Origin of the sequence: Kocuria salina (assembly GCF_013368965.1) — a bacterium.
Taxonomy (GTDB): Bacteria; Actinomycetota; Actinomycetes; order Actinomycetales; family Micrococcaceae; genus Kocuria; species Kocuria rosea.
In genome coordinates this window covers 55,403-167,597 of record NZ_SSSF01000001.1, presented here as the reverse complement: position 1 = coordinate 167,597, position 112,195 = coordinate 55,403, and the positions used below count along the sequence as shown (strand labels likewise).

Here is a 112,195-nt window from a genome sequence, read left to right as displayed (position 1 = left end):
GGGCTCCCGGCCGGTGCCGGGCAGGACCGGACGGCAGGAGGGGACCGCGTGGGACACACCGTGCACGCCGTGGGCTCGCGACCCGGCCCGTGGATCGGCCTCGCGAGCGCGTGCTGGGCCGCCAACGCGGCCCTGGGGGCGTCCGTCGGCGCCGGGATCGTGCGCACGGGCCGGTTCCGCTGGATCCACCACGCCCTCTACGTCACCACCACCACGACGACGGCGCTGGCCGCGGTCCTCGCCGCCGGCTCCTCCTCCGCCTCCGGGCGCGCGGCGGGCCGGGCCCTGGCGCCGGCGCTGCTGCCCCTGGCCGCCCTGCCGCACCTCGGCACGCCCGCCCAAGGGCACCCGCGCCGCCACGCGCTCGCCGCGCTGTCCGCGGCGCCGTTCTACGCCACCGCCCTGTTCCGAGCCCGCGCCGCCCGCGCCGGCTGAGCCGCCCGACCTGACCGGAGAGCACATGGAGTTCCTCGACGTCGTCTTCAACCGCCGCACCACCAACGGCCCGTTCCTGCCGGACCGGGTGTCCCCGGAGCACCAGAAGCTGCTGCTGCGCACGGCCGCGGCCGCACCCTCCCAGTTCAACAGCCAGCCGTGGCGCTTCGTGCTGGTCGAGGACCGGGGGACCATCGACCGGATCGCCCGGATCAGCGCCGACTCGATGACGCAGGTGATGGCCGAGGGGAGCTTCTTCGACCGGTACAAGCGCTACTTCCGCTTCAGCAGGCAGGAGATGGAGGAGCAGCGCTTCGGGATGCTCTTCGACAAGCTGCCCGCGGTGCTGCGCCCCTTCACCAAGAAGGCGTTCACCCCGGGCGGGCAGGCGATGATGAACCGGCTGCGGGTGCCCCAGACCCTGGGCGCGGAGAACCACAAGCTCGTGGCGGGCTCCCCCCTGCTGATCGGCGTGATGCTCGACCGCCGCGAGTACCGGCCCGGGGAGCTCTCCGGGTTCTACTCGCTGTTCTCGATGGGCGCGGCCATGGAGAACCTCTGGCTGACCACCGTGGAGCTCGGCATGGGCATCCAGTTCATCTCCTTCCCCATGGAGGCGCCCGCCCGGTGGGCCGAGGTCGTGAACCTGCTGGACGTGCCCGAGGACCTCGAGCTCATGGCCGTCTACCGCCTGGGCTACGTCCCCGAGGAGCACCGCCGCCCGGCCATCGACTGGTCCAGCCGGGAGCGGCGCCGGATCTCCCAGTACGTCTTCCGGGAGTCCTGCGCCACGCCGCAGGAGGGCTGGGACGACTGAGCGCCGCCCGCCGGCGACGAGAGCCGCGGCGTGGAGCGGGCGGCTCTTCCATTAGTGTGTGACACACACTATCGTGTGGTCATGGCAGCTGAACCGAGCGACCCGATCGTGGCCTCCCACTTCCAGGAGCTGCGCCGCGGCACGGTGGTCCTGGCCTGCCTGCTCGTCCTGGACGAGCCCCGCTACGGCTACGCCCTGCTCCGGACCCTCGGTGACGCGGGGCTCGACGTCGAGGCCAACACGCTCTACCCGCTGCTGCGCCGGCTCGAGGCGCAGGGCCTGCTCGAGAGCGACTGGAACACCGACGAGTCCCGGCCCCGCAAGTTCTACCGGATCACCGGTCCGGGGGCCCGCGTCCGGGACGCCCTCGAGGCCGAGCGGCTCCGGCTGCACGCCGCCCTGTCCACCCTCGCCCGCCCCACTCGTCCCGAGGACTGATCGCCATGTCCGCCAGCACCCTCACCCCGCGCACCGAGAGCTATCTCCACGAGGTCGCCCGGCGCCTGCCGCCCCGAGCCCGCGAGGACGTGTCCTGGGAGCTGCGGGGCACCGTCGCCGACATGGTCGACGATGGCGTGGCGCACGGCCTCCCGCCGGCCGAGGCGGAGCGCCGCGCCCTCGAGGAGCTCGGCGACCCCGCCCTGCTGGCCGAGGACTACGGCCCCGGCCCGCGGCACCTGATCGGGCCCGAGCACTACCACGACTTCCTCGAGCTGCTGAAGGTCCTGGTGCCCGTCCTGGCCGGCCTCTTCGGCGGGCTCACCCTGATCGGCCGGCTCTTCGGGGAGGCGGGGCGCGAGGACCTGGTCACCTACCTCGTGCTCTCGCTCGCCCCCGCGGTCGGTGCCGCGATCCAGGGGGCGCTCATGGGGGCGGGCATCGCCGTCGTCGTCTTCGCCGTGGTGGAGCGCACGGAGGTCGCGGAGGCGGTGGAGCGCGGCTTCCGGGGGGAGACCGGGGCGGCGGCGGAGGCGCCCCCGCGCTGGACGGTCGAGCAGCTGCCGCCGCCGCGCCCGGAGCGGGACTCGACCGTGGGGGAGCTGGTCTGGGCCACCATCGCCCTGGGCCTGGCCTTCGCCGCGCCGTTCCTGCTCTCGCGGCCGCTGCTCCGTGAGGGCCCGCTCGCCGGCGAGCCCCTGCTCGACCCCGCCGTGTGGACGCCCTGGGTGCCGCTCTACCTGGGGATCGTGCTGCTGGCCTGGGGGTGGGAGCTGCTGCGCTTCTTCCGCCGCCGCTGGTCCTGGGCGCTGTTCGGGGTCAGCGCCGTCCTGGATCTCGCCATGGCCGCGCTGCTCATCACCGTGCTGCGCACCGAGTCCGTGGTGAACCCGGTCTTCCGCGAGCGCGGCTGGGTGGGTGAGGAGTTCGCGCAGATCGGGGTCGCGCTCGTGGTGGTCGTCACCGTCTGGGACCTCGTGGCGAGCTTCCTCGCCTGCCGCCGGTCGACGGGCCGGCGGCGCTGAGCGGCGGCGCCCGTCGCTCCTGTCCGGCGCTCCTGTCCGGGGAAGCACTCGGCCCGCGGGAGCTCCGAGGAGCTCTCGCGGGCCGGAAGGGGGCCTCTGCCGCCGCGGGGTGCCGGGCAGCGCGGGACGCGGGACGCTTCGTGGGCGACCGGCGCCGGCCGGGATGCACCGAACCGGGTCAGGTGGCGCATCGTGTGACCATCATTCGACACCCTGGTCGGCACTGTGCGCAAACGTCTACTCTGGAACCGGTCAGATCGATCAGATCGAGGCGGGGAAGTGGGGCTGCGGTGGTCAGCATGACGAACGGCGGGGCGGCAGCGGGTCCGCTGGACGCGACGGACCGGAGGATCCTGGCGGCGCTGGACGAGGACCCGCGGATGACGGTGCTGGCCCTGGCCCAGCGCACCGGTCTGGCGCGCGGGACGATCCACGCCCGGCTCGAGCGCTACCGCGCGAGCCCCGCGCTGCGCCCGCACAGCACCCGGGTGACGCCCGCGGCGCTCGGCTACGGCTTGGCCGCGAGCGTGGCCGTGGAGCTCGACCAGCACCAGCTCGACGAGGCGATCGCGGGACTGCAGGCGATCCGGCAGGTCATCGAGGTGTTCGCCCCCGCGGGGCAGACGGACCTGCTGTGCCGGGTGGTGGCGAAGGATCCCGAGGACCTCTACCGGGTCTCCGAGGAGATCCGGCTGTGCCCCGGCATCCTGCGGACCTCCACGAGCATGTTCCTGCGCACGGTCATCCCGTACCGGGTGGCGCCGCTGCTCGCGGGGGACGAGGTCCTGGGGAGGGGCGGGGTCAGTTCCGGGCGGCCGCGCCCATGACCTCGGCGCGCAGCCGGTCCAGGTCCACGGCGTCCCCCTCGTGCAGGCCGTGGGTGCGGACCCACGCGCGGGCGCTGAGCATGATGTCGTCGTAGTGCTGGTGCGTCTCGCAGTGGGCGGCGCCGATCCGGGCCTGGGCGCGGTGCTCCCGGTCGTCCTCCGTGAAGGAGATGACGGCCACCGGGCTGAGGGCGAGTCCCACCACGCCGCGGACGGCCGTGATGGTGCGCCCGTGGAAGGTGTCGCCGGGAGCGAGGTCCCAGGCCCTGGCGGCGGGGTGCTGATGGGTGAGGTCCATGATCGGCTCTTGTGGTGTCGGGAGGCCGTCCCCCGCGCGCAGTGCCGGGGGACGGCCTCGGGGGCGTCGGGAGGAGGAGCGGTCCGGGGGTCGTCCGGTGTCCGGCCGGCCCCCGGTGCCGTCCGGTCAGTGGCCGAGACCGGTCCAGTGGCTGGTCTCCTGGTACCAGGGGGACCAGTGCTTGCCGTCGTAGTAGCGGTACTTGACCACGTGGTAGACCTTCTTGGCGTCGTGGTGGTCCAGGTGCTTCCAGTGCTCGCCGCCCCAGGAGCCGCCCCAGTAGTAGTCGTGGTGGCCGCCGGTGTAGTAGTGGTGGTCGTGCTTGTCCACCGCGTAGTAGTACTGCTTGACCTCCACCTTGTACCCCTTGTGGCACTTCACGTGGAAGGGGTACTTGACGTACTTCTTCCCGTGGTGCCACGTCCAGGACGGCTTGTGGGCGTCGACCGAGCAGTGCTTCTGGTGGGGCTTGTGCGACGCCGTCTCGAGCACCGAGGACTGCGTCGGGGCGGCCTGGGCCGGGGCGGCCTGGGCCGGGGCGCCCAGCAGCGGCAGTGCGCCTGCGGCCAGGGTCAGGGAGGCCAGGGACAGCACCGCCTTGCGGGCGTGGCGGCGGGCGCCGGCCGGCTGCGGGGCTGCGGTCGTGCTGGTTTCGATGGACATTTGGGGTCTCCTGCGGGACAGAGATTTCGTGGGTGCCGGCGGTTCCTGCCCGGGGTCCGGAGGGGAACTTCTCGAACCGACAGGACCAGGGTCGCAGTGGGGGGCACCTCCCGGCGTCCACCCGGGAGGTGAACTCCGGCGTACAACCGGGGTGGTACGCGCGGGACCGGGGCAGGGATCAGAAGCGGTCGGTGGGCTTGACGAGCCCGCTCTTGAACGCCGCCGTGACCGCCTGGGCGCGCTCGCTGACGCCCAGCTTCAGGAAGATCCGGTGGACGTGGGTCTTCACGGTCGCCTCGCTGAGGAACAGGTGCCGGGCGATCTCCGAGTTCGTCAGGCCGTGGGCGACGGCGACCAGGACCTCGCGCTCCCGCCGGGTCAGCTGCTGCAGCCGCTCCGGCGGAGGGGCGGAGGGGTCGGGCCCGCGGCCGAACTCGGTCAGGAGCCTGCGGGTCACGTCCGGGTCCAGCCAGCCCCCGCCGCGGGCCAGCGAGCGGACGGCGTCCGCCAGGACCTTCGGCGCGGAGCTCTTGAGGATGAAGCCGGAGGCGCCCGCCCGCAGGGCGGCGTGGACGGCGGCGTCCTCGTCGAAGGTCGTCAGCACCAGGACGGCGGGGACGTTCGGCACCCGGTCCAGGAACGCGTCGGAGGTGAGCACCCGGGTGGCGGCCACCCCGTCCGTGCCGGGCATGCGCACGTCCATGACCACCACGTCCGGCTGCAGCCGCGCGGTCTCCTCGACGGCCTCCGCGCCGTCGGCGGCCTCCCCGACGACGATCAGGTCCGGCTCGGCCGTGAGGAGCATGGCCAGCCCGGAGCGCACCATCGCCTCGTCGTCCACCAGGAGCACCCGGACGGGTGCGGGTTCCGCGCCCCGTGTCATCCGGTGCCCTCCCCGCGGCCGGTGGCCGCCGTGGTCGCCGCGGCGTCCTGCGCCGCGGCGTCGCCGGGGCCGGGCGGCCGGACGGGCAGCCGCGCGGACACCAGGTACCCCCCGTTCGGATCGGGCCCGGCCGTCGCCTCGCCGCCCACCGCCCGGGCCCGCTCCGCCATCCCCCGCACCCCGTGCCCGGTCGACAGCCGCGCGGAGAGCCGGCCCCGGGCCCCGGCGCCGTCCGTGCGGACGGAGAGCTCGACGTCCCGGGGGCCCCAGTCGAGGGCGACCCGGACCGGGCGGTCCGGGGCGGCGTGCTTGACCGCGTTGGTCAGCGCCTCCTGCGCGATCCGGTACGCGGCCTCGTCCACCGCCGGCTCCAGGGCCCCGGGCTCGCCCGCCACGCAGAGCTCCACCTCACGGCCCGCCGTGCGCAGGTGGTCGAGCAGGCTGTCCAATCGCTGCAGGCCCACTGGCTCCGGCGCGATCTGTGCCGCCGCGGACGGCGCCGGGGAGAGCAGGCCCAGCATGCGCCGCAGCTCCGTGACGGCCTGCTCCCCGAGCTCGTCGACCTGCCGCAGCGCCGCCCGCGCCCGCTCCGGGTCCCGGTCCATCACGCACTCGGCCCCTCCGGCCTGCAGCACCATGAGGCTCACCGCGTGGGCCACGACGTCGTGCAGCTCGCGGGCGATGCGCTGGCGCTCCTCGGCCTCGGCCCGGGCGGCGGCCAGCCGGGCCACGAGCGCCCGCTGGGCCACGCTCCAGCGGACCCACCGGCCCACGCCGAAGACGACCACGTGGGCCACGGTGAGGAACAGCGCGGCGACGACGAACGTGGCCACCCGCATCGACGGGTCGGGAGTGTCCCGGACGGTGGCCTGCACGCTCGTGGCGACCGGCAGGAACGCGAGCGCCAGGCCGAGGAGGGCGTTCCGGTCGGAGCAGTGCGCGGCCGCCGCGAAGAGGGCCAGCCAGACGCAGAAGACGGGGTGGAACGCGAAGCCGAGCAGGGGGACGGCCACGGCGCCCAGCGACACCAGGGCCAGCACCGTCAGGGGCCGGCGCCGGCGCCAGAACAGGGGCAGGTACAGCAGCGCCGCCGTGAGGACGACCACCCAGGTGGCGGTCGCGTCCGGCTCCGCCGTGCGGTCCCACGTGATCTGGAGCTCGATGCCCCACAGCACCGGTACCGCGACGAGGTCCACGGCCAGGCGCGAGGGGTGCCTCCGGGATCTCATCGGGTCCCGCTCAGCTGCACACGGACCTGCCGAAGACGGTGCAGATCCACATCCGCTCGACGGGAGGAGCGGGCAGCCGGCAGTCCTCCACGATCGAGTGGCGCCGGATCTCCTCCCACGCCACCACGGGTCGCAGGGCCTCCTCGGTGCTGTCCGGGGCCTCCTCGGCCGGGGCCGGGCCCAGCACCGTGTCCACGGCCGAGCACAGTTCGGCGCCCGTGGCGAGCCGGCGCTCGGAGCCCGCGCCGTCCGGTGGGCCCTGGGCCGGGCACCCGGACGGGTGGTCGAGCCGGATGCCCGTCATCTCGGACGCGGGGTCGTGCAGGACGCCGTGCAGCTGGATCCGGGCGATCCTGATCCGCTCGACCTCGTCCGTCCGCCCCGACACGACCCGGGCGATCAGCACCTCGGGGTCGACGTCCCGTCCCAGCCAGTCCGGCGGCCCGTGCACCAGCACGTAGTCGCTGTCCACCAGGCGTCCCCACGCCAGGTGTCCCTCGACGGCATCAGCTGCCCGCGCGTCCTGGACGGACACCAGTGTCCGGAATTCTGTCTCGAGATTCGCCATGTCGAGCCCCCCGCAGGTCGTGCGGCAATTCTCCCCGTCCGCCCACGTCAAGTCCATAGTCCTCCGTGGGGCGCCCCGGGCCGGTGTCGGCCGGCCCGGTGCCGGCCGGGCCGGAGAGCCCTGGTCACACCGTGCGCCCAGCGGTACCGTAAGCACACTGGCGAATCGGCGACGCTTCGCCGCCCCTGATCGTCGAGACGGATCGAAGGAGATGCCATGAGCACCAAGGTCGAGAAGAATGTCGTGGTCGACGTGCCGCTGAGCACCGTGTACAACCAGTGGACCCAGTTCGAGGACTTCCCCCACTTCATGAACGGCGTGCAGAGCGTGACCCAGCTCGGCGCCGACCGACTCCAGTGGGTCGCCGAGCTCGGCGGCGTCCGCCGGCAGTGGGAGGCGAAGATCGTGGAGCAGGTCCCCGACAGCCGGGTCTCCTGGGCCGCCACCGAGGGCGCCACCAACGCCGGCACCGTGACGTTCCGCGACGCGGGCAACGGGCGGACCGAGGTGCACCTGGTCCTCGAGTACGAGCCCGAGGGCCTCGTGGAGAAGGTCGGCGACAAGCTCAACATGGTCGAGAACCAGGCCGAGGGCGACCTCGAGCGGTTCAAGAAGTTCATCGAGGCCGAGGGCTACGCGACCGGCGCCTGGCGGGGCTCCGTCAACGAGGGCGCCCCGGTCGGCACGCCCGGCGTGGAGCACGCCGCGGCCTCCCGCGGTGACGACGGCAAGGCCGGGGTGTCGGGCAAGGCGGTCGCCGCGGGCGTCGCCGCGGCCGGGGTCGCCGCCGCCGGGGTCGCGGCCGCGGCGAAGAAGAAGGACTCCGGCCCGGACACGGAGCCGGTGACCTTCGAGTCGACCGCACCTCCGGCGGCGCCGGCCGCACCGGTGGCACCGGTGTCGCCGGGAGCTCCCGGGGAGACCGTGACCGGGGAGGTCCCGCCGATCCCGCCCGTGGACGAGACGCTCGCCGACGACACCGTCGACGCGGACCCGGGCGTGGACCCCGCCACCCGGCGCATCGACGACCGCCCCGCGGGCGGCCCGCTCTGATTCGTCCCCGCGCACGCACCGGGCCCCGACCGCACACGGTCGGGGCCCGGTGCGTGCACGGGGCGTCCCGTTCCGCGGGACGGCGGAACCGGCCGGTCAGCCGGTCACGGCGCCCAGCGAGGCCGAGCGCACCAGCTTGACGTACTTGCCCAGCACGCCGCCCTCGTACTGCGGGCGCAGGGGTGCCCAGCCGCTGCGCCGCCGCGCCAGCTCCTCGGCGTCCACCAGCAGGTCCAGGGAGCGGGCCGCCAGGTCCACCCGGATCCGGTCGCCGTCGCGCAGGAACGCGACCGGTCCGGCGTCGACGGCCTCCGGTGCGATGTGGCCGATGCACAGACCCGTGGTGCCGCCCGAGAACCGGCCGTCCGTGAGCAGCAGGACGTCCTTGCCCAGCCCCGCGCCCTTGATCGCCCCGGTGATGGCCAGCATCTCGCGCATGCCGGGGCCGCCCTTGGGGCCCTCGTAGCGGATCACGAGCACGTCCCCGGCCGTGATCTCCCCGGCCTCCAGGGCGTCCATCGCGGCCTGCTCGCGCTCGAAGACGCGGGCCGGGCCCTCGAAGACCTCGGCGTCGAAGCCCGCGGACTTCACCACCGCGCCCTCCGGCGCCAGGGAGCCGTGCAGGACGGTGATCCCACCCGTGCGGTGGATCGGGTTGTCGAGCGTGCGGATCACGTCGCCGTCCAGGGGCCCGGGGTCCAGGGCGGCCAGGTTCTCGGCCACCGTGCGGCCGGTCACGGTGAGGGCGTCCCCGTGCAGCAGCCCGGCGTCGAGCAGCGCCTTCATGACCACCGGGATGCCGCCGTGCCGGTCGACGTCGTTCATGACGTACCGGCCGAACGGCTTGAGGTCCGCGAGGTGCGGGACGCGGTCCCCGATCCGGTTGAAGTCCTCGAGGGTGAGCTCCACCTCCGCCTCGTGGGCGATGGCCAGCAGGTGCAGGACGGCGTTGGTGGACCCGCCGAGGGCCATGAGCACGGTGACGGCGTTCTCGAAGGCCTCCTTCGTCAGGACGTCCCGGGCCGTGATGCCCTGCCGGAGCATCTCGACGACGGCCTCCCCGGAGCGGTGGGCGAACTGGTCGCGCCGCCGGTCCGCCGAGGGCGGGGCCGCGGAGCCGGGCAGGCTCATGCCCAGGGCCTCGGCCACGGAGGCCATCGTGTTGGCCGTGTACATCCCGCCGCAGGCGCCCTCGCCCGGGCAGATGGCCCGCTCGATGCGGTCGAGGTCCGTCCTGCCCATCAGGCCCGCCTTGCACGCGCCCACGGCCTCGAACGCGTCGATGAGGGTGACGTCCTTCTCGGTCCCGTCGGTGAGCTTCACCCACCCCGGGGCGATGGTCCCCGCGTAGAGGAACACCGAGGCCAGGTCCAGGCGGGCGGCGGCCATGAGCATGCCCGGCAGGGACTTGTCGCACCCGGCCAGCAGGACGGACCCGTCGAGGCGCTCCGCCTGCATCACCGTCTCCACGGAGTCCGCGATGACCTCGCGCGAGACCAGTGAGAAGTGCATCCCCACGTGACCCATCGAGATCCCGTCCGAGACCGAGATCGTGCCGAACTGGAGGGGGTAGCCGCCGCCGGCGTGGACGCCCTCCTTGCAGCCCTGGGCGAGCCGGTCCAGGGAGAGGTTGCAGGGGGTGATCTCGTTCCAGGAGCTCGCGATGCCGATCTGGGGCTTGTCCCAGTCGGCGTCGCCCATGCCCACGGCGCGGAGCATGCCGCGGCTGGCGGTCGCGTCGATGCCGTCGGTCACCTGACGGCTGCGGGGCTTCATGTCGGGGCTCATGCGGTCTCTCCCGGGTCGTCGGTGCGCGGTGGGGTGCGTGCCGCGAACCTATCAACGGAACTCGAGGAGCGTCGAGAGGTGTCCACGGCCGGCGCGGAAGATTGTGCCCCCGGGGGAAGACAAGGGGGCGCCCGTCCTCCTAGGGTGGGAGAAGCAAACGATAAGCAACCTGATCGAAGGAGCCCGACATGCCCGAGGCACCCGTCTCCCAGCACGCCCGCGCGATGGCCGACGACGAGGGCGGGATGCCCGAGCAGCAGCAGACGCCCCCGGGGCTGACCGCCGCCATGGACCCCGTCCCCGACCACGGCGAGGCGTCCTGGGAGGGCAGGGGCCGGCTCGAGGGGCTCAAGGCCCTCATCACCGGCGGGGACTCCGGGATCGGCCGCGCCGTGGCCATCGCGTTCGCGCGGGAGGGGGCCGACGTCGCGATCAACTACCTGCCCGAGGAGCAGGAGGACGCCCAGGACGTGGTGGGGTGGATCGAGAAGGCCGGCCGCACCGCCGTCCTGGTCCCCGGCGACGTGCGCGAGGAGCAGAGCTGCCGGGACATCGTGGACCGGGCGGTCGAGGGCCTCGGCGGGCTCAACGTGGTCGTCAACAACGCGGGCTTCCACTGGGCCCGCGGGGAGGCGGGGCTCAAGGGCCTCGCCACGGAGGACCTCGAGCGCGCCGTGCGCACCAACCTCTACGGCACCCTCTGGATCAGTCGGGCGGCGCTGCCGCACCTCGGCCGCGGGGACAGCATCATCAACACCACGTCCGTGCAGGCCTACGACCCGTCCGTGTCGATGATCGACTACGCGGCCACGAAGGCCGCGCTGAACAACGTCACCGCCAACCTCGCCGCCGAGCTGGGGCCCGAGGGCATCCGCGTCAACGCGGTCGCCCCCGGACCGGTGTGGACCCCGCTGGGGCCCGCCACGAAGGAGCCCGGAGCGGTCGCGAACATGGGCAAGGAGACGCCCCTGGGCCGGATCGGCCAGCCCGCCGAGCTGGCCGGCGCCTACGTCTTCCTCGCGAGCCCGGCCGAGGCCAGCTACGTCAGCGGCACCGTCCTCGGCGTCACCGGCGGCATGCCCGTCTTCTGAGCCGCGCCCCCACACCCCTACGGAAGGAGCACCTCGTGCCCAAGACCGGCAAGGACGACCACGCCAAGAAGAGCGAACTGCCCTCCACCCTGCAGCGCTCGGGGCAGAAGGCGCAGGACACGTTCGCCAAGACCTACGACTCCGCGCTCGAGGAGTACGGCGACGAGGAGCGCGCGGCGCGCACGGCCTACAGCGCGCTCAAGCACACCCACGAGAAGGTCGGCGACCACTGGGAGGGCAAGGAGGAGTACGGGCCCTCCGACGAGCACGCCGCGGGCGGCCGCGACTCCCGCGCGGAGACCGCCGGCGGGGTCGACGCGAACTCCTCGAAGGAGCACCTCTACGAGGTGGCGAAGCGGCTCGACGTGGAGGGGCGCTCCTACATGACCAAGAAGGAGCTCGTCGACGCGATCCGGAAGGCCAACGACGCCGCGACGCGCCGGGCCCGCGAGGACTGAGGGGCGGCCGGGCTCAGAGCACGCCCAGCAGCCCGCGCACCAGCGTGATCGCCCCGCCCAGCCCCGCGAGGACCAGAGCGACCGTGCGCGCCGTGCTCAGGGACACGCGGCGGGCGACGACCCCGCCGATCCGCACGCCCAGCACCACCGTGAGGACCACGCCGGGGGCCACCCACCACGGCGGCATCCCGCCGGTCCCCGCCGCGCCCAGCAGGGTCTTGGTGAGCACCGACAGGGCGCCCATCGTCATGAACACCGGCTGCAGGGTCGCGGCGAAGGAGCGCTGCTCCCAGCGGGCCAGCCGGGAGTGGATCACCATGACCGGTCCGGCCACCCCCGCCGTGGTGTTGAAGAACCCCCCGATCGCCCCGGCGAGCACCGTGGGCAGCCGCCCCGGCCACTCGGGCAGGCGGGGGAGCCCGAACATGGTGGTGAGGGCCAGCAGCACCACGCCGCCCACCAGCACCTGCAGCCAGGCGGCGGGCAGCTCGCGGACCACGAGCGCCGCCGGCACGGCGCCCACCGCCGCGGCCGGGGCGATGAGGGCGAACCGCCGCCAGTCCACGTGGCGCCACACCGAGAGCATGATGAGGAAGCCGGAGACGGTCGTCGTCGCGTTGGTCACGAGCACGCCCGTGGCGGGGCCCAGCAGCAGGGCGAGGGTCGGGGCCACGACCAGGCCGACCCCCGTGCCCGAGACGCGCTGCAGGACCGAGCCCACGAGGATCGCGAGGGCGGCGATGACGATGATTTCCACGGGTCCCATTCTGCGCCTCCGGCAGCCCGGCCCCGGACCGCACACGGGCCCGCCGTGGTGATTCCCGGATCCGGTGCCTACCCTGGCCGTGAGGAGAGACGGCCGCAGGGTGCGGCAGCGGACGGGAGCGGCACCATGGGCACCAGCCGGGACCTGGTCGACGACGACGAGGGCGGGCACGGGCCCGCGACCGTCCTCGCCCTGATCCCCCGCTGAGCCGGTGGGTGCCGCCACGGGCGCGGGCGGGCGCGCCGCACCGGTCACCGCGGAACGGCTCCGGGAGGTCGCCGCGTCCGGCTTCGGCATCACGGAGTTCCGCGAGGGCCAGCTCGAGGCGATGGCGGCGGCGGCGGCCGGCCGGGACGTCCTGGCGGTGATGCCCACCGGCCACGGCAAGTCCGCGATCTACCAGGTCCCGGGCGCCGCCCTGCCCGGGACCGCCGTGGTGGTGTCCCCGCTGATCGCCCTCCAGCACGACCAGGTCGAGGCGATCAACGAGGACCTCGGGGCGGAGGTCGCCTTCGCGGTGAACTCCGCGGTGGGGGCGCGGCGCGAGCGCGCCGCCTGGGACGCCGTGGCGCGCGGGGACGCGAAGTTCCTCTTCCTCGCCCCCGAGCAGCTGGCCAGGGAGGAGATCACCGAGCGGCTCGCCGCGCACCCGCCGTCCCTGTTCGTGGTGGACGAGGCGCACTGCATCTCCTCGTGGGGCCACGACTTCCGCCCTGACTACCTGGTGCTGCAGGAGGCCGTCGAGCGGATGGGGCGCCCGGCCGTCGTGGCCCTGACTGCCACCGCCTCCCCGCACACCCGGGCAGAGATCGTCGACCGGCTGGGCCTGCGCGACCCCCTGGTCCTGGTGCACAGCTTCGACCGGCCCAACATCGAGCTGCGGGTGGTGCGCCACCACCAGGCCTCCGACAAGCGCCGGGCGGTGCTCGACGAGGTCGCCGGGCTCGCCGGCCCGGGGCTGGTCTACGTCGCCACCCGCCGGGAGACGGAGGACTACGCCGCGGAGCTGGTCCGGCGCGGCGTGCGTGCCGAGGCCTACCACGCGGGACGCCGGAGGTCCGAGCGGGACGAGGTGCACGCCCGGTTCCACGGCGACGAGCTGGACGTGGTGGTGGCCACCACCGCCTTCGGGATGGGCATCGACAAGCCGGACGTGCGCTTCGTGGTGCACGCGGACATCCCCGACTCCCTGGACAGCTACTACCAGGAGATCGGCCGGGCCGGCCGGGACGGGAGGCCTGCCCTCGCCGTGCTGCACTACCGCTCCGAGGACCTGGGGCTCCAGCAGTACTTCGCCGGCGCCGCCCCCGAGCGGGCGGACCTCGAGGAGGTCCTCCGCGCCGTCCTCGGGCACGGGCCGGTCCGGGCCCGCGAGCTGCGCGAGCACACCGGCCTCGGCCCCCGCGCCCAGGCCCGGGCCCTGCACCTGCTCGAGCACAGCGGCGGCGTGCTGGCCCGGCCCGAGGGCTACCGGGCCGTGGACGGGGTCGCGCCGGAGGACGCCGTCGCCGCCGCGCTCGCGGAGGCCGAGGCCCAGCACCGGATCGACCGCTCGCGGATCGACATGATGCGGGGCTACGCCGAGACGGACGGGTGCCGGCGGGACTGGCTGCTCCACTACTTCGGCGAGGAGACCGACGGCTGGTGCGGCAACTGCGACACCTGCTCGGAGACCGGCTCCGCCGCCGAGGCCGCGGAGCGGTCCGCCGCCACCCCGCACGGCTGGGAGATCCAGAGCCCGGTCACCCACCGCGAGTGGGGCCACGGGATCGTGATGGGCGCGGAGCCGGACCGGATCACCGTGCTGTTCGACGCGGTCGGGTACAAGGAGCTGTCCCTGCGCCTGATCGAGGAGCACGACGGGCTGCTGGTGCGCGGCTCCGGGGAACGGCCGGATGAGGGACCGTGAGCCCCGACGGGCGGCCGCCGGTCAGCGGACGACGTCGTAGACGGACTTGAGGACGCCGTTGGCGTAGGCCTCGTGCTCCACCAGCTCCAGGGTGCGGAACGTGTCGGTGCTGTCGTCGAAGAGACGGCGGCCCGCGCCGAGCAGCACGGGGAACACCAGCAGGTGGTACCGGTCCACGAGATCCGCGGCGGCGAGGCCCTTGGCCAGGGTGGCGCTGCCGTGCACGAGGATCGTGCCGTCGACCGTGGCCTTCAGCCGCGCGACCTCGTCGAGGGAGCGCAGCACGGAGGTGTTGTGCCAGCGCGGGTCCTCCAGGGTGGAGGAGACCACGTACTTGGGCATGGCGTTGTACTCGGCGAACTCCTCCATCGACGGCCAGACGGGGGCGAACTCGTCGTAGCTGACCCGGCCCATCAGCATCGCCGCCGCCTCCTTCTGCTCCCGGTCCTTGAGCTCGTAGGCCGCCTCGTCATAGGTCACGTGCCGGAAGCTCCAGCCCGCGTGCGGGTGCGGGCCGCCGCCGGGGGAGTCGACGACGCCGTCGAGGGTGATGAACTCGGTGACGATCAGCGTGCCCATGGGGATCTCCTGTCGGTGCGGTCGGCGTCCGGCGCTGCGGTTCCCACTCTCGCGCTCCCGGTCGGCCGGGGGAAGGGGGCGGCGGGGATGACGCGTCCGGCCGGGACGCGGGCCGGGCCGCCTCTTGCGCGACCGCCACCCCGGTGGGATCGTCGGCAGGGACAGCGGACGAGCGAGGGCCCGGGAGGCACCCGTGGCGGCGGAGCGGACGACGGAGCAGGTGCGGACCACGTGCTGCGTGGTGGGCGGCGGCCCGGCCGGGCTGATGGCCGGGGTGCTGCTCGCGCGGCAGGGCGTGGACGTGGTGGTCCTGGAGAAGCACGGGGACTTCCTGCGCGACTTCCGCGGCGACACCCTGCACCCCTCCACCCTCGAGCTGATGGCCGAGCTCGGCTGGCTCGAGGACGTCCTGGCGCTGCCGCACACCCGCGTGGAGCGCGCCACCGTCTCCCTCGGCGGCGAGACGGTGGTGGTCGGCCGGTTCGACCGCCTGCCCGTGCGCTGCCCGTTCATCGCGTTCCTGCCGCAGTGGGACTTCCTGGACCTGCTCGCCGAGAAGGGCGAGGCGATGCCCGGCTTCCGGCTGCTGCGCTCCACGGCCGCCGACGGCCTGCTCGTCGAGGACGGCCGGTGCGTCGGCGTCACGGCGCGCGACGACGACGGGGCGCCGGTGCGGATCCGGGCCGAGCTGGTGCTGGCCGCCGACGGCCGGGACTCCGTGCTGCGGGCGGCGGCCGGGCTGGCCCCGAAGGTGTCGCCGTCCCGGATGGACGTGCTGTGGTTCCGGGTGCCCCGCCACGAGGGGCAGGAGCAGCCGCTGTTCAACGCCGGCGACGGCGCGGTCGTGGCGCTGCCGCGCACCGGCTACTGGCAGGCCGCCCTGATCGTGCGGGCCGGGGAGCACGACGCGCTGCGCGCCCAGGGGCTGGAGGCCTTCCGGGACCGGGTGCGCACGCTCGCCCCCGGGCTGGGGGAGGGGGTCACCACGATCGAGGACTGGGACCAGGTGAAGCTGCTGCGCGTGCGCGTGGACCGGCTGCGCCGGTGGTGGCGGCCCGGGATCCTGTTCCTCGGCGACGCCGCGCACGCGATGTCCCCCGCCGGGGGCGTGGGCATCAACCTCGCGATCCAGGACGCGGTCGCGGCGGCGAACCTGCTCGGGCCGCGGCTGCTGCGCGGCGGGGTGCGGGCGCGGGACCTCGCGCGGGTGCAACGGCGGCGGGCGTGGCCGGCGCGGGCCACCCAGCTGTTCCAGCTCCTGCTGGCCCGCCGCCTGGTGCCCTCCCGGCCCGGGCGGGAGCCCAGGCCACCGCTGCCCCTGGGCGTGGTGCGCGCGCTGCCGTTCCTGCCCCACCTGACCGGACGGGCGATCGGCATCGGCCTCCGGCCCGAGCACGTCCGTACGCTCTGATCCCGCACGGACGTGCCCGGACCGGCCCTCACTGGGAGGCGGAAGCCGTGCCGGATGGAAGCATCACTGGTCCTCCCGGCCCTCGATGCGCAGGATCCCCCACATGCCCTGGCCGACCGCCCACCGGAAGGCGCCGCTGCGGTAGGCATGGTCGCCGGGATCCCATCTGGTCTCCGGCGTCATCACCAGGTCCTGGACGAAGCCGCCGCAGATCGCGGTGACCGAGCCGGACTCCGGGCTGGAGTTCTTCACCTTCCGCACCCACGGCGCGGTGTCCCACGCGAAGTTGTGCGCGGTGAAGGTGTGGTTGCGGGGCTTGTCGCCCGCGCACACCAGCCGCCACCAGATCGGCAGGTCGTCCCGGACCTCGATGATCGGGGCCGTGAGGTTGGGCAGCGCCATGGGCCGGCGGTGCGGTGTCAGAGGCGACCGGTAGCTGATCGCCTTCTGTCCCACGTCGACCGGAGGGTCGCTGGGCGAGATGTCCGGCATCGGCAGGTCGACGTCGCCGTTGATGAAGTGGCGCAGCCCGTCTTGCAGGAAGAGCGCGAGCTCCTGGCCGAGGATCTTCCCCTCGCACTTCGTGTGCACGTGCGGGCAGGGGCACTTCTCCTCGCACTTCTGCTGCTCGCGCGGGTCGCCCCGGTCCTCCCGGCGCTTCAGGTGGACGTGCGGACCGACCCACTGCTCCTTGCGTTCGTCGTGACGGTCGACAGGGACTACGTCCCGCGGCTCGACGACGACGGCCCCGATCAGGCCGTGGTGCCGGTGGTTGCGGATGTCGGCCATGTCGAAGAGATAGCAGACCTGTCCCGGTCGGGGGCTCTTCGACTCGTCGGGTTTCTGGTCCGACTGCGGCGCCAGCAGGTCGTCGACGTACCACCAGTACTCCCGCCAGTTCGGATCCCTGTGCCCGATCCCGTGGTCCGAGCGGTGGACCACGGCTCCGGCCGCGGCCTCGTCGCCGTGGACCACATGGGCGGTGCTGTCCACGTCGAGAGCTGCCACGGTGCTGTCGTGGTTGAGGCCCACGTAGGAGCCGTCGTCGCTGACCACGTCGTACAGGAGCAGACTGGGGTGCAGGGAGACCCGCGGACTGACCGTCCTGCGGTCGGGATAGCCGAGGTGGTCCTGGTGCTCGACCGGCAGGCGCGGCGGGCTGACCTCCGGCCCGAAATCGGGCAGCTGAGGATTCCTGACGGAGTAGTTCTGGCCCGGATGGTTCTCCTCCGGCAGCAGCACCTCGTTGATGAGGGTGACCTTGACCCACTCCCCGGGATGGGCCCGCAGGACCAGAGGCTGATCGGAGTGGTCCACCCCCGCGGCCCGCAGGTGGCCGGTCTCCCGCCCGTCCAGGCCCTTCTCGGGCACGGCGTGCTGAGCCGATCTGTAGATGAGTCCCCACGGGTCGGTCAGCGCATGGGCGGCATACTCGTGCTCGTGGCGCTGGGCGACGACCACGTACTCGCGCACCTCGTCCGCCGGCCACTTTCCGTTCGGTCCCCGGGCCGGGCGCTGGTTCCCGAACCGGGACGCCTGAGCGTTGAGGCCCCGTTCCAGAGCCCGATCGAGTTCCTCCCTCCTCGGCGGGACGGGGAGTTTCCACAACGGTGCCTTAGGTGACTTTGCTGCAGTTTTTCCCTTCGCGTACTTGGTGATGATCGGCAGGGGGAGGAGATGGTGGCGATAGTTGTCGATACTGGGCGCCATAGACCTGATGAGGCCCCAGCACCCCAGCCACAGGTCGTCCATGACGGTGAACTGCCACAGGTGGTCACCGACCCCGTAGGGGCTCGCGTCCTCCGGGTCGATGTCCACGGTGAAGGCCTCGGAGATGCCGATCGTCTGCTGGTTCACCAGGGGCGACCGACGGTTCTGCCAGTCCTTGCGCCAGCGCATGCCGTTCAGCATGAAGCTGTGCTGCTCCTCGTGCGACCCCTGCAGGAGTCTGAGCCGCAACCGTTCTCCGGGATAGGTGTAGATCACGGGCGTGTCCGGATCTCCGCTCGTCTTCGGCGGCACCGGCCAGTGGGGGGTACACCGATCATGGTCCTCGCCGTGCGCTCCGTCCTGTCCATCACCGGCCCCCGGATCCTGGCCATTCGCGGGCATCCACGGGTGGTCGAGCGGCCGGGCACGGACCCTGGCCTCGTCGAGCGCTCTGTGCTCGGCCTCGGCGTCGGCGAAGACTTGGCGTTCCAGGGCGTCGATGTCGATCGACGAGCGGTTGGAGCTGAACCACTCGGAAGGGTCCTTGCCCCGGTATTCCAGCGGAGCGCAACGGTAGTTGACGCCCATCACGCCGGGGTCGTCGTCGCCGCCCAGCTGGTTCGGCTCATTGAGCGGCTCATCGTGCCGTCCCGGGAGACCAGGCATCTCAGGGCGTGCTGTCTTCCGCCGGTTCAGGGGCACAAAATCGCCGAGAGCGAGGCCGGCCTCCCGGAACGGAGCGTCGATGCCCGCTTCTTTGGGCTTGGTAGCGTCCGCGCCGCGGTCGCGCGGGAGCACGACGGCCTGCGAACCGACCCAGGCCGGGGTCTTCTGGTCCGGGAGGTACCAGCGGGTGCCGTTGGGCTCGGCGATCAGCGCACCGAACAGCCCCCGCTTCTGCCGGAAGTTGGCCAGCAGATGGTCGTGGAAGAAGCACGTCCCGAACTCTTCGTCCACCACCCAGCGGTGCACGGAAAAGTTTCTCTTGAATGGCCCCTTGTCCTCCGGGATGACCTCCGGAGAGCTGGCTCCGGAGAGGTAGTTCCATCCACTCGCTGAGCCATCCGCCGCGAGCACGTCGAACTTCACGAGATGCACGTGCAGACCGCATTCCACCGGGTGAGCGGGCAGATCGAAGTGGTCCGGGGGGAAGGACTTCACCGTGTTGTAGAGCCGCAGCTCCACGACATCGCCGTGATTGGCGCGTGGGAAGAACGCGTCGACACTTACCCCGTACCCATTCACCGGAGCCTCATCCTTCAAGGGAGTGAGATTCGGATCCACAGCACCTTTCTGATCCAGGCGAAGGACCTCGACCTTGCGCAACGTGTAGTGGTGGCCCATGGGGTCGTACCATCCGGCGGAGTTGTAGGTCATCCGCCGGTCTCCCATTTCGATGTCATAGCGGAGGAGTCGCCGCTCGGGAACTCTTGCCTTGCGGTTCCAACGTGCGGCCATGTCATCCAGATCGACGAAAAGCGCACCAGGGCGCCTATTGGTCACGCACCCCGGGTCGAAGGCTCCTAGTTCCTGCTGGGAGTGTTCACCCATGCGCAGGAGCTCGCGGCGCCAGTCCTTGTGTTCGTCGTCCAGAACGGGTGGGGGTGGGGACTTGCGGGGGAATGTAGCGTCGATGAACCAGGGGAAACCGGGGTGCGCATTGTCCGACTGCAAAGGCTCGCGACCTGGCAACGGCACGAGGGGTGCGCAGGGGGTGCCGTCCGGATAGGCCAGGTTCCCGGTCACCTTGCGATCGAAGCTACGCCACAGCCCCCACATGCCGTGGTGGAAGTGCGGATAGAGGTGGCAGTGCCAGATGATGTCGCCCACGGCGTGCTGGCGGCTGCCGGATCCGTAGAGCGGGTCGATGGTCATGGCGGTCTGGGGTCCGATGGAGACGGAGTCCAGCAGCTGGGAACCACGGGGCTCACCGGGCCTCCACTCGGACGGCTCAGCCGTGTCCTGCGGGACGGCACGCCACTGGTGGACGTGCAGGTGGTAGACGTGGGTTTCCTTGACGCCGGCGTGGACCAGGCGCACCCGGCAGGGGTCGCCCCGATAGGCGCGCAAGGTGGGGGTCACGGACTCCCCGAACAGCCAGGCGCTGTGGTGCTGCTCCTCCCCGGAGACGCGCTCGAGTAACCCCTTCTTGCGTTCCTCGGCGTACGGCTCGAGGTGCGCGACGTCCGGGACGGCGGCACGGTGGTCCTTGGCGACCCAGAACTCCTCACCCAGTGTCCTGTCGAGCGTGATCTCGACAGCGGAGTGGTCGATGTCGTCGTCCTCAGCGCGCATCTCGACCCAGGACGTGCCCAGCCGGTGGCGCTTCCGGAGACGGTAGGGCAGCCGGTTGTGCATGGGTTCCGCCCTGTAGGACAACGGCATCGCCGAGTGGGGGAGTGGGTGCGGGATACCGCTGTGGGTCTCCGTCTCGTCGTGGAAGAACACCGTGAACTCGCGGAAACTGAACTCTTTCCCGTGGAAGTAGAAGTCCACGAACTCGTCCGGGTGCCGTGCCTTAGCCTGGGCGTCCGTCAGGCCCTGTTCGACCCTCGGCACGACGTCGACGTAGAGGCCGTCGGGATGGTCCGTGTCATCCAGCCGAGCACCGGTCTCGGGGTCCCGCCACTGGGCCCCCTCGGGCTCCACGACGAGGGCGGCGAAGAGTCCGTGGTTGTTCGTCCCGCGGTCGGTGCCCCGCACGTCCCCCAGGTCGTTGATCGGCCACACACCTTCGCGCGCGCAGTTCCACCGGTAGATCATCCTGTGCCTGTAAGGGACCGTCGTGGGGTCGTTGTCGCCCACGCAGGCGCCGTCACCGTACCTGACTCCGCTACCGCTGCTGCCATCGGCGCGAGTTCCGGCCAGACCGTCTCCCTGGACGTGTAGCCCGACCTCGCGGCCGCGGATGCTGTTCTCGAAGTGGACCTCCAACTCCTCACCGCGACGGGCCCGCAGCACCAGGGGACGGACGAGAGGGATTGGCCGCAGAGGATTGAACCACGCGTACTTCGGGGCGTCCTTGCCCATGTGCCAATTCTTGAAGGCATCGTGGTCGTTGCGGAGCAACCGCTCGATGTCCTCATCACTCAGCTGGGATCCCGGGCGATCCCGGTGATACTGCTCCAGCATGGCTGGCCACTGGTCATTGATCTCTTTCAGCCGCCTGTGAATCCCACATTCGGCCGACTTGAGCTGGGCGGACCAGTCATCACGCCATTCATTCAACTTGTCGACGTCGTCAACGAGCCTGGTGATCCGCCCCTCGGTCAACTCACGCAAGGCATGCACCAGTTCGTCCACTGTGGCGCGGTAGTTCTGTCGGATGGCCCGGTGATTGGGGGTTGGGCGTCGCTCCCTGGCGTCGTGCTCCTCCCGCGCGAAGACCTCCTCGTCGCTTCCCCAGTCATTGAGGAGATAGCTGACATCCTCATCTCCGTTGTCCAAGGAGGTTCCGTCCTCGGTGGACTGTGCCAGGAGCTCTCTCATGCGCAGGTAGCGGGGGATGCCGTCCACCACCGTCTCCATGAGCTGGGATCTGCGGTGGATCCTCGGTAGGTACTCGTCGTCCTTCTCCCGCTGCTCCTTCGCCCATTTCAGGAGGGGTTCGTACACCCGCAGGGTGTAGAGGAGACCGTTGGGGTCGTGGTCACCTTCCAGCGAGTAGACGATCGGGAAGGACATGGCGACGACGTCGTAGGTACGGAAACTGTTGTCGATGGGTAGCATGGCGAGCTCCGATGTCGGCCCGTACTCGGCGGGCGGTTCCTACAGCAGTGGGATGGCGGGAGCCGCAGCGGCCAGCGCTGTGACGGCACCGAGGACGATGAGAACGAGCCCGGACGGCCGCACGAGGCGGCGCCCCCAGGGCGCGAGGCGTTCGGCGGCCATGACCAGGGCCAGGGCCACCATGACGGGAAGGGCTGCCGTGCCGACCGCGAAGCAGATCAGCATGAGCGCCCAGCAGCAGCCGATGCAGGACAGGGCGTAGGCACCGCTCAGCGCCACTGTCTCCGTTCCCGAAGAGCGCCGGCCCTGCCAATGGGCCAGCACGAAACTGCGTGGACTGCGGCACCCTCGCAGGCAGAGATCCTTCAGCGGCGTGAACTGGTAGGTTCCGGCCAGCACGAGCACTCCCGCCGTCACCCACCGAGGGTCCGCTTCCGGCCAGCTGCGCTCGGCCAGCGCCCGGACGCCGAGGTCCCCGGCGACGACGGCCGCTCCGACGACCGTCCACGCGCCGACGAAGGTCATGGCTCCGAGAACGGTCAGCCGCCACGGGTCGGGCTGCCGGGACACGAGCTGCCGAAGCGTCTGCAGAAGGGGTAGGGCAGGAGGCAGCATCATGGCGACCACCATCAGCGCCCATCCCCCAACGGCGACCAGCCCACCGATCAGCGCGGCCGGAAGAACGGCGGCTGCGCCACCGTGGTGCGCGTGTGGGCTGTCTGCCACCAGGGCGGTTCCTCCGTCACCGGTGGAGAGATGCCCGGCTCCGTGGCCGGCTGGGTCGTGGACCAGGAACAGCAGGCCCCAGGCGGCGGCCGCCACCATGAGCACGCCCAGTGCCACGAGCTTTCGATCGACCCTGCGGTCACGGGCAACCGCGCGTGGAGACGCGGAGAAGGTGGCGGCCACGTCTACCGTCCTTGGGCGGTGCCAGTGTCGGCTGCTCCTGATGCGACCGGTTGGTCGGCGGAATGGTCATAGTGGAAGGCACCGCGCATGCCGGACCGGCCGGTGACCTCGAGATTTCCTCCGGGCAGCGCGCCGACGTTGACGACCAGACGCTCCCCGTCCTGCGCCTCGACCGATCCCGCGGCGCTCAGCTCGTAGGAGATGGCGGTGTGCTCAAGGGTGAGGGGTTCCTTGTTTCCTCGCTGGGCGTCGAAGACCTTGGGACTCCCATTGGCCTGGACGAACACGGTGCCGGAGCGATCGTCGGCGGGACGGACGGTGACCGTCCAGTGTTTCTCGTTGGGCGGGCTGATCGAGATGCTCGCACGGCGGTCGCCCACCACGGTGCCGTTCACCTGGGCGAGATCGCTCAACGGGCCGCCGAAGCGGCCGCTGAAGAGATCGGCCAGAGCACGGTGCTGCTCGTCCGCGTCCGCAGAGGCCCGCTGCTCAGCGGGGACGTCAATGTAGAGCATCGTGGTGGTCTTGTTGGTGTCGCGGCGGTTGCCGCCGTGGGTGGCGACGCTCACCACCGTGCAGCCACCCACCGGGATCCCGTTCACGACGGCGGTGTCGCCCTCGTCGATCTGCCAGGCGATGAAGCCGGTGCAGTGGCCTCCCACCGGGTCGTCGTCGACCCAGCAGGGGCAGATGACGGTGCAGTCGCAGGCTTCGAGGAACTGGCCTGCCAGTGTGTACTCCATGATGGTTCCTTGCTGGTCCGGTGCGGTGTGCGGGAGAAGGACCGACCGGCTCAGCCGACGACCCTGACGCTGCGGGTGCTCGAGCCGCCCGCAGCAGACGTGACGGTGATGACGGGTGGTGGGGCGTCGAGGCCGGTCAGGACGCCGACCGGTCCGGACAGCCCGCCGCGGCCGGTCACGGTGAGCGCTGGCGGGCTCTGCTCATCGCTCGACGTGGCCGCCACGGTGAGCGTCCGGGCGGGGGTGCTGTAGTCGGCCTGGGTGATCTCCACGGCGTCGACGACGTCGGCAGTCGTGGGCACGGGCGTGGGATCGGTCGTATTCGTGACGGTGATCTGTTCGGGGACGGAGCCGCCGGCGTCGACGCGGGCGAGGTAATGGATGTCCTCGCCACCCTGCATCGGTGTGTCCGGCAGAGCGGGGATCGCAAGCGTCAGCTGCTGGCCAGGGATCGACCGGGCGAACACCGCCACGACGACCTCGCCGGCCGCGCTGCGGGTGTAGACGGCGCGCCCGATCTCCGCGCCGTGGGTCCTCGCGACCCGGCCCTGCAGCACGAACAGATCGGTGTAGACCTTGTCCGGGTTCGTGGGATCGTTCGGATCCGGACCGCCACCGCCCGAGCCGACGCCGGGACCCTCGACCATGGCATAGTTCGTGCCGAGCGGGCTGCCGGTGACGGTGTGCTCGGATCCGCCGTCTCCGACGTACCGGGCGAAATCCAGGTCGGGGTCGGGTGTCCAGCGCAGGAAAGGGGCGATGGACGAGGTCAGGGCGCCTTCGAAGTCCAACGGCTTGAGGCCGATGTCCTCGGTCGCGGAGCCCTCACCGTCCTCGTCGGTGGTCACGGTCATGGTGCCGTACGGGTGCGTCAGGAGGTACATGGTGTCGGGCCGGCCTTCGTCGACGCGGAAGCGGACCCTGCCGAAGACGATCTGCTGACCGTCGAGCACGCCCTCGGTGGCGAAGGTTGCCTCGAGGGCCAGGATCACCCGGGCCTCGGCGTCGTCCTCCCCTCCGCCGAGGGGCAGGCGCGTCTCAGCGGACAGGTAGAAGGACTCTCCCGGGAACGCGCCGATGTCGCGCAGCGGTCCGCTCTCCTCCGGATCGATGACGACCGGTGCGAAGTCGTCCCCGGGCGCCCAGACCAGTTCGAGCCGGAGTCCTGTGGAATCCTCGTACCAGAAGGGAAAACCGGTCCTCGGATCGATAGGACCCACTTCTGCGAGACGTTCGGTGTGCTGCGGCATGGCAATCCTCCGGGCCCGGGCAAAAGAATTCGCAACAAGCTGATGCGGATTAATCTAGACGCGTCACCGCATGTGACAGCGTGTTTCATGGTCACGAAGGCGTGAACACCAGGCGGTAGAAAAAGAATTGAACAGAAATACCTTTACCCGTCGGTTTATTAATGGATGGGATAACGATTTGAATTCGGAAAATTCAGCGGAAACTCCGGTCCCGAGCAAGCGCGCCCGTGTGGACCAGCCCCACGTGGCCCCGCTCAACGCCCTGGTCCGGGGTTGGCGCAGCGGCGGCCGGTTCGTGCCGTGGGTCGATCCCGACGGCGGCGGAACCGGCGCTCGAGTGCTCGTGCTCATGGAGGCCCCAGGGCCGGCCACCGTGGCGGCCGGGGAGCGGGGCTTCAGCTCCGAGGACAACCCTGATCCCACCGCCCGGGTCTTCAAGGGGCTGCGGGAGGAGTCCGGGCTGGCCCGCGGCGACTACCTGCGTTGGAACGTGGTGCCCTGGGCGCTGCGGGACGCGGACGGGCGGCACCGGCCGCCCAGGGTGGAGGACCTCGTCGAGGCGGAGCCTGCTCTTCGGGAACTGGTCGGTTCGCTGCCGGAGCTGCGCGTCGTCGTGACCTTCGGGGCCCCGGCGCTCACGGGGATGATGCGGCTGCTCACCGTCGAGGACCCGCCGCGGCTGCTGCCCGTGCTGGGCGTACCGCACCCCTCGCTGCGCAACGGCCACCGCCGGGCGGAGACCCGGCAGCGGATCCTCGTCGCGCTGCGCGCGGCCGCTGCTGCACGGGCCTGAACAGGCGCGCTCAGGGGCGGGGGCTGAGCCGGTCCACCGCGGCCAGGAGGTGCTCCAGGATGGTGTGCCGCCGGGCGCTGCCGTCGGGCAGCAGGCCGATCGACGCGTTGTGGTAGAGCCCGTCGCCCATCTGCTGGACCGCGGTCGCCACCACCGGGTCGCCCACGTCCGCGAGGATCAGCTCGTACCACGCCACCTCGAGCCGCTTCAGGGCGGCCCGGGCGTTCTCGTCCCCGGCCTGGACCAGCCGGGAGGCCACGATCAGGGCCCGGTCCAGCCGGCTGTCCTCGAACAGGGACGTGACCAGGAAGTAGCGCGCGGCCCCGTCCGGCGCCGCCGCCATGGCCTCGAGGTCCAGCTGCATGAGCTCCTCGAGGCGCTGCAGCGTCGCGTCCACGAGGGCCTGGCGGTGCGGGAAGTGGTAGAGCAGACCCCCCTTGGACACTCCGGCGGCGGCGGCGACGGCGTCGAGGGTCGCGGCGCGCTCGCCGTCGTCGAGGACGATCTGCTCGAAGGCGGACAGGAGCTTGTCCCGGGCCACGGGTGGGCGGGGCATGTGAGGAAGACCTCCCTGGGTCGGACGTGGTGCCCATTGTGCCAGCTCGCCCATAACTGTACCGTCTAGACGGTACAGTTACTGAGGCTGTCCGCTCCCGATCCGTTCCCCGGAGGTGAACCATGACCACTCTGCTGACGCCCCGCCCCACGGCCGGTGCGCGCGAATGGGCCGCGCTCGCGGTCCTGATGATGCCCGTCCTGCTCGTGTCGGTCGACAACACGGCCCTGAGCTTCGCGCTGCCCACCATCTCCCAGGCGCTGCACCCCACCGGCGCGCAGCTGCTGTGGATCGTGGACGTCTACCCCCTCGTGCTCGCCGGCCTGCTCATCCCCATGGGCTCCCTGGGGGACCGGATCGGCCGCCGGCGGCTGCTGCTGGTCGGCGGCACGGGCTTCGCCGCCGTCTCCGCGGCGTCGGCCTTCGCGCCCACCGCCGAGCTGCTCGTGGCGGGGCGGGCCGCCATGGGGCTCTTCGGCGCGATGCTGATGCCTGCGACCCTGTCCCTGCTGCGCAACATCTTCCTGGACCCGGGGCAGCGCCGGATCGCGATCGCGGTGTGGGCCGGCGGCTTCAGCGGCGGCGCCGCCCTGGGTCCCATCGTCGGGGGCTTCCTGCTCAACCACTTCTGGTGGGGCTCGGTGTTCCTGATGTCCGTGCCGGTGCTGCTGCCCCTGCTCGTGCTGGGCCCCCTGCTCGTGCCGGAGTCGCGGGACCCCCGGCCTGGGCCCGTGGACGTCCCGTCCGTGCTGCTCGCCATGCTCGCCATGACCCCCGTGGTCTACGGCATCAAGGCGGCGACGGCCTCCGGGGAGCTCTTCCAGGGTCTGCTCAGCGCGGCCTTCGGCGTGCTGGCCGGTGTGCTGTTCGTCCGGCGCCAGGCGGTCCTGGCGCACCCGATGCTCGACCTCGCCCTGTTCCGGCACCCCGGCTTCCGCGGCGGCGTCACCGTCAACGTGCTCGGCAACGTGGGGCTCTACGGGTTCCTGTTCATGCTGACCCAGTACCTGCAGCTCGTGGTCGGTCTGGACCCGATGACCGCGGGCCTGACCATGGTCCCGGGCCTCGTCCTCACGGTCCTCGCCGGCTTCGTGGCCGTGCGCGCCGTGCGGTGGCTGAGCCCCCGGACCGTGATCACGGCGGGGATCCTCCTGTCCTCGACCGGCTTCCTCGTGGTCACCCTCGCGGACCTCTCCGCGACCGCCGGCGCTGTGGTGGTCCTCGTGGCCTTCTGCCTGGTGGGCACCGGCATCGGGCTCGCCGAGACGCTGTCCAACGACCTCGTCCTCACGGCGGCCCCGCCGCACAAGGCCGGCGCGGCCTCGGCGATCTCGGAGACCGGCTACGAGGTCGGTGCGGTGCTGGGCACGGCCGTGCTCGGCGGACTGATGACCGCCTTCTACCAGCGCCACCTCGACCTGCCCACGGCCCTGGACGCCGGCTCCTCGGCCGCGGCGCACGAGACCCTCGGCGGAGCCGTCGAGGTCGCGGAGGGCGCCGGGGCGCTCGGTCCGGCGGTGCAGGAGGCGGCGGTCGCTGCGTTCACGGCGGGCATGCACTGGACGGCGCTGGTCATGACGGCCGTGGTGGTCCTGGCGGCGTTCACGGTCGCCCGCATGCTGCGGCCGGCCGTGCGCTGACCCGCCCGCACCCGGGCCGTCACTTCATCGGGACCCGGCGCCACGGCCCCTGGGGGACGTAGGCTCGGCGGCAGGGGCCGGCCCGGCCCCGGCGAGGAAGGAGTGGTCGCGATGACGCCGCAGGAACTGTTCGAGGACGCCGCCCGCCGCCCGTCCGAGGTGGCGGAGCACGTGCTCGAGGGCATCTCGGCGGAGGTGCTGCACACCATGCCGGGCGGGACCGCGAACTCCGTGGTCTGGCTGGTGTGGCACGCGTCCCGCCAGCAGGACGCACAGGTGGCCCAGCTCGCCGGTACGGAGGAGGTGTGGACCGCCGAGGGGTGGAGCGGGCGGTTCGGCCTCGACGTCCCCGACTCCTCCATGGGTTTCGGAGACGGGCCGGAGGACGTCGCACGGATCCGCGTGGCGTCCCCCGACCTGCTGCGCGGCTACCTCGACGCGGTGGTCGAGCGCACCGTGACGTACGTGCACGGACTCACGGAGGCTCAGCTGGACGACGTGGTGGACCGGTCGTGGACCCCGCCCGTCACCCGGGGCGCCCGCCTGGTGAGCACGGTCGACGACGCCGCGCAGCACCTCGGCCAGGCCGCCTACGTCCGCGGTCTGCTCGAGGACGGGTGGTCGGGGCCCTACTGACCGTCCGACCCGAGGCGTTTGCGTTTGCATCAAGTCGTCGCATGACAAGGCGCTGATGTGGGGACGGGAGTTTCCTCGGTGGTCAGACTCCGTTCGCTTAAGCTGATCACGCTGGGTCCCAGCACCTCGAACTCCTGCACGATCTTCACGTCGCTCGTCGCGACATCCTGGGGGAAACACCGTCATGCCCCGCGACTCCTCTCGCCGTTCCGCCCGCCCCGGTCTGCGCCAGCGCGCGTCCTCGCCGGTGACCGCGCTCACCGCGTTCTCGGCGCTGGTGGCCGTCAGCGTGGCGGTCAGCTCCGGCATCAGCCCGGACACCGGGCAGGGCCGGGGCTCGGCCTTCGGCGCCCCGGCGGCCTCCGCGGAGCGGACGGAGCAGCGGGACAGCGGATGGAGCCTGCTCGCGGCCGGGCAGGAGCGGCCCGCTCCGCCGGCCGGGCCGCTGCGGGACGACCGCACGACCTCGCCCGTGCGGGACGGCGGCGCGGGCCAGGGCTCCTGGCGGGCCGGGACGGGCCGCGGTGACGGGGGGCGCGAGTCGGCCTCGACCGTGCGCCCGGGCCGGCAGGCGCCGAAGCTGTACCAGGGCGAGCTGCCAGTCAACACGATCATCGCGCCGGCCCGTCCCGGCGCCGTCCTGCCCGGCGGCCAGTTCGGCTGGCGGATCGCCCCGGACCGCGGCGGGCGCGAGTTCCACAACGGCACCGACGTCTCCGCCGCGGCGGGCCTGCCCGTCGTCGCCGCCCTCGACGGCGTGGTGACGGCCGTGTTCTGGGACGTCTGGGGCGGCAACCGGGTGGAGGTCACCCACGCGGACGGGATCAGGACCACCTACAACCACCTCGAGGACGTCCGGGTCCGGACCGGGGACCGGCTCGCCGCCTCCGAGCAGCTCGGCACGGTGGGGGCCACCGGCGTTCGGGTCACGGGCCCGCACCTGCACTTCGAGACCTGGGTGGACGGGCAGGCCGTCGACCCGCAGTCCTTCGACTGGGTCGACGGCATGCGCGTCATCCCCGCCTCCCGCAGCAAGTACTCCCTCGAGGTCCCCGTCCCGGACACGGTCGAGGACCCGGCCGCGCAGAAGGCGGAGGCCGCCAAGAAGGCCGAGGCGGCGAAGAAGGCCGAGGCCGCGAAGAAGGCCGAGGCGATGAAGAAGGCGGCGGCCGCCAAGAAGACCGAGGCGGCGAAGAAGGCAGGGGCCGCGAAGAAGACCGAGGCTGCGAAGAAAGCCGATGCGGTGAAGAAGGCGGAGGTCGCCAAGAAGGCCGAGGCCGCGAAGCGAGCAGAGGCCGAGAAGGCCGGAAACGCCAAGCCGCCCGTGCAGCAGGCGGAGGCCGCCCCGGCTCCGGTTGCCCCACCCGTGCCGGCCACCCCTGCCATCCCGGCCGTGCCGGCTGCCCCATCCGTGCCGGCTGCTCCTCCGGCCGATCCTGACGTGCCCGAGCCCGTTCCGGCCCCGCCGGTACTCGAGGAGCCAGAGCTGCCTCCGGTGGCACCCGAGCCCGTGGTGAAGCCCGCGCCTCAGCCCGACGTGGAGCCCGAGCTCGAACCGGGAGTCGCCCCGCGGATTCCGGACGCGCAGCGGGACACCGACAAGGACGGGATCCCGGACGTCGACGACGACAACCTGGACGGCGACCTCCTCGACGGCGCCCCCCTGCTGAACCACGAGGACCCCGATCTCGACGGGGACGACATCGACAACGCTGACGACCCGGACATGGACGGCGACGGCCTGCGCAACGAGGACGACCTGGACCGCGACGGCGACGGGATCCCGAACGACCAGGACGCGGAGCCGGACAGCCCGGCGCCGAAGGCCGCGGCCGGGCCGGCCACCGGCAGGACCGGGACCACCGACCCGGCCGATCCGGCCGGCCCCGCGGAGGGCGCCGGTGCCGCCGGGGCGGCTCCGGCCGCCGAGCTCCGGCCGGCCGCCGGGGCGGCTCCGGCCGCCGAGCTCCGGCCGGCCGCCGGAGCGGACGGGACCGTCCGTCCCTGACGTCCCGCGCGGAGTTATGCAGGCGTGACGAGGTCATCTGCCGAGTCGGGAACGCGGACGACTAGAATTTGCCCCGGGCCGACGAATTATTTTCGCGCGGGAGCGGGAGCCATGAGCACCACCGACCACGGTGCGCCGGACCACGGGACGACCAGGGCGCTCCAGGAACTCCGGGGCCGTCTCGCCGGGGCGCTGGTGGAGCCGGGGGACGCCGACTACGACAGGGCCCGCCGCGTCTGGAACGGCCTGATCGACGCCCGTCCCCGGGCTCTCGTGCGGGCCGGGGACCTCGCCGACATCGACCTGGCGCTGGCCGCGGCCCAGCGCACGCGCCTGCCGCTGGCGGTGCGGGGCGCCGGGCACGGCGTGGCGGGCCACGGCACGGTCGAGGGCCGCCTGGTGCTGGACCTCGGGCGGCTGCGGGGCGTCGTCGTCGATCCCGCGAACCAGCTCGTGAGCGTGGAGCCCGGCACCACCTTCGCCGCTCTCGACCGCGCCACGGCCCGGCACGGCCTCGCCGTTCCCGGCGGCCTCACCGGCGCGGTGGGCGTGGCGGGGCTGACCCTGTGCGGGGGCATGGGGTGGCTGACCCGCAGCAACGGGCTGAGCCTCGACAACCTGGACTCCGCCGACGTCGTGACCGCAGCCGGCGACCACCTGCACGTCAGCGAGGAGGAGAACGCCGGGCTGTTCTGGGGGCTCCGCGGCGGCGGGGGCAACCTCGGGGTGGTCTCCTCCTTCACCTTCCGGGCCCGCCGGCTGCCGTCCACCGTGCTCGCGGGGAACCTCCACTACCGAAGGCCGCGCTGGGCGGGCGCCCTGTCCACCTTCGCCGCGTGGTCGCGCGGTCTGCCGGACGAGATGAACCCGGTCCTCACCTTCGCGATCCCGCCCCCGGCGGCCGGGATGGGCGAGGAACCGGTGCTGACCGTGGGGTTCAGCTGGGTCTCGGAGGACCACGCAGCAGGCCTGGACGTCGTCGACGGACTGCGGGAGGACGCTCCGCCCGACGCCGAGGAGATGGGCCCGACGCCCTGGCTCGCGTGGCAGGGGGCGCGGGACGGGCTCTTCCCCCGGGGCTCGCACGGCCACTGGCGCAACCTTCCCTTCTCCCGGCTGGACGACGAGGTCGTCGACGTCCTCGTCGGGCTGGCCTCCGGGATCACCTGCCGAGGCACCGGCATCGACGTCCACCACCTCGAGGGCTCCTTCGGCAGGGTGCCCGAGGAGGCCACCGCCTTCCCCAACCGGTCCGCACGGTACTGGCTGACGGTGCACGGCGTCCGGCACGACCCGGCCGAGGACGAGCACCTCGCAGCCTTCGTGCGGACCGTGCGGGACACGATGCAGCCGTTCGCCGAGCACGGCGAGTACGTCGGCCTCATGGGGCCCGACGCCGAGCTCGGGGGCGACCCGGTGGAGGCGGCCCGCCTGGCCTACGGGCGGGAGAAGCACCAGCGGCTGGCCGCCCTCAAGGACCGCTACGATCCCGGGAACCTCTTCCGGCACAACCTGAACGTGCCGCCCGGCCGGCCCTGAGCGCACGTCCGGCAGGGCCTCCTGGTGCGGGCTCGCGCCCCGAGGAACCTGCGGCCCCGCCCCGTCATGTCCGGGCGATGTCGATGGCAGCCCTTCCCCGGCCACGGACCCCGCACTAGGGTCGTCAGTCCAGAGACCCCGCGTTCCCGGGAGGCGCCCCGCATGCCGATCTACGAGTACCGGTGCCGGGAGTGCGGCGACTTCGAGGTCCTCCTGGCCATGGGCGCGGCCACGCGCGAGAGCGACTGCCCCGGCTGCGGCTCCGCGGCGCGGCGGCTGATGAGCGCGCCCGGGCTCTCCCAGGCCGGCACCCCCGCGGCCCGGCTGATCGAGCGCACCGAGCGCACCGCCGCGGAGCCCGACGTCGTCGCCGCGCCCCCGCCCGGCTCCCGGCGAGCGCCCCGCACCACCGGCAACCCCCTGCACCGCAGACTTCCCCGGCCCTGAGAGGCACACCACCGCAGCACAGCCGCCAAGGAGGCACGTCATGCCGGAGCTCATCTTTCCCCTGGACTCGTCACGGCCGTTCGAGGACCAGCAGCTGGTCGGGCACAACCGGTGGCACCCGGAGATCCCCCCGGTGGCCACCGTGCGACCGGGGGACACGTTCCGGGTGCACTGCCGGGAGTGGTTCGACGGCGCGATCGTCAACGACGACTCCGCCGAGGACGTCCTCAACGCGCCGCTGACGACCGTGCACAAGCTCTCCGGCCCGTTCGCGGTGCAGGGCGCCCAGCCGGGCGACCTGCTCGTCGTCGACATCCTCGACGTCGGCCCCATCCCGCAGGAGGACTCCGGCCCCCTGGCCGGGCAGGGCTGGGGGTACACCGGCGTCTTCGCACGGTCCAACGGTGGAGGCTTCCTCACCGACCGGTTCCCGGACGCCTACAAGGCGATCTGGGACTTCCGCGGCCAGACCGCGACCTCCCGGCACGTCCCGGAGGTCTCGTTCACCGGCATCGTCCACCCCGGCCTGATGGGCACCGCGCCCTCCGCGGAGCTCCTGGCCCGGTGGAACGCGCGCGAAGGGGCGCTCATCGCCACCGACCCGGACCGGGTCCCGCCCCTGGCGCTGCCGCCCGAGCCGGAGAACGCCCTGCTCGGCGGGGTTCCCGGCTCCGACGTCGAGCGGGTCGCCGCGGAGGCCGCGCGCACCGCCCCGCCCCGCGAGAACGGCGGCAACCAGGACATCAAGAACCTCACCAAGGGCACCCGCGTCTTCTACCCCGTCTTCGTGGACGGCGCGAACTTCTCCGTGGGCGACCTGCACTTCTCCCAGGGCGACGGCGAGATCACGTTCTGCGGCGCCATCGAGATGGGCGGGTTCATCGACTTCCACGTGGACCTCATCAAGGGCGGCATGGAGGCCTACGGGGTCACGGAGAACGCAATCTTCCTGCCGGGCAGGACGGACCCGCAGTACAGCGAGTGGATCGCCTTCTCCGGCACCTCGGTGACCCTCGACGGGGAGCAGCGCTACCTCGACTCGCAGCTGTCCTACCAGCGGGCGTGCCTGCACGCCGTCGACTACCTCACGAAGTTCGGGTACTCCCCGGAGCAGGCGTACCTGCTGCTGGGCGCCGCGCCGATCGAGGGCCGGTTCTCGGGGGTGGTGGACATCCCCAACTCCTGCGCCACGGTCTATCTGCCCACCGCGATCTTCGACTTCGACGTCCGGCCGTCCGCGTCCGGACCGCACCGGGTGGATCCGGGCGCGGGGGCGCCGCACGCGGCCGCGTGAGCTCAGCCGGTCCCGAGCGCGAGGTACAGGTCGACCACGGCGGTGGCCACGTCCTGGCCGCAGGCCGCGGAGGGGTAGCCGGAGCCCAGCACCGCGATGTGGTGGGCGGTCCCGCCCGACACCGTGCGCCCCACGCTGTGGGTGTCCCACGCGCCGCCGGCGTCCGGCAGCCACCCGTTCTTGACGAGGGAGTCCGCCGCCCCGGACCCGTCCGCGCGGGCCGCGCCCACGCCCCAGGTCTGGGACGGATGGGTGGGCCGCATCTGCTCCCGCAGCCAGGCCAGGTCCTCCTCGGGCAGCCAGTCCGCCCCGTGGACGACCGTGCCCAGCACGGCCAGCTGGTCGGAGGCGGTGGTCAGGTTGTGGCCCCAGCCGCCCGAGGACCGGGTCGAGCTGACGCCCATGAGGTCGTAGGTCTCGTTGAGCTCGCCCTCCATGGCGGAGAGCGTGGGCCCGAGCGCGCCGTAGAGAGCGGTGGTGGACTCGTTGCCGCTCTCGTGGACGCTGTCGCGGATCAGGGCCCGCTGCTGCTCCGTGAGCCGGCCGTCCCGCTCGGCGGCCAGGCGCATGGTGGTGAGGGCCAGCGGGACCTTGGAGAGGCTGGCCTCCATGCCGGACACCTCGGGGCGGTGGGCGAAGACCGTGCGGCCGTCCGCGTCCTGCACCAGCAGCCCGATCTCGGCGCCCACCGCCGCGCTCAGCCCGTCCAGCGCGGTGGTCAGGGCGCGCCGGTCGTCCTGCGCCGCGGGTCCCACCGCGGCGGGCAGCGGACCCGCGGCCGGACCGCAGGAGGCGGGGACGGTGACCGCCGCGGTCGTGGCGGCCGCGCCGCCCGGGGCGTCCGGGAGCGCCGCCGCGGGGGCCGGGACGGTGAGTCCCAGGAGGAGCGCGGCGGCCCCCAGGGTGCGGACGGTCCTGCGGTGCTGCGGGTGCGATCGGCTCATGGTGCCCATGCTCTCGCACGGCGGCCGTCCTGCCGAGCCGGGCGGGTCCGGCTCACGCAATGAGACCCCGGTCCGTCCAGGACGTCGGCAGGTGCCCACCGGAGGGGAGCAGCACGAGCTGGGCCGAGGGCAGCCGCTCGGTGAGGCAGCGCGCGTGGGCGGGGGGCACCACGTCGTCGTCCTCGGCGTGGACCACGACGATCTCGAGGTCGGCGAGCTTCCGGCCCACGGTCGAGGGCAGGGCGAACCCCTGCTCCTCCACGTCCGGGTGCTCCGGGCACCAGCACGGGGCCGCCACGGTCACGACGCGCTGCAGCAGGGTGGGGATCCGGTGGCAGAGGAAGCGCAGGGCCTCGGACCCGCCGAGGGAGTGGCCCACGATCACCCAGGGCTCGTCCGGGATGGCGCGGACGGCCCGGCCGATCGCCTCCTGCCACTGGTCCGGGTCGGGGTCCTCCGGGCTCGGGAGGTCCGGGGCCACGAGGTCGGCATCGGGCCACTGCCGCCGCACGGCCTCGAGCACCGGGTTGTCGCCGGTGCGGGGCTGGGGCCCGGCACCGTGCAGGAAGAGGATGCGCTGGACCATGGGTCACCTCGGGGACGGGGGAGGTGACGGCGGACGCCGCCTCCACCAGCGTCCCCGCCGCCGCGGCGAGGTGTCAAGAGCGGCGGGAGGCTCCCGGGCCTGCTCCCACGACGTCGAGGCCGGGCCCCTCGAGCCGGTCCAGCGCCGCGGTGCGGCCGGTCAGCAGCAGCAGGAGCGCGTCGATGGCGCCTCGGACCTCGGGGCCGCTGCCGGCGTGCCAGTCGACGTCGGTCGCGGTGAGCGCCACCCCGCGCAGTCTCCGGCGCGCCCGGAACGGGAAGGGCATGGACCACACCCGGTCGGCGGCCGTGCGTGCGGGCTCCGGGGGCATGGCGTGGTGCCGGCCCAGGGGCAGGACGATGTCCTGGGTGTGGACCAGGACGTCCAGCAGCGGCTCGCGGACGGTCGTGCCCGGCGGGTGGCGCCTCGAGCCGTCCAGGCGGCGGTAGTCGGCGAGGATCGACTCGACCGGCCGGCGGCCGCGGGCCCGGGCGTCCAGGTACAGGGCGCGGTTGTAGTCCCCGCGGCCCCGCCACAGGGCCGGGACGAGATCGGCGAGACCGACCTGGGGCGAGGCGATGACGTGGGCCGCGACGTCCCGCACCGCCCATCCCGGGCCGCCCAGGCGGTGGCGGCCGGGGTGGTCGCCGAGGTGGAGGAGCAGTGGCGGCGCCGGCTCGGGGCGCGGCGCTATGCCGCGCTGCGCCGGGCACTCGCCGAGCTGCACGAGGAGCCCGGCGACGTCCGCTCCCCGCCGGCCGACCACGGGGCGCCCGGCTGACCCGGCAGCGCCCGGCCGACCCCGCGGCGGCGTGGTCGGCCGAGGGCACGGGGGTCACGGGGGCGCGCCGTGGTCACCCGGTGGCGCGACGCGGCCGTCAGGACACAATGGGACCATGACCGACGCCGCTCACCCCGCCCCGCCGGAGGACCCCCGCACCGGCCGCGCCTACTGGACCGTGGAGCCCGGCCGGGGAGAGCTGCGCACCGCGGAGCTGCCCGTCCCGGGCCCCGAGGACGTCCTGGTGCGGGCGCTGCGCTCCGGGGTCAGCCGCGGCACCGAGTCGCTCGTCCACCGCGGCCTCGTCCCGGCGCGCGTGCACGGGCGGATGCGCGCCCCGTTCCAGGAGGGGGACTTCCCCGGCCCCGTGAAGTACGGCTACCTCTCCGTGGGCGTCGTGGAGCAGGGGCCGGAGGACCTGGTGGGCCGGCGGGTCTTCAGCCTCCACCCCCACCAGGACCGCTACGTGCTCCCCGCCTCCGCCGTGACCCCGGTGCCCGACGACGTCCCCTCCGGGCGCGCGGTGCTCGCCGGCTCGGTGGAGACGGCCGTCAACGCGCTGTGGGAGGCCGCGCCCCGCTTCGGGGACCGCGTGGCCGTGGTCGGCGCCGGGATGATCGGCGCGTGCACGGCCGCGCTGCTGGCCCGCTTCCCGCTGGCCCGGCTGCAGCTCGTGGACCCGCAGCCGTCCCGCGGGGGGCTCGCGGCCCGGCTCGGCGTGGAGCACGTGCTGCCGGAGGACGCCGCGGGGGAGTGCGACGTCGTCCTGCACGCCTCCTCCACCGCCGCCGGCCTGGCGCGGGGGCTCGAGCTGCTCGGCGACGAGGGGGAGCTGATCGAGCTGTCCTGGTACGGCGACGAGGACCCTGCCGTCCCGCTCGGCGCCGACTTCCACGCCCGCCGGCTGCAGCTGCGCGCCAGCCAGGTGGGCGTCGTCGCCCCCGCCCGCCGGGCCCGCCGCACGACCGCCGACCGGCTCGCCACCGCGCTGGACGCCCTCCGGGACCCCCGCTTCGACGCCCTGCTCTCCGGGAGCTCCTCGTTCGAGGAGCTGCCCGCCACGATGGCGCGGCTCGCCGCAGGAGCCCCGGACATCCTGTGCCACGTGGTGCACTACGACTGACCGCCCCCCACCGACCCGAGGAGCTCCGTGTTCACCCTGACCGTCCGAGACCACATGATGATCGCCCACAGCCTGCCGGACCCGTTCTTCGGCCCCGCCCAGAACCTGCACGGGGCCACCTACGTGGTGGAGACCACCTGGTCCCGGCCGGTCCTCGACGAGCACGGGGTGGTCATGGACATCGGCGTGGCCAACGACCTGCTCGCGGGCGTCCTCGACGGGCTGCGCTACCGCAACCTCGACGAGCACCCGGACTTCGCGGGCCGGCTGTCCACCACGGAGGTCCTGGCCCAGTACGTCGCCGAGCGGCTCGCGGCGGGGGCGGCGTTCGTCGAAGGGCTCGAGCGGCTGACCGTGACCCTCCGGGAGACACCCGACGCCTGGGCCTCCTACACCCTCGAGCTGCCCGTGCTGAGCGAGCGCGGCGGGCCCGCCCCCGCCCGGTGAGCACCGCGCGCGCGGGCATCGACGTGGTGGTGCCCGACGACGGCGGGCGGCCCACCGGCGGCTCGCTCTACGACCGCCGGCTCGTGGCGGCGCTGGACGCCCTGGGGCGCCCGGCCCGGCTCGTGCCGGTGGCCGGGTGCTGGCCCGCGCCGGACGGTGCCGCCCGGGCCCGGCTGCGGCGCGCGCTGGGCGCACCGGCCCCCGGACGGGCGGTCGTCCTCGACGGCCTCGTGGGGTGCGCGGCACCGGAGGCGGTCGACGACGCCGTGCGCTCCGGGCTGCCCGTGCACCTGCTCGTGCACCTGCCCCTGCCCGCCGAGACCGGGCTGGACCCCGCGGCCGCCACGGAGCTCGCCCGGCGGGAGGCTGCCGCTCTCGCCGCCGCCACCGGCGTGCTGGTGCCCAGCGCCTGGGCGGCCCGCGATCTCCTCCGCCGCTACGGCACCGCGGACGCCGTCGTGGCCGAGCCGGGGGCCGAGCGCGGACCGGTGGCCGCGGGGTCGCGCCCGCCGCGGCTGACCTGTCTGGCGTCCCTGACCCCGCGCAAGAATCAGGGCCTCCTGCTGGAGGCCCTCGCGCCGCTGACCGCCCTCGGCTGGACCCTCGACCTCGTCGGCCCCGAGGGCGACCCCGGGCACGTCCGCACCCTGCGTGCGGCAGTCCGGGACCTCCCCGATCCGGGGCGCGTGCGCTGCCCCGGTCCCCTCGAGGGCGCCGCGCTGGCCCGGCAGTGGGCGCGCACCGACCTGCTGCTGCTGCCCTCCACGACCGAGACCTACGGCATGGTCGTCACCGAGGCGCTCGCCCACGGCGTGCCCGCGGTGGTCGCGGCCGGCACCGGTGCGGTCGAGGCCCTCGACGGCACGCCGGGGCCCCGGGGTGCGCCCGACACCGGTGTTCCGCCCGGCGCCGGCCTCCGGGCCGGTGCCGCCCTCGACCTCGCCGACCCGTCCGCCTGGACCGCGGTGCTGCGCGACTGGCTGACCGACCCCGCCCTGCGCGCGCAGTGGCGGGCCGCCGCACTGGTCCGCCGCGACCGCCTGCGCAGCTGGACGGACACCGCCCGCGACGTCCTCGCGGCGATCGGCCCGCACCTCGACCCGCCCCTCGACCCGTCCGATCCCCTCGGGCGCAGTCCCGACCCCGACCACGACCACGACCGCACCAGGAGACCGTCATGACGAACCACTCCGCCCCCGACCGTCCCGTCGCCGGCGACTGGCTGGCCCTGCGGGAGCCCGCCGACGCCGCGGCCCGCGAGGACTCCCTGCCGCTGATCGCCCGCATCGTGCGGCACTGGGAGCAGCTGCCGCCGGCCGCGGCCCCCGGCGCCGCGGACACCGAGCCGGTCGTGGTGGTGGACCTCGGCGCCGGGACGGGCGCGAACCGGGCCTGGCTCGCCCGGCACCTCCCCGGCCCCCAGCGCTGGATCCTGCTCGACCACGACCGCGAGCTGCTCGACCAGGCCGTGGCCGCCGCCCGAGCGGAGGGGGCCGACGTCGTGCCCGTCCTCGCCGGGGTCGAGGAGCTCGGCCGGGTGCTCGCGGAGCACCCGGCGGCCCGCCGGCTCGTGACGTGCTCCGCACTGCTCGACCTGCTGACCCGGCAGCAGCTCCGGGACCTGGCGCGCGTGCTCTCCGAGGAGGCCGTCCCGGCGCTCCTCGCCCTGACCGTCGACGGCGAGGTCCTCATCGACCCGCCCCACCACCTGGACCCCCCGGTGCTGGGGGCCTTCGAGGACCACCAGCACCGCGGCGAGCTCGCCGGGACCGACGCCGTGCGGCTGGCCGCGGAGGCCCTGCAGGAGCGCGGCATGGTCGTGGACGTGACGCCCACCCCCTGGTGGATCTCCGACCAGCCGTGGGCCCGGCCCCTCCTGGAGCGGTTCCTCGCCGACCGCGCGGACGCCGCCGTGGAGCACCGCCCGGACCTCACGGCCGAGGCCCACGCCTGGCTGCGGACCCGCCTGGTGGACTGCGCCCGCGGCCGGCTGCGGGCCACGGTGGGGCACGCGGACGTGCTCGGCCTGCCGCCCGTCAGCTGAGGCCGCGGGCGCACCGCTCCAGCCACAGCACGTCCCAGCCGAAGGACACCAGCAGCAGGACGAGCGCCACGACGGTCGCCGTGACGGCCAGCGGCAGCGGGATCAGCGGGACCAGGGCGCCGAGCAGGACGCCGCCCTGGATCCCCGCCACCACCCGCCGGTACGAGGAGAAGGGCAGCTCGCGGCGCCACGCCGGGCGCACCCGCAGACCCAGCAGGAAGAGGTAGCGCAGGGCGCCGATCACCACCACCCACCACGCCTCCGGCAGCCCGATCCGGGCGGCGACCGCCACCGAGAGGAAGAGCAGCAGCACGGCGTCGACCTCCTGGTCGAACCGGGCCCCGGCGCGCGTGGCGGTCCCGGTGCGGCGCGCCACCCACCCGTCGATCCCGTCGAGCAGCCACGCGGGCAGCGCGACGGCGAACACGGCCCAGCACCAGGCGTCGGCGGGCCGGCCCCCGTCATGCCCCAGCACGGGGGCCAGCCCCAGGGGCAGGAGCGCGGCGGCCAGGGCGACGAGCACGGAGCGGCCCACGGTGACCCGGTCGGCGGGGCCGTAGGGCTCGCCGCGGCGGCGCACGGTGCTGCGCACCACCGCCCCGAGCACGGCGAGACCCAGCAGCACCGAGCACGCCAGCACGGGGAGCGCCGCGTCCGCCAGGAGGACGAGCGCCGCGAGGGCGCCGCCCAGCACCGCGAAGGCGAGCAGACCGTCCCGGCGCGCCGAGGAGTGCGGGCCGGTGGAACGGGCCAGGGGCATGCGGTCGCCTTCCGCGTCGGGGGTCTTCATCCTGGGCGGGCCCGGCCCGCCGCGTCAATCCGGGCGGCGGCGGGCGGTGGCTAGACTGCGCCCATGCCCGCCGAGACCACGCCCGCCCCCACGCGGCGGCGGCCCGTACTCCGCGTGCTGCTCGCCGCCGGGCAAGCGGTGGCCGGGCTGGTCCTCCTCGCCATGCTGTTCCGCGTGCTCGGCACGGACGCGGTCCGCAGCGCCGTCGGGATCCTCACCCCCGCCACCGTGGCGCTCGCCCTGGGCGCCGGGCTCGTGGCCACCGCGGCCCAGGCCCAGCGCTGGCGGCTGGTGGCTCGCAACCGGGCCACACCGATCGGCTTCCGGGAGGCGCTGGGCGAGTGCTGGGCGTCCGGGCTCGTCAACCTGCTGCTGCCCGGGGGCGTGACCGGGGACGCCGTGCGGGTGCTGCGCCGCCGCCGGCGCGGCGACAGCTGGCCCGGCGCCGGCGGCTCCGTGCTGGGCGAACGGCTGGCGGGGACGTCCGTGCTCCTCGCGGCCGGGGTCGTCCCGGCCCTGGCGGTCGGCGGCTGGCTCGCCACGGTCCTCGGCCTCGGGGCGCTCGCCGTGGGTGCCGTCGCCTGGCGCTCCACGAGCGGCGCCCCGGCGCGGGACCGGGCCGGGGTGTGGGCGCTGTCCGTGCTCGCCTGGGCCTGCTACCAGGGGCTGTTCCTGCTGGCGGCCGTGCGCACCGCACCCCAGGAGACCCTGGCGAACCTGTGGGGGACCACCGTGCTGGGCCTCGCCGGGATGTCCGTGCCCGTCGGGGTGGGCGGCTGGGGTCCGCGGGAGGGGATCACCACCCTGGCCGCGATGGCCCACGGCCTGCCCGCCGGGACCGGCTTCGCGATCTCGATGGGCTACGGGCTGCTCGCCCTGATCTCGGCCCTGCCGGGAGCCGTGGTCCTGGCGGGCTGGCTGCTGCCCCGGCGCGCCGGTTCTCCCCGAGCCGGTTCTCCCCGCGGGTGACGAGCCGGTCGACCGGCGTCGGGAGGCCCGTGGTGCGCGTCAGCCTCCGATCGCGCTCATCGAGCGCTCCGGCTGGACGTAGTCGGAGGAGTCCAGGCCTACGTGGTCCATGCCGTGGGCGGCCGGTTTCGCCCACATCGCCGCCCGCCAGCGCTCGGCCAGCTGGGCGTCGGTGGCACCGGCCCGCAGCAGCGGCAGCAGCTCGACCTCCTCGTGGGAGAACAGGCAGGACCGGATCCTGCCCTCGGCGGTGATCCGGGTCCGCTTGCAGTCGCCGCAGAAGGGCTCGGTGACCGAGGCGATGACCCCCACCGTGCCCAGCGGTGCGCCACCGGAGCCCCCGGCGCCGGCGGCCCGGGTTTCGTCCGGGGTGGGGGTGCGGGGGTGGACGTCCCACAGCTCGGCCGGGGCGCCCTCGCGCGGCCCCGGGTGCGGGGCCAGCCGGAACCGGCCGGCGAGCCGGTGGCGGATCTCGGCGGCGGTGACCATGTCCGCCCGGGTCCAGCCGTGGTCGGCGTCCAGGGGCATCTGCTCGATGAACCGCAGGGCGAAGCCGCGCGCCAGCGCCCACGCGAGCAGCTCCGGGGCCTCGTGGTCGTTGACCCCGCGCATCAGCACCGCGTTGATCTTCACCGGGGTCAGCCCGGCCGCGGCCGCCGCCTCGGCCCCGGCCAGCACGTCGGCCAGGCGGTCCCGGCGGGCCAGGGCGCGGAAGGTCGCCGCGTCCAGGGAGTCCAGGGAGATGTTGATCCGGCTCAGCCCGGCCTCGGCCAGGCCCTGGGCGCGGGCGGCCAGACCGATGCCGTTGGTGGTCAGCGAGACCGGCAGGTCCGGGTGGGTAGCACGGATCCCGGTGATGATGTCCTCGAGGTCGGCCCGGACCAGGGGTTCCCCGCCGGTCAGGCGCAGCTCGGTGACCCCGAGCTGCTCGACGCCCACGCGCACGATGCGGGTGATCTCGGCGGGGGTCATCAGCTGGGCGGCGGGCAGCCAGGGCAGGCCGCCGGCGGGCATGCAGTAGGTGCAGCGCAGGTTGCACTTGTCGATCACCGACAGGCGCAGGTCGGTGGCGCGGCGGCCGTGGCGGTCCATCAGCCCGGCCCCGGCCGGGGCGCCGCTGGGGCCCGGACCGGTGCTGCGCAGCCGGGGCAGTCCCAGGGAAACGCTCATGTCACCGCCTCGATCGTCTCGGACGGGCGTCCAGGGTCCGCGGGCGCCGCAGCCGGTGCGCCGGCGAGGTCCTGGAGCAGGCGGGCGGCGACGCTGATCGCGATCACCGCGGGCGCCTTGCCGGGGATGCCCGGGAGACCTATGGGGCACGTGATGCGATCCACGGTGCTCTCCGCATGGCCCTCCGCGCGCAGCCGCTGCCGAAAGCGGGCCCACTTGGCCCGGGAGCCGATCAGGCCCACGCTGCCGAGGTCGTCCCGGCGCAGCGCGGCGTCGCACAGCACGAAGTCCTCGGCGTGGTCGTGGCTCATGATCAGCACGTGCGCCCCGGCCGGCAGCCCGGCCAGCACGTTCTCCGGGACGGGGCTGTGGTGGAGGCGGACCTGCGCGGCTCCGTCGGTGACGTCGGCCAGCCGGGCGGGGGCCAGCTGACCCTCCCGGCTGTCCACCAGGTGCAGGTTCAGGGGCAGGCGGGACAGCACCCGGGCGAGCTCGTGACCCACGTGGCCCACACCGAACACGGCGACCACGGGGCGGGCGCCCTGGGGCTCGAGCAGCACGCTGACCACGCCTCCGCAGCACTGGCGCCCGTGCTCCACGGCGGCGTGCTCGTTGAGCGAGAAGGTCAGCGTCTCCGGGACCGTGGCCCCAGTGGCGAGGAGGACCCGCGCCCGCTCGACCACCGTGGCCTCGAGGTTGCCGCCGCCCACGGTGTCCCACGTGTCCGTCTCGGCCACGACCATCTTGGCCCCGGCCTCCCGGGGGGCGTGCCCGCGCACCTCCGTGACGGTGACGAGCACCCCCGGCGCGCCCTCCGCGCGCAGGTGCTGCAGGGCGTCCAGCCAGTCCACGTCAGCGCGCCGCCGGAGCGGCCGGAGCGGTCGACGCGGCGACGTCCGCCACGGGCAGGGCGCGGCGCGCCTCCTGGACCGCCCAGAACACGGCCTCCGGGGTGGCGGGGCTCGCGAGCTCGGTGCTCCGCCCGCCCGGCCCGAACGCGGCCGCGGCCTCCCGCAGCGCCTCGCGCACGCTGAAGGCCAGCATGAGGGGCGGCTCCCCCACGGCCTTGGAGCCGTAGACGACGCCGCTCTCGGTGGCCTCCTCGAAGAGGTGCACGTTGAACTCCTCGGGCATCTCCGAGAAGCTCGGCAGCTTGTAGGTGCTCGCCGCCTGGGTCGCCAACCGGCCCCGGTGCGGCCCGTCGGACTCGTCCCAGCGCAGCTCCTCGAGCGTGAGCCAGCCGGCGCCCTGGACGAACCCGCCCTCGATCTGCCCCACGTCGATCAGCGGGGAGAGGCTGTCGCCCACGTCGTGGACGATGTCGGTGCGCAGCAGCCGGTACGCGCCCGTGAACCCGTCGACCTCCACCTCGGAGACGGAGGCGCCGTAGGAGAAGTACTTGAACGGCTCGCCCTGCATCCGGGCCGCGTCCCAGTGGAGCCCCTCGGTGCGGTAGTAGCCGGCGGCCCACAGCGAGATCCGCTGGAAGTAGGCGTCGTGGGCGAGCTCGGCAAAGGACATCTGCCGGTCATGGAAGCCGATCCCGGTGACCGTGCCGTCGACGAACCGGACGTCATCGGGGTGGATGTCGAACTTGCGGGCGGCGACCTCGGCCAGCCGGTCGCGGATCTGCTCGCAGGCGTTCTTCACGGCCCCGCCGTTGAGGTCCGCCCCGGAGCTGGCGGCCGTCGCGGAGGTGTTGGGCACCTTGTCCGTGCGGGTGGGCGCGAGCCGGACGGTCTCCAGGGGCACGCCCAGGGCCGTGGCCGCGACCTGGCGCATCTTGGTGTGCAGCCCCTGTCCCATCTCGGTGCCGCCGTGGTTGATGAGCACGGACCCGTCCTTGTAGACGTGCACGAGGGCGCCGGCCTGGTTGAAGGCCGTGAGGTTGAACGAGATGCCGAACTTGACCGGGGTGACCGCCAGCGCCCGCTTGGTGTCGGGGTGGGCGGCGTTGAAGGCGGCGATCTCCTCGCGGCGGCGCTCGACCTCGGCCCGGTCGAGCAGCTGGGTCCAGATGGTGCGCAGCCGCTCGGCGTGCCGGACGGGCTGGCCGTAGGGCGTGGTCTGGCCGGGGACGTAGAGGTTGCGGTGGCGCAGCTCCGTGGGGTCCAGGCCGAGCAACGGGGCGCAGCGGCCCATGACCTCCTCGATCACCAGCATGCCCTGCGGGCCGCCGAAGCCGCGGAACGCGGTCTGGGAGGTCTTGTGGGTCCGTGCGATCCGGCCGTGGACCTGCACGTGCGGGATCCAGTAGGCGTTGTCGATGTGGCACAGCGTGCGCTGCAGCACGGGCTCGGAGAGGTCCAGGCTCCACCCGCCGTCGCTGGTGACGGTGGCCTCCAGGGCCTGCAGGCGGCCGCTCTCGTCGAAACCGGCCTCCCACCGGGTGTGGTAGGGGTGGCGCTTGCCGGACAGGGTGATGTCCTGGGTGCGGTTGAGCCGCAGCCGCACCGGCCGGCCCGTCAGCACCGAGCCGAGGGCGGCGACGGCGGCGTAGCCGTGCGGCTGCATCTCCTTGCCACCGAACCCGCCGCCCATGCGCAGGCACTGCACGGTGACCTCGTGGCTGTGCAGGCCGAGGACGTGGGCGACGATCTCCTGGGTCTCCGTGGGGTGCTGGGTGCTGCAGTGCACCAGGACCTGCTCGCCCTCGTCGACGTAGGCGAAGGAGGCGTGGGTCTCCAGGTAGAAGTGCTCCTGGCCGCCGAACTCGAACTCACCGCTGAAGCGGTGGGCCGCGGTGGCCAGCGCGGTGCTGGTGTCCCCGCGGCTGACGGTGGGCTGAGCGCCCTGGAAGCTGCCGGCCTCGATCGCCTCGGCCACGGTGACCAGCGACGGCAGCGGCTCGTAGTCGACCTCGACCGCTGCGGCGCCCAGCCGGGCGGCCTCCTGGGTCTCGCCCAGCACCCAGCACACCGCGTGCCCGTGGAACATGACCTCGGTGGGGAACAGCGGCTCGTCGTGCTTGGTGCCGGCGTCGTTGACCCCGGGCACGTCCGCGGCGGTGAGGACCCGGACCACCCCGGGGACCGCCAGGGCCGGGGCCGTGCGCAGGTCCAGCACGAGGGCGTGGGCGTGCGGGGCCTGCACGGGCCAGGCGTGCAGCACGTCCTGGTGGCGCACGATCAGGTCGTCGGTGTACAGGGCCGTGCCCGTGACGTGCAGGGCGGCGTTCTCGTGCGCGACGGGCACGCCCACCACGGGGTTGACGGGGCGGTCGGCGAGGGACGTCATCGGGACACCTCCATGTCGGGGGCGGACGCGTGCTGCGTCCAGAACTTGAGCAGGGCCTGCTCGAGCATGGCCGAGCGGTAGCGGGCGCTGGCCCGGTGGTCGTCGATCGGGGTGCCCTCCCCGGCCAGCTCGGCCGCCGCGGCGAGGACCGTGTCACGGTTCCACGGCGCACCGCTGAGGATGCGTTCCGGGGCTTGCGCGCGGATCGGGGTGGCCGCCACCCCGCCCAGACCGATCCGCGCGGAGGTGACCGTGCCGGCCTCCACGTGCACGGCGATGCCGACGGCCACGCTCGAGATGTCGTCGAAGCGTCGCTTGGCGATCTTGTGGAACGCGCTGTACCGGGCCGTCGGCAGCGGGATCCGCACGGCACGGATGATCTCCCCGGGGCGGCGGACGCTCTGCCGGTACCCGGTGTAGTACTCGTCCAGGGGCACCTCGCGCTCGCCCCCGGCGGAGGCCAGGACCACGGACGCGCCCAGGGCCAGCAGCGCCGGGGCGGAGTCCCCGATGGGCGAGCCGGTTCCGAGGTTGCCGCCGAACGTCGCGGCGTTGCGGATCAGACGGGAGGCGAACTGGGGGAAGAGCTGGTCCAGCAGCGGCACCCGCCCGGCGAGGCCGCGCTCGACCTCGGACAGGCTCAGGGCCGCCCCGATCTCGACCTGCTCCTGTCCCACCTCGAGCGTGCGCAGCTGCTCGAGCCGGTCCACCGCCAGGGTCAGCGGCGGACGGGCGTGCTGGATGTTGACGCCCACGCCCGCGTCCGTGGAACCGGCGACCAGCTGGGCGTCCGGGGTGTCCTCCAGGTGCTCGAAGAGCTCCTCCAGGGAGCCGGGACGGACGAACCGTGCGCCGTCGGCCTCCACCCGGGTGGGCGGGGCGGGCTGCGCGGGCCGCTCCTGGCGCCGGAGCAGGGGGTCGGCGTCGGCCGGAGTCCCCAGGGCGTAGGCGGCGTCGCGGATGGGCCGGTAGCCGGTGCAGCGGCAGAGGTTGCCGCTCAGGGCGTGCAGGTCGAAACCGTTGGGCCCGCACTCGTGGTCGGCCGCGTGCTCCTCGCCGACGACCGCGGTGCCGGTCTGCGCCCCGGCGGCCGCCTCGGCGGTCGCGCCGGGGGCCTCGCGCTCGGGCCGGTAGTACTCGGCGGCCATGGAGCAGACGAAGCCGGGGGTGCAGTAGCCGCACTGGGAGCCTCCCCGGAACGCCATCTCCTGCTGGACGGGGTGCAACGCCGCCGGCGTGCCGGTGCCGCCCGCGGTGCCGAGGCCCTCTGCGGTGACGACCTCCTGACCGTCGAAGGCGGCGGCGGGGGGCAGACAGGCGTTGACGGAGGTCCACCGGCTGCGTCCCTCGCCGTCCGGCCGGGCGACCAGCACCGCACAGGCACCGCACTCGCCCTCGGCGCAGCCCTCCTTGGCCCCGGTCAGTCCCTCGCCGCGCAGCCAGTCCAGCAGCCGGGTGTGCGGGCCGAGCCCGTCACAGCTCCGGGTACGACCGTTGACCGTCACTCGGATGTCGCTCATGCCTGCTGCTCCTCGGTGCATGCCACTGGCCGCGACCTGGAGTCAGGTGGTTCCCCGGGGGTACCGGGAGCTCTCTGGCGGCGGACCAGCGCGATTCGTCGTTGCTCGCCCGGTAGATAGTCCGCTTCAGGACCCGCCGTAGGCTGAGTCACACCATAACCACGCCGTGACGGGGCCGCAAGAGTTCGGGCGCCACCACCGGGTCAGGGTGTATCTGGAAGAATTCTTCCACAATGTGTTGTGGATCACGTCGATCTCCCCTAGGTTGGCCTCAGCCAAAGGCGGGCCCCGGTCGACCGGGGCTATCTACCGGGCATGATCTGACAGCCGGGCGGGCCCGCCGACGGACAAGCCGTTTCTCGGGTTCCCCACGATCCGTGAGGACCTGAGCATCATGTCGACCATCCACGAAACCGCTCCGCGCACCCAGGTCCACCTGGAACGTGCCGTCGAGCTCGCGGCGGAGAACGCCGCCGGCGACGGCGGGCCGTTCGGCGCCGTCGTCGTGACCGCGGACGGGCGGGAGTTCCCCGCCGTCAACCGCGTGACGGCGGACCACGACCCCACAGCGCACGCGGAGGTCATGGCCATCCGCAGCGCCTGCCGCGAGCTGGGGACCTTCGACCTCAGCGGGGCCGTGCTCTACACCAGCTGCGAACCGTGCCCGCTGTGCCTCTCGGCCTCGCTGTGGGCCCGGCTGGACGCGGTGTACTTCGCCGCCGACCGGCACGACGCCGCGGCCGGCGGATTCGACGACGCCGAGTTCTACGAGTTCTTCGCCCGGAGCGCGCAGGAGCGGGACCGGGCCCTTCCGGTCCGCCACGTCGCCCTCGCCACGCGCACGGAGCCGTTCGAGGCCTGGGCCGGCAACGCCCAGCGCACCGCGTACTGATCCGAGCACCCCGCCGCCCCGGTCGGCTCCTACCGGGACCATCAGATCTGGACACTTCACGGGAGCCCCGCCGGCAGCGGCCGGGCCCCGGAAAAACAGAGGATCGCCGGACCTTGCGCAGCAGAGCCGACGCCTGCGCGCTGAAGGAGGCTCCTTCCATGTCATCGACCACACCTGACCGTCCGACCGACGCCCGCACGACCGCGGCCCGCACGATCCGCCGTGGGCGCCCGGCGCCCGCACCCGGACCGGAGGACGAGCGGCTGCCGCTGGGGCGGACCACCGCCTACGGCTTCCAGCACGTCCTCACCATGTACGGCGCCATCGTCGCCGTCCCCCTCATCATCGGGCAGGCCGCCGGGCTCTCCGGCGAGGAGATCGCCCTCCTCATCAGCTCCTGCCTGCTCATGGGCGGGGTCGCCACCGTCCTGCAGAGCTTCGGGGCGCCCTTCCTCGGCTCCAGGCTGCCGCTCGTGCAGGGCGTGTCCTTCGCCGGGGTCGCCCCCATGCTCGCGATCCTGGCCGGTGGCAACGACCTGACCACCATCTTCGGGGCCGTGCTCGTCTCCTCGGTGGTGGGCTTCCTGCTCGCCGGCGCGTTCTCCCGCGTCCTCCGGCTGTTCCCGCCGGTGGTCACCGGAACGGTGATCACGGTCATCGGCATCTCCTTGCTGCCGGTCGCGATCTCCTGGGCCGCCGGCAGCGGGGAGGGCGGCGCCGCCGACCCCCGCAGCCTCGCGCTCGCCGGGATCACCCTGCTCATCGTGCTGGTGCTGTCCAAGGTGGGCGTCGGGATGATCTCGCGCCTGTCCATCCTGCTCTCCTTCGTGCTCGGCACCGTGATCGCCCACACGATGGGGATGGTGGACTTCTCCGGTGTGGGCCAGGGCGGTATCGTCACCTTCCCAACGCCCCTGGCCTTCGGCCCCCCGACCTTCGAGGTCGCCTCGATCATCTCGATGCTCATCGTGGTGCTCGTGACGATGACCGAGACCACGGCGGACATCCTCGCGGTGGGCGAGATCACGGGGGCCAAGGTCGACTCGAAGCGCGTGGCCAACGGCCTGCGGGCGGACATGCTCTCCTCCGCGGGGGCGCCGCTGCTGAACTCGTTCACCCAGACGGCCTTCGCCGCCAACGTGGGCCTCGTCGCGGTGACGGGCGTCCGCAGCCGCTTCGTGGTCACGGCCGCCGGCGTCATCATGGTGGGACTGGGGCTGTTCCCCGTCATCGGCGAGGTTGTCGCGGCCATTCCCACCCCGGTCCTCGGCGGCGCGTCGATCGTGCTCTTCGGCACGGTGGCCTCCTCCGGCGTGCGCACGCTGGGCAAGGTGAACTTCAACAACTCGATGAACCTCGTCATCGTGGCGGTCGCCTTCGCGTTCGGCCTCATCCCTGTGGCCGCGCCCCAGTTCTACGCCGGTTTCCCCTCCTGGACGCAGACCATCCTCGGCTCGGGGATCAGCGCCGCAGCACTCGTGGCCATCGCTCTCAACCTGCTGTTCAACGAGCTGGCCGCCGGCAACTCCCGGCACCAGTCCGTCATGGCGGCGGCGCCGGTGCGGGTCGTCCGGGCGGACACCCTGGCGCACCTGCGGGAGGGCGACCGGATCCAGGACGGTGCCGTGGTGGACAGCGACGGAGCCGAGGTGGCGGTCGTGGCGGAGCACCACTTCGACGACGTCCGGAGGATGATCGACGACGGGGAGATCACGCACACGGGACAGATCCGGACGGTCCTCGCCGCCAAGGACGCGACGGCCTGAGCACCCGGGCTCGCACCCCACGTGCGAGGCCTCGACCAGGGGCGTTCCCCGCCTCCAACCGGCGCACCGCCGGGCGGAAGCGGGGAACGCCCCTGCGATGGTGTCCGGGCCGGTCCGCTCAGCTCGCTGCCACCGGGCCGCGGCGCCCCGCCCCGGCCCGGTCCGCGAGCGCCGGGCCCGGCGGGGCCGGGAGCTTCAGGCGTTCACCAGGCGGCGGGCCGCCGCGGAGTGCTCGGCGGTGAGCGCCTCCACGTCCAGACCAGTGATCGCACCGTCCTCCACGAGCCAGCGCCCGCCCACCATGACCCGGTCCGCGCGCTCCGCGCCGCACAGCAGCAGCGCGGAGAGCGGGTCGTGGGCGCCGGAGAAGCGCAGCCCGTCCAGCCGGAACATCGCGAGGTCCGCCTGGGCGCCCGGGCGCAGCACACCGAGGTCCGGGCGGCCGAGCAGACGCGCGGAGCCGCGCGTCGCCCAGCCGAGGGCCCGCTCCGGGGTCACGGCCTCCGCCCCGTAGCGCAGCCGCTGCACGTACAGGGCCTGCCGGACCTCCTGCACCAGGTTGGAGGCGTCGTTGGAGGCGGACCCGTCCACCCCGAGTCCCACGGGGGCTCCCGCCTCCTCGAGCTCCACGGCCCGGCAGATCCCGGAGGCCAGGCGCATGTTGGACGTGGGGCAGTGGGCCACGCCCACCCCGGCCGCGCCCAGGCGGGCCACCTCGGCGTCGTCGAAGTGGATGCCGTGGGCCAGCCACGTCCGGTCGGTGAGCCAGCCCGTGGACTCGAGGTAGTCGACCGTCCGCAGCCCGAAGCGCTCCCGGCAGAAGTCCTCCTCGTCGATGGTCTCGGCGAGGTGGGTGTGCAGCCGCACGTCCAGCTCGCCGGCCAGGACGGCGGTGTCCCGCATGATCTCCCGCGTCACCGAGAACGGTGAGCACGGGGCCAGCGCGATCTGGGTCCGGGCGCCGTCGCCGCGCTCGTGGTAGGTCCCCACCAGGCGTGCGCTGTCGGCGAGGATCGTCTCCGCCTCCTGCACCGTCTGCTGCGGGGGCAGCCCGCCGTCGCGCTCGCCCAGGCTCATGGATCCCCGGGAGAGGACGGCCCGCATGCCGAGGTTCCGGGCGGCCTCGACCTGCACATCGATCGAGTGCTCCATGCCGCCGGGGAACAGGTAGTGGTGGTCGGCCGCCGTGGTGCAGCCCGAGAGCAGCAGCTCCGCCATCGCCACCGTGGTCGCGAGCTGCAGGTCGCGGGGGCGCAGGCGGGCCCACACGGGGTAGAGGTCCCGCAGCCACGGGAACAGGGGGACGCTGACCACGGGCGCCCAGGCGCGCGTGAGCGTCTGGTAGAAGTGGTGATGCGTGTTGATCAGCCCGGGCACCACCACGTGCTCCCGGGCGTCGAGGACCCCGCACGGAACGGTCGGGGCTCCGCCGGCCGGGACCAGCTCCACCACGGTGCCGGAGGCGGTGTCCACCACGACACCGCCGGCCGTGTCCGCGGAGGTGTCCTCGCCGGTGTACAGGGCCAGGGGCTCGCGCAGCCACAGCAGGTGGGAGCCGGGGTTCGAGGTGTGGGGACGCACAGGGTTCTCCGATGGGTCGCAGGTCTCGTCACCGGCGCCGTGCGCCTCGTGTGGTCCGAGGGCGGCACGCGGCGCCGCCAGCTCAGTGAGGTCCTGTCTGCTGATCCAGGAGACCGCTCCCGCGGTCCCGGTGACCGTAGCACCGGCGGATGTTCGCCTTCAACCGTCCGGGCCCCGACGACGACGGGCCCGGACGGCGTCCGGTCAGCTCTCCCCGCGCCGGATCAGTCGGCCCGACGGAGTCCGGAAGTCCACGGCGCTGCCCCGCAGATAGGTTCTGCGCACCTTTCCGGACAGCGCCTTGCCCTGGTACGGGGTGATGGGGTTCTTGTGATGCAGCTTCCCGGCGTCCACGACGAAGGCGTCGTCGGGCGCGAAGACCACCAGGTCGGCGTCGTAGCCGATGGAGACCTTGCCCTTGGCACGCAGGCCGGCCCGCTGGGCCGGCTTCGTCGACATCCACTCCACCACGCGGCCCAGGTCCACTCCGCGGCGCCGGGCTTCCGTCCAGATCAGGGACAGCCCCAGCTGCAGCGAGGAGACCCCACCCCAAGCCACCCCGAAGTCGCCGTTGTCGAGGTCCTTGAGGTCCAGGGTCGAGGGGGAGTGGTCGGAGACGATGAAGTCGATGGTCCCGTCGATCAGTCCCTCCCACAGCAGCTCGCGGTTGCCGACCTCCCGCACGGGCGGGCAGCACTTGAAGGCGGTGGCGCCGTTGGGCACCTCCTCGGCGAGCAGGGTGAGGTAGTGCGGACAGGTCTCCACCGTGATGTCCAGGCCGTCCCGCTTCGCGGTGGCCAGCATGGGCAGAGCGTCCGAGGAGGACAGGTGCAGGATGTGGGAGCGGGCGCCGGTCCAGCGGGTGCGCTCGATGACCTCGGCGATGGCCAGGTTCTCGGCGCCGCGCGGGCGGGACTTCAGGAAGTTCTCGTACACGTCCCCCTCGGGCCGCGGGGCACGGTCGATGGCCCGGGAGTCCTCTGCGTGCACGATCATCAGCGAGTCGAACGTCTTGATCTCGGCGAGGTCCTCCTCCATCTCGTCGGCCTCCAGATGGGGGAACTCGTCAACCCCGGAGTGCAGCAGGAAGCACTTGAAGCCGAAGACGCCGTCGTCGTGCAGCTCGCGCAGGTCGGGCTTGTTGCCGGGGATCGCCCCGCCCCAGAAGCCGACGTCCACGAAGACGTTGTTCTGGGCGAAGAGGCGCTTGTACTCGAGGGCCGGCACGTTGACGGTTGCCGGGACCGAGTTGAGCGGCATGTCCAGGACCGTGGTGACGCCCCCGGCGGCGGCCGCGCGGGTGGCGGAGGCGAAACCCTCCCACTCGGTGCGGCCGGGCTCGTTGATGTGCACGTGGGTGTCCACCAGGCCGGGCAGCAGGTGCTCGTCCTCGGCCAGCTCCACGACCTCGCGGCCGACCAGGCCGGCGCCGAGGGGTTCGATGGCCACGATCCTGCCGTTGCGCACGCCGACCTCGCGGGGAGCGAAGTGGTCCCCGCAGGAGACGTTCTGCCCCCGCACCACGAGGTCGAACTCGCGGTGGCCGTGCGCATCGGTGCCGGCGTCACCCGACGCCGGGCGGGAGGCCTCCGCGGCATCGGCAGGCATCCCGTGCTCCCGCTTGTAGTCGGCGATCAGCCGGCGCACGCGCTCGGGGTCGTTGACGTCGTGGCTCACGTCCAGCTTGTGCGCCTGCTCGGCCTCGAAGGCGCTCCGGGCGGCGGCCGGCTTGGTGGCCGCGCGGGCGGAGTCCTCCCGGGCGATCGCCGCAGGGTCCGCACTCACCTGCTGCGCACGCCCTGCGGCGTCAGAAGCGTCGTCCGCGCGCTGTCCGGGCTCCGCGGACGGTTGACCCGGATCCGGTCGATGCCCCTGCTCGTCGCTCTGCTTCCCGCCCCGGTCGGTGGTCCCCGGCCGCTGCGGCGTCTTCTTCTCCGTCATTCGGAGCTCCTCCTCGTCTTCGGCGTCCGCGCGGGCCGCCGGATCGATCAGTTGGGTCGGGTCCCCGTGAGCAAAGCGGGGAGCTCGAGGGCGAGCCGGGCGCCCACCTGCTCGAGCAGCCTGCCGGCCTCGCGCATGCTGACCCGCGGGTCCGGCTCGAGCTCGGTGAGGGCATAGGTGCGCACGAAACCGGCAGCCCTGCGGGTCTCCTCGTCGAGGGTGGTGCGGCCGCACACGGCCACCACCGGGACGCCGGCGGCGTGCGCGGTGGTGGCGACCCCCATGGGGGTCTTCCCGCCGAGCGACTGCTCGTCGAGGCTGCCCTCCCCGGTGACGACCAGGTCGGTGCCCACCATCCGGTCGGCGAGCCCCACGAACTCCAGGACCACGTCGATGCCGGGGCGGCGCTGGGCCCCGAGCACGGCGAGGGCTGCGTAGCCCACGCCGCCGGCGGCTCCGGCGCCGGGGGCCCCGGCCGCCGTCAGGGCGGCCGGGCCCAGGGCGTCCGCCAGCCGGTCCCGGAAGACCGTCAGCGCGGCATCGAGGGATGCGACGAGATCCGGGTCGGCGCCCTTCTGCGGGCCGAACACGGCCGCCGCACCGTTGGTCCCCGTGAGGGGGTTGTCGACGTCCGCGGCCAGGACGAACTGTGCGTCCCGCACCCGGGGATCCAGCCCGGTGAGGTCCACCCGGGCCAGCCGGGCGAGCTCGGCGCCTCCGCGGCCCAGCTCGGCGCCCTCGTCGTCCAGCAGGCGAGCGCCGAGGCCCTGGAGCAGCCCCGCACCGCCGTCGGTGCAGGCGCTGCCGCCCACCCCCAGGACGATCCGGGTGGCTCCGGCATCGAGGGCGGCGCGGACCAGTTCCCCGGTGCCGCGGCTGGTGGCGCCCCCGGCGTCGAGCACGGGTGCGCCGTCCTCGTCCACGGGGAGCGCGGCCAGTCCCGAGGCCAGGGCCATCTCCACCACCGCGGTCCGGTCGAGCAGGGCGAACCCTGCCGCGACGGGGTTCCCGGCGGGACCGGTCACGGTGGTGGAGCAGGCGACGAATCCGGCACCGACGGCGGCGTCGAGGGTGCCCTCGCCGCCGTCGGCCACCGGGACGGCCACGACCGTGGCGGACGGCTCCACGGACCGGATGCCCGCCGCGAGGTGCTCCACCACGTCGGTGGCTTCCAGCGAACCCTTGAACTTGTCCGGGGCGACGACGATGCGCACGGGGCGTGCCTCCTGTTCTGTGCGGACGGGGATCAGTCGAGCAGGGCGATCGCCGTCGGGGCGTCCACGCCGCTGACGGCGAGCTCCTCGAACTCGACCACGTTGTCGATCTCGGTCCCCATGGAGATGTTGGTGACCTTCTCCAGTATGACCTCCACCACCACGGGGACCTGGTGCTTCTCCAGGAGGACCCGCGCCTGGCCGAAGGCCTCCTGCAGCTTCTCGGGATCGGTCACGCGCAGGGCCTTGCAGCCCAGGCCCTCGACGACCTTGAGGTGGTCCACGCCGTAGCCCTGGGTCTCCGGGGAGTTGATGTTCTCGAACGCCAGGGAGACGTTCTGCTCCATCTTGAACCCGCGCTGGGACTGGCGGATGAGGCCCAGGTACGAGTTGTTCACCACCACGTGGAGATAGGGCAGGTTGAACTGCGCCCCGACGGCCAGCTCCTCGATCATGAACTGGAAGTCGTAGTCCCCGGAGAGCGCGACGACGGTGGCTTCGGGCTTGCCCCGGACGACGCCGAGGGCGGCGGGCCCGGTCCAGCCCAGCGGGCCGGCCTGGCCGGCGTTGATCCACTGGCGGGGGCCGTGCACGTGCAGGAACTGGCCGCCGGCGATCTGGGAGAGCCCGATCGTGGAGACGTAGGTGACGTCCGTGCCGAAGGCGGTGTTCATCTCCTCGTAGACGCGCTGCGGCTTGACCGGGACCTGCGTGAAGTGCGTCTTGCGCTGCATCGAGCCCTTGCGCTGGGCGCAGTCCTTGACCCACCCGGACCAGTCCGGCACGGAGAACCGCTCCTTCCGCTCCCGGGCGACCTCGATGAGGATCTCCAGGGCCGCGCCGGCGTCGGAGACGATGCCGAGGTCGGGGGAGAAGACGCGTCCGATCTGGGTGGGCTCGATGTCGATGTGCACGAACGTGCGGCCCCGGGTGTAGGTGTCCAGGCCGCCGGTGTGGCGGTTGGCCCACCGGTTGCCGATGCCGAGCACGAAGTCGGACTCGAGGAACGTCGCGTTGCCGTAGCGGTGGGAGGTCTGCAGTCCGACCATCCCGGCCATCAGCGGGTGGTCGTCCGGGATGGCGCCCCAGCCCATGAGGGTCGGGATCACGGGCACGTCCAGCAGTTCGGCGAGCTCGACCAGCTGCGCCGAGGCATCGGCGTTGATGATGCCGCCGCCGGCCACGATGAGCGGACGCTGCGCGGAGGAGAGCATGTCCAGGACCTTCTCGGCCTGCGCGCGGGTCGCTGCGGGGCGGTGGACGGCCAGGGGCTCGTAGACGTCGATGTCGAACTCGATCTCGGCGAGCTGGACGTCCAGGGGGAGATCCAGCAGCACCGGACCGGGCCGGCCCGAGCGCATGAGGTAGAAGGCCTTCTGAAACGCCCCCGGCACCTGGCCGGGCTCCAGCACTGTCATGGCCATCTTGGTGACCGGCGCGGCGATCGAGGAGATGTCCACGGCCTGGAAGTCCTCCTTGTGCAGCTTGGCCACGGGGGCCTGGCCGGTGATGCACAGGATCGGGACGGAGTCCGCCCACGCGGCGTAGAGGCCGGTGATCATGTCGGTGCCCGCAGGCCCGGACGTCCCCACGCAGATCCCGATGTTGCCGGGGGCGGCCCGGGTGTAGCCGTCGGCCATGTGCGAGGCGCCCTCGACGTGCCGGGCGAGGGTGTGCCGGATGCCGCCGTGGGCGCGCATCGCCGAGTAGAACGGGTTGATGGCGGCGCCGGGCAGGCCGAAGGCCTCGGTGGCGCCCTCCTTCTCGAGGATGGCGACGACGGCGTCGACCGTGCGCATTCTGGCCATGATGAACTCCTTGGAAGCAGGACCCGGGATCGGGTCGGGAAGCGGTGGGGTGGGGAAGGTCAGCGGCCCGAGCGGCCGGAGAGCTCCTCGACGAGCTTGAAGAGACCCGAGTGGTCGAGTCCGCCGTCGCCCTTGTTGACGGTGGCGGCCACGAGCTGGGCGACGATCGCGCCGAGCGGCACGGCCACGCCGGCCTCCCGGGCGGCGGAGGTCACGATGCCCATGTCCTTGTGGTGCAGCTGGAGCCGGAAGCCCGGGTCGAAGTTGCGGTCCAGCATCTTCTGGCCCTTCTGGTCCAGGACCTTGGAACCGGCCAGGCCGCCCCCGAGGACCTTCAGCGCGGCGTCCGTGTCCACGCCGTAGGCCTCGAGGAAGACGACGGCCTCCGCGAGCAGCTGGATGTTGCCGGCCACGATCAGCTGGTTGGCCGCCTTGACGGTCTGCCCGGAGCCGGCGGGGCCCACGTGCACGATCGTCTTCCCGACGGCCTCGAGCACCGGGCGGGCGGCCTCGAAGTCCGCGGCCTCGCCGCCGACCATGATCGAGAGCACGGCGTCGATGGCGCCCTGCTCCCCGCCGGAGACCGGGGCGTCCAGCGGGCGCAGTCCGTGCTCGACGGCCTCCCGGGACAGACGCGCGGCCACGTCCGGGCGGATGGAGCTGGCGTCGATCCAGACGGTGCCCTGCGCGGCGTGGGCGAAGACGCCGTCCTCGCCGGTCACGACGCCCTCGACGTCCGGGGAGTCCGGGACCATCGTGATCACGACGTCGGCGTTCGCGACGGACTCGGCCACGCTGGACGCGCCCTTGCCGCCGGCCTCGACGAGCTGGTCGATCTTGTCCTGCGAACGGTTGAAGCCGACGACGTCGTAGCCGGCCGTGACGAGGTTCTTGGCCATGGGCAGGCCCATGATGCCGAGTCCGATGACGGTGACGTTGGTCATGGTGGGATTCCTCACTGTGGGAGCCCGTGCGGTGCGTGCGACGGGCCGTGGTGGCAGGTGCGGGGAGGAGCGGCGTCAGGCGCCGGCGCGGGCCGCGGACCACGCGGCGGTCCAGGCGAAGGGATCCTGCTGCGACGCCTTGTACTCGAGGCCCACGTAGCCCGAGTAGCCGAGCTCCCGGCTGCGCTCGATCCACTGCTGGAGCGGGAGCTCGCCGGTGCCGGGCTCGTTGCGCCCTGGGGCGTCGGCGATCTGGATGTGGCCGAAGTCAGCGGCGTGCTTCTCGATGACCGCGGAGACGTCGTCACCGTTGACCGACAGGTGGTAGAAGTCGGCGAGCAGCCTGATGTTGTCGGCACCGGCGGCCCGGACCTTCGCGATGACGTCGAGGGCGTCCTGGGCGGTCTTCAGGGGATAGGCCTCGGTGCCGGAGACCGGCTCCAGCAGCACGGTCCCGCCGATGCGCGCCACGCCCTCGGCGGCGGCCACGAGATTGCGCACCGCCAGCTCGTCCTGGGCCTCCGGCGTGTGCTCGGGCCGGCGGTTGCCGTAGAGCGCGTTGAAGGCCTTGCAGCCGGTGCGCTCGCCGATGGCGGCGACCACGGCGATGTTCTCCTTGAACTCCCCGCAGCGGCCCTTCCAGGACACGAGGCCCCGGTCTCCGCCCGGCATGTCGCCTGCGTTGAAGTTCAGCCCGCTCAGCTGCACCCCCGCGTCCCGGATCGCGTCCACGAAGGCGTCGACGTCGCGGTCCGCGGGCACGGACTCCGCGAAGGGCCACCAGAACTCGACCGCGTCGAAGCCGGCGGCCTTGGCGGCCGCGGGGCGCTCGAGCAGGGGCAGGTCGGTGAGAAGGATGGAGCAGTTCACGGTGTAGGACATCTGGATCCTCCTGGTTCGGACGGGACCGCCACGTATTTCGGGATGTGGAAGTCAACTTCTGTCTTGTGAAACAGCGTACGGTCCCCTGTGACGCAGGTCAATCCCTGATTGGAAGAATTATTTCGGGATGTGAAAACTATCTGGTGTGGTCCGATGGCATGGAAGGACCCCGTGCCGCCGCGGTGTCAGGGCGGCACGGGGTCCGGTCGGTGGGGACGGGATCGCCGTCCGGTCAGCGCAGCTTCATCTGCCGGTTGACGTCCTTGTAGAGGAGGTACCGGAACCGGCCGGGGCCGCCCGCGTAGCAGGCCTGGGGGCAGAACGCCCGCAGCCACATGAAGTCGCCGGCCTCGACCTCGACCCAGTCCTGGTTGAGCCGGTAGACGGCCTTGCCCTCGAGGACGTAGAGCCCGTGCTCCATGACGTGGGTCTCGGCGAAGGGGATCACCGCCCCCGGCTCGAAGGTCACGATCGTCACGTGCATGTCGTACCGGACGTCGTCCGGGTCCACGAAGCGCGTGGTCGCCCACTTGCCGTCGGTCCCCGGCATGGCCGTCGGCTCGACCTCCTGCTCGTTGGTGACGAACGGCTCCGGCACCTCGATGCCCTGCACGTACTCGTAGGCCTTGCGGATCCAGTGCAGGCGGGCGGGCTCGCCGCCGCGGTTGCGCACGGTCCACTCGCACTCCGGCGGGAGGAAGGCATAGCCGCCGGGGACGAGCTCGTGCTCCTCCCCGTCGACGGTCAGGACGAGCGCCCCCTCCATGAGGAAGAGCACGCCCTCCACACCGGCCTCCGTCTCGGGCCGGTCGCTGCCGCCGCCGGGGCCGACCTCCACGATGTACTGCGAGAAGGTCTCCGCGAAGCCGGACAGGGGCCGGGCGAGCACCCAGACCCGGGTGTCCTCCCAGAACGGGAGCCGGCTGGTCACGATGTCCCGCATGGTCCCGCGCGGGAGCACCGCGTAGGCCTCCGTGAACATCGCCCGGTCCGTGAGCAGCTGGGTCTGGTCGGGGTGGCCGCCGTGCGGCGCGTGGTAGGTGGTCTCGGTCATCTGAAGTCGCCTCCGGTGGTCGATGCGGCCGGTGCCGCGGCCTTGGGGTGGGCCAGGGAGAAGAGCTCGTGCTCGCCGATGCCGGCGCTCTCCTCGAGCTCCTCCCCGGAGATCGCGCCGCACAGCACGCCGCGGTGGACGAAGCGGGCCAGGGCCCGGGCGGTGGCCGGTTCGTCCATGATCTCCGACTCGATGCCGTGCACGTAGTTCTTCAGCCGCAGCGCCGCCGCGGGGAAGCCCTCGCGGTAGAAGAAGTACGTGGCCAGGTAGCGGGTGGGCAGCTGGTGCGCGTGCAGGTCCCATCCCTGGTAGTAGCCCCGCTCCAGGGAGCGGCGCACCAGACGGGCGTGCAGCCGCCAGGCGGCCAGCTTCTGCCGGTCGCTCCCGGTGGGCAGGATGTTCGTGGAGCCGTCGGACAGCCGCACCCCGGTGCCGGCCACGGCGACCTGCATGACGGCCTTGGCGTGGTCGGCGGCCGGGTGCTCCATGGACTGGTACTGGGCGGCGATCTGCAGGGAGTCGGAATAGTCGTAGGTCCCGTAGTGCAGGGCCTCGACCCGTCCGTCCGTCCGGTGGAGCATCGCCGGGATGGGGCAGGTGCCGTCGGTCCCCAGGATCATCGGGGCCGTCTCCATCTGCACCTCGAACCGCAGCCGCCCGGCCGGCAGTCCGAGGCCCGCCTCGAGCTGTTCGCAGGCCTCGACCATGACGTCGACCTGCTCCGTGGTGCTCACCTTGGGCAGGGTGAGGACGAGGCCGCGGGGGAGGCCGTCCTCGCTGTGCCCGGCCTCCCGCAGCCCGCCCTCGCGCACCAGGGTGGTGACGAACAGGTCGAGCGTGCGCAGGCCGCGGTCCCGGGTGGCGGCCTCGAAGCACTTGAAGCGGATCCCGATGTACGGCGGCGCGGTGCCCTCCCGGACGGCCAGGGCCACGGTGCGCGCCGCGCGCACGGCCCACTCGTCCTCCTCCTGGTCCCCGCGGTCGCCGAAACCGTCCTCGAAGTCCAGACGGACGTCCTCGATGGGCTCGGTGGCGAGCTTGTGCTCGACCGCTCGCGCCACCCGGTCGACCAGACCCGGGGCGGCACCCTCGGGGGCCACCTGCTCCGCGAGGGAGGCCGCACCGAGCCCGGCCACGGACCGGGCGGCGCGCTCCCCCCACTGCCGGGCGGTCTCCGGGGTGAAGCTGTCGGCGGGGAGGTAGACGGTGTGCACGGGCTGGCGTGTACCGGGGTCCCCCGGGTAGGACCGCTGGAGCAGCGCGTCGGTGCCGGCGAGCCGCTCCGCAGCGCGCTGCCGGAAGGCCGTGCCCAGCGTCCCGGTGTCCAGGTCGCCGGCGCTCACTTCGTGGCCACCCGGTCGCGGTCGGACTGCTCGAGCAGCTCGTAGGCGGGCAGGGTGAGGAAGTCGACGTAGTCCTCGCCCAGCACCAGATCGGCGATCAGGGCGGCCGCCGGCTCGAAGTGCGCCTCGTAGGACTGCGGGTCGACCTCCTCGCGCAGGACCTCCTTCTGCCGCTGGAGCTCCTCGGCCACGAGCTCGCGGGTCGCGGTGTTCCCGGTGTCCTCGTAGACCACGCCGTTGCGGATCTGCTGCCAGATCTGCGAGCGGGAGATCTCGGCGGTCGCGGCGTCCTCCATGAGGTTGTGGATGGCCACGGCCCCGTTGCCGGAGAGCCACACGGCGGTGTAGCGGATCGCCACGTAGAGGTTGGCCGCGAGCTCCTTCTGGGTGCTCACCCGCCCGGCGCTGGCGACGTCGAGCAGCTGCTCGGCGCTCACCCGCACGTCCTCGCGCAGCCGGTCCACCTGGTTGGGCCTCTCGCCGAGGACCCCGTCGAAGACCTCGCGGCAGGTGGGCACCAGGTCCGGGTGGGCCACCCAGGAGCCGTCGAAGCCGTCGTCGGCCTCGCGGGTCTTGTCCGCGCGCACCTTGGCGAACGCGGCCTCGGTGGCCTCCTGGTCCCGGCGGTTGGGGATGACCGCGGCCATGCCGCCCATCGCGAAGGCCCCGCGGCGGTGACAGGTCCGCACGAGCAGCTCGGTGTAGGCCCGCATCAGCGGGGCCGTCATGGTGATGGTGGAGCGGTCCGCCAGGACGAACTTCTCGCCGGCGTCCCGGAAGTACTTGATGATGCTGAACAGGTAGTCCCAGCGTCCCGCGTTGAGCCCCGAGGCGTGCTCGCGCAGCTCCCAGAGGATCTCGTCCATCTGGAACGCCGCGGGGATCGTCTCGATGAGCACGGTCGCCCGGACGGTGCCGTGCTCGATGCCCAGGTGCTCCTCGGCGAACGTGAACACGTCGTTCCACAGCCGGGCCTCGAGGTGGGACTCCAGCTTCGGCAGGTAGTAGTACGGTCCGTGCCCGTTGGTCAGCAGGAGCTTCGCGGTGTGGAAGAAGTGCAGGCCGAAGTCCACGAGCGCGCCGGAGGCCGGCTGCCCGTCCACCGTGACGTTGTGCTCCGGCAGGTGCCAGCCGCGGGGCCGGGTGACGACCACGGCGAGCGGGGCGTCCTGGCGCAGGGCGTACTGCTTGCCCTCCGGGGACGTGAAGCTCAGGGTGCCCCGGGCGGCGTCGCGCAGGTTGAGGACGCCGTCCACCTGGTTGTGCCAGGTGGGGCTCGAGGCGTCCTCGAGATCGGCGAGCCACACCTTGGCCCCGGAGTTCAGCGCGTTGATCGCCATCTTGGCCGGCGAGGCGGGCCCGGTCATCTCGACCCGGCGGTCCTGCAGGGCCGGCGGCGCCGGGGCGACCGTCCAGTCCCCCTCGCGGATCTCCCGGGTCTCCGGCAGGAAGTCCAGGGTGCCGGTCTCGGCGGCCCGGCGGCGGTTCTGCTCCCGGGCGCCGAGCAGCTCGGCGCGGCGGTCGGCGAAGTTGTGGTGCAGGGCCTCCACGAAGGAGAGGGCCTCGGCGGTGAGGATCTCGCTCGCGCGGTCCAGGCCGGCGGGGGTGGTGAACTCGATGGCCATGGTGGTCTCCGTTCGGTGCTGGGTTCGGTGGGCGTCGCCGCCCGTGGTGCCGGGCGGCGACGCCCGGTGGTGCGGACTCGGTGCCGCGCTGCTAGCGGGCCGCCACCGGTGCGAGCTGACGGGTGTCCTGCTGGGCCGCCTGCTGCACGGCCTCGGCCACGGCCGGCGCCACGTGCTGGTCGAAGACACTGGGGACGATGTAGCTCGCGTTGAGCTCGTCCTCGGCCACGCAGTCGGCGATGGCCTGCGCGGCGGCGACCAGCATGTCGGTGGTGATGTCGGATGCCCCGGCGTCGAGCAGGCCGCGGAACAGGCCCGGGAAGGCCAGGACGTTGTTGATCTGGTTCGGGAAGTCCGAGCGGCCGGTCGCGACCACCGCGGCGTGCTCCGCGGCGACGCCGGGATCGATCTCGGGGTCGGGGTTGGCCATGGCGAAGACGATCGCGCGGTCGTTCATGGCGGCCACGTCGGCCCCGTCGAGCAGGTCGGGGGCGGAGACGCCGATGAAGACGTCGCTGCCCACCACGGCCTCCTTGAGCGAGCCGGAGAACCCGGTCTCGTTGGTGTTCTCGGCGATCCACTGCCGGTGCGGGTCGTCGTAGCTCTCCCCGCGGTGGATCGCGCCCTTGCGGGAGCAGGCGATGATGTCCTGCACTCCCTGGGCCTTGAGGAGCTGGATGATGGCGTGCCCTGCGGCGCCCACCCCGGAGACCACGACCTTGATGTCGCCGATCTGCTTGTCCACCACGCGCAGGGCGTTGAACAGCGCGGCCAGGGCCACGATCGCGGTGCCGTGCTGGTCGTCGTGGAAGACCGGGATGTCGAGCTCCTCGCGGAGCCGGGCCTCGATCTCGAAGCAGCGCGGGGCCGCGATGTCCTCGAGGTTGATCCCGCCGTAGACAGGCGCCATGGCCTTGACGATGCGCACGATCTCGTCGGTGTCCGTCGTGTCGAGGCAGACCGGCCACGCGTCCACGCCGGCGAACGCCTTGAACAGGGCGGCCTTGCCCTCCATGACCGGCAGGGCGGCGGCCGGGCCGATGTCGCCCAGGCCGAGCACCGCGGTGCCGTCGGTGACCACGGCCACCGTGTTGCGCTTGATCGTCAGCCGCCGGGCGTCCTCGGGGTTGTCGTGGATGGCCATGCAGACCCGGGCCACGCCGGGGGTGTAGGCGCGGGAGAGGTCGTCACGGTTGCGCAGCGAGACGCGGGGGGTGACCTCGATCTTGCCGCCGAGGTGGATCAGGAACGTGCGGTCGCTGATCTTGCGCACCTGGACGCCGTCGAGCGCCTCGAGGGAGTCGCGCACCTCGTCGCGGTGGGAAGCGTCGGAGACGTTGCAGCTGACGTCGACGACGACGTGGTCTGCGTGGGACTCCACGATGTCGAGGGCGGTCACGGCCGCGCCGGCCCGAGCGGCGGCGGCGGCGAGCTCGCTGGTGACGGTGAGGCCTGCCGGGGCCTCCATACGCAGGATCATCGAGTATCCGGGACTGGGCGTGGCCATGGTTCCTCCAGGGGCTGTGGTGCGACCATTTCAGTCGCATCGTGGAATGAAACTTTCGTATTATGGATATTATGGGAGCCAGCCGAGGTTGGCAAGGATCTTTCGTGACACCTGTCACGGATCCGGCCACCGAGATCTCGCCCGGCGCACGAGGCGGCCGGGCTGTACCGACGGGAGATGGCCATGACCACGACGACCACACGAGCCGGTTCGGGCGGGGTGCAATCGGTGGAACGCGTTTTCGAGCTCCTCGAGGTGATCACCGCGGCCGGTGGGGAGATGTCGCTCAGCGAGCTCTCCGCCGCTGTGAAGCTTCCGCTGCCCACCATCCACCGGTTGCTGCGCACGCTGGTGCCCTCCGGCTACGTCCGTCAGCTCCCCAACCGCAACTACGCGCTGGGGCCGCGGCTGATCCTGCTGGGGGAGGCCGCCGGGCGGCAGTTCGGTTCGGCGGCCCGTTCGCGTCTGGACGAGCTGGTGGCCGAGCTCGGCGAGTCGGCGAACATGGCCGTGCTCGACGGCCATGAGGTCGTCTACATCGCCCAGGCCCAGTCCAACCGGTCCATGCGCATGTTCACGGAGGTGGGCCGCCGGGCCGACACCCACGACACCGGTGTGGGCAAGGCCATGCTCGCCACCCTGCCGGACGAACGGGTCCGTGCCATCGTGGGCGCGGCGGGCATGGCCACGCCCACGCCCAAGAGCATCGGGACCCTCGAGGAGCTGTTCGCGGACCTCGACCGGATCCGGGAGCGCGGCTACGCGATCGACGACGAGGAGACCGAGCTCGGCGTGCGCTGCTTCGCGATGGCGGTGCCCGGGGCGCCGACCCCCACGGCGATCTCCGTCTCCGGACCGGTGTCCCGGGTGGACGAGGAGTTCGGCCGCCGGGCCGTGCCCGTGCTGCGCCGGGCGGCCGAGGCGATCGCCGCCGAGCTGATGCCCGTCACGGCCTGACTCCCGGGCGCGACGACGACGCCCGCCGGCCCCCGAGGGGCCGGCGGGCTTCGCTGTCGGAGGCGGGTGCGGGATCAGGCGTCGCCGCCGGCGTTGCCGGTGGTGCCGGCGGTGACGTCGTCCAGGCGGTAGCGCTCGAACGCCCGGGCCGGGGCCCCGTCGTCCACCTCCCCCCGGTCGGCGAGCATCTGCAGCGCCCGCACCACGATGGAGTGCACGTCGATCCCGAACCAGCGCCGAGCCGCGGCGCGGGTGTCCGAGAAGCCGAAGTCGTCGGCACCCAGGGTGGCGAAGTCGTTCGGCAGGTACTGCCGGATCCGGTCCGGCAGCTCCGAGACGAAGTCCGTGGAGGCGATGACGGGCCCCTCCGCCCCTGCGAGCTGCTGGGTCACGAAGGGCACCCGGCGCGGTGCTGCCGGGTTGCGGAACGCCTCCTGCTCGGCGGCCAGGCCGTCGCGGCGCAGCTCGTTCCAGGAGGTCACCGACCACACGTCGGCGGAGACCCCCCACTCCTCGGCCAGCACCTGCTGGGCCTGCAGGGCCCACGGCACCGACACGCCCGAGCCGAGCAGCTGCACCTTCGGGCCGGGGTGCGCGGAGCCGGCGACCCGGTGGATGCCGCGCACGATGCCCTCGACGTCGACGTCCTCCGGCTCGGCCGGCTGCTGGTAGGGCTCGTTGTAGACCGTCACGTAGTACATGACGTTCGGGTCCGCCGAGTCCGGGCCGTACATCTGCTCGAGGCCGTGCCGGACGATGTGGGCGATCTCGTAGCCGTAGGCCGGGTCGTAGCTGCGCACGGCCGGGTTCGTGCCGGCGAGCACGGGGGAGTGGCCGTCGGCGTGCTGGAGGCCCTCGCCGGTGAGCGTGGTGCGCCCGGCGGTGGCCCCGATGATGAACCCGCGGGTCATCTGGTCGGCGGCGGCCCAGAAGGAGTCGCCGGTGCGCTGGAAGCCGAACATCGAGTAGAAGATGTAGAACGGCACCATGGGCTCGCCGTGGGTGGCGTAGGAGGTGCCGGCGGCGGTGAAGGCCGCGACGGCGCCGGCCTCGTTGATCCCCGGGTGGAGCAGGACGCCCTGTGGGGACTCCTTGTAGGCGAGCATCAGCTCGCGGTCAACGGAGAGGTAGTTCTGCCCGCTGGGGTTGTAGATCTTCGCCGTGGGGAAGAACGAGTCCATGCCGAAGGTCCGGGCCTCGTCGGGGACGATGGGCACGATCCGGTGGCCGAAGTCCTTGCTCCGCATGAGATCCCGCAGGACGCGCACGAAGGCCATGGTGGTGGCCGCCATCTGCTTGCCCGATCCCTTCTTGCCGGACCGGTAGGCGTCGTCGCCGGGCAGCACCACGGGGGCGTGCTGGGCCCGGCGCACGGGCAGGCCTCCGCCCAGCTCCTTGCGCCGCTCGAGAAGGTAGCGGATCTCCGGGGCGTCGGGTCCGGGGTGGTAGTACGGGACGCCGTAGAGGTCGTTGTCGATCTGCTCGTCGGTGACCGGGATGCGCAAAAGGTCGCGGAAGGCCTTGAGGTCCTCCAGGGTCAGCTTCTTCATCTGGTGGGTCGCGTTGCGCGCCTCGAAAGAGGCGCCCAGGCCGTAGCCCTTCACCGTCATCGCGAGCACCACCGTGGGCTTGCCCCGGAACTCGGTGGCCGCCCGGTAGGCGGCATAGACCTTCCGATAGTCGTGGCCGCCGCGCTTGAGGGCCCAGATCTCGTCGTCGGTCATGTCCGCGACGAGCTCCTTGGTGGCCGGGGACTTGCCGAAGAAGTGGTCGCGGACGAATCCGCCGGACTCCGCCTTGAAGGTCTGGTAGTCCCCGTCGAGGGTCTCGTTCATGATCCGGACGAGCTCGCCGTCCTCGTCCTTGGCGAGCAGCTCGTCCCACTCGCGGCCCCACAGCACCTTGACCACGTTCCAGCCGGCGCCGCGGAAGAAGGCCTCGAGCTCCTGGACGATCTTGCCGTTGCCGCGCACCGGCCCGTCCAGGCGCTGCAGGTTGCAGTTGACGACGAACGTGAGGTTGTCGAGCTTGTCGTTGGCGGCCAGCTGCAGCAGGCCGCGCGACTCCGGCTCGTCCATCTCACCGTCGCCCAGGAACGCCCAGACCTGCTGCTCGGAGGTGTCCTTGATCCCGCGGTGGTGCAGGTAGCGGTTGAACTGCGCCTGGTAGATCGCGTTCATCGGCCCGATGCCCATGGACACGGTCGGGAACTGCCAGAAGTCGGGCATGGAGCGGGGGTGCGGGTAGGACGGGATGCCGTCGCTGCCCTTGGACTTCTCCTGCCGGAACCCGTCCAGCTGCTCCTCGGTGAGCCGGCCCTCCAGGAACGCCCGGGCGTACATGCCCGGGGAGGCGTGACCCTGGAAGAAGACCTGGTCCCCGCCGCCGGGATGGTCGGGGCCGCGGAAGAAGTGGTTGAAGCCGACCTCGTAGAGGGTGGCCGCGCCGGCGTAGGTGGAGATGTGACCGCCCACGCCGATCTCGGGGCGCTGGGCCCGGTGCACCATCACGGCGGCGTTCCAGCGCAGCCAGCGGCGGTAGGTGCGCTCGATCTCCTCGTCGCCCGGGAACTCCGGCTCCTGGTCCACGGGGATCGTGTTCACGTAGTCCGTGGTGACCGTCGGCGCGGCCGGGCCTGCGGACCCGGGTCGTGGTGCCGACGACTGCAGGAGGTACTGCGTCCGCTCCCGCACCTGCTTCTCGATGAGGTCCTCGAACGAACCCAGCCACTGCGCGGCTGCGGCCGATGTGCTGTCCGGGGCCTCGGGAGTCGGCCGGTGGCGGTGTTCAACCATGTGCTCAGGGGTCACGTCAACTCTTTCTCAGGGGTCATGGGTGGAGAAAGCCAGGGGTGGAGGAGAGGCGCGTCCGACCGGCCTCCTGCGGCGCCGGGATCCCCGGCGCCGCAGAAGACCGGTGGAGGTTCGCCGGCGGGTCAGTGCGCGGACGAGCCGCTCGAGCCGTCCTGGGGCTTGCAGACCCTGGTGTCGATGATCTCGCCGGCAGCGGTGATGACGGGCACCTCGTTGCCGTCGCAGTCCACGAGCTTGCCGTTCCTGACCGTGTCGCCCTCCTGGAGGTGGTCCTGCAGATGCTCGATGCTCTCGTAGCGCACCGCGCGCACCGGGGCGTTGGCGAAGACGGAGCCGGTGCCCCTCGGCGGATTGCCGGCGCGGAACTCGTTGAACAGGATGTTGAGCAGGATCGCCATCACGGCCGCCGAGCTGATGCCGGAGTGGAAGATCGTCTCGAACCAGGCCGGGAAGTTCGCGTAGATCTCGGGCACGGCGATGGGCAGCATGCCGAACCCGATGGAGGTGGCCACGATGATCAGGTTGGCGCCGTTGCCGAAGTCCACCTTCGCCAGGGTGCGGATGCCGGAGGCGGCCACGCTGCCGAAGAGCACGATGCCGGCCCCGCCGAGCACGGGCGGCGGGACCGCCGCGACGACCCGCCCGAGCACGGGCAGCAGGCCGAGGGTCACGAGGATGAGGCCGCCGGCCGTGACCACGAAGCGGCTCTTGACGCCGGTGATGGCCACGAGCCCCACGTTCTGGGCGAAGGCGCTCTGGGTGAAGCCGTTGAAGAGGGGGGCCAGGGCGGAGGAGGCCATGTCCGCGCGCAGGCCGTCGGCGATGCGCTTCTTGTCGACCTTCGTGTCGACGATCTCGCCGACCGCGATGATGTCGGCGGTGGTCTCGGTGAGGGTCACGAGGATGACGATGAACATCGAGAGGATGGCCGCCACCTCGAACACGGGGGGACCGAAGGCCAGCGGCTGCGGGACGGCGAAGATGTCGCCGCTGAGCACCTGGCTGAAGTCCGCCATGCCCAGCGCCGCGGCCGCGGCCGTGCCGAGCACCAAACCGATGAGGATGGAGAGCCGGGAGATGGCGGCGCTGCCCAGCTTGGAGAGCAGCATGATGATCAGCAGGGTCAGGCCGGCCAGGGCGATGTTGCCGACCGAGCCGTACTCGGGGGACTGCGCGTTGCCGCCCATGGCCCACCGGGCCGCCACCGGGAACAGCGTGAGGCCGATGGACGTGATCACCACGCCGGTGACGACCGGCGGGAAGAAGCGGATGATGCTCACGAAGAACGGTGTGATGAGGAAGCCGACGACCGAGGCGACGATGACGGCGCCGAAGACGGCCTGGATGCCGCCGCCGCTCTGGACGATCGCGGTCATGGTGGCTACGCCGGCGAAGGAGGTGCCCTGCACGAGCGGCAGCTGCGAGCCGAAGAACTTGAGGCCCCAGGACTGCAGGACCGTGGCGAGTCCGCCCACGAACAGCGAGGCCGCGATGAGCAGACCCTGCTCCTGCGGGGTCATGCCGGCGACCCCGCCGATGATGAGCGGCGGGGCGATGATGCCGCCGTACATGGTGAGCACGTGCTGCAGCCCGTAGCCGAGGCTGGCGCCCGCGCCGAGGTACTCGTCCTCGGGGCGGGCGCGGGTGGTGGTGGGCGGCTCGGCGGTGCGTGACCTGGCCATGGTGTTCTCCTAAGGATCCTGGTGACGGGAGAGACCCGGTGCCGGCGAAGGGGCGGGACCGGGGCGGAGCGAGGAGGTGGAGAGGTGCGCGATGCGCGGTGGGCGCCGCGGGGCGCCGGGTGAGCCGGCAGCGTGGGCGCCGCCCGCAGGAGGGTGCGGGGGTCCGCCGTCGTCGCGCACGGACGACGACGGACCCCGGCCGGTGCCGCCGTGGGCGGCACCGGGGAGTGCGGTGCTCAGCAGAAGCCTGCGATGCCCATCCAGGCGGACTCGTTCTCCGCGGCTCCCTTGCGCTGGATCGTGGCCTCGATGAGTCCGTAGGGGCGGTCGGCCGCCCAGTGGGTCTCCTTGTCGTTCTCGAGGCCGCAGAAGCCGAGGTCGTACACGAAGTGGTGCTTGTTCGGGCACGAGAACTTGATCTCGTCGATCTCCGGGTGGGCCTCGATGACGGCCTTGCCCATCAGGTAGAGGGTCTCCTGCAGGGCCTTGGAGTAGTGGTCGGTGAACTTGGTCAGGATGATCTTCTTGACGTTCTCGTAGACGGCGTCGTAGTCCACGTCGGTGGTGTTGTAGCGCCACCGGGTGGCCACGTCCGTGGACATGATCCGGTCCTCGGTCTCGGGCAGGACCGTGTACTTGTCCTTCGGGTAGCCCGTGAAGCCGGACTGCGTGGACTTCAGGACCGTGAGGTCCTTGAACCCGGCGATCACCGTGCGCTCCTCGCCGTCGGCGACGACCACCGCGGTGCGCACCTCGTCCTTGTGCTGCACGAAGCAGTGGTCGTGGTCGTTGATGCGGTTCCACGCGTACTCCTGGGCCGCCCAGCGACCACCGGTGATCCACTCGAACTCGCCGGTGAAGTGGTCGGCGAGCTTGAGCAGGAACTGCTCGGGGGACTCGATCCCGTACTGCTGGGCGAAGGCGAACACGGTCTGCTTCTGCGTGTCCGTGGGCACGCAGTGGGCGTTGTCGCCGAGGGTGTGCACCTCCTCCAGGTCGCCGCGCAGCTGCGAGGTGACCACGAGGTCGCGGATCTCGTGGCGGTCGGTGTCGCGGTTGATGCGCACCACGTGGTTCTCGGCCTTGCCGTACTGGTTCTTGCCCAGGACGACGGTGTCCGTGGTCTTCTCGGTGATGACGTCGGTCATGACGTTTCTCCTTGCACTCGAGGTTTCTGCTGATCGGGGCGGTCGAAGACGGGTTGACCCGTCGACTCCTGGGTCAACTGCCCCGGTAGGTGGAAAAGGCGAACGGGCTCAGCAGGAGCGGCACGTGGTAGTGCCTCTCCTCGGCCTGCACCGTGAAGTTCACCGTCACGAACGGGTAGAACGTCGGCTGGTTCCGGCCGGCGAAGTACTGTCCCGTGGCGAAGGTGATCCGGTAGTCGCCGGATTCCAGGGTCTCTGGGCCCAGTTCGGGCACGCGTCCGTCGGCGTTGGTCTCGGCGGTCGCGATGGAGGTGCCGTCGGCGGCCTCGAGGGCCACGGCGATCCCCTGGGCGGGGGTGCCGGTGACGGAGTCGAGGACGTGGGCGGTGACGTAGCTCATGGGGTGACGAGTCCTTCGAGTCGGAGGAGGGCGATCTGGCGCAGCTGGTCGGCGACCACGGCCTGCTCCGTCCCGGGGTCGTTGTCCATGCGGGTGGAGAGCTGGTCGAGGATCTCCTCGGGTGTGCGCCCGGCGGCGCGGATGAGGAACACCTGGCCGAACCGCTCCTCGTAGGCGAGGTTGCCCTCGCGCAGGCGCTGCTGGACGTCGGTGTCCGTGGGGTCGACCGCGGACTGCTCCGCTCGCGACAGCCCGGCCTCCGCGTGGTCGCCCTCGGCCCGCTCGCCGATGCGAGGGTGGTGGGACAGGGCTCTCTCGATCTCCTCGGCGCCGAACGGTTTCGCGGCCGTCCGGGCCGTGCTGAGCAGGGCATCATGGTGGGCGTAGGGCCGGGCGTCGACCACGGCCTCCACCCAGCGCGGGATGTCGAGCGCCGGACGGACGACCTCGGCCGCTTGGGTCCTGTTGAGGGAGTTGAACGCGGTGAGCTTCATGGAGTGTGCCTGTCACCTCTCTGTATTCCGTAATGTGGAAGAAAACTTTCACTACGTATAGTGAACTGGCTCACAAGCTGGAAGTCAATGGTCGCATCCTTGTGTTACTGATTTTTTGCAGAGAGATGCCGGGAGTGAAACTTCGGTTTCACCGCGGGGCAGGAGGATTGCGGCCATGCCGAGGGAGTGCGGAAGGAACGTCATGGATGGAGCAGGGGATCGGCACGGCGGTTCGGGTGCGGAGGACAAGGTGCTCGTGGTGACGGGAGCCGGTTCGGGGATCGGCCGCGCGGTGGCGCGCGCCTTCCTGGCGGCCGGGTGGGTGGTGGTGCTGGCCGGCCGGCGGCGTGCCGCCCTGGTGGAGACCGCCGAGGCCGCACCCGGTGCCCGGATCGTCCCGGTGGATGTGGCCGACGCCGAGAGCGTGGCCTCGGCCTTCCGGGGGATCGAGGAGCTGACCGGGCGGATCGACGTCCTGTTCAACAACGCGGGCACGTTCGGGCCCCGCGGTGGGGCGGACGAGATCGATCCCGACGAGTGGCAGCGCACCCTGCAGGTCAACCTGACCGGGACGTTCCTGTGCTCGGCACAGGCCGTCCGGATCATGAAGCGGCAGCAGCCCCGGGGTGGGCGGATCATCAACAACGGCTCGATCTCCGCGCACGCGCCCCGGCCCCTGTCCGCGGCCTACACCGCGAGCAAGCACGCCGTCACCGGCCTCACCCGGTCCCTGGACCTGGACGGGCGCCCCTACGGCATCACCTGCGGGCAGATCGACATCGGCAACGCGGCCACGGAGCTGCTGGCGGGCCTGGGCACGGACGGCGGCGCCCTGCAGGCCGACGGCACGCTGCGACCGGAACCGAGCTTCCCCGTCGAGGAGGTGGGGCGGGCGGTGCTGATGATGGCCGAGCTGCCCGCCTCCGCCACGGTGAACTCGCTCGTGCTGACCGCCTCGGGGATGCCGTTCGCCGGCCGCGGCTGACGGATCGGTGCCGCACTCCGCGCCGGGGACCTCCGCGACGCTGTCTCCGCGACACTGTCTCCGGGGGCACCCGTTCTCGCGACCCCTCTTGACGAGCGCCCCAGGAGGTACTAATTTCATATTGTGGAAACTTGATTCCATAGTACGAATCCTGGAGGAACCCGTGAACCACACCGCGCCGTCGCCCGCACCCGCGATCTTCTTCGACTACACCGCCATCGACTGCGACCCGGACCTCAGCCGCCCGCTGCACCGGCACCGGCGGACCGCACCGCTGTGGGCGCTCGCGGTGTCCTCGGCCTGCGTGGGCGCGATGGTGGGCCGCGCGGCCGCTCGACGCCTCCCGTAACCACGTCCTCCAGGAGCCGGTGCAGACCAGCGCGCCGGCTCGCTCCACCGATCCACCCCTCGAGGAGAACCCATGACCCAGCAGATCCGGACCGGCCGGCAGGCCCCCGACCTCGCACTGACCGACCACGAAGGACAGCAGGTCCGGCTCTCCGAGCTGCGCGACCACAAGGTGATCGTCTACTTCTATCCCAAGGCCTTCACCCCCGGCTGCACCTCCGAGGCGTGCGACTTCCGGGACAGCCTCGCCTCGCTCCAGCACCTGGGCTACACCGTGCTCGGGGTCTCCGGGGACGACCCCGAGACCCTGTCCCGATTCGCCGAGGAGTACCACCTTCCCTACCGGCTGCTCTCCGACCCCGACGGTCAGGCCGCCCGGGCATGGGGTGCCTGGGGGGAGAAGACGGTCAACGGGGAGACCCGGACCGGCCCGCTCCGCTCGACCTTCGTCATCGAGCAGGACGGCACCGTGAGCTCCGCGGAGTACAACGTCCAGGCCGAGGGCCACGTCAAGAGCCTGCGGGAGCGGCTGGGCGCCTGAGCCGCACCGGTCGTCGGACCCGGATGGGCTCAGGCCCGGAAGGTCAGCTCGGTGCAGAGGTCGTCGCCGAGCACGAAGCGGCGCACCGGGGCGCGCAGCGCCCCGGAGAGGTGGTCCGCGCCGGGGAACCGGATGCCGGGCACCCCGTCCCCGATGAGCATGGGCGCGGTGGTGAGGTAGAGACGGTGCAGCGTCCCGGCCGCGAGGAACCCCGAGACGGTGCGCCCGCCGCCCTCCACGAGCACCCGCCGCAGGCCCCGCCGGGCCAGCGCCTCGAGCACGGCCCGGGGTGCCAGCCCGTGCTCGCCCACGGGCACCCGCAGCACCGCGACGTGCGGCGCCGGCGCCGTGGGCGCGTCCGCGTCCTCGCCCACGACCCACAGCGTGGGCGCGGCTCCGTCCGTGAGCACGGCCGAGGTCAGAGGGGCGCGCGCCGAGGGGTCCAGGACCACCCGGGTGGGATGGGGGCCGGGCACGGCGCGGACGGTCAGCCGGCAGTCGTCGGCGACCACGGTGCCGACGCCCACGACCACGGCCTCCACAAGTGCGCGCAACCGGTGCAGGTGCTCCCGGTCCTCCGGGCCGGTCACGAACTCGGCGTGCCCGGTGCGCGAGGCGATGAACCCGTCCAGGCTCTGTCCCAGCTGGGCGAGGACGAGGGGGCCCCGGTGCGCCACGAGCGGTCCGTAGCGTTCGACGAGCTCCGCCCCCGGCGGCGGAACGGGGCCGGTCCGGCCGGCGAGCAGCGCCTCCCAGGCGGCGGCGGGGGAGGCGTCCGGGGCGGCCGGGCCGGAGGCGTCGTCGTCCGCGGGCGGTGGGGCGGCCCCGGTGCCGCGGGGCGCGGAGCTGTCGGTCACGGCTTCGGTCACGGGGTCAGTCCCGGGCGAGGAACCGGTCCCGTGCCGTCTCCGCGGCGATGGCCCGCAGGCGGTCGTACTGGTCGGCGGCCCCGGCCTCGAGGGTCCTCAGCTCCTCGGCGTCGAGGCGCGGCTCGGCGGGGGCGAGCTCCAGGAGCGTGACCCACATGCTGCGCTTGGCGACCACCAGGGACTGCAGCATCTCGAGCTCACCGTGGGCGGCGATGCCGGTCCGCTCCCGGATCCGGCTCAGCGGATTGAGCCGGGAGGCAATGCCGGTGACGGTTCCGAGCCCCTTGGCCACCGTGCGCCGGCCGGAGCCCAGACGGTCGATCATCGCCTCGAGGCGGCCGATGTCGTCCTCGATCTCGTCGACGAACGCCGCGAACCGGCCCTCGTAGGGGGTGCCGGCCCACGTGGTGGCCGCCTCGTCGAAGAGCCGCACCCCGGAGAGGGCCCCCATGTAGTGCCCGAGCATGTAGGCCTCGAGCTTGTCGGACCGGACTCCGGCGCCCGCGGCGCCGTTCGGGCCGGTGGGCGGCTGCTCGCTCATCTGCTACTCCTCGCTCGTGGGAAGGGCGTCGCCGGGGCCCAGCACGGATCTCCCCGGGGCCACCAGCCTACTGACTCCGTCCCCCTCGCGGCAGGAGGGGTGCGGCGGGACGGGGTGCGGGGCCGCCGGGCCGGGCGGAAACCATAAGGGATGTGACTATCATGGGGCGCATGACTGAGAACGCGAGCGGATCCCCGGACCCCGACGAGCAGCAGACCATCGGCGCCTCCAGCCCCGAACCGGGCAGCGGGCTCGACCGCGACCCGGACGAGTGGGCCACCGGCGAGGAGCCGATGACCAGCGCGCAGCGCAGCTACCTCGACACCCTGGCCCGCGAGGCCGGCGAGGAGCTGCCGGCGGACCTCACCAAGGCCGAGGCGTCCAAGCACATCGACCGCCTGCAGGGCGAGAGCGGCAGGGTCCAGGACCAGTAGGTCCTGCACCGGCGGAGGGGGAGCACCGTGAAGATCGTCGTCCTGGGAGCCACGGGCAACGTGGGCACCGCGGTGCTCCGCCGGCTGCACGCCGCGCCGGAGGTCACCCGCATCGTCGGGGTCTCCCGCGAGGGGCCCGAGCGGGGCGGGGAGCCCTACGACGGCGTGGAGTGGCACACCGTCGACGTCGCCGCGAAGGAGTCCACCGCGGCGCTGGCGGAGATCATGGCCGGCGCGGACGCCGTGATCCACCTCGTGTGGCTCATCCGCCCGAACCGGGACTTCGCGCTGATGCACGAGACGAACGTGGACGGCCTCGTCCACGTGCTCGACGCCGTGGTGCTCGCCGGCGTGCCCCAGATCGTCTACCCCTCCTCGCTCGGCGCCTACAGCCCCGGCCCCAAGGACCGGGCCGTGGACGAGTCCTGGCCGGTCGGCGGGGTCGAGACCTCGCACTACAACGTGCAGAAGGCCGAGACGGAGGCGCTGCTCAACCGGTTCGAGGAGGCCCACCCCGGGATCGTGGTGACCCGGCTGCGGCCCGGCTTCCTGTTCCAGGCGGACGCCGCCCCCGAGATCGGGGACTACTTCTTCGGCGCCCTCGTGCCCAGGAAGCTCATCGCCCGGCTGCGCCTGCCCGTGCTGCCGTTCCCCGAGAAGTTCCGCTTCCAGACGCTGCACACCGACGACGTCGCGGACGCGTTCTGGCGGGTCGTCCAGCACCGGGCCGGCGGGGCGTTCAACGTCGCCGCCGAGCCGGTGCTCGGCGCCGACGGCGTGGCGAAGGTGCTCGGCGCCCGGCGCGTGCTGCCCGTGCCGCCGGCCCTGGTGCGCGCGCTCGTGGCGATCACCTACCGGCTGCGGCTGCAGCCCACCGACCCCGGATGGATCGACCTGGCCGGCGCCGTGCCGATCATGGACACCACGCGGATCCGCGAGGTCACCGGCTGGTCGGAGAGCGTGAGCTCGCTCGAGGCGCTGCGGGAGCTCGTCGACAACCTGGACGGCCGGGAGGGCCTGGGCAACAAGGAGCACCGGCCACGGTCGCCGCTGGTCTGACCGCGCCGGTCCCGCCGGACGGGTCCGTGGACCCGGACGTCCCGCCGGTCAGCGGTCCCGGCGCCGGAGCACGGCCAGCACCGCGCTGATCAGCACCATGGCGCAGGCCGCGCCGACCGCGGCGGCGAACGCGCCCCGGTGCCCGGCGGTCTCGGCCAGGAGCCCGGCCGACGCCGCGCCCACGGCGGAGCCGAGGACCACGCCGCTCGCGAGCATCGTCATGACCGTGCCCAGCCGCTCCGGCCGGGCGACGTCCCCGCCGATGGTGTAGATCGTGACCATGGCGGGCCCCAGCGGCAGACCGGCGAGCAGCAGCACCACGAGCATCGACCCGATCCCGGTCGGCAGCAGGAACAGCAGGCTCAGGGCGGCCATGGCGCCGGAGCTGACCAGCCAGCGGGAGGCGGGCCGGAAGCGCTGCGGCCACCACGCCACCGACAAGGCCGCGGCCGCCGAGCTGATGCCGAGCACGGCGTAGAGCAGACCGGTCGCGCTCTGGATCCCGAACTCGCCGCCGAAGGCGTTGAGACCGTTCTGCACGGCGCCGAAGAACGCGCCCATGGCCACCATCCCCAGGACGGGGAGCAGCACGAGGACCCGCTCCCGGACGGGAACGGGACGGGCCGCCGCACGGCGCCGGTCCTCGCGCGAGACGGCCGGGACCGCCAGGCGCGTGGGGTGCACGGCGAAGGTCGTGACCATGGTGAGGGTCAGGACGGCCGCGAGGACGAAGGGGGACCAGGGGGCGACCAGGGAGGCCAGGACACCGACCAGGGCCGGGCCGAGCACGAAGGTCAGCTCGTCGGCGGTGGACTCGTAGGACAGGGCGGTGTCCAGCTCGCGCCGGTTCCCGCCGACCAGGCCGCGCCACCGCACCCGGGCCAGCGGGCCGACCTGGGGGCAGGTGGCGCCCACGAGCAGGGACGCGCCGACGAGCAGCGGCACGGCCGGCGCGTCCGGGCCCGCGGGGGCGTAGGCGGTGACCAGCAGCAGCGCGATGGCCACGGCGTGGGCGAGGGCGGAGACCAGCAGCACGGCCTGCTGGCCCAGGCGGTCGGCGAGGTGGCCCATCAGGGGCCCGCCCAGCGCCGAACCGACCCCGACGGCGCCGGCGGCCAGCCCTCCGACGACGTAGGAGCCGCTGACGGCGGTGGCGAGGGTGAGCGCCCCGACGGTGAGCATGGCCAGGGGCAGGCGGGCCGCGAAGGCGATCGGCAGGAAGTCGCGCCCGGCGAGCTGCACGAGCCGGGCGTACCGGCCGCCGGACGAGGGCGTCGTCCGGCGGCCGGTGTCGTGCGGGGCGGCCGCGGGGTGCTCCGCGGCGGGGGCCGGGGCGGCGGGCACGCGGGCCGCGCGCTCGGCCGTGGAAGGGGTGGTCAGGGGGTTCACAGGGGTCCTCGGAGGATGTGCGCACCGTCCCCCCTCCCGGTGCGCCCGACCCGGACAACAGGGTCCAGTCTACCGCCCGGACGCCCCGCTGCCAGGGGCGGCGGACCGGCCGCCGTAGGTGATCTCCGCCGCGCCCACGGCCGAGGCCACGTACAGGCAGGGGCGGTCGTCGGGGACGGCGGCGCAGACCGTGGCCGCCGTGAGGTCCTCGGGGTCGCGGTCGTCCGCGCCGGCCACCGCGGGGGTCCACCAGTCGGCGTCCGGGACCGCGGCCTCGACGGCCCCCGCCCGGGTGGTGACGGCCACGCGCCGCGGGGCCTCGCCCACGAGCCGGACCTCGGTGGCCCCGACCTCGGTGTGCACGTCCAGGTCCTCGCGCACCCGGATCCCGTCGAGGTCCACCGCGCCGACCTCCGAGGACGCCCACAGGGTGCGGGCGCTGCCGCTCGCCTCGATCACGCCGGCCTCCGTGTCGAGCCGGACGTCGCCGAAGTCGCCCTCGACGCTCAGGGCGCCGGCGTCCCCGGAGAGCCGCAGGTCCACGGGCTCGTCCGCGGCCGGGACGGTGATCCGCACGTGCATCCCGCTGCCGGCGCCCGGCCAGGAGCGGGACGGGAGGGCGTCGATGCTCAGCCGGCCGTCCTCGACCCGGGGCTCGGGGGCGCTCTCGAGCCGGAACCCGGCGTACACGGACTCCACCCGCAGATCGGGCACGTCGGCCGTCACGACCTCGACGACCGCCGACCGGCCGTCGACCACGACCGTGTCCACGGACTCGGTCACGGTGGTGTCCACCCGGTGCTCCTGGACGGACAGGGACGCGGCGGCGGTGGCGCCGCCGGCGCCCAGCAGGAGGAGGGCGCCGATGCCGCCGAGCACGGCGGTGGGGACGAGCCAGGCCGTGCGCTCGTTGTCGCTGACGACGTCGTGGGAGGAGTCGTGGGCGGCGGGGTGCTCGGGGTGGGTGCTCATGGCCGGTGCTCCTGGTGGGACGGGTTTGCGGACGGGGTGTGGCCGGGCCCGGGGTCCGGGTAGCCGAGGTAGCGCAGGACCGCACGGACGCGGCGGTTGCCGCCGTCCTCGTGGGCGAGGCCCAGCTTGGTGAACACGGAGCGGATGTGCTTCTCCACCGAGGACTCGGTGAGGAAGAGGTTCGCGGCGACCGAGGCGTTGGAGAGCCCCTGGGCCATGAGCCCGAGCACCTCGTGCTCCCGCGGGGAGAGGAGCTCCAGGTCCTGGCGGTGCCGCGAGCGCACGAGCAGCTGGGAGACGACCTCCGGGTCCAGGACGGTGCCGCCCGCGCCCACGGTCTCCACGGACTCGAGGAACTGGTCGACGTCCGCGACCCGGTCCTTGAGCAGGTACCCCAGCCCGTCCCGGCGGGACGCGATGAGCTCCGAGGCGTAGCGCTCCTCGACGTACTGCGAGAGCACGAGCACCGCGATCCGCGGGTGCTGGGAGCGGACGAGGACGGCGGCGCGGATGCCCTCGTCCGTGAACGTCGGCGGCAGCCGCACGTCCACGAGGGCGAAGTCCGGCTCGTGCTCCTCGACGGCCCGGAGCAGGTCCTCCGCGGTGTCGACGTCGGCGACCACCTCGTGGCCGGCCTCGGTGAGCAGGCGGACGAGGCCCGCGCGCAGGAGGACGGCGTCCTCGGCGATGACGATGCGCATCAGGATCCCGCCCCCCGGTCGACCGGCAGCTCGACGGTCAGCTCGGTCGGCCCGCCCGCGGGGGAGTCGAGGAAGAAGTGCCCGCCCGCGGAGCGGATCCGGTCGGCGATCCCGGACAGGCCGCCGCCGGGGACCACCACGGCGCCGCCGCGGCCGTCATCGGCGATCCGGGCGACCACGCGGGTGCCTCCCGCGGGATCGGTCTCGAGGCCCACCCGCACCGACGCGGCGCCGGCCTGGGCGTGCTTGACGATGTTGGCGATGCCCTCGGAGACCGCGAAGTACACGGCGGCCTCGGTCTCCGGCGCCAGCCGCGGCACCCGCACGTCCACGGCGACCGGGACGGGGGACTGGGCGGCCACGGCGGAGAGGGCGGCATCGAGGCCCCGGTCCTCCAGGACCGCCGGGTGGAAGCCCCGGGCCAGGCGGCGCAGCTCGGCGATCGCGGCCTTGGTAATGGCATGCGCCTCCCCGATGAGGTCCTTGGCCCCGGCGGGGTCGTGGTCGATCCGGCGCTGGGCCATCGACAGGTTCATGGCCACGGACACGAGCTGGGGCTGCACGCCGTCGTGCAGGTCGCGTTCGATCCGGGAGCGCTCGGTGCGGGCGCCGCGGACGGCGGTCTCGCGGGCGGCCGCGGCCTCGGCGGCCCGGCGGCGCAGCTCCGCCGCCTCGTCCACCCGGAGCAGCAGCCGGGACAGGCCCCGGTGCGCGGCCACGGCGAGGACCACGACGAGCAGCCCGAGGAGGGCCAGGGTGATCCCGGTCAGGACCACGGCCCAGTCCGGCCAGGTCCCGACCACCTCGGAGGGCCAGAGCGGGTTGTTCGGCGCCGCGTAGAGCGGCGCGAAGGCCAGGGCGACGGCGGCGCCGGTGCCGGCCAGGGCCGCCACGGCGACCCAGCCCAGGACCGTGGTGAGGAGCAGGTGCAGCAGTCCCGTCCAGAACGCGGCGTCGGAGACGTCCAGCCACCACTGGTGGACGATCCGCCAACCGTCGGCGCGGGGCGAGCGGCGCCGGCGCGGGGCGGGCAGGTGCAGCCCGAACGCCGCCTGCGTGCGGCGGCGCTCGACCCACTCGATCCCGCGGACCGCGTAGATCGCGGCCACGAGCAGGACCACGCCCACCAGGGCGGCGAGCGAGGCAAAGCCGGCGGAGACCAGGGAGACGAGGGCCGTCAGCCACAGCGTGCCGAGCGCGGCGTCCACCACGAGGTCGGTGGTGCCGAAGAACAGGGTCCTGGGGGACCACGGTCCCCACTCCCGGGACCGGGCCCCGGCGGCGGGGCCCGCGGGCCGGGAACCGCCCGCGGGGCGGGGGGCGTCGTCCGGGGTCCCACGACCGGTGCCGGGATCGGTGCCGGGGCTGCCCCACGGTACGGGTGGAAGGGGCCGGGTCTCGTGCGGTGTGCTCATGCCTTCACGCTACGGTCGCGGGGGTCGTCGCCGCAGCGACGTTCTCCACCTGGTGCGCCTGCGGTTTTCCGCACCCCGGCCCGGCGCTCCGGGCGCCGGCGCGGCTCAGCCGGCGTCCAGCAGGCCGACTCCCATGGCCGCGAGGGTGCCGAAGGCGACGCCCCACAGGACGATGGAGACGATCTGCCACCGGATGACGGCGTTGCGGTCCGCGCCGAAGGAGACCATGGCGGTGGCCGTGATCTGGCTGGGCAGGATGGTCTGGCCGAGCAGGCTCACGCCGGCCACACCGTACTTGTCGAAGGCCCGGCGCAGTCTCTGCTGCCGGGGCGAGGGCTCCCGGGGGTCGCCGGCGAACCTGCGGCGGAGGCCGTGCGCGCCCAGGACCAGCGCCAGCATGGAGGCGACGTTGCCGACGACAGCGGCCCCGACGGCGATCGCCGGGTCGAGGCCGGCCAGGACGCCGACGACGGACCCGAAGTAGGACTCGACGAACGGGATCGCTCCTGCCACCACCACCCCCAGCCACTGGAGCAGCGGCGGCAGGGAGGAGGTGAATTCCTGCAGGGCGTCGATCATCTGGGTCCTTCCGGGGGAGGTCGGCGCGGCCGGCCCGCGTCCGTCGCCGGGGCCGCTCCCAGCACGGTATCGGCGCGGCCCGCCCCGGGGCCTCCCCCGGCAGACGGAGCCTCGGCCGCTCCGGGCGAGGGAACCGTCAGCGGCCGCCGGCCGGCTCCGCCCCGGGGCGGAGGTGGCGGACCAGGAACCGGGCCTGGTCCTCGAGCACGCGCGAGCGCACGGGGTCCTCGTAGACCGCGAAGTGCCCCACCGGGTACGTCACGACCTCGCCCCGCGGCGCCGCCCGGGCGATCCGCGCGGCCCGCCGCGGATCCGTCTCGGTGTCCTGCTCCGCGACGCACACGAGCAGCGGCGCCCGCACCCGTTCGGCGGTGCCCGGCAGGTACACGGGAGGGTGGAGGAGCAGCCGGGGCGCGAACTCGTTGCGCCAGGTGGGGCCGGTCTCCACGGCCTGCTCCAGATACCGGTCGCTGTCCGGGTCGATGATCGCGCCCACGTCCCCGGGGAGCGCGAACACCGGGATGCAGCGCGGGGGGAGCCCGCGCCGTCCCCGCAGCTCGTCGCGGACCGCGGCGGCCAGCAGCCGGACGGTGGTCCGCAGGAGCAGCCCGAGCGGGATGTGCTCCTGCTGCTTCTTGGCCCGGATCTCGTCGGCCGTGCTCTCGGAGCCCTTGCCGAACTCCGGCACCTGGGCGACCACGGCCCGGACCCGCCGGTCCTCGGAGGCCAGCCGCAGGACGTGCCCGCCGGACAGCGAGCTGCCCCACAGCGCGGTGCGGGCCGGGTCGAGGCCGGGCAGGGAGCGGGCCAGGCGCACGGCCGCGCGCCAGTCCTCGAGCTGCTCCGCGGCGTCCACGATCTGCCGGGGTGCGCCGCCGCTGCGGCCGAACCGCCGGTAGTCGAAGGTCAGCACGGCCAGGCCGTGCTCCGCGAGGCCGGCGGCGTGCTCGGCCAGCTGGTCCTGGGTGCCGGTGAAGCCGTGGCCCATGACCACGCAGGGCGCCGCGGCGCCGGCCGGCGCCGGGCGGTACAGCGCGGCGGCGCACGGGACGCCGCCCGAGTCGAACGTGAGAGCCTCTGGCATCGTGTCCTCCACCGGCCGCGGCGGGTCCTGGTGCCCGCCCGTGGGGTCCATCGTGCGCGCGTTCCGGCGCCGGTGCCAGGGTCCCGGGCGGTCAGGCCGAGGTCACCAGCTCGGACCGGCGCAGCCGGTGGCCCCGGATCGAGACCAGCCGCCGGAGTCCCGTGCGGTCCTCGAGGACCCAGGCGATCCCCAGCTGCGGGACCACCTCGCTGACCGTGCCGGTGAAGCGGGGCTGCCGGTGCTCCCAGGCCTCGATCCGATCACCCGGCCGCACCCGGGCCAGGCCCAGGATCCATCTGCTGCTCGCGGTCATGGGGAGCCCCTTCCGTCTCGTGCGCCCGGTTCCCCCATCCTCGTCCCGGCATGTGGCCGCGGCGTTTCCGGCTGGTTGACGTCCCATGTCCTCTCCTCGGTCCCGGGGGCCGCCCCGGGCCCGGAGGGAGGGCCGGCGGGGTTCAGTACTTCCGCAGCGCCACGCGCGGCTGTCCCGTCCACCGCGCGCGCAGCAGCGCCGAGACGTCCAGGAGCAGGGCCGTGAGCTCCGCGGAGCCGGGGCCCAGGGCGCGGACCACGAGGCCGGGCACCGGCAGCTCGGAGACCCCGCACCGCAGCCCCGGCACCCGGGCCTCGGCCGCGGCGAGCAGGCCGTGGACCTCCTCCACCAGCTCCCGGTCCGCCCGGGGGTCCACGACCAGCAGGGAGCCGAGGTGCGTGCGTCCCTCCAGGAAGCCGAGCCCGGCCACGGCATCCTCGCCCGGGCGCAGGCGGAGGTTGTCGAGGACCACCGTGCGCCCGCCCATCAGCACCTCGGTGCGCAGCACCACGCCGCGGTAGCGGAAGACGGTGCCGTCCGGCGCCCACCCGGGGGTGACCACCTCGCCCGCCACGAGGCAGGCCGAGGGGTCCATCGTCACGGTCGTGGACTGCACGTAGTCGGCGTCCTCGTAGGCGATGAGCTGGTCCGGCAGGTACTCGAGGACCGCGCCGGGACCGAGCGCGAGACGTACGTCCTGGCGGGCGGGGGCGGCCGGGGTGCGGTAGACCTTGGTCGCGGACTGGGTGGTGACCAGAGCGGTGCCGGCGGCCCCGACCGTGACGTCCAGCTCGTAGCGGTCCCCGCCGAGGTACCCGCCGCCGGGATTGACGACGACGAAGCACGGCTGCCCCGACCCGTCCAGGTGGTGCGGGCGCAGCACGCGCAGGGCGCCGGCGTGGAACTGGTGGGCCGCCACGGTCCGGTCCCCGCGGGGCACCAGCACCAGCTCGAGCCGGCCCGTCGGCGCGGAGGCCGGCGCGGCGGCGGTCACGGGACCATGTCCAGCATCAGCACGTCGTGCCGGATCCACGCGAGGATCCGCTCGAGGCCCTCGTCGGTCCGGAGGTTGGTGAAGCAGAACGGCCGGTCCTTGCGGAACACGGCGGAGTCCGCGGCCATGACGTCGAGGTCGGCGCCGACGTGCGGGGCGAGGTCGGTCTTGTTGATGACGAACAGGTCGGACTTGATCATGCCCTGCCCGGCCTTGCGGGGGATCTTCTCGCCCTGGGCCACGTCGATGACGTAGATGGAGAAGTCGACCAGCTCCGGGCTGAACGTGGCGGAGAGGTTGTCCCCGCCGGACTCGACGAACACGATCTGCAGGTCCGGGTGCTGGGCGCACAGCTTCTCGATCGCGGCCTCGTTCATCGAGGTGTCCTCGCGGATCGCGGTGTGCGGGCAGCCGCCGGTCTCGATGCCCACGATCCGGTCCAGCGGAAGCACGCCGTTGCGGGCCAGGATCCTGGCGTCCTCGATCGTGTAGATGTCGTTGGTGATCGCGGCCATCGAGACCTCGTGGATCAGCGCCCGGGTGACCCGCTCCACGAGCTGGGTCTTGCCGGCGCCCACGGGCCCGCCCACGCCGATGCGCACGGGGCCGCGGCCGGTCGGCGCGGAGGGGGCGGGGGAGACGGTGGTCATGGTGAGCTCCTGGGTCGGTGCGGTCGGTGCGGTCGGTGCGGTCGGTGCGGTGGTGGGTCAGGACATGAACATGCGGGCCCGCTGCCAGGCGTGGCGCATCTGGGCGATCTCCAGGCCGGGACTGGTCGCCCCGGCCTCGTGGTCGGCCATGGACCCGATCCGCTCGACGCCGCGGGCGACGTCCTCGTGCAGGGCGCGCAGCACGCGCTGGCCCGCGTTCTGGCCGATGGGGATGCCGCGCACGGCGTTCTGGGTCAGGGAGGTCACGGTCGAGAAGAGGTACGCGCCGGCCAGCTGCTCCCAGGTCACGCCCAGGCCGGCGCCCACGAGCGCGAAGGCCACCGCGGGACTGCCGCGGCTCGTCCCGGCGCGCTGGCGCTGCGCGTAGGCCAGCAGCCGGGAGGAGGGGAAGTTCTCGGCGCCGATGCCGGTCATCCGCCGGCCCATCGCGGTCGCGGCGTCCCGCACCTGGACGGGCAGGGCCTGGGCGGCCAGCAGGTCGTCGGCGCGCCACACGGCGTCGTCGTCGGCCGCCGTGGCGACCGCGCGCACCGCCCAGCCCTCCGCCGGCACCACCTGGTGGTGCAGGCAGTGCCGGACCCAGGCCAGGAAGCTCGGCTCGTCGTGGACCGTGCCGTCGTCCACGTAGGTCTCGAGCCCCAGGGAGTGGGCGAACGCGCCGGTGGGCAGGGCGGAGTCGGCCAGCTGCAGCACGGCGAGCGTCCCGGCGAGCGATCCGGCGGCGCCCGCGGGGGAGTGCTCAGTGGGTGTGCTCGGCATGGCGGAAGGGGACCTCCATCTGCCGCTCGACGCGCGCGAAGCGCACCCCGGCGCCCTGCAGGAAGGCCTCGGCCGTGTGGTCGTACTGGAGCACCATGACCCCGTCGTGGCCGGGCAGCTCGGGGACCCCGGCCGCGGGGCCGAGGAACTGGGCGGGCAGGTGCCGGTTGCCCAGGGAGTGGGCCACGAAGCCCATCTGCTCGATCGTGGCGGGCGCGACCACCAGGACGTCGGTGGGCAGGGTCGAGACGACGACGGCGCTGTGGCCGTCCCGGTGCAGGATGTCGCCGTCCCTGAGCTCCCGCCGCGAGCTCAGCCGGATCCCCACCTCGGTCCCGTGGTCGGTCACGACCCGCTGGACGCGCCTGCGCAGCTCGGGCCCGGAGAGCGCGACCCGCTCCAGGTGCAGGCCGGCGCGCTCCGGCTCGGTGAGCTCGGCCAGGTTGCCGAGGACGGCTTCGACGATCACGGGTGCGGGTCCTCTCGTGGGGCTTCGTGGTGTCTCAGGGCGTGCGGGGCCCGGGCGGCGGACCGGTCAGAACAGGAAGTAGCGCTGGGCCATGGCCAGCTCCTCGGCGGGCTCGCACGTGGCGATCTCGCCGTCCACACGGACCTCGTAGGTCTGCGGGTCCACCTCGATCTCCGGGGTGGCGTGGTTGTGCCGCATGTCCCGCTTGGTCAGGCCGCGGATCCCGCCCACGGGCAGCACCCGCTTGCGCAGGCCCAGGCGCTGGCCGACGCCCGCCTCGACGGCGGCGCGGGACATGAAGGTGATGGAGTTGGCGTGCGGGGCGGTGCCCTTCGCGCCGAACGCGTCCCGCATCAGCTGCGGCTGCGGGGTGGGGATCGAGGCGTTGGGGTCGCCCATGAGCGAGTGCACGATCTGCCCGCCCTTGAGCACGGCGTGCGGTTTGACCCCGAAGAACACCGGGTCCCACAGCACGAGGTCCGCGAACTTGCCCGGCTCGACCGAGCCCACGACGTCGGCGATCCCGTGCGCGACCGCCGGGTTGATCGTGTACTTGGCCACGTAGCGCTTCAGCCGGGCGTTGTCCCCGCGGCCCGTCTCCTCGGGCAGGGGCCCGGTGCGCCGCTTCATCTGGTCGGCGAGCTGCCAGGTGCGCAGCACCACCTCGCCCACGCGGCCCATGGCCTGGGAGTCGGAGGAGGTCATGGAGAACACTCCCAGGTCGTGCAACACGTCCTCGGCGGCGATCGTCTCGGGCCGGATCCGGGAGTCCGCGAACGCCACGTCCTCCGGGATGTCCGGGTTGAGGTGGTGGCAGACCATGAGCATGTCCAGGTGCTCCTCCGCCGTGTTCCGGGTGAAGGGCAGCGTGGGGTTGGTCGAGGACGGCAGCACGTGGGGCAGGGCCGCGATGCGGATGATGTCCGGGGCGTGGCCGCCGCCGGCGCCCTCGGTGTGGAACGTGTGGATGACCCGCCCGCCGATCGCGGCCACCGTGTCCTCGAGGAACCCGCACTCGTTGAGGGTGTCGGTGTGGATGGCCACCTGCACGTCGAACTCGTCGGCCACGGTCAGGGCCGTGTCGATCGCGGCCGTGGTGGCGCCCCAGTCCTCGTGGATCTTGAGCCCCACGGCGCCGGCGCGGATCTGCTCCGCGAGCGGCTCGGGGGCGCTCGCGTGGCCCTTCCCGAGCAGCCCGAAGTTCATCGGGTAGCCGTCGAGGGCCCGGAACATGCGGGCGAGGTGCCACGCGCCGGGGGTGATCGTGGTGGCGTTGGAGCCCTCGGCGGGGCCCGTGCCGCCGCCGAACATCGTGGTGATCCCGGAGGACAGGGCCGTGCCGATCTGGTCGGCGCCGATGAAGTGGATGTGGGAGTCGATCCCGCCCGCGGTGAGGATCCGGCCCTCGCCGGCGATCACCTCGGTGGAGGCGCCGATCAGGATGTCGACGCCGTCCATGATGTCCGGGTTGCCGGCCTTGCCGATCCCGCTGATGTGCCCGTCCCGGATGCCGACGTCCGCCTTGTAGATCCCGGAGGCGTCGAGCACCACGGCGTTGGTGACCACGGTGTCCACCACGCCGTCGTCCCGGGTCAGCCGCCCGTTGTGGCCCATGCCGTCCCGGATCACCTTGCCCCCGCCGAAGACCACCTCGTCCCCGGGGACGGTGCGGTCGTGCTCCACCTCGAGGAACAGCTCGGTGTCCGCCAGGCGCACCAGGTCCCCGGTGGTGGGCCCGTAGAGGCTCGTGTACTGGGCGCGGGACATCTCGTGGCTCATGCCTGCTCCTTCCCGGAGGCGTCGGTGCCGGGAGCGTCGGGGCGGGGGCCGCCGTCGGTGCCGGGGGCGTCCGCGCCGGGGGCGTCGAGGGGCCCGTCCACCCGGTTCGCGAGGCCGTGGACCTCGCGGCGCCCCGCCAGGGCGACGAGCCGGACGCGCTTGCGGTCGCCGGGCTCGAAGCGCACCGCGGTGCCGGCGGGGACGTCCAGGCGGAAGCCGTGGGCCGCCGTCCGGTCGAACTCGAGGCCGGGGTTGGCCTCGGCGAAGTGGAAGTGCGAGCCCACCTGCACGGGGCGGTCGCCGCGGTTGACCACGTCCAGCTCCGTGGTGGGCCGGCCGGCGTTGATCACGACGGGCTCGGGCCGCAGGACGTACTCTCCGGGGATCACGGGCGCTCCTTCGGTGCCGGGGGCGGGCGGGTCAGCGGATGGGGTCGTGGACGGTGACGAGCTTGGTGCCGTCCGGGAAGGTCGCCTCGACCTGGACGGAGTGGACCATCTCCGGCACGCCCTCCATGACGTCCGCCCGGGCCAGGATCGTGGAGCCCCAGGACATGAGCTCGGCCACGGTCCGGCCGTCCCGGGCGCCCTCCAGCAGCTCGGCGGTGATCAGGGCGACCGCCTCCGGGTGGTTGAGCCGCAGCCCCCGGTCCCGGCGCCGCCGGGCGAGGTCGCCGGCCACGACGACCAGCAGCTTCTCCTGCTCACGGGGTGTCAGGTGCACGGCTCTCCTCGGGACGGCGGGTGCTCAGGGACAGTCGTCACCGTAGGGGCTCCGTGTTTCGGCGAGGTTCACCGGGTGTTTCCGGCACGTGCCGGGGCGCGGGCGCACGGGCCGGCGCCCCGGCACGTGCGCCCGCGCCGGCTCAGAGGGCGAGCGCCGCCCGGGCGTGCTCCTCGGCCAGCTCCCCGGCGCGGCCGGAGGCGCTGACCCGCCCGGAGTCCAGGACGTACCAGTCCGTGGCCGAGCCCAGGGCGAAGCCGATCCGCTGCTCCACCAGCAGCACCCGGATCCCGGTGCCGGCGGCCAGCTGCAGGATCTTCTGCTCGATCTCCTGGACCACGGACGGCTGGATGCCCTCGGTGGGCTCGTCGAGGATCAGCAGGGACGGCTCGGTGATCAGGGCGCGGGCGATCGCCAGCTGCTGGCGCTGCCCGCCCGAGAGCAGCCCGGCCCGGCGCTCGAGCAGCCCCTCGAGCGCCGGGAACATCGCCAGGGACCGGTCGACGGCGGCCCGCCCGTTCCGCCGGCCGTCGGCCACCACCTGGAGGTTCTCCCGGACGCTGAGCCCGCCGAAGGAGCGCTGGCCCTGCGGGACGTAGGCCATGCCGCGGCGGACCCGGGCGTGCCCGCTGAGCCCGGTGATGTCCTCGCCGTCGAGCAGGATCCGGCCGGAGGTCACCCTGTTGAGGCCCACGACCGCCCGCAGCAGCGTGGTCTTGCCCGCCCCGTTGTGGCCGAGGAGGGCGACCACGGCGTCCCCGCCGACGGTGAGGTCCACGCCGTGGACCACCTCGGTGCGGCCGTAGCCGGTGTGCACGTCCTGGAGCTCGAGCATCAGGAGTCCCCTTCCCGGGGGTCGGCCGCGGTGGCGGCGGCGGTGGCCGCGGTGCCCAGGTAGATCTCCTGGACCCGCGGGTCGGCCTGCACGTGGGCCACGGAGCCCTCGCTGATCACCCGGCCGTCGGCCATCACGGTGACGGAGGTGGCGTAGCGGCGCAGGAACTCCATGTCGTGCTCCACCACGATCGTGATCCGGTCGCCGCCGATCCGGCGCAGCAGCTCACCGGTCTGCTCCCGTTCTTCGTGGCTCATCCCGGCCACGGGCTCGTCGAGCAGCAGCACCTGCGCCTTCTGCACGAGCAGCATCCCGATCTCGAGCCACTGCTTCTGCCCGTGGGCCAGCACCCCGGCCGGGACGTCCCGCAGGGCGGAGAGGTTGATGATCTCGAGGGCCTCCTCCACCTCCCGGGACACGGACCGCCGGGCGGCGAGCAGGGACAGGGGTGGGCGGCCGGCCTCCGCGGCGATGTCGAGGTTCTGCAGGACCGTGAGCTGCTCGAAGACGCTCGCGGTCTGGAAGGTGCGGCCCACGCCCAGCCGGGTGATCCGGTGCGTCCTGCGGCCCACCAGCTGGTGGCCGTCGTGGTCGATCGACCCGCGCGCCGGGACGAGCCCGGTCACGGCGTCGATGAGGGTGGTCTTCCCGGCGCCGTTGGGGCCGATGAGGAAGCGCAGGTCGCCCTGGTTGACCACGAGGTCCACGCCGTCCACGGCCGTGAAGCTCCCGAAGGACACGGTGAGGTCCGTGATCTCCAGGTAGGAGGGGCGGCCGGTGCGCAGCCCGCCGGGCTGCGGCGGGGTGCGGCCCAGCAGGGAGCTCCTCCACTCGGGGCGGCGCGCGGACAGCATCTCGGGGCGTGCGGCGGCGTTCATCGGGCCTCCTCCGCGGCCAGGGCCGCTGCCGGGGTGGGGACGGGGTCGTCGGGGGTGGTGGCCCCTCCGGAGCCGTGGCCGTCGCCGTCGCCGGGGGCGGTCGCGGGGGTGCGGCGACGACGCCGGAGCACACCGGGCAGCGAGGCGATGCCGCCGGGCAGGAACCCGACCACCAGCACGAAGAGCAGGCCCTGGAGGTACACCCAGAAGGACGGGAACGCGGAGGCCAGGGACGTCTCGGCGAAGGACACGGCGATCGAGCCGAGCACGGGCCCGAGCAGGGTCGCGCGGCCGCCGACGGCCACGCCGATGAGGAACGCGATGGACGGGATCACCCCGACGTCGGCGGGGGAGACGATCCCCACCACCGGGACGAACAGCGCCCCGCCGATCCCGGCCATCACCGCGGCCAGGACGTAGGCGGCGGTCTTCACGAGGGCAGGATCTCGGCCGAGGAAGCGCACGCGCTCCTCCTGGTCCCGCACCGCCACGAGCAGCTCGCCCCACCGGCTGCGGTGGAGCTGCCAGGTGAGGGCCACCATGGCCAGGAGCAGCGCCGCGGTGACGAGGTAGAGGAGCAGCTGGTTGCGCGGGTCGGCGAGGTCGTAGCCGAACAGGGAGCGGAAGCTGCTCAGCCCGTTGGAGCCGTTGGTGAGGACGGGCTGCCCGATCAGCCAGACCGCGAAGGCCGCGGCGAGGGCCTGGGACAGGATCGCGAAGTAGGCGCCCTTGACCCGCCGGGTGAAGATCGCCAGGCCCAGGGCCGCGGCCACCGCCGCCGGCACCAGGACCACGCCGAGCACGGCGGCCACCGGGTGGGCGAACACGGCCCACACGGCGGGCAGCTCGGTGACGCCGTTCTGCCGCATGAACTCGGGGACCTGCTCGCCCAGCAGCCGGGTGTCCGCGAGCTGCAGGTGCATGGCCATGATGTAGGCGCCGAGGCCGAAGAACAGGCCCTGGCCCATGGTGAGCATCCCGCCGCGACCCCAGGCCAGGCCGATGCCCACGGCCACCATGGCGATGCACAGGTACTTGCCGAGCAGGCCCAGGCCGAACCCGCCGAGGGTCAGGGGGGCCAGGACGAGCAGCAGGAGCGCGCCGAGGGCCAGCCCGGCGGCGGCTCCCCGGGGCCCGGTGAGCCGGTCGCGCCACGCGGCGGCGGGACGGGGTGCGCTGGTGGTGCTCATGCCAGACCTCTCGTTCGGACGCTGAAGATCCCCTGGGGGCGCAGCTGCAGGAAGGCGACCACGGCGACCAGCACCAGGACCTTGGCGATCGAGGCGGTCGTGGAGTACTCGACGAAGGCCTGGAGCACGCCCAGGCCCGCCGCGGCGAGCACCGCCCCGCGGATCTGGCCGATGCCGCCGGCGACGACCACGAGGAAGGCGTCCACGATGTACGTGGTGCCGAGGGTGGGGCTCGTGGAGCCCACGAGGGTCAGCGCCACCCCGGCCACGCCGGCGAGCCCGGAGCCGATGAAGAAAGTCAGCTGGTCGGTGCGCCGGGAGGAGATCCCGCTGACCTCGGCGAGGTCGCGGCTGATCACCACGGCGCGGATCCGGCGGCCCAGGGAGGTGCGGTGGAGCACGAGCGCGAGGGCGGCGACCACAATGACGGCCAGGGCCAGCAGGAACACGCGGGACGCCGGGACCGGGACGCCCAGGACCTCCACGGGGCCCTGCAGCAGCTCGGGCAGCCGCACGTCCACGCTGGGGGCGCCGAAGACGTCCCGGGCCACCTGCTGGAGGACCAGGGACACCCCGAAGGTGACGAGCAGCGTGTCCAGCGGCCGGTGGTACATCCGCCGCAGCAGCAGCCCCTCGACCAGCAGGCCGAGGGCCCCGCCCACGAGGAACGCGATCGGGATCGACAGCAGCAGGGAGACCCCGGCGTGGCCGAGCACCTGCTGGACCGTGAACGCGGTGTACGCGCCGGCCATGATGAACTCGCCGTGGGCCATGTTGATGACGCCCATCTGCCCGAAGGTCAGGGACAGCCCCACGGCCGCGAGGAGGAGGATGGAGCCGAGGCTGAGCCCGGCGGACAACTGGCTGACGATGACTTCCATGGACGGCTCTTCTCTCGGTCTGCGGGGCGTCGGGGGCGGTGCCGGCGGCGGCGGGGCGGCTCAGCCGGAGACGCCGTCGGCCCAGTCGTAGCCGGTCAGGAACGGGTCGGGGGCCACGGGCTCGGCGGCCTCCTCGACCGTCTCGATCAGCCCGTCCTCGCGGATCCGGCCGATGCGCGGGGTCTTGGTGACGTGCTGGGTCTCCCCGTCCACCTCGACGGTGCCCTCGGGGGCCTCGACCACGGTCCCGTCGGCGGCCTCGCGCACGGCGTCGACGTCGAAGGACCCGGCCTTCTCGACCATCGCCCGCCACAGGTGCACGGACGTGTAGGCGGCCTCCATGGGGTCGCTCGTGACCCGCCCGCCGCCGTACCGGTCCTGGAACGCCCGCACGAACCGCTCGTTCTCGGGGGTGTCGACGGTCTGGTAGTAGTTCCAGGAGGTCAGCTGGCCGGCGACGTTCTCCACGCCGATCCCGGGGACCTCCTCCTCCGCGACCGACACGGACACCACGGGCACCTCACCGGCTTCGAGGCCCACGGAGGTGTACTGGCGGAAGAACGCCACGTTGGAGTCGCCGTTGAGGGTGTTGAACACCGCGTCGGCGTCCGAGGCCAGGAGCTTGTTGACGATGGTCGAGAACTCGGTCGAGCCCATCGGCACGTACTCCTCGCCCACCACCTCCATGCCGTGGGCCGCGGCGTAGGCGTTGATGATCCGGTTCGCCGTGCGGGGGAAGACGTAGTCGCTGCCCACCAGGAAGATCCGCCGGTGCCCCTGCTCCCGCAGGTGGTCGAGGGCCGGGACGATCTGCTGGTTGGTGGTGGCCCCGGTGTAGAAGATGTTGGGGGAGGCCTCGAGCCCCTCGTACTGCACCGGGTAGAACAGCAGCGAGTCCTGGGCCTCGAAGACCGGGAGCATGGCCTTGCGGCTCGCGGAGGTCCAGCCGCCGAACACCGCGGCCACGCAGTCCTGCCGGATCAGCTTGGCGGCCTTCTCCGCGAACACCGTCGGCTCGCTCGCGCCGTCCTCGGTGACGGGGTCGAGCTCCTTGCCGAGCACCCCGCCGTCGGCGTTGATCTCCTCGATCGCGAGGTTCAGGGAACGGTTGACGGTCGTCTCGCTCACGGCCATCGTGCCCGAGAGGGAGTTGAGCAGCCCCACCTTCACGCTGTCCCCGGAGGTGTCCACGCACGAGCTCGAGGGTGCCTGGGCCGCCTCTGCGCTCGGCCGCGGGTCGTACTTCGCGCCGCACCCCGTGAGGAGCGTGGCGGCCACGAGGGCCGGGATCAGAGCGCGCCGTGCGGGGACCGTCATGCCGTCCTGCTTTCCGGGGAGGAGTCGCTGGGTGCCGGGCGGCGGTCCTGCGGGCAGGACCCGGTCCGCCGGGATGGGAGCGACGCTAGCCAGCCGGGATTTCCGGGGTGCGGCGCAGAGGTTTCCCGGCGATGTCGGACGCGGCGCCCGGTTTCGGGCGTGTGTCGACCGGTCCCGCAGCGGCGCCGTCCGAGGGAACTCCGTATGCTCAGGACAGATGGAGAGCGCGGTCCGCCGGGACCGCCCCGGTGCTGCGGAAAGGTCGTGCGGCGATGTCCCCCTCGGTGCGCCCGCTCGCGGTGGCGGTGCTGACCGCGGCCCTGGTCACGGGGTGCGGCTCCGGGTTCCCGAAGGACCCGGAGGGAACCCTCGACCGGGTGCGCGGCGGTGAGCTGCGGGCCGGGGTCTCGGAGAGCCCGCCCTGGACGGAGGTCGCCGACAGCGGCCGTCCCTCGGGGGTGGAGGTCGAGCTGGTCGAGGAGTTCGCCGAGCGGATCGACGCCGAGGTCGTCTGGACCCCCGGCGCCGAGAGCCACCTGATCCGCTCGCTCGAGGGCGGCGACCTCGACGTCGTCGTCGCGGGCCTCACCGAGACGTCCCCCTGGGAGAAGCACGCCGCGCTGACCCGCCCGCACACGGAGATCGAGACGGGGGACGGCCGCACCGAGAAGATCGTGCTCGCCACCCGGCTGGGGGAGAACGGCTTCCTCACCGAGCTCGAGACGTTCCTGGTGGAACGGGAGGAGGGGTGATGTCGCAGTCCGGGGCGAAGGCCCGGTTCGGGTCCACCGAGCTCACCGGCGCGCAGGCGCGCACCCTGGCGCGTGCGGTGCGCCTGGAGAAGATCACCCTCGGGGTGCTCGCCGTGACCGTGGCCGTCGTGGCGCTCGTGGCCGGGCAGTCCCAGGCCATGAAGGTCGCCTGGATCGAGGACTCGCTCTCGTTCCTGCCGCCCCTCGCCTTCCTCGTGGCGGTCCGCGTCGCCGGCCGGCGCCCCACGCCGCGCCACCCCTACGGCTACCACCGCTCCGTGGGCGTGGGCCACCTCGTGGCGGCGGTCGCGCTCCTGGCGATGGGCGCGTTCCTCGTGGTCGACTCCGGCTCCGGGCTCCTGCGGGGCGAGCGGCCCCCGATCGGGGTCACGAACCTGTTCGGCACGCCGGTGTGGTCCGGGTGGCTGATGGTGGCGGCGATGACGCTCACCAGCATCCCGCCCGTGATCCTGGGCCGGATGAAGATGAAGCTCGCGGAGGAGCTCCACGACAAGGTGCTCTACGCCGACGCCGACATGAACAAGGCGGACTGGATGACCGGCCTGGCCACCTCGGTCGGTGTGCTGGGCATCGGGATGGGCCTGTGGTGGGCGGACGCGGTCGCGGCGCTCGTGGTCTCCACGTCGATCCTCAAGGACGGGGCCACGAACCTCAAGGGGGCCGTCGCCGACCTCGTGGACTCCCGCCCGACCACCTACGACGACGCCGCGCCGCACCCTCTCCTCCAGGAGATGGAGACCGTGCTGCGCCAGCAGCCCTGGGTGCAGGACGTGGGCGTCCGGGTCCGCGACGAGGGCCACGTCTTCCACGTGGAGGCCTTCGTGGTCCCGGCCGAAGGGGTCGTCCCGACGCTCGAGCAGCTCGCGGCCGCCCGGAAGCGCTGCGCGGACCTGGACTGGAAGATCGAGGACGTGGTGCTCGCCCCCGTGACGGAGCTGCCGGAGGACCAGGTCCCGCGCTGACCCGATCCCTGCCCCTGCGCGAGGGGTCTCGTCCCGAGGCCGTCCGGGCTGTGTTCCGACAGGAGGCGACCCCTCGGCAGGGATGTGGGTGGAACCGGACCCCTCGGCGGGGTCAGATCTTCAGGTGCACCAGGCTCGGCCCCTCGACCGCGAGCGCCTCGACGACCTTCTCGGCCAGGTTCTCCATGGTGGCCTCGAACCCGGCCGCGCCGAAGGCCTCCGCGAGCGCGGGCCAGTCCGGCTGCCGCAGGTCCACGGCGAGCGGGTCGATGTCCCGGTCGGTCATGTTCTGCCGGATCTCGCCGTAGCCGCCGTTGTCCACGCACACGATCGGCAGGTCCACGCCGAGCTCCACGGCGGTCATCAGCTCCTGGATCGAGAACATCAGGGCGCCGTCGCCCACGAGGCACAGCACGGGCCGGTGCGGGGCGGCGAGCTTCGCCCCGATCGAGGCGGGCAGGCCGTAGCCCAGGGTCGCGTAGGTCCCCATGTAGAGCAGGGAGTGCGGGAGCTGGGCGCGGAAGAACGTGGTGGAGCCCAGGTAGGTGACCTGGGAGGAGTCGCCGCCGATGATCGTGTCCTCGGGCACCACCGCCATGATCGTCTCGTTGAGCGCCGCGAGCTCGGGCGCGGTGCGGCGGCCCTCGTCGTCGAGCCGGGCGAAGACCTCGGTGAGGTCGCGCGGGGGGCGCGGGGCGAGCGGGCCGATCGCCTCGAGGAGCTGCGGGACCACGGCCGCGGAGTGGCCGGGCAGCTCGATGTCCGGGTCCAGGTTGCACAGCATCTGGTCCCGCATGATGTCCACGCGCACGACCGGGCCCCGCGGCGTGATGTCCCCGCCCCACAGCTCGGCCTCGCCCACCTTCGAGCCGATCACCAGCAGGGCGTCGGCGGAGCGCAGGAACTCGTGTGCGGTGGACAGGCGCAGGTCGGCGCCCAGCGAGAGGCGGTGCCGCTCGGGGATCGCGCCCTTGCCGTTGGTCGTGGTGATGACCGGCGCCTCGAGCAGCTCGGCGAGCTCGAGCAGCCGCGCGCCGGCGGCCAGCGAGCCGCCGCCCGCGAGGATGACAGGGTGCTCGGCGTCCCGCAGCACCTCGGCGGCGCGGCGCACGTCGTCGACCGGCGCCGGCTGCGGGGCGCCGAGCCGGCGCGGGGCCACCTGCCGGTCGGTGTAGTCGAGCTCCGCCTCCAGGACGTCCAGCGGGATCTCGATGTGCACCGGCCGGGGGCGGGAGTGGGCGAAGTCCCGGAAGGCGTCGTGGACCATGGTCACGGCCTCGGCCCCGCTGGTGACCCGGCGGCTGCGGCCGACGATCGCGTCCACGGCCGCGGACGGGTTCTTCGTCTCGTGCAGCGAGCCGATGTCCCGGAAGTCGTGGCCCACCGGACGGCCGGGGGACAGGATGATCATCGGGCGGGACTCGGCGTAGGCCGTGGCCGCCCCGGACAGCGAGTTGAGCAGGCCCGGCCCGGACGTGGTGATGACGACGCCCGGCAGCCCGGAGACCTGGCTCCACCCGTCGGCGCCGTACGCGGCGCCCTGCTCGTGGCGGGTGGTGACCGCCCGGATGCCCAGCTCGCGCAACGGGCGGTAGAACTCGAGCGAGTGGGTCCCGGGGATGCCGAAGACGGTGTCGACGCCGTAGCCCCGGAGGGTCTCCAGCACGGCACGGGCGGTGGTCCTGCGGGCGGTCATGAGCGGTCCTCCAAGGGGTGGGGCGGGTGGTGTGGGGCAGGTGGAGCAGATCGGGCCGGGCGGATCGGGCCGTGCGGCGGGCGCTCAGCCCTCCCCGGCAGTCCGGTCCTTGACGTAGAGCAGGCGCTTGTTGACGAACTCGTCCATGCCCAGCGGGCCCAGCTCCCGGCCGTAGCCGGAACGCTTGACCCCGCCGAAGGGCATCTCGGCGCCCTCGGCCTCGGCGGCGTTGACGGCGGCCATGCCCGCGTCCAGGCCCTCGGCGAGTCGGCGCGCCCGGTCGGGGTCCGTGCTGAAGACCGCCCCGCCCAGGCCGTAGGGGGTGTCGTTGGCCAGGGCGAGCGCCTCCGCGTCGTCGGCCACCCGGTAGACCACGGCCACGGGGCCGAAGAGCTCCTCGTGGTGGGCGGCCATGTCCGGGGTGATCCCGGTGAGCACGGTGGGCTCCAGGTACGCGCCCGGGCCCTCGAGCAGCCGCCCGCCGGCGTGCAGGGTGGCGCCGGCGTCCACGGCGGCCCGGATCTGACGGGCCAGTCCCTCGGCCGCGGCCCGGGAGGACAGGGGGGCGAAGGTCCCGGGGGCGGCCTCGGCCGGGTCGCCCGGGGTCAGCGCCTCGGCCTGGCGGGTCAGCTCGGCCACGAACTCGTCGTAGAGGTCCGCCATGACGATCATCCGCTTGTTGGAGTTGCACGCCTGGCCCGTGTTGCCCATCCGGGTGGCGAAGGCCGTCCGGGCGGACTCGCGCACGTCGTCGGTGTCGAGCACGACGTAGGGGTCGGAGCCGCCGAGCTCGAGGACGACCTTCTTCAGGTTCCGCCCGGCGATCTCGGCGACCTTCGCCCCGGCCCGCTCGGAGCCGGTCAGGGACACCCCCTGGACCCGCGGGTCGGCGATGATGTCCGCGACCTGGTCGTGGCTCGCGAAGACGTTGGCGTAGGCGCCGGCCGGCACCCCGGCGTCGTCCATCAGCTGCTGGAGGGCCAGGGCCGCCCGGGGGCAGGACTCGGCGTGCTTGAGCAGGATCGTGTTGCCCAGCACCAGGTTGGGGGCGGCGAAGCGGGCCACCTGGTAGTAGGGGTAGTTCCACGGCATGATCCCCAGCAGCACCCCCACAGGACGCTTCTGGACCACCGCCCGGCCGCCGCCGGAGGCCGTGATGGGCTGGTCCGCGGCCAGGGCCGGGCCCTGCTCGGCGAAGTACGCGAAGATCTCGGCGCAGAACGCGACCTCGTCCCGGGCCTCGGCGAGCGGCTTGCCCATTTCCTCGGTGATGACGGCGGCCAGCTCCTCGACCCGTTCGGTGAACAGCGTCCCGACGCGGGCCGCGACGGCCGCCCGCTCCTCGATCGGCAGGGTCCGCCAGGCGCGGAACGCGGCGTCGGCGCCGGCCAGGGCCTCCTGCACCTGGGCGTCGGTGGCGGTCGGGTGCTCGGCCAGGACCCGGCCGGTCGCCGGGTTGACGGATCGGTAGGAGGACAGGGCGGTGGATCGGGCGTCAGCGGTCATGGCGGGGTCTCCTCGGGAATGATCGGGTGTCGTCGTCGGCGTCGGCGTCGGCGTCGGTGGCGTCGTGGTCCCGGGGCGGGGACCGGGCAGCGGCGGCGCGGGGCTCACGGCTGCATCGCCACCGCCCGCACCGGGGAGCCGTCCAGTCCGCGCAGCCGCAGCGGCAGGACGCTCACCAGCGGGTCCCGCCAGTCGACGGCGTGCAGGTTCGTCAGGTTCTCGACGATCGCCCCGCCCGCCCCGAGGACCGCCGCGTGCACCGGCAGCTCGGGTGGGCCGGACGCGCCGGCGTCCGGGGTGCGGTCCGGGTTGAGGGTGTCCGTGCCGAGCACGTGCACGCCCGCGGACAGCAGGCGCTCGGCGATCTCCACGTCCAGCACCGGGTGCGCCAGGTAGCGCGGGGTGCCGAAGTGCCGGGAGCAGTCGGTGCGGAACAGCACGATCGTGCCGGCCCGCACGTCCTCCAGCTGCGCGCGGACGTGCGCCCAGCGGATCACCTCGTGCCCCCGGAGGTCCGGCACGTGCACGATGCGCGCCGGTCCCACCAGGCGGGCGAGGTCGAGCTCGTCCACGGGCGAGCCGCCGTCCACGGTGTGCAGCGGGGCGTCCACGTGCGTGCCGCTGTGCGTGCCCAGGTGCAGCTCGGCCACCTGGAAGCCGTCCCGCGGGACGGACGCCGCGAGCCGGGAGTCCACGGCCGGGTCCCCCGGGAAGACCTGCATGCCGGCCTCCACGGGGTGGCTCAGGTCAACGAGGCGCATCGGCGGCCTCCTCCGGCCTGCCGGCCGCGCCGACAGCGCCGACCGTGCAGGGTCCGCCGGTCCGCTCGGGCGCGGCGGCCCCGTCCCGCGCCCCGGCCCCGTCCGTCCCGTTCCTCCCCGCCTCGGCGAGGTGGCGCTGGACCGGCCGGCCCGGCACGATCCGCTTCGCCGCCAGGGCCCAGAGCAGGTAGAGCGCCGCGGAGAGGACGAACGTGGGAATGGTCGCGCCCACGGGGCTCGGCAGCACGTAGGTGAGCACCAGCGAGCAGACCGCACCGAGGACCCACACCGCCACGGCGGCGGGGTTGACCCCGCCCCGGTACCAGTACCGGCCGCCGCGCCCGCGCAGGATGTCCGCCGCGTAGGCGCCGCGCTGGACCACGTAGTAGTCCACCAGCATGATCGCGAAGACGGGGATGAACAGCGAGCCGATCAGCACCAGGAACTCGGTGAACTGGTCCAGCAGGCCCAGCCGGGTGGACCCGAGGACCGACACGGCCCCCAGCACGAGCGCCGTGGGCAGGAACCGCAGCCTCCGCGAGGGCGTGAGGTTCACCACCGAGGAGACCATGCCGTAGACGACCATGGTGTTGGTGGCCATCACCGACAGGAAGACCACCACCGCCAGGGGCGCGCCGAAGGCGGCGACGAGCACCGTCGGGTCGAACCCGACCGCCTCCCCGCCGTCGAGCACCACGTAGGCGACGGCGGTGGCCCCGAGGCTCATGGCCGCGACCGTGGACAGGACGTACCCCGCGCCGGAGCCGATCATGCCCGCGGACTGCCGGCGGGCGAGCCGGTTGAACTCCGCGGAGAGCACGGTCCAGGAGATGGCCGTGGCGATGACGACGTCGAGGACCGCGATGGGGGACCAGCCCGCCCCGGGGTCCACGGGCAGGGCGGCGAAGTCGGCCACCGGGTAGGACGTGAACGCCACCGTGAAGACCCAGGCCATGATGCCCAGGATCACCACAGCCAGCCACGGCTCCACCCGGGCGATGCCCTCGTGGCCGAGGACGGCCAGCGCCACGACCAGCGCCTGGCAGAGCACCGAGAACAGCACCGGGTTCGAGTAGCCGGTCGCCTGCGCCACGAGGAAGTTCACGGTGACGCCGGCGAGCATCGCCTGCACCCAGCTCCAGCCCATGAGGATGACCACGTTCGCGGCCACCGGCAGGAAGGACCCGCGCAGGCCGAAGGAGCCCTTGGTCAGGGACATGGTGGCGAGACCGGTGCGGGTGCCCATGTTCCCCACGAGCACCAGCACCGCCCCGCCGATCAGCGTGCCCAGGACGATCATGGCCAGGGCCGTGGGCCAGGACACCCCGGGCACGAACAGCGTCCCCGTCAGCAGGGTGGTCACCACCAGGTTCGCCGCGAGCCAGATCATCCCGATCCGGCCCGCGCCCAGCGTGCCGCGCAGCGGGCCGTAGCCCTCGGAGTTCTCGTCCAGGTGGTCCGAGAGCCGGGACCAGGCGCTCACGGGCGGGCCTCCGCGCGGTCGGCGCCGGAGCCCGCGAGGCGCTCGTTCCACTGCCGCAGCACCCCGGCGTGCGTGGGGCGGGACAGCAGCGAGACCACCACGTAGACCAGCGCGGAGCTCGCCAGTCCCAGGTAGATGGGGGCGTTGGCCAGCACGCCGAAGACCGCCATGGACGCCACGGTCACCACGGACCCGACGAGCATGGACAGGGCCGCGCCGAGGCTCGTCCCCCGCCGCCACAGGAGCCCGCCGAGGATGGCGACGAGCAGGCCGCCCACCAGGATGTCGTAGGCGATGGTCAGGGCGGTGACGGTGTCCGAGACGAAGATCGAGATCACCGTGATCACCACGCCGAAGACGAGCACGTAGAGCCGGTCCCCGCGCAGCGCCTCGGCGGTGCCCTCCGGGGCGGGGGCCGCGTGCCGGGTGAGCAGGGACCTCAGGGTCGGCACGACGTCGACGCGGGCCACCGTGGCCGCGGCGATGAGCGCGCCCGAGGCCGTGGACATCATGGCGGCGACCCCGGCCGCGAGCACGACCCCGCCGAGCCCGGCCGGGACGTACTGCTGCGCCATCGTGGCGAACGCGTCGTCCGGGGAGGAGAGGTCCGGGGCCACGGCGGCGGCCGTCATCCCGATGACGGCCCCGGCCACGCCGTAGAGCGCCACGTAGGCCGCGGAGGCGAGCCCGCCCCAGCGGGCGACCTGCGGGGAGCGGGCGGTGAAGACGCGCTGCCAGATGTCCTGGCCGATCAGCATGCCGAAGCCGTAGACCACGAACTGGGTGACGATCGCCTGCGTGCCCATGCCGTCCCAGGTGAAGAACGTGGCGTCCAGCCGGTCCTCGAGCCCGGTCCAGCCGCCCGCCGCGGAGAGGGAGAACGGCAGCAGCACCAGGAAGATGCCGACCGTCATGAACACGAACTGCATCATGTCGGTGAGCGTGATCGACCACATCCCGCCGAGCACGGAGTAGGCCACGACCACCACGCCGCCGAGCAGGATCGCCCACGACCGGTCGAGCGGGAAGAGGACCGAGAAGATCGCGGCGTACGCGGAGGTGGAGGTCACCGAGAGCATCACGGTGTAGGCCAGCATCACGAACGAGGACGCCTTGGCCCCGCCGCGCTCGCCGTAGCGCAGCTGCAGCATCTGGGAGACGGTGAACACCTTGAGGGACTGGATGCGGCCGGCGAAGAACAGGCTCAGCGCGGCCAGGCCGGTGGCGATCGCCACCACCAGCCACATCCCGGAGATGCCGTAGGTGTAGCCGAGGCCCACCCCGCCCACGGTGGACGCGCCGCCGAGGACCACCGCGGCCATCGTCCCGGTGTAGAAGCCGGGGCCCAGGCGGCGGCCGGCCACCCGGTAGTCCTCGGCGTCGTGGGCCCGGCGGCTGGCCCAGAGCCCGACCGCCACCATGGCGACCAGGTACAGCACGATGATCAGCACGTTCATGGGTGTCGCTGCTTCCTCGGGGCGCGGGCGCCCACGGGGTCGATCGGGAGCCTCCCCGGAACGGGGTTGCTCTACAAGAAACAAAAGTTGTCCCACATAGTATGATGCAGATCATGTTTTGGGAACGGGTCCGGGTCGTGACGGGCGGGTAAAACCGTCCGGGAGGAGGCGTCGTCGTCGTGAAAGCACTGCCCATCGAGAGCTCCGGGCACACCGCCGCCGTGGGGTCGCGGCTGCGCAACCACCGGCGGCGCAGCCACATGACCATCGACCAGCTCGCCTCCGCCGCGGGCCTCACCAAGGGCTTCGTCAGCCGGGTGGAGCGGGACATCACCTCCCCGTCCGTGGACTCCCTGGTGCGGATGTGCCAGGTGCTGCGGATCGACGTGGGCGCGCTCTTCGCCGGGCCCGCCGACGTGGAGCTGGTCCGGCTCGAGGACGCCCCGCACATCGACCTCGGCGGCGAGGGCATCGAGGAGCAGCTCGTCACGCCGTCGGCCCAGCGCCAGGTCCAGGTCATCCGGGCCCGCGTGGCCGCCGGGGGCCGGGGCGAGGACGCGATGTACAGCATGGACTGCGAGACCGAGGTGCTGCACCTGATCAGCGGCCGCTTCCGGCTCCACGTCCCGGACAGCACCTTCGACCTGGCGGCCGGGGACACCGTCACCTTCCCCGGCTCCGAACCGCACACCTGGGAGAACCCCGGCACCGAGGACGCCGTGCTGCTGTGGATCCTCGGCTCGTGAGCCCCCCGCCCGGCCCGTCCGCCACCCTCGCCAGCACGCCTGTCAGCACCCGTGTCAGCATCCACCGAGAGGACCGCACACCATGAACCCCGAGCGCATCACCGGCACCACCCCGGACGGCACCCCCGTCGTCGGACCCGTCAACGCCGCCCTGACCCCGCGCTGGGCCGGCCTGGGCACGTTCGCCCGCCTGCCGCGCACGGACGAGGTCGAGCACACGGACATCGCGGTGGTGGGCGTGCCGTTCGACGCCGGCGTCTCCTACCGGCCCGGCGCCCGGTTCGGGGCCAACCACGTCCGGGAGTCCTCGCGCCTGCTGCGCCCCTACAACCCCGCGCAGAACGTCTCGCCGTTCGCCGGGGCGCAGGTCGCCGACGCCGGGGACATCGTGGCCAACCCCTTCGACATCGCCGAGGCGATCGCCTCCATCGAGGCCCAGGCCAAGGAGCTCATGGGCGAGGACACCCGGCTCGTGGCGATCGGCGGCGACCACACCATCGCCCTGCCGCTGCTGCGCGCCGCCCACGCGCGCCACGGCGAGGTCGCGCTGCTGCACTTCGACGCCCACCTGGACACCTGGGACACCTACTTCGGCGCCGAGTACACCCACGGCACCCCCTTCCGCCGGGCGTTCGAGGAGGGCCTGCTCGACACGGACGCCGTGTGCCACGTCGGCACCCGCGGGCCGCTCTACGGCACCGAGGACCTCGACGACGACGCCCGCTTCGGCTTCGGCATCGTCTCCTCCGCCGACGTCATGCGGCTGGGGGTGGACGCCGTCGTCGCGCACCTGCGCGAGCGCGTCGGCGACCGCCCGCTCTACGTCTCGCTGGACATCGACGTGCTGGACCCGGCCCACGCCCCCGGCACCGGGACCCCCGAGGCCGGCGGCATGACCAGCCGGGAGGTGCTCGAGATCCTGCGCGGGCTGCGCGGGACGAACGTGGTCGGCTGCGACGTCGTCGAGGTCGCCCCGGCCTACGACCACGCCGAGATCACCGGGGTGGCGGCCGCCCACGTGGCCTACGAGCTCATCAGCCTCCTCGCGCTGGGACCCGGCGCGGCGCCGGGCGGACCCGCCTACGGGCTGGCCGGGCACGTCTACGGGGACGCCGTCCCGGCGCAGGCCCCGGCGGGGGAGGGCCGGTGACCGGGGGCGCGGCCGTGGCCCCCCGGCCCGACCACACCTCGCTGTTCGCCCACCGCTCCGAGGAGTTCCGCCCCTCCCCGGTCCGGGCCGTGTTCGAGATCGCGATGCGCCCCGGGATCATCTCCCTGGCCGGCGGCAACCCGGACATGAGCGTGCTCCCGCACGACGTGGTGGCCGCGATGTCGGCGCGGATCCTCGCCGAGCGCGGCCCCGAGGTGCTCCAGTACGGCTCCGGGGCCGGGATCGGGCGCCTGCCCGGGCTGGTCGTGGAGCTCATGCGCCTGCAGGGCGCGGAGACCACGCCGGACACGATCCAGATCACCGCCGGGTCCCAGGCGGGTCTCGACCTCGTGACCAAGCTGTTCTGCGACCCGGGGGACGTGGTCGTGGCCGAGGGCCCCACCTACGTGGGGGCCCTCGGCGTGTTCGGCAGCTACGAGGTCGAGGTCGCCCACGTGGACGTCGACGACGACGGACTGGACCCCGAGGCGGTCGCCGGGCGGATCGACGGGCTGCGGGCCGCCGGCCGGAGCGTGAAGTTCGTCTACACCATCCCGAACTTCCACAACCCCACCGGGGTGACCCTCACCGAGGAGCGGCGCCGGCGGCTCGTGGAGGTCTGCGCCGACCGCGGGGTGCTCATCCTCGAGGACGACCCGTACGCGCTGCTCGGCTTCGACCGCGCCCACCGGCTCCCGTCCCTGTACTCGCTGGACCCGGGCACCGTGATCCACCTGGGCAGCTTCTCCAAGATCTTCTCGCCCGGGCTGCGGGTCGGCTGGATCGCGGCGGCGCCGGCGGTGCGGGCCCGGCTGCAGATCGCGGCCGAGGCCGTGACCATCCACCCGTCCGTGCTCGGCCAGGAGCTCGCCGCCGAGTACGTGGCCAGCGAGCACTGGCGGCCCGCCCTGGACCGAGCGGTGGACCTGTACCGCGCGCGCTGCGCCGCCATGATGACCGCCCTCGAGCGGTTCATGCCCGAGGGGGTGCGCTGGACGCGTCCCGCCGGCGGCTTCTTCACGTGGCTGGACCTGGACCCGGCCCTCGACCACGGGGACCTCCTGGGCCGGGCCATCGGGCACGGCGTGGTGCTGGTGCCCGGCGGCGCCTGCTACGCGGACGGGCGCGCCTCCACGAGCCTGCGCCTCGCCTACTCCGCGGCCTCGCCGGAGGACATCACCGAAGGGGTCCGGCGGGTGGGGGAGATGCTGCGCGACTGACCTGCGGCGCCGCCCCGGAGCTGGTGCGGTGTCCCCGGGAGGGGCGATACTGACCGCATGAGCGAGGAGCGGGCCGGGGGACTGTGGTCCCGCGCCCGGGGGAGCGGGCCGGAGTTCGTCCTGCTGCACCCCGGGGGCACGGACTCCCGGGCCCTGGACCCGCTGGTCGCGGAACTGGCCGGCCGGTACCGGGTGATCACCCCCGATCAGCGCGCGCACGGCCGCACCCCCGACCGGGAGGGCCCGCTCTCCTACGCGGCGATGGCCGAGGACACGATCGCCTTCCTCGAGGATCAGGCCGGTGCCCCGGTGCACCTGCTGGGGTACAGCGACGGCGCCGTCGTCGCCCTGACCGTGGCGCTGCGCCGTCCCGACCTGGTCCGGGACCTGGTGCTCGCGGCGGGGGTGCACCACCGCGACGGGTGGGAGCCCGGCGTCCTGGCGGGCGAGGCGGAGGTGCCGGCCTTCATGGTCGACGCCTACGCGGAGGTCTCCCCCGACGGGCGCGAGCACTACGGCGAGGTCGCGGCGAAGCTTCGGCGGATGCACGAGGAGGGGCCGGTCTTCACGGACGCGGACCTGGCGGGCCTCGACCTCCCCGTCCTGGTGCTCGTCGGCGACGACGACGAGGTGCGGCTCGAGCACGCCGTGGCCGCGTACCGCGCCCTGCCCGGCGGGGAGCTGGCCGTGGTCCCGCACGCCTCCCACGGCGTGCTGGTCGAGAAGCCGCAGCTGTGCGCGCGCCTGATCACCGACTTCCACGCCGCCGACAAGCCGGCCACCTTCGCCCCGAGACGGCGCCGGCCGGGATCCTGACGGAACGGGCCCGACGGGGCGCCGCCGTCGGGAGGACAGCCCCGACGGAGCGCCGGCACCCCCGCGGCGGACGCCGGATCCGGCCCCGTTCATGACGATCCCGGTCCGCCGAGTGGACCGCAGACTGAGGGTAGCCTAACCTCTCCTCCGGGGGATTCCCCGATCATTCACATGTCCTCGGCGGGCGCTCTGTCCAGGGACGTCGACCTGAGGTGGTTCTGTGCGCGCAGTTTTCCGGGTAGCGGCATCGACGGGTGCCGTCGCCGTTCTCACGTTGTCGGGATGCGGCTTCAGCGGTGGGGACGGAGGGAGCGAGCAGGCGGCGGATACCGGCCAGCGGATCGTGGTGGACAACTTCCGTGCACCGGTGGCCGACTGGGCCCTCGAGAGCGACGCCGCCTACATCCTGTCCCTGTCCGGGTGCCTGGAGACCCTGACCCGCTACGACGAGACCCAGGGGGAGATCGTCCCGGCCCTGGCCACGGAGTGGGACCAGGTCTCCCCCACGGAGTGGGACTTCACCCTGCGGGACGGCGTGCAGTTCCAGGACGGCACCCAGCTCACCGCCGAAGCGGTGGTGACCTCGCTGCAGGACGTCCTGGACGCGGAGGTCCCGGCCCGGGCCTTCAGCCCGGCCGTCGTCAGCGGCGTCGAGGCCGTCGACGAGCGCACGGTGCGGGTCACCACTCCGGAGGAGAGCCCCCTGGTTCCCTACCGGCTGGCCAGTGTCAACACCGGCGTGCTGGCCCCCGCCGCCTTCGAGGGCGGGACGGTGGACCCGTTCGGGCACTGCACCGGGCCGTTCACCCCGGTCTCGGAGCAGCCCAAGCAGTCACTGACCCTGGACCGGAACGAGGACTACTGGGGCGGACCGGTGCAGCTCGCCGGGGCCGAGGTCCGGTTCATCACGGACGGGGCGACGCGGGCGACGCAGGTGCAGACCGGCGAGGCCGACGTCTCCCTGTCCATCCCCGTCGCCAACCTGTCCGCACTGGAGGCCGATCCCGGCGTCGAGGTCCTCAAGGCCGAGTCCCCGCGGACCGCGACGCTGTACATGAACAACGGCAGGGCGCCGTTCGACGACGTCGACTTCCGCAGGGCCGTCCGCTCCGCACTGGATCTGGACGCCCTGGCCGGCAGCGTCTACGAGGGCGCGGCCCTGCCGAGCACCGGGCCCTTCGCCTCGTCCGAGCCCTGGGCGGGCGAGGAGGCCGAGACGCCGCAGCAGGACGTGGCGGCGGCGAAGGAGCTCCTGGCCAGCGCCGGCTACACCGCCGAGCGCCCGCTGGAGATCATCGCGATCGTGGAGCGGGCGGAGTTCGCCGACGTGGCCACCGTCATCCAGGAGAACCTGGAGAGCGTCGGCGTCCCCGTCACCATCACGACCAAGGAGTACGCCGCGGTGGAGCCGGACCTGCTGTCCGGGGACTACGACATGGTGCTCAGCCAGCGCAACCGCCTGATCGACATCGCCGACCCTATCGGGTTCCTCACCGCCGACTACACGTGCGAGGGCAGCTACAACCTCAGCCACTTCTGCGACGAGGACTACGACGCGCTCATCGCCCGGGCCGCCGGGACCGCCGACGCCGAGCAGCGCTACGAGCTCTACGCCCAGGCAGGACAGATCCTCGAGGACGAAGCCGTGAACGTCTGGCTCGTCAACGAGCAGGCCATCGACGCGGTCCGCACCGACCTGCAGAACTACGTCCAGGACCCGCTGTCCCGGTACGTGCTGCGCGCGGAGACGACGAAGTCCGGCTCGTGAGCACGACCGGCAGCCGCAGAGCCCCGCGAGCGCGGGGGCGTCGATGACGGCGTTCCTCGCCAGGAGGACGGCGACCCTGGGGATCACCGTCCTGCTGGCGTCCTTCGTGGTCTTCCTCATCCCCTACGTCACCCCCGGGGACCCGGTGCGCAAGATCATCCGGTCGCGGGTGGCGGGGGAGGTGGTCGACGACGCCGCCGCCCAGGGGCTGGCGCTCGAGCTGGGACTCCAGGACCCCCTCGCGGTGCAGTACCTGGGGTGGCTCGGCCGGCTCGCCCGGGGTGACCTGGGCCTGTCCTACGCCAGCCGGACACCGGTGATCGAGCAGGTGCTGCCCGCCCTGTGGATCACCCTGAGCCTGGTGGTCGTGACCCTCGGCGTAGCGGCAGCGGTGTCCGTGGTGCTGGGGACCGTGGCCGCCCTGCAGGAGGGGCGCCCGGCCGACCGGGTGATCACCACGGTCACCCAGGCCTTCATCGCGATGCCGGAGTACTGGCTGGCCCCGATGCTCGTGCTGGTCTTCGCGCTGCAGCTGTCCCTGCTGCCTTCCGCCGGGTGGGAGGGCCCCGCGTCCGCGGTCCTGCCGGTGGCGGTCCTGGCCCTGCGCCCCATCAGCTACTTCACCTCGGCGGTGCGCGAGGGGATGCTCGAGGCGCTGGGCGCCGAGCACGTCGTCGCCGCCCGGGCCCGGGGGCTCAGCCACGCACAGGCCGTGCGGAGCCACGTGCTCCCCAACGGCCTGCTGCCCCTCACCACTCTGGTGGCCGTGTGGTTCGCCGGTCTGCTGGGCGGGTCCGTCATCGTGGAGGTCGTCTTCGCGATCCCGGGCATGGGGAGGCTGCTGTTCGACGCGGTCCGCAACAGCGACATCCCCCTCGCTCAGGGCGGCGTGGTGGTGGTCGTGGGACTGGCGGTCGTCCTGACGACCGCGGCGGACCTGGTGCACGGCATCCTCAACCCCCGGATCAGGGGGCGTCATGCGTGACCGGCCCGTCCTGGTCCGGGCGGCGGCGGCGCTCCTGGCCCTGATCGTGCTGTCCGTGGTGTTCTCGCCCTGGATCGCACCGTACCCGCCGGCAGCCCAGGACCTCACGGCACGGCTCGCCCCGCCCAGCCCGGCGCACTGGCTGGGGACGGACCACCTGGGCCGGGACACCCTGAGCCGGCTGCTCGACGGCGGCCGGTTCTCCCTGGTGACCGCCGCCGTGGCCACCGTGCTGACCGCTGTGATCGGCACGGGGATCGGGGTGCTGAGCGCCCGCCGCCGGGGGTGGGTGGACGAGCTGCTCACCCGGACCAACGACGTCCTGCTGGCGCTGCCGGAGATGGTGGTGGCCCTGTTCCTGGTCGCCGTGCTGGGCCCCGGCCCCCTGTCCCTGCTCCTGGCCCTGACCGTGACCGGCTGGACGCCCTTCGCGCGGCTGGCCCGGGCTCTGGCCTACGACGTCTCGGCCCGCGGCTTCGTCGAGGCCGCGCGTGTCCTGGGGTGCTCGCCGTCCTTCGTCGTCCTCCGGCACATCCTGCCGCACCTGTCCGGGCCCCTGCTCGGGCAGGCCGCCCTGCGGTTCGGCCAGTTCCTGATCACCGTCGGCGCCCTGTCCTACCTGGGGCTGGGGGTGCAGCCGCCGCAGTCGGACTGGGGGGCGATGCTGGCCGCGGCCCAGCCGTACGCCGTCCGGGCGCCGGTGACGGTCCTCGCCCCGGGCCTGGTGGTCTTCACCGTTGCGCTGTGCGTGACCCTGATCGGCCAACGGCTGGCGCACATGAGCAGCACCCGCATGCTGCTGCCGGCATCGTCGCGGACGGAACACGATGTCTGAGCGCCTCGTCGTCGAGGGCCTGCACCTCAGCCACCGGCCGGGCGCGGACGGCGCCGCTGGCCGCCCCCTCCTGTCCGGCGTCGACCTCACCGTGGCTCCGGGGGAGTTCGTGGCGCTGGTGGGCGCCTCCGGGTCGGGCAAGACCCTGACGGCCATGTCCGTCCTGGGCCTGCTGCCCCCGCAGGTGCACCGGGACGCCGGGACGATCCGGCTGGGTGACACCGACCTCGCCCGGGCCGGCGAAGCGGAGCTGAACCGTGTGCGCGGCGGCCGGATCGGCATGCTCTACCAGCAGCCCCAGCGCATGTTCAACCCCCGCCGGACCGTCGGCGAGCACCTGCGGGAACCGCTGACGCTCCATGCCGGCCTCCGCGGCACGCAGGCTCGTGCACGGACGCTGGAACTGCTGGCCGAAGTGGGGTTCGAGGACCCTCGGTGGTGCGCCCGGGCACGTCCCCACCAGCTCTCGGGCGGCATGGCCCAACGGGCCATGGTGGCCCTGGCCCTGGCCGGCCGCCCCGGACTGCTGCTGGCCGACGAGCCGACGTCAGCCCTGGACACGGTGCTCGAGCGGCAGATCCTGGAGCTGATCGACCGCGAACGGCGCGACCGAGGGCTGGGGGTCCTCTACATCACCCACAACCTGGCCACCGTGTCCGCCTACGCCGACCGGGTCGTGGTGCTGGACGCCGGGCGCGTGCAGGAGTCCGGGCCGGCCGGCACCGTGCTCAACGATCCGCGCAGCACGTGCACGAAGGCCCTCCTGGAGGCATCCGCCCTCACCCCCACCGGGACTCCGCCCGCCACCGGCGGGGCGCGCCCCCTCGTGGTGCTGGACGACCTCACCAAGCGCTTCGGGCCGAGGCGGCGGGAGGCCCGTCCCGCGGTGGACCGGGTGTCCCTCGACCTGCGGGAGGGCGAGATCCTCGGGGTGCTGGGCCAGTCTGGCTCCGGCAAGAGCACGCTCGCCCGGTTGATCGTCGGACTCGAGGCACCGGACAGCGGACGGGTCACCAGCACCCCGGGCGCCGACCGCGCCGGCTCCGGCGCGGCGGCCTCGCACGTGCAGCTCGTCTTCCAGGACCCGCACGACTCCTTCGATCCCCGCATGCCGCTGGGCACCAGCCTCGAGGCCCCCCTCCTGCGGCACCGGAACGGAACGCCGGAGCAACGGCGTGCGAGCATCCACGAAGTGGTGCGGGAGGTGGGACTGGAGCCGGAGCTGCTGGACAGGCGTCCCGGCCAGTGCTCCGGAGGCCAGCTGCAGCGGCTCACCATCGCCAGAGCACTGCTGCTGGAACCGGCGGTGCTCATCTGCGACGAGGCCACCTCGGCCCTGGACGCGGTGACCCAGCGCACCGTTCTGGACCTGCTGCTGCGCCTGCACCGGGACCGGCGCCTGTCGCTGGTGATGATCTCCCACGACCTGAGCGTCGTCCGCTACATGAGCCACCGGGTCGCGGTGCTCTTCCAGGGCCGCCTGGTCGAGCTCGCGGAGACCTCCGAGCTCTTCGCCCGACCGCGCCACGAGCACAGCAGGCAGCTGGTGGCGGCGGCACTGCCCCAGGTGTGCGCGATCCTGGACACCCACCGCCTGTCCGAGGAGCAGCTCGATGCCCTTCCGTGACCACCGGGCCGAGACGCGCACCCTGCTGGGCGCGCAGCTGGTGTTCAACCTCGGCTTCTACGCCGTGGTGCCCTTCCTGGCCGGAGCCATGGGCACCGAGTACGGCCTGGGCGCCGCGGCCATCGGACTGGTGCTGGGAGCCCGGACCTTTAGTCAACAGGGCATGTTCCTCATCGGCGGCATGCTGGCCGACCGGTGGGGTGCCCGCCGGGCCGTCCTCACCGGCTGCCTGGTGCGCATCGTCGGCTACGCCACGCTGGCGGCGGCGTCCGACGTCGCCCTGTTCCTCCTGGGCGCGGTGCTCACCGGTGCCGGGGGCGCCCTGTTCTCACCCGCCCTGGAGTCCCGGCTCTCCCACGCCGACCAGCCGGCGGGGACGGAGGGCCCGGGCCGCCAGACCGGCCGCCGGCGGTCGGTGTTCGTGTGGCTGGCGATCACCGGAGAGATCGGCGCCGTCCTGGGCCCGGTGCTGGGGTCGTTCCTCCTGGGCTGGGGATTCGACGCGGCCCTGTTCCTGGGGATCGGGGTGTTCACCGCGGTGACGGTCCTGCTCTGGTACCTGCTCCCGGCCGAACCGGCCCACCATCAGCCGGACCGAGACGCCGCGTTGCCCGCCGCGGCGCCCTCCGCGGCCGGCCCCCGGTGGGCCTGCCTGCGGGATCGGCGCTTCGTGACGTTCTGCGCACTGGCCGGGATGAAGATGCTGGCCTACCACCAGCTCTACTTCGCCGTGCCCGTCGAGCTGGGCCGGCGAGGCCTCGACGGTGCCTGGCTCGGCGCGCTGTTCCTGCTCGCCTCGGTCCTGACCCTGCTGCTGCAGCTGCCGGTCTCCGCCGCCGGTCTGCGCATGGGCCCCGGCGCCGCCCTGGCGGTCGGCTTCGTGCTCGAAGCCGGCGCGTTCACCCTGGTCGCCGCGACCTCGATGCACCCCGGGACCGCCTCCGGCTCGATGGCGCCGCTGATGGGCGCCGTCGCCGTCCTGATCCTGGGCCACATGCTCCTGACCCCCACGATCCTGTCCCTGATCCCGTCGTTCGTCCCGGCGCACGGACCCACCTCGGGGCGGGGCGCCTACTACGGGCTGGCCGCCACCTGCGGCGGCATCACCGTGCTGGCCGGCAACGCCGTGCTCGGGCAGCTGCTCGATCTCACCGACCGGCACCACTGGTGGCCCGGCACCCCCTGGGCGCCTCTGGTCGTGCTCGCGCTCCTGGCCGCCGCGGGCCTGCCGACCGTGCTCCGCGGCCACGGCACCGCCGGGCCCGCCGACGCGCCCTCCACCACGGCACCGGCTCGGCGAACCCGCTGACGACCGGCGGCCGCGGGGCCTGCTCCTCGGCAGGGGACGGGGTTCCGCAACGGCGGCGGAACCCTCGCGCACCGGCGCCCCACCGGTTCCGTCCGGTCGCCGGTCTGCCGATGGCTAAGCTCGGGGGACGACGTCGAGCTGCTCCGCGGGGCAGCCTCCGAGGCCGCGGCACCACGTGCCGTGCGCTCGGGGGAGGAGGCCATGTGCAGTCACTGACCGTA

104 protein-coding genes are annotated in these 112,195 nt (G+C 73.2%); 42 read left to right on the top strand and 62 right to left on the bottom strand.

Annotated elements, in window-relative coordinates; translation table 11 throughout:
- Positions 1-48 precede the first annotated feature (48 nt).
- From E7Z53_RS00795 to E7Z53_RS00775, 5 genes are all read left to right on the top strand, one after another.
- Complete coding sequence (locus E7Z53_RS00795) at positions 49-435, top strand: hypothetical protein (protein ID WP_017834724.1); 387 nt, start codon at positions 49-51, stop codon at positions 433-435.
- 25 nt (positions 436-460) lie between these two features.
- Positions 461-1,252 carry a nitroreductase family protein gene (locus E7Z53_RS00790; protein ID WP_109268327.1) on the top strand — a complete coding sequence of 264 codons (792 nt, stop codon included), beginning with the start codon at positions 461-463 and terminating at the stop codon, positions 1,250-1,252.
- Between the two features lie 81 nt (positions 1,253-1,333).
- Positions 1,334-1,690 (top strand): PadR family transcriptional regulator, encoded by a 357-nt coding sequence (locus E7Z53_RS00785; protein ID WP_031283698.1) that lies wholly within the window; start codon positions 1,334-1,336, stop codon positions 1,688-1,690.
- A gap of 5 nt (positions 1,691-1,695) precedes the next feature.
- A complete protein-coding gene (locus E7Z53_RS00780) occupies positions 1,696-2,715 on the top strand; it encodes a permease prefix domain 1-containing protein (RefSeq protein ID WP_176336937.1) in 1,020 nt (339 codons plus the stop codon).
- A 299-nt stretch (positions 2,716-3,014) separates the two neighbouring features.
- Complete coding sequence (locus E7Z53_RS00775) at positions 3,015-3,542, top strand: Lrp/AsnC family transcriptional regulator (protein ID WP_176337217.1); 528 nt, start codon at positions 3,015-3,017, stop codon at positions 3,540-3,542.
- Here E7Z53_RS00775 and E7Z53_RS00770 read toward each other — a convergent pair.
- From E7Z53_RS00770 to E7Z53_RS00750, 5 genes are all read right to left on the bottom strand, one after another.
- Positions 3,517-3,840 carry a hypothetical protein gene (locus E7Z53_RS00770; protein ID WP_017834729.1) on the bottom strand — a complete coding sequence of 108 codons (324 nt, stop codon included), beginning with the start codon at positions 3,838-3,840 and terminating at the stop codon, positions 3,517-3,519. The genes E7Z53_RS00775 and E7Z53_RS00770 overlap by 26 nt on opposite strands.
- Before the next feature lie 126 nt (positions 3,841-3,966).
- Entirely contained in the window at positions 3,967-4,503 is a 537-nt protein-coding gene (locus E7Z53_RS00765) for a hypothetical protein (RefSeq protein WP_176336936.1), read from the bottom strand.
- Positions 4,504-4,681: 178 nt separating this feature from the next.
- Positions 4,682-5,386, bottom strand: coding sequence for a response regulator (locus E7Z53_RS00760; RefSeq protein ID WP_176336935.1), 705 nt, complete (start codon positions 5,384-5,386; stop codon positions 4,682-4,684).
- On the bottom strand, positions 5,383-6,615 hold the full coding sequence (locus E7Z53_RS00755) for a sensor histidine kinase (protein ID WP_176336934.1): 1,233 nt from the start codon (positions 6,613-6,615) through the stop codon (positions 5,383-5,385). Before E7Z53_RS00755 ends, E7Z53_RS00760 begins: the two co-directional genes overlap by 4 nt.
- Positions 6,616-6,625: 10 nt before the next feature.
- A complete protein-coding gene (locus E7Z53_RS00750) occupies positions 6,626-7,183 on the bottom strand; it encodes a hypothetical protein (protein WP_126346600.1) in 558 nt (185 codons plus the stop codon).
- Positions 7,184-7,399: 216 nt separating this feature from the next.
- On the opposite strand from E7Z53_RS00750, the gene E7Z53_RS00745 reads away from it, so the two are divergent.
- Positions 7,400-8,236, top strand: coding sequence for an SRPBCC family protein (locus E7Z53_RS00745; protein WP_176336933.1), 837 nt, complete (start codon positions 7,400-7,402; stop codon positions 8,234-8,236).
- 96 nt (positions 8,237-8,332) lie between these two features.
- On the opposite strand, the gene ilvD is transcribed toward E7Z53_RS00745, so the two are convergent.
- Positions 8,333-10,024 (bottom strand): dihydroxy-acid dehydratase, encoded by a 1,692-nt coding sequence (gene ilvD / locus E7Z53_RS00740; protein WP_176336932.1) that lies wholly within the window; start codon positions 10,022-10,024, stop codon positions 8,333-8,335.
- A 188-nt stretch (positions 10,025-10,212) separates the two neighbouring features.
- On the opposite strand from ilvD, the gene E7Z53_RS00735 reads away from it, so the two are divergent.
- Both E7Z53_RS00735 and E7Z53_RS00730 read left to right on the top strand, forming a co-directional pair.
- Complete coding sequence (locus tag E7Z53_RS00735) at positions 10,213-11,115, top strand: SDR family oxidoreductase (protein ID WP_017834736.1); 903 nt, start codon at positions 10,213-10,215, stop codon at positions 11,113-11,115.
- Positions 11,116-11,150: 35 nt separating this feature from the next.
- A complete protein-coding gene (locus tag E7Z53_RS00730; protein WP_017834737.1) occupies positions 11,151-11,573 on the top strand; it encodes a ChaB family protein in 423 nt (140 codons plus the stop codon).
- 13 nt (positions 11,574-11,586) lie between these two features.
- Here E7Z53_RS00730 and E7Z53_RS00725 read toward each other — a convergent pair whose 3' ends face one another.
- Positions 11,587-12,339 (bottom strand): sulfite exporter TauE/SafE family protein, encoded by a 753-nt coding sequence (locus E7Z53_RS00725; RefSeq protein WP_017834738.1) that lies wholly within the window; start codon positions 12,337-12,339, stop codon positions 11,587-11,589.
- A gap of 211 nt (positions 12,340-12,550) precedes the next feature.
- On the opposite strand from E7Z53_RS00725, the gene E7Z53_RS00720 reads away from it, so the two are divergent.
- Positions 12,551-14,248 (top strand): RecQ family ATP-dependent DNA helicase, encoded by a 1,698-nt coding sequence (locus E7Z53_RS00720; protein WP_109268321.1) that lies wholly within the window; start codon positions 12,551-12,553, stop codon positions 14,246-14,248.
- 21 nt (positions 14,249-14,269) lie between these two features.
- Here E7Z53_RS00720 and E7Z53_RS00715 read toward each other — a convergent pair whose 3' ends face one another.
- The gene (locus E7Z53_RS00715) at positions 14,270-14,827 is read right to left on the bottom strand and encodes a dihydrofolate reductase family protein (protein ID WP_017834740.1); all 558 of its coding nucleotides are present in this window, start codon (positions 14,825-14,827) and stop codon (positions 14,270-14,272) included.
- A 193-nt stretch (positions 14,828-15,020) separates the two neighbouring features.
- Here E7Z53_RS00715 and E7Z53_RS00710 point away from each other — a divergent pair, with 193 nt between their 5' ends.
- On the top strand, positions 15,021-16,238 hold the full coding sequence (locus E7Z53_RS00710) for an FAD-dependent oxidoreductase (RefSeq protein WP_176336931.1): 1,218 nt from the start codon (positions 15,021-15,023) through the stop codon (positions 16,236-16,238).
- Between the two features lie 63 nt (positions 16,239-16,301).
- Here E7Z53_RS00710 and E7Z53_RS00705 read toward each other — a convergent pair whose 3' ends face one another.
- From E7Z53_RS00705 to E7Z53_RS00690, 4 genes are read right to left on the bottom strand one after another with little or no spacing between them, the layout of a single operon-like run.
- Entirely contained in the window at positions 16,302-21,677 is a 5,376-nt protein-coding gene (locus tag E7Z53_RS00705) for a multicopper oxidase domain-containing protein (RefSeq protein WP_176336930.1), read from the bottom strand.
- A 39-nt stretch (positions 21,678-21,716) separates the two neighbouring features.
- Positions 21,717-22,586 carry a DUF2182 domain-containing protein gene (locus tag E7Z53_RS00700; RefSeq protein WP_176336929.1) on the bottom strand — a complete coding sequence of 290 codons (870 nt, stop codon included), beginning with the start codon at positions 22,584-22,586 and terminating at the stop codon, positions 21,717-21,719.
- A gap of 2 nt (positions 22,587-22,588) precedes the next feature.
- Positions 22,589-23,329: a DUF1326 domain-containing protein gene (locus tag E7Z53_RS00695; protein ID WP_109221361.1), complete on the bottom strand. Its 741-nt coding sequence runs from the start codon at positions 23,327-23,329 to the stop codon at positions 22,589-22,591.
- A gap of 50 nt (positions 23,330-23,379) precedes the next feature.
- Positions 23,380-24,579 (bottom strand): hypothetical protein, encoded by a 1,200-nt coding sequence (locus tag E7Z53_RS00690; RefSeq protein ID WP_176336928.1) that lies wholly within the window; start codon positions 24,577-24,579, stop codon positions 23,380-23,382.
- 229 nt (positions 24,580-24,808) lie between these two features.
- Here E7Z53_RS00690 and E7Z53_RS00685 point away from each other — a divergent pair, with 229 nt between their 5' ends.
- On the top strand, positions 24,809-25,372 hold the full coding sequence (locus tag E7Z53_RS00685; RefSeq protein ID WP_109221359.1) for a uracil-DNA glycosylase: 564 nt from the start codon (positions 24,809-24,811) through the stop codon (positions 25,370-25,372).
- Between the two features lie 10 nt (positions 25,373-25,382).
- Here the strand turns inward: E7Z53_RS00685 and E7Z53_RS00680 are convergent, their stop codons facing one another.
- Complete coding sequence (locus tag E7Z53_RS00680; RefSeq protein WP_176336927.1) at positions 25,383-25,928, bottom strand: TetR family transcriptional regulator; 546 nt, start codon at positions 25,926-25,928, stop codon at positions 25,383-25,385.
- A 122-nt stretch (positions 25,929-26,050) separates the two neighbouring features.
- Here E7Z53_RS00680 and E7Z53_RS00675 point away from each other — a divergent pair, with 122 nt between their 5' ends.
- The 6 genes from E7Z53_RS00675 to fmdA all read left to right on the top strand — a co-directional run bounded on the left by E7Z53_RS00675 (position 26,051) and on the right by fmdA (position 33,492).
- On the top strand, positions 26,051-27,568 hold the full coding sequence (locus tag E7Z53_RS00675; RefSeq protein ID WP_176336926.1) for an MFS transporter: 1,518 nt from the start codon (positions 26,051-26,053) through the stop codon (positions 27,566-27,568).
- A 111-nt stretch (positions 27,569-27,679) separates the two neighbouring features.
- The gene (locus E7Z53_RS00670) at positions 27,680-28,204 is read left to right on the top strand and encodes a mycothiol transferase (protein WP_017834744.1); all 525 of its coding nucleotides are present in this window, start codon (positions 27,680-27,682) and stop codon (positions 28,202-28,204) included.
- A 184-nt stretch (positions 28,205-28,388) separates the two neighbouring features.
- Entirely contained in the window at positions 28,389-30,212 is a 1,824-nt protein-coding gene (locus E7Z53_RS00665) for a M23 family metallopeptidase (protein WP_176336925.1), read from the top strand.
- Positions 30,213-30,323: 111 nt separating this feature from the next.
- Positions 30,324-31,751, top strand: coding sequence for an FAD-binding oxidoreductase (locus E7Z53_RS00660; RefSeq protein WP_176336924.1), 1,428 nt, complete (start codon positions 30,324-30,326; stop codon positions 31,749-31,751).
- A 162-nt stretch (positions 31,752-31,913) separates the two neighbouring features.
- Positions 31,914-32,198, top strand: coding sequence for an FmdB family zinc ribbon protein (locus tag E7Z53_RS00655; protein ID WP_176336923.1), 285 nt, complete (start codon positions 31,914-31,916; stop codon positions 32,196-32,198).
- Between the two features lie 40 nt (positions 32,199-32,238).
- A complete protein-coding gene (gene fmdA / locus E7Z53_RS00650; RefSeq protein ID WP_176336922.1) occupies positions 32,239-33,492 on the top strand; it encodes a formamidase in 1,254 nt (417 codons plus the stop codon).
- A 2-nt stretch (positions 33,493-33,494) separates the two neighbouring features.
- Here fmdA and E7Z53_RS00645 read toward each other — a convergent pair whose 3' ends face one another.
- The 3 genes from E7Z53_RS00645 to E7Z53_RS00635 form a co-directional block, all read right to left on the bottom strand.
- Positions 33,495-34,436, bottom strand: coding sequence for a hypothetical protein (locus E7Z53_RS00645; protein WP_176336921.1), 942 nt, complete (start codon positions 34,434-34,436; stop codon positions 33,495-33,497).
- A gap of 52 nt (positions 34,437-34,488) precedes the next feature.
- Positions 34,489-35,022 (bottom strand): alpha/beta fold hydrolase, encoded by a 534-nt coding sequence (locus tag E7Z53_RS00640; RefSeq protein WP_017834750.1) that lies wholly within the window; start codon positions 35,020-35,022, stop codon positions 34,489-34,491.
- A gap of 73 nt (positions 35,023-35,095) precedes the next feature.
- Positions 35,096-35,626 (bottom strand): maleylpyruvate isomerase family mycothiol-dependent enzyme, encoded by a 531-nt coding sequence (locus E7Z53_RS00635; protein WP_369597932.1) that lies wholly within the window; start codon positions 35,624-35,626, stop codon positions 35,096-35,098.
- Here E7Z53_RS00635 and E7Z53_RS00630 point away from each other — a divergent pair.
- The 5 genes from E7Z53_RS00630 (at position 35,606) to E7Z53_RS00610 (ending at position 39,417) form a co-directional block, all read left to right on the top strand.
- Positions 35,606-35,803, top strand: coding sequence for a hypothetical protein (locus E7Z53_RS00630; protein ID WP_255219436.1), 198 nt, complete (start codon positions 35,606-35,608; stop codon positions 35,801-35,803). The genes E7Z53_RS00635 and E7Z53_RS00630 overlap by 21 nt on opposite strands.
- 115 nt (positions 35,804-35,918) lie before the next feature.
- Positions 35,919-36,926 (top strand): zinc-dependent alcohol dehydrogenase, encoded by a 1,008-nt coding sequence (locus E7Z53_RS00625; protein WP_176336920.1) that lies wholly within the window; start codon positions 35,919-35,921, stop codon positions 36,924-36,926.
- Between the two features lie 27 nt (positions 36,927-36,953).
- On the top strand, positions 36,954-37,373 hold the full coding sequence (locus E7Z53_RS00620; protein ID WP_017834754.1) for a 6-pyruvoyl trahydropterin synthase family protein: 420 nt from the start codon (positions 36,954-36,956) through the stop codon (positions 37,371-37,373).
- Positions 37,370-38,554, top strand: a complete 1,185-nt coding sequence (locus E7Z53_RS00615) for a glycosyltransferase family 4 protein (RefSeq protein ID WP_217905329.1) — start codon at positions 37,370-37,372, stop codon at positions 38,552-38,554. The genes E7Z53_RS00620 and E7Z53_RS00615 overlap by 4 nt, the downstream gene beginning before the upstream one ends.
- Positions 38,551-39,417 (top strand): class I SAM-dependent methyltransferase, encoded by an 867-nt coding sequence (locus tag E7Z53_RS00610; RefSeq protein WP_176336919.1) that lies wholly within the window; start codon positions 38,551-38,553, stop codon positions 39,415-39,417. The genes E7Z53_RS00615 and E7Z53_RS00610 overlap by 4 nt, the downstream gene beginning before the upstream one ends.
- On the opposite strand, the gene E7Z53_RS00605 is transcribed toward E7Z53_RS00610, so the two are convergent.
- Positions 39,410-40,177 carry a CDP-alcohol phosphatidyltransferase family protein gene (locus E7Z53_RS00605; RefSeq protein WP_176336918.1) on the bottom strand — a complete coding sequence of 256 codons (768 nt, stop codon included), beginning with the start codon at positions 40,175-40,177 and terminating at the stop codon, positions 39,410-39,412. The two genes, E7Z53_RS00610 and E7Z53_RS00605, sit on opposite strands and share 8 nt — an antisense overlap.
- Positions 40,178-40,270: 93 nt before the next feature.
- Here E7Z53_RS00605 and E7Z53_RS00600 point away from each other — a divergent pair, with 93 nt between their 5' ends.
- Entirely contained in the window at positions 40,271-41,176 is a 906-nt protein-coding gene (locus E7Z53_RS00600) for a lysylphosphatidylglycerol synthase domain-containing protein (RefSeq protein WP_176336917.1), read from the top strand.
- 39 nt (positions 41,177-41,215) lie between these two features.
- Here E7Z53_RS00600 and moaA read toward each other — a convergent pair whose 3' ends face one another.
- From moaA to E7Z53_RS00580, 4 genes are read right to left on the bottom strand one after another with little or no spacing between them, the layout of a single operon-like run.
- Positions 41,216-42,346 (bottom strand): GTP 3',8-cyclase MoaA, encoded by a 1,131-nt coding sequence (moaA, locus tag E7Z53_RS00595; RefSeq protein ID WP_176336916.1) that lies wholly within the window; start codon positions 42,344-42,346, stop codon positions 41,216-41,218.
- Positions 42,343-43,197, bottom strand: coding sequence for a xanthine dehydrogenase accessory protein XdhC (gene xdhC / locus E7Z53_RS00590; protein WP_176336915.1), 855 nt, complete (start codon positions 43,195-43,197; stop codon positions 42,343-42,345). The genes moaA and xdhC overlap by 4 nt, the downstream gene beginning before the upstream one ends.
- Position 43,198: 1 nt before the next feature.
- Entirely contained in the window at positions 43,199-45,583 is a 2,385-nt protein-coding gene (gene xdhB, locus E7Z53_RS00585) for a xanthine dehydrogenase molybdopterin binding subunit (protein ID WP_176336914.1), read from the bottom strand.
- Positions 45,580-47,103 carry a xanthine dehydrogenase small subunit gene (locus E7Z53_RS00580; protein WP_035923321.1) on the bottom strand — a complete coding sequence of 508 codons (1,524 nt, stop codon included), beginning with the start codon at positions 47,101-47,103 and terminating at the stop codon, positions 45,580-45,582. The genes xdhB and E7Z53_RS00580 overlap by 4 nt, the downstream gene beginning before the upstream one ends.
- 394 nt (positions 47,104-47,497) lie before the next feature.
- On the opposite strand from E7Z53_RS00580, the gene E7Z53_RS00575 reads away from it, so the two are divergent.
- Positions 47,498-47,995 carry a nucleoside deaminase gene (locus E7Z53_RS00575; RefSeq protein ID WP_035923319.1) on the top strand — a complete coding sequence of 166 codons (498 nt, stop codon included), beginning with the start codon at positions 47,498-47,500 and terminating at the stop codon, positions 47,993-47,995.
- A gap of 158 nt (positions 47,996-48,153) precedes the next feature.
- Positions 48,154-49,761 (top strand): nucleobase:cation symporter-2 family protein, encoded by a 1,608-nt coding sequence (locus E7Z53_RS00570; RefSeq protein ID WP_109243103.1) that lies wholly within the window; start codon positions 48,154-48,156, stop codon positions 49,759-49,761.
- Between the two features lie 195 nt (positions 49,762-49,956).
- Here the strand turns inward: E7Z53_RS00570 and E7Z53_RS00565 are convergent, their stop codons facing one another.
- From E7Z53_RS00565 to E7Z53_RS00520, 10 genes are all read right to left on the bottom strand, one after another.
- Positions 49,957-51,342, bottom strand: a complete 1,386-nt coding sequence (locus E7Z53_RS00565) for an 8-oxoguanine deaminase (RefSeq protein WP_176336913.1) — start codon at positions 51,340-51,342, stop codon at positions 49,957-49,959.
- A 204-nt stretch (positions 51,343-51,546) separates the two neighbouring features.
- Complete coding sequence (gene allB, locus E7Z53_RS00560; protein ID WP_176337215.1) at positions 51,547-52,866, bottom strand: allantoinase AllB; 1,320 nt, start codon at positions 52,864-52,866, stop codon at positions 51,547-51,549.
- A gap of 464 nt (positions 52,867-53,330) precedes the next feature.
- Positions 53,331-54,497: a glycerate kinase gene (locus tag E7Z53_RS00555; RefSeq protein ID WP_136340982.1), complete on the bottom strand. Its 1,167-nt coding sequence runs from the start codon at positions 54,495-54,497 to the stop codon at positions 53,331-53,333.
- Positions 54,498-54,529: 32 nt separating this feature from the next.
- Positions 54,530-56,305, bottom strand: coding sequence for a glyoxylate carboligase (gene gcl / locus E7Z53_RS00550; protein ID WP_176336912.1), 1,776 nt, complete (start codon positions 56,303-56,305; stop codon positions 54,530-54,532).
- 59 nt (positions 56,306-56,364) lie between these two features.
- Positions 56,365-57,249 carry a 2-hydroxy-3-oxopropionate reductase gene (locus E7Z53_RS00545; protein ID WP_017834767.1) on the bottom strand — a complete coding sequence of 295 codons (885 nt, stop codon included), beginning with the start codon at positions 57,247-57,249 and terminating at the stop codon, positions 56,365-56,367.
- Positions 57,250-57,324: 75 nt separating this feature from the next.
- Positions 57,325-58,131, bottom strand: a complete 807-nt coding sequence (locus E7Z53_RS00540; RefSeq protein WP_035923312.1) for a hydroxypyruvate isomerase family protein — start codon at positions 58,129-58,131, stop codon at positions 57,325-57,327.
- Positions 58,132-58,363: 232 nt separating this feature from the next.
- The gene (locus tag E7Z53_RS00535) at positions 58,364-59,185 is read right to left on the bottom strand and encodes a bifunctional allantoicase/(S)-ureidoglycine aminohydrolase (protein WP_176336911.1); all 822 of its coding nucleotides are present in this window, start codon (positions 59,183-59,185) and stop codon (positions 58,364-58,366) included.
- The gene (locus E7Z53_RS00530; RefSeq protein WP_095651233.1) at positions 59,182-60,528 is read right to left on the bottom strand and encodes a DUF6986 family protein; all 1,347 of its coding nucleotides are present in this window, start codon (positions 60,526-60,528) and stop codon (positions 59,182-59,184) included. Before E7Z53_RS00530 ends, E7Z53_RS00535 begins: the two co-directional genes overlap by 4 nt.
- Positions 60,525-62,153, bottom strand: coding sequence for a malate synthase A (gene aceB, locus E7Z53_RS00525; RefSeq protein ID WP_176336910.1), 1,629 nt, complete (start codon positions 62,151-62,153; stop codon positions 60,525-60,527). Before aceB ends, E7Z53_RS00530 begins: the two co-directional genes overlap by 4 nt.
- Positions 62,154-62,244: 91 nt before the next feature.
- Complete coding sequence (locus E7Z53_RS00520) at positions 62,245-63,660, bottom strand: NAD-dependent malic enzyme (protein WP_176336909.1); 1,416 nt, start codon at positions 63,658-63,660, stop codon at positions 62,245-62,247.
- A 183-nt stretch (positions 63,661-63,843) separates the two neighbouring features.
- On the opposite strand from E7Z53_RS00520, the gene E7Z53_RS00515 reads away from it, so the two are divergent.
- Positions 63,844-64,617 (top strand): IclR family transcriptional regulator, encoded by a 774-nt coding sequence (locus tag E7Z53_RS00515; RefSeq protein ID WP_095651231.1) that lies wholly within the window; start codon positions 63,844-63,846, stop codon positions 64,615-64,617.
- Between the two features lie 74 nt (positions 64,618-64,691).
- Here the strand turns inward: E7Z53_RS00515 and aceE are convergent, their stop codons facing one another.
- The 5 genes from aceE to uraD form a co-directional block, all read right to left on the bottom strand.
- On the bottom strand, positions 64,692-67,412 hold the full coding sequence (aceE, locus tag E7Z53_RS00510; protein WP_176337213.1) for a pyruvate dehydrogenase (acetyl-transferring), homodimeric type: 2,721 nt from the start codon (positions 67,410-67,412) through the stop codon (positions 64,692-64,694).
- A 140-nt stretch (positions 67,413-67,552) separates the two neighbouring features.
- Positions 67,553-69,112, bottom strand: a complete 1,560-nt coding sequence (locus tag E7Z53_RS00505; protein WP_176336908.1) for a nucleobase:cation symporter-2 family protein — start codon at positions 69,110-69,112, stop codon at positions 67,553-67,555.
- A gap of 236 nt (positions 69,113-69,348) precedes the next feature.
- The gene (gene pucL / locus E7Z53_RS00500; protein WP_176336907.1) at positions 69,349-70,260 is read right to left on the bottom strand and encodes a factor-independent urate hydroxylase; all 912 of its coding nucleotides are present in this window, start codon (positions 70,258-70,260) and stop codon (positions 69,349-69,351) included.
- 73 nt (positions 70,261-70,333) lie between these two features.
- Entirely contained in the window at positions 70,334-70,660 is a 327-nt protein-coding gene (gene uraH, locus E7Z53_RS00495) for a hydroxyisourate hydrolase (protein WP_017834776.1), read from the bottom strand.
- Complete coding sequence (gene uraD, locus E7Z53_RS00490; RefSeq protein WP_017834777.1) at positions 70,657-71,154, bottom strand: 2-oxo-4-hydroxy-4-carboxy-5-ureidoimidazoline decarboxylase; 498 nt, start codon at positions 71,152-71,154, stop codon at positions 70,657-70,659. Before uraD ends, uraH begins: the two co-directional genes overlap by 4 nt.
- A gap of 202 nt (positions 71,155-71,356) precedes the next feature.
- On the opposite strand from uraD, the gene E7Z53_RS00485 reads away from it, so the two are divergent.
- From E7Z53_RS00485 to bcp, 3 genes are all read left to right on the top strand, one after another.
- Positions 71,357-72,139, top strand: coding sequence for an SDR family oxidoreductase (locus tag E7Z53_RS00485; RefSeq protein ID WP_176336906.1), 783 nt, complete (start codon positions 71,357-71,359; stop codon positions 72,137-72,139).
- A gap of 163 nt (positions 72,140-72,302) precedes the next feature.
- Entirely contained in the window at positions 72,303-72,488 is a 186-nt protein-coding gene (locus E7Z53_RS00480) for a hypothetical protein (protein ID WP_095651226.1), read from the top strand.
- A 72-nt stretch (positions 72,489-72,560) separates the two neighbouring features.
- Complete coding sequence (gene bcp / locus E7Z53_RS00475; RefSeq protein ID WP_017834780.1) at positions 72,561-73,028, top strand: thioredoxin-dependent thiol peroxidase; 468 nt, start codon at positions 72,561-72,563, stop codon at positions 73,026-73,028.
- 29 nt (positions 73,029-73,057) lie between these two features.
- Here bcp and E7Z53_RS00470 read toward each other — a convergent pair whose 3' ends face one another.
- Both E7Z53_RS00470 and E7Z53_RS00465 read right to left on the bottom strand, forming a co-directional pair.
- A complete protein-coding gene (locus tag E7Z53_RS00470) occupies positions 73,058-73,897 on the bottom strand; it encodes a RibD family protein (RefSeq protein ID WP_017834781.1) in 840 nt (279 codons plus the stop codon).
- A gap of 4 nt (positions 73,898-73,901) precedes the next feature.
- Entirely contained in the window at positions 73,902-74,438 is a 537-nt protein-coding gene (locus E7Z53_RS00465; RefSeq protein WP_176336905.1) for a hypothetical protein, read from the bottom strand.
- Between the two features lie 170 nt (positions 74,439-74,608).
- Here E7Z53_RS00465 and E7Z53_RS00460 point away from each other — a divergent pair, with 170 nt between their 5' ends.
- Both E7Z53_RS00460 and E7Z53_RS00455 read left to right on the top strand, forming a co-directional pair.
- A complete protein-coding gene (locus tag E7Z53_RS00460) occupies positions 74,609-74,872 on the top strand; it encodes a DUF3072 domain-containing protein (protein ID WP_017834783.1) in 264 nt (87 codons plus the stop codon).
- Between the two features lie 27 nt (positions 74,873-74,899).
- Positions 74,900-75,931: an NAD-dependent epimerase/dehydratase family protein gene (locus E7Z53_RS00455; RefSeq protein ID WP_176336904.1), complete on the top strand. Its 1,032-nt coding sequence runs from the start codon at positions 74,900-74,902 to the stop codon at positions 75,929-75,931.
- 48 nt (positions 75,932-75,979) lie between these two features.
- On the opposite strand, the gene E7Z53_RS00450 is transcribed toward E7Z53_RS00455, so the two are convergent.
- The 19 genes from E7Z53_RS00450 to urtA form a co-directional block, all read right to left on the bottom strand.
- The gene (locus E7Z53_RS00450; protein ID WP_176336903.1) at positions 75,980-77,320 is read right to left on the bottom strand and encodes an MFS transporter; all 1,341 of its coding nucleotides are present in this window, start codon (positions 77,318-77,320) and stop codon (positions 75,980-75,982) included.
- Between the two features lie 69 nt (positions 77,321-77,389).
- Complete coding sequence (locus E7Z53_RS00445) at positions 77,390-78,292, bottom strand: hypothetical protein (RefSeq protein WP_017834786.1); 903 nt, start codon at positions 78,290-78,292, stop codon at positions 77,390-77,392.
- The gene (locus E7Z53_RS00440) at positions 78,289-78,993 is read right to left on the bottom strand and encodes a response regulator transcription factor (protein ID WP_017834787.1); all 705 of its coding nucleotides are present in this window, start codon (positions 78,991-78,993) and stop codon (positions 78,289-78,291) included. The genes E7Z53_RS00445 and E7Z53_RS00440 overlap by 4 nt, the downstream gene beginning before the upstream one ends.
- Complete coding sequence (locus E7Z53_RS00435; protein ID WP_176336902.1) at positions 78,993-80,408, bottom strand: sensor histidine kinase; 1,416 nt, start codon at positions 80,406-80,408, stop codon at positions 78,993-78,995. Before E7Z53_RS00435 ends, E7Z53_RS00440 begins: the two co-directional genes overlap by 1 nt.
- 105 nt (positions 80,409-80,513) lie before the next feature.
- Entirely contained in the window at positions 80,514-80,987 is a 474-nt protein-coding gene (locus E7Z53_RS00430; RefSeq protein ID WP_017834789.1) for a hypothetical protein, read from the bottom strand.
- Between the two features lie 136 nt (positions 80,988-81,123).
- Complete coding sequence (locus E7Z53_RS00425; protein ID WP_176336901.1) at positions 81,124-82,071, bottom strand: alpha/beta hydrolase; 948 nt, start codon at positions 82,069-82,071, stop codon at positions 81,124-81,126.
- Positions 82,072-82,162: 91 nt separating this feature from the next.
- Positions 82,163-82,384 carry a hypothetical protein gene (locus E7Z53_RS00420; protein ID WP_109221332.1) on the bottom strand — a complete coding sequence of 74 codons (222 nt, stop codon included), beginning with the start codon at positions 82,382-82,384 and terminating at the stop codon, positions 82,163-82,165.
- A 142-nt stretch (positions 82,385-82,526) separates the two neighbouring features.
- The gene (locus E7Z53_RS00415; protein ID WP_369597931.1) at positions 82,527-83,378 is read right to left on the bottom strand and encodes an urease accessory protein UreD; all 852 of its coding nucleotides are present in this window, start codon (positions 83,376-83,378) and stop codon (positions 82,527-82,529) included.
- A complete protein-coding gene (gene ureG, locus E7Z53_RS00410) occupies positions 83,375-84,028 on the bottom strand; it encodes an urease accessory protein UreG (protein ID WP_017834793.1) in 654 nt (217 codons plus the stop codon). Before ureG ends, E7Z53_RS00415 begins: the two co-directional genes overlap by 4 nt.
- A gap of 57 nt (positions 84,029-84,085) precedes the next feature.
- Positions 84,086-84,808, bottom strand: a complete 723-nt coding sequence (locus E7Z53_RS00405) for an urease accessory protein UreF (RefSeq protein WP_176336900.1) — start codon at positions 84,806-84,808, stop codon at positions 84,086-84,088.
- Positions 84,789-85,277 carry an urease accessory protein UreE gene (locus tag E7Z53_RS00400; RefSeq protein WP_176336899.1) on the bottom strand — a complete coding sequence of 163 codons (489 nt, stop codon included), beginning with the start codon at positions 85,275-85,277 and terminating at the stop codon, positions 84,789-84,791. Before E7Z53_RS00400 ends, E7Z53_RS00405 begins: the two co-directional genes overlap by 20 nt.
- Positions 85,278-85,343: 66 nt before the next feature.
- On the bottom strand, positions 85,344-87,056 hold the full coding sequence (ureC, locus tag E7Z53_RS00395; protein ID WP_176336898.1) for an urease subunit alpha: 1,713 nt from the start codon (positions 87,054-87,056) through the stop codon (positions 85,344-85,346).
- Positions 87,053-87,445, bottom strand: a complete 393-nt coding sequence (locus tag E7Z53_RS00390; RefSeq protein ID WP_176336897.1) for an urease subunit beta — start codon at positions 87,443-87,445, stop codon at positions 87,053-87,055. The genes ureC and E7Z53_RS00390 overlap by 4 nt, the downstream gene beginning before the upstream one ends.
- Before the next feature lie 31 nt (positions 87,446-87,476).
- Complete coding sequence (locus E7Z53_RS00385; protein WP_017834798.1) at positions 87,477-87,779, bottom strand: urease subunit gamma; 303 nt, start codon at positions 87,777-87,779, stop codon at positions 87,477-87,479.
- 142 nt (positions 87,780-87,921) lie between these two features.
- Positions 87,922-88,614 carry an ATP-binding cassette domain-containing protein gene (locus tag E7Z53_RS00380; RefSeq protein ID WP_176336896.1) on the bottom strand — a complete coding sequence of 231 codons (693 nt, stop codon included), beginning with the start codon at positions 88,612-88,614 and terminating at the stop codon, positions 87,922-87,924.
- The gene (gene urtD / locus E7Z53_RS00375; protein WP_144835800.1) at positions 88,614-89,492 is read right to left on the bottom strand and encodes an urea ABC transporter ATP-binding protein UrtD; all 879 of its coding nucleotides are present in this window, start codon (positions 89,490-89,492) and stop codon (positions 88,614-88,616) included. The genes E7Z53_RS00380 and urtD overlap by 1 nt, the downstream gene beginning before the upstream one ends.
- Complete coding sequence (gene urtC / locus E7Z53_RS00370; protein WP_197722655.1) at positions 89,489-90,682, bottom strand: urea ABC transporter permease subunit UrtC; 1,194 nt, start codon at positions 90,680-90,682, stop codon at positions 89,489-89,491. Before urtC ends, urtD begins: the two co-directional genes overlap by 4 nt.
- A complete protein-coding gene (urtB, locus tag E7Z53_RS00365) occupies positions 90,679-91,563 on the bottom strand; it encodes an urea ABC transporter permease subunit UrtB (protein WP_095651215.1) in 885 nt (294 codons plus the stop codon). Before urtB ends, urtC begins: the two co-directional genes overlap by 4 nt.
- Before the next feature lie 60 nt (positions 91,564-91,623).
- Positions 91,624-92,880 carry an urea ABC transporter substrate-binding protein gene (gene urtA, locus E7Z53_RS00360; protein WP_095651214.1) on the bottom strand — a complete coding sequence of 419 codons (1,257 nt, stop codon included), beginning with the start codon at positions 92,878-92,880 and terminating at the stop codon, positions 91,624-91,626.
- Positions 92,881-93,152: 272 nt separating this feature from the next.
- On the opposite strand from urtA, the gene E7Z53_RS00355 reads away from it, so the two are divergent.
- On the top strand, positions 93,153-93,632 hold the full coding sequence (locus tag E7Z53_RS00355) for a substrate-binding periplasmic protein (RefSeq protein ID WP_095651213.1): 480 nt from the start codon (positions 93,153-93,155) through the stop codon (positions 93,630-93,632).
- Entirely contained in the window at positions 93,632-94,615 is a 984-nt protein-coding gene (locus E7Z53_RS00350; protein WP_167508921.1) for a cation diffusion facilitator family transporter, read from the top strand. Before E7Z53_RS00355 ends, E7Z53_RS00350 begins: the two co-directional genes overlap by 1 nt.
- Positions 94,616-94,727: 112 nt before the next feature.
- Here the strand turns inward: E7Z53_RS00350 and E7Z53_RS00345 are convergent, their stop codons facing one another.
- From E7Z53_RS00345 to E7Z53_RS00325, 5 genes are all read right to left on the bottom strand, one after another.
- Positions 94,728-96,311: a thiamine pyrophosphate-binding protein gene (locus E7Z53_RS00345; protein WP_017834806.1), complete on the bottom strand. Its 1,584-nt coding sequence runs from the start codon at positions 96,309-96,311 to the stop codon at positions 94,728-94,730.
- Positions 96,312-96,395: 84 nt separating this feature from the next.
- Positions 96,396-97,817: an NAD-dependent succinate-semialdehyde dehydrogenase gene (locus tag E7Z53_RS00340; RefSeq protein WP_176336895.1), complete on the bottom strand. Its 1,422-nt coding sequence runs from the start codon at positions 97,815-97,817 to the stop codon at positions 96,396-96,398.
- Positions 97,818-97,921: 104 nt separating this feature from the next.
- Complete coding sequence (locus E7Z53_RS00335; RefSeq protein ID WP_176336894.1) at positions 97,922-98,578, bottom strand: cyclase family protein; 657 nt, start codon at positions 98,576-98,578, stop codon at positions 97,922-97,924.
- Entirely contained in the window at positions 98,565-100,061 is a 1,497-nt protein-coding gene (locus E7Z53_RS00330; RefSeq protein ID WP_115163496.1) for a purine-cytosine permease family protein, read from the bottom strand. The genes E7Z53_RS00335 and E7Z53_RS00330 overlap by 14 nt, the downstream gene beginning before the upstream one ends.
- Positions 100,058-101,518: a sodium:solute symporter gene (locus tag E7Z53_RS00325; RefSeq protein ID WP_115163497.1), complete on the bottom strand. Its 1,461-nt coding sequence runs from the start codon at positions 101,516-101,518 to the stop codon at positions 100,058-100,060. Before E7Z53_RS00325 ends, E7Z53_RS00330 begins: the two co-directional genes overlap by 4 nt.
- A 179-nt stretch (positions 101,519-101,697) precedes the next feature.
- On the opposite strand from E7Z53_RS00325, the gene E7Z53_RS00320 reads away from it, so the two are divergent.
- From E7Z53_RS00320 to E7Z53_RS00280, 9 genes are all read left to right on the top strand, one after another.
- A complete protein-coding gene (locus E7Z53_RS00320; protein ID WP_176336893.1) occupies positions 101,698-102,264 on the top strand; it encodes a helix-turn-helix domain-containing protein in 567 nt (188 codons plus the stop codon).
- A gap of 82 nt (positions 102,265-102,346) precedes the next feature.
- Entirely contained in the window at positions 102,347-103,414 is a 1,068-nt protein-coding gene (gene speB, locus E7Z53_RS00315; protein WP_176336892.1) for an agmatinase, read from the top strand.
- Positions 103,411-104,634 carry an aminotransferase-like domain-containing protein gene (locus tag E7Z53_RS00310; protein WP_052132653.1) on the top strand — a complete coding sequence of 408 codons (1,224 nt, stop codon included), beginning with the start codon at positions 103,411-103,413 and terminating at the stop codon, positions 104,632-104,634. The genes speB and E7Z53_RS00310 overlap by 4 nt, the downstream gene beginning before the upstream one ends.
- Positions 104,635-104,691: 57 nt before the next feature.
- Positions 104,692-105,450, top strand: coding sequence for an alpha/beta fold hydrolase (locus E7Z53_RS00305; protein ID WP_035923254.1), 759 nt, complete (start codon positions 104,692-104,694; stop codon positions 105,448-105,450).
- 346 nt (positions 105,451-105,796) lie between these two features.
- A complete protein-coding gene (locus tag E7Z53_RS00300; RefSeq protein ID WP_241482785.1) occupies positions 105,797-107,218 on the top strand; it encodes an ABC transporter substrate-binding protein in 1,422 nt (473 codons plus the stop codon).
- A 43-nt stretch (positions 107,219-107,261) separates the two neighbouring features.
- Positions 107,262-108,203 carry an ABC transporter permease gene (locus tag E7Z53_RS00295; protein ID WP_109221317.1) on the top strand — a complete coding sequence of 314 codons (942 nt, stop codon included), beginning with the start codon at positions 107,262-107,264 and terminating at the stop codon, positions 108,201-108,203.
- Positions 108,196-109,038 carry an ABC transporter permease gene (locus E7Z53_RS00290; RefSeq protein ID WP_035923248.1) on the top strand — a complete coding sequence of 281 codons (843 nt, stop codon included), beginning with the start codon at positions 108,196-108,198 and terminating at the stop codon, positions 109,036-109,038. Before E7Z53_RS00295 ends, E7Z53_RS00290 begins: the two co-directional genes overlap by 8 nt.
- Positions 109,031-110,665, top strand: a complete 1,635-nt coding sequence (locus E7Z53_RS00285; protein WP_035923245.1) for an ATP-binding cassette domain-containing protein — start codon at positions 109,031-109,033, stop codon at positions 110,663-110,665. Before E7Z53_RS00290 ends, E7Z53_RS00285 begins: the two co-directional genes overlap by 8 nt.
- On the top strand, positions 110,652-111,974 hold the full coding sequence (locus tag E7Z53_RS00280) for an MFS transporter (RefSeq protein ID WP_176336891.1): 1,323 nt from the start codon (positions 110,652-110,654) through the stop codon (positions 111,972-111,974). Before E7Z53_RS00285 ends, E7Z53_RS00280 begins: the two co-directional genes overlap by 14 nt.
- The last annotated feature ends 221 nt before the right edge of the window (positions 111,975-112,195 follow it).

Bases quoted from the DNA above. Each gene is read 5' to 3' on its own strand.
- E7Z53_RS00445 (WP_017834786.1), bottom strand. From the start codon at position 78,292: ATGAGCACCCACCCCGAGCACCCCGCCGCCCACGACTCCTCCCACGAC.
- E7Z53_RS00770 (WP_017834729.1), bottom strand. From the start codon at position 3,840: ATGGACCTCACCCATCAGCACCCCGCCGCCAGGGCCTGGGACCTCGCT.
- E7Z53_RS00380 (WP_176336896.1), bottom strand. From the start codon at position 88,614: ATGCTCGAGCTCCAGGACGTGCACACCGGCTACGGCCGCACCGAGGTG.
- E7Z53_RS00430 (WP_017834789.1), bottom strand. From the start codon at position 80,987: ATGATCGACGCCCTGCAGGAATTCACCTCCTCCCTGCCGCCGCTGCTC.
- E7Z53_RS00465 (WP_176336905.1), bottom strand. From the start codon at position 74,438: ATGAGCGAGCAGCCGCCCACCGGCCCGAACGGCGCCGCGGGCGCCGGA.
- fmdA (WP_176336922.1), top strand. From the start codon at position 32,239: ATGCCGGAGCTCATCTTTCCCCTGGACTCGTCACGGCCGTTCGAGGAC.
- E7Z53_RS00440 (WP_017834787.1), bottom strand. From the start codon at position 78,993: ATGCGCATCGTCATCGCCGAGGACGCCGTCCTCCTGCGCGCGGGCCTC.
- E7Z53_RS00760 (WP_176336935.1), bottom strand. From the start codon at position 5,386: ATGACACGGGGCGCGGAACCCGCACCCGTCCGGGTGCTCCTGGTGGAC.
- E7Z53_RS00285 (WP_035923245.1), top strand. From the start codon at position 109,031: ATGTCTGAGCGCCTCGTCGTCGAGGGCCTGCACCTCAGCCACCGGCCG.
- E7Z53_RS00695 (WP_109221361.1), bottom strand. From the start codon at position 23,329: ATGGAGTACACACTGGCAGGCCAGTTCCTCGAAGCCTGCGACTGCACC.
- E7Z53_RS00680 (WP_176336927.1), bottom strand. From the start codon at position 25,928: ATGCCCCGCCCACCCGTGGCCCGGGACAAGCTCCTGTCCGCCTTCGAG.
- E7Z53_RS00750 (WP_126346600.1), bottom strand. From the start codon at position 7,183: ATGGCGAATCTCGAGACAGAATTCCGGACACTGGTGTCCGTCCAGGAC.
- E7Z53_RS00745 (WP_176336933.1), top strand. From the start codon at position 7,400: ATGAGCACCAAGGTCGAGAAGAATGTCGTGGTCGACGTGCCGCTGAGC.
- E7Z53_RS00665 (WP_176336925.1), top strand. From the start codon at position 28,389: ATGCCCCGCGACTCCTCTCGCCGTTCCGCCCGCCCCGGTCTGCGCCAG.
- E7Z53_RS00545 (WP_017834767.1), bottom strand. From the start codon at position 57,249: ATGACCAACGTCACCGTCATCGGACTCGGCATCATGGGCCTGCCCATG.
- E7Z53_RS00420 (WP_109221332.1), bottom strand. From the start codon at position 82,384: ATGACCGCGAGCAGCAGATGGATCCTGGGCCTGGCCCGGGTGCGGCCG.
- E7Z53_RS00460 (WP_017834783.1), top strand. From the start codon at position 74,609: ATGACTGAGAACGCGAGCGGATCCCCGGACCCCGACGAGCAGCAGACC.
- pucL (WP_176336907.1), bottom strand. From the start codon at position 70,260: ATGACCGACGTCATCACCGAGAAGACCACGGACACCGTCGTCCTGGGC.
- E7Z53_RS00715 (WP_017834740.1), bottom strand. From the start codon at position 14,827: ATGGGCACGCTGATCGTCACCGAGTTCATCACCCTCGACGGCGTCGTC.
- E7Z53_RS00655 (WP_176336923.1), top strand. From the start codon at position 31,914: ATGCCGATCTACGAGTACCGGTGCCGGGAGTGCGGCGACTTCGAGGTC.
- uraH (WP_017834776.1), bottom strand. From the start codon at position 70,660: ATGAGCTACGTCACCGCCCACGTCCTCGACTCCGTCACCGGCACCCCC.
- urtB (WP_095651215.1), bottom strand. From the start codon at position 91,563: ATGGAAGTCATCGTCAGCCAGTTGTCCGCCGGGCTCAGCCTCGGCTCC.
- E7Z53_RS00735 (WP_017834736.1), top strand. From the start codon at position 10,213: ATGCCCGAGGCACCCGTCTCCCAGCACGCCCGCGCGATGGCCGACGAC.
- E7Z53_RS00600 (WP_176336917.1), top strand. From the start codon at position 40,271: ATGCCCGCCGAGACCACGCCCGCCCCCACGCGGCGGCGGCCCGTACTC.
- E7Z53_RS00670 (WP_017834744.1), top strand. From the start codon at position 27,680: ATGACGCCGCAGGAACTGTTCGAGGACGCCGCCCGCCGCCCGTCCGAG.
- ureG (WP_017834793.1), bottom strand. From the start codon at position 84,028: ATGACCACCGTCTCCCCCGCCCCCTCCGCGCCGACCGGCCGCGGCCCC.
- ilvD (WP_176336932.1), bottom strand. From the start codon at position 10,024: ATGAGCCCCGACATGAAGCCCCGCAGCCGTCAGGTGACCGACGGCATC.
- E7Z53_RS00505 (WP_176336908.1), bottom strand. From the start codon at position 69,112: ATGGCCAGGTCACGCACCGCCGAGCCGCCCACCACCACCCGCGCCCGC.
- E7Z53_RS00520 (WP_176336909.1), bottom strand. From the start codon at position 63,660: ATGGCCACGCCCAGTCCCGGATACTCGATGATCCTGCGTATGGAGGCC.
- E7Z53_RS00485 (WP_176336906.1), top strand. From the start codon at position 71,357: ATGGATGGAGCAGGGGATCGGCACGGCGGTTCGGGTGCGGAGGACAAG.
- urtA (WP_095651214.1), bottom strand. From the start codon at position 92,880: ATGACGGTCCCCGCACGGCGCGCTCTGATCCCGGCCCTCGTGGCCGCC.
- aceE (WP_176337213.1), bottom strand. From the start codon at position 67,412: ATGGTTGAACACCGCCACCGGCCGACTCCCGAGGCCCCGGACAGCACA.
- E7Z53_RS00580 (WP_035923321.1), bottom strand. From the start codon at position 47,103: ATGAGCGACATCCGAGTGACGGTCAACGGTCGTACCCGGAGCTGTGAC.
- E7Z53_RS00535 (WP_176336911.1), bottom strand. From the start codon at position 59,185: ATGACCGAGACCACCTACCACGCGCCGCACGGCGGCCACCCCGACCAG.
- E7Z53_RS00515 (WP_095651231.1), top strand. From the start codon at position 63,844: ATGACCACGACGACCACACGAGCCGGTTCGGGCGGGGTGCAATCGGTG.
- uraD (WP_017834777.1), bottom strand. From the start codon at position 71,154: ATGAAGCTCACCGCGTTCAACTCCCTCAACAGGACCCAAGCGGCCGAG.
- E7Z53_RS00790 (WP_109268327.1), top strand. From the start codon at position 461: ATGGAGTTCCTCGACGTCGTCTTCAACCGCCGCACCACCAACGGCCCG.
- E7Z53_RS00645 (WP_176336921.1), bottom strand. From the start codon at position 34,436: ATGAGCCGATCGCACCCGCAGCACCGCAGGACCGTCCGCACCCTGGGG.
- moaA (WP_176336916.1), bottom strand. From the start codon at position 42,346: ATGAGCGTTTCCCTGGGACTGCCCCGGCTGCGCAGCACCGGTCCGGGC.
- E7Z53_RS00755 (WP_176336934.1), bottom strand. From the start codon at position 6,615: ATGAGATCCCGGAGGCACCCCTCGCGCCTGGCCGTGGACCTCGTCGCG.
- E7Z53_RS00280 (WP_176336891.1), top strand. From the start codon at position 110,652: ATGCCCTTCCGTGACCACCGGGCCGAGACGCGCACCCTGCTGGGCGCG.
- E7Z53_RS00355 (WP_095651213.1), top strand. From the start codon at position 93,153: ATGTCCCCCTCGGTGCGCCCGCTCGCGGTGGCGGTGCTGACCGCGGCC.
- E7Z53_RS00765 (WP_176336936.1), bottom strand. From the start codon at position 4,503: ATGTCCATCGAAACCAGCACGACCGCAGCCCCGCAGCCGGCCGGCGCC.
- aceB (WP_176336910.1), bottom strand. From the start codon at position 62,153: ATGGCCATCGAGTTCACCACCCCCGCCGGCCTGGACCGCGCGAGCGAG.
- E7Z53_RS00575 (WP_035923319.1), top strand. From the start codon at position 47,498: ATGTCGACCATCCACGAAACCGCTCCGCGCACCCAGGTCCACCTGGAA.
- urtC (WP_197722655.1), bottom strand. From the start codon at position 90,682: ATGAGCACCACCAGCGCACCCCGTCCCGCCGCCGCGTGGCGCGACCGG.
- E7Z53_RS00725 (WP_017834738.1), bottom strand. From the start codon at position 12,339: ATGGGACCCGTGGAAATCATCGTCATCGCCGCCCTCGCGATCCTCGTG.
- E7Z53_RS00295 (WP_109221317.1), top strand. From the start codon at position 107,262: ATGACGGCGTTCCTCGCCAGGAGGACGGCGACCCTGGGGATCACCGTC.
- E7Z53_RS00290 (WP_035923248.1), top strand. From the start codon at position 108,196: ATGCGTGACCGGCCCGTCCTGGTCCGGGCGGCGGCGGCGCTCCTGGCC.
- E7Z53_RS00675 (WP_176336926.1), top strand. From the start codon at position 26,051: ATGACCACTCTGCTGACGCCCCGCCCCACGGCCGGTGCGCGCGAATGG.
- gcl (WP_176336912.1), bottom strand. From the start codon at position 56,305: ATGGCCAGAATGCGCACGGTCGACGCCGTCGTCGCCATCCTCGAGAAG.
- E7Z53_RS00335 (WP_176336894.1), bottom strand. From the start codon at position 98,578: ATGCGCCTCGTTGACCTGAGCCACCCCGTGGAGGCCGGCATGCAGGTC.
- E7Z53_RS00780 (WP_176336937.1), top strand. From the start codon at position 1,696: ATGTCCGCCAGCACCCTCACCCCGCGCACCGAGAGCTATCTCCACGAG.
- E7Z53_RS00305 (WP_035923254.1), top strand. From the start codon at position 104,692: ATGAGCGAGGAGCGGGCCGGGGGACTGTGGTCCCGCGCCCGGGGGAGC.
- E7Z53_RS00425 (WP_176336901.1), bottom strand. From the start codon at position 82,071: ATGCCAGAGGCTCTCACGTTCGACTCGGGCGGCGTCCCGTGCGCCGCC.
- E7Z53_RS00640 (WP_017834750.1), bottom strand. From the start codon at position 35,022: ATGGTCCAGCGCATCCTCTTCCTGCACGGTGCCGGGCCCCAGCCCCGC.
- xdhB (WP_176336914.1), bottom strand. From the start codon at position 45,583: ATGACGTCCCTCGCCGACCGCCCCGTCAACCCCGTGGTGGGCGTGCCC.
- E7Z53_RS00325 (WP_115163497.1), bottom strand. From the start codon at position 101,518: ATGAACGTGCTGATCATCGTGCTGTACCTGGTCGCCATGGTGGCGGTC.
- E7Z53_RS00775 (WP_176337217.1), top strand. From the start codon at position 3,015: ATGACGAACGGCGGGGCGGCAGCGGGTCCGCTGGACGCGACGGACCGG.
- E7Z53_RS00345 (WP_017834806.1), bottom strand. From the start codon at position 96,311: ATGACCGCCCGCAGGACCACCGCCCGTGCCGTGCTGGAGACCCTCCGG.
- E7Z53_RS00605 (WP_176336918.1), bottom strand. From the start codon at position 40,177: ATGCCCCTGGCCCGTTCCACCGGCCCGCACTCCTCGGCGCGCCGGGAC.
- E7Z53_RS00610 (WP_176336919.1), top strand. From the start codon at position 38,551: ATGACGAACCACTCCGCCCCCGACCGTCCCGTCGCCGGCGACTGGCTG.
- E7Z53_RS00660 (WP_176336924.1), top strand. From the start codon at position 30,324: ATGAGCACCACCGACCACGGTGCGCCGGACCACGGGACGACCAGGGCG.
- E7Z53_RS00570 (WP_109243103.1), top strand. From the start codon at position 48,154: ATGTCATCGACCACACCTGACCGTCCGACCGACGCCCGCACGACCGCG.
- E7Z53_RS00625 (WP_176336920.1), top strand. From the start codon at position 35,919: ATGACCGACGCCGCTCACCCCGCCCCGCCGGAGGACCCCCGCACCGGC.
- E7Z53_RS00350 (WP_167508921.1), top strand. From the start codon at position 93,632: ATGTCGCAGTCCGGGGCGAAGGCCCGGTTCGGGTCCACCGAGCTCACC.
- E7Z53_RS00540 (WP_035923312.1), bottom strand. From the start codon at position 58,131: ATGTCCTACACCGTGAACTGCTCCATCCTTCTCACCGACCTGCCCCTG.
- E7Z53_RS00405 (WP_176336900.1), bottom strand. From the start codon at position 84,808: ATGCCGAGCACACCCACTGAGCACTCCCCCGCGGGCGCCGCCGGATCG.
- E7Z53_RS00705 (WP_176336930.1), bottom strand. From the start codon at position 21,677: ATGCTACCCATCGACAACAGTTTCCGTACCTACGACGTCGTCGCCATG.
- urtD (WP_144835800.1), bottom strand. From the start codon at position 89,492: ATGAACGCCGCCGCACGCCCCGAGATGCTGTCCGCGCGCCGCCCCGAG.
- E7Z53_RS00690 (WP_176336928.1), bottom strand. From the start codon at position 24,579: ATGCCGCAGCACACCGAACGTCTCGCAGAAGTGGGTCCTATCGATCCG.
- E7Z53_RS00340 (WP_176336895.1), bottom strand. From the start codon at position 97,817: ATGACCGCTGACGCCCGATCCACCGCCCTGTCCTCCTACCGATCCGTC.
- E7Z53_RS00435 (WP_176336902.1), bottom strand. From the start codon at position 80,408: ATGAGCACACCGCACGAGACCCGGCCCCTTCCACCCGTACCGTGGGGC.
- ureC (WP_176336898.1), bottom strand. From the start codon at position 87,056: ATGAGCCACGAGATGTCCCGCGCCCAGTACACGAGCCTCTACGGGCCC.
- E7Z53_RS00785 (WP_031283698.1), top strand. From the start codon at position 1,334: ATGGCAGCTGAACCGAGCGACCCGATCGTGGCCTCCCACTTCCAGGAG.
- speB (WP_176336892.1), top strand. From the start codon at position 102,347: ATGAACCCCGAGCGCATCACCGGCACCACCCCGGACGGCACCCCCGTC.
- bcp (WP_017834780.1), top strand. From the start codon at position 72,561: ATGACCCAGCAGATCCGGACCGGCCGGCAGGCCCCCGACCTCGCACTG.